The sequence below is a fragment of the Streptomyces aquilus genome, assembly GCF_003955715.1.
Lineage (GTDB): Bacteria > Actinomycetota > Actinomycetes > Streptomycetales > Streptomycetaceae > Streptomyces > Streptomyces aquilus.
In genome coordinates this window covers 1,136,314-1,249,984 of record NZ_CP034463.1, presented here as the reverse complement: position 1 = coordinate 1,249,984, position 113,671 = coordinate 1,136,314, and the positions used below count along the sequence as shown (strand labels likewise).

105 protein-coding genes and 1 pseudogene (2 of these 106 running past the window's edge) are annotated in these 113,671 nt (G+C 72.0%); 44 read left to right on the top strand and 62 right to left on the bottom strand.

Features of this window, described 5'->3' with window-relative positions; genetic code table 11:
- Positions 1-235 carry the 3' portion of a helix-turn-helix domain-containing protein gene (locus EJC51_RS05900; protein ID WP_166683004.1) on the top strand. Its footprint begins 164 nt before the window's first position, so only the last 235 of its 399 coding nucleotides appear in the window; its start codon lies off the left edge, out of view; the stop codon is at positions 233-235.
- A 15-nt stretch (positions 236-250) separates the two neighbouring features.
- Here the strand turns inward: EJC51_RS05900 and EJC51_RS05895 are convergent, their stop codons facing one another.
- From EJC51_RS05895 to EJC51_RS05885, 3 genes are all read right to left on the bottom strand, one after another.
- Complete coding sequence (locus EJC51_RS05895; protein WP_059197081.1) at positions 251-853, bottom strand: ClpP family protease; 603 nt, start codon at positions 851-853, stop codon at positions 251-253.
- A 1-nt stretch (position 854) separates the two neighbouring features.
- A complete protein-coding gene (locus tag EJC51_RS05890) occupies positions 855-1,493 on the bottom strand; it encodes a ClpP family protease (RefSeq protein ID WP_097260029.1) in 639 nt (212 codons plus the stop codon).
- Between the two features lie 150 nt (positions 1,494-1,643).
- On the bottom strand, positions 1,644-2,858 hold the full coding sequence (locus EJC51_RS05885; protein ID WP_126270052.1) for an epoxide hydrolase family protein: 1,215 nt from the start codon (positions 2,856-2,858) through the stop codon (positions 1,644-1,646).
- Between the two features lie 100 nt (positions 2,859-2,958).
- Here EJC51_RS05885 and EJC51_RS05880 point away from each other — a divergent pair, with 100 nt between their 5' ends.
- Entirely contained in the window at positions 2,959-3,441 is a 483-nt protein-coding gene (locus EJC51_RS05880) for a VOC family protein (protein ID WP_126270051.1), read from the top strand.
- Positions 3,442-3,444: 3 nt separating this feature from the next.
- On the opposite strand, the gene EJC51_RS05875 is transcribed toward EJC51_RS05880, so the two are convergent.
- The 3 genes from EJC51_RS05875 to EJC51_RS05865 all read right to left on the bottom strand — a co-directional run bounded on the left by EJC51_RS05875 (position 3,445) and on the right by EJC51_RS05865 (position 6,785).
- On the bottom strand, positions 3,445-4,338 hold the full coding sequence (locus tag EJC51_RS05875; RefSeq protein WP_126270050.1) for an SGNH/GDSL hydrolase family protein: 894 nt from the start codon (positions 4,336-4,338) through the stop codon (positions 3,445-3,447).
- Between the two features lie 90 nt (positions 4,339-4,428).
- Positions 4,429-6,090 carry an ATP-binding response regulator gene (locus tag EJC51_RS05870; protein WP_126270049.1) on the bottom strand — a complete coding sequence of 554 codons (1,662 nt, stop codon included), beginning with the start codon at positions 6,088-6,090 and terminating at the stop codon, positions 4,429-4,431.
- Positions 6,091-6,110: 20 nt separating this feature from the next.
- The gene (locus tag EJC51_RS05865) at positions 6,111-6,785 is read right to left on the bottom strand and encodes a response regulator transcription factor (RefSeq protein ID WP_126270048.1); all 675 of its coding nucleotides are present in this window, start codon (positions 6,783-6,785) and stop codon (positions 6,111-6,113) included.
- A gap of 235 nt (positions 6,786-7,020) precedes the next feature.
- On the opposite strand from EJC51_RS05865, the gene EJC51_RS05860 reads away from it, so the two are divergent.
- The gene (locus EJC51_RS05860; protein ID WP_244362514.1) at positions 7,021-7,416 is read left to right on the top strand and encodes an STAS domain-containing protein; all 396 of its coding nucleotides are present in this window, start codon (positions 7,021-7,023) and stop codon (positions 7,414-7,416) included.
- A gap of 5 nt (positions 7,417-7,421) precedes the next feature.
- Here EJC51_RS05860 and EJC51_RS05855 read toward each other — a convergent pair whose 3' ends face one another.
- Together EJC51_RS05855 and EJC51_RS05850 are read right to left on the bottom strand one after the other, a co-directional pair.
- The gene (locus EJC51_RS05855) at positions 7,422-8,435 is read right to left on the bottom strand and encodes a LacI family DNA-binding transcriptional regulator (protein ID WP_126270046.1); all 1,014 of its coding nucleotides are present in this window, start codon (positions 8,433-8,435) and stop codon (positions 7,422-7,424) included.
- A gap of 87 nt (positions 8,436-8,522) precedes the next feature.
- Positions 8,523-10,019 (bottom strand): alpha-N-arabinofuranosidase, encoded by a 1,497-nt coding sequence (locus EJC51_RS05850; protein WP_126270045.1) that lies wholly within the window; start codon positions 10,017-10,019, stop codon positions 8,523-8,525.
- A gap of 189 nt (positions 10,020-10,208) precedes the next feature.
- Here EJC51_RS05850 and EJC51_RS05845 point away from each other — a divergent pair, with 189 nt between their 5' ends.
- Together EJC51_RS05845 and EJC51_RS05840 are read left to right on the top strand one after the other, a co-directional pair.
- Complete coding sequence (locus tag EJC51_RS05845; RefSeq protein ID WP_126270044.1) at positions 10,209-11,003, top strand: VOC family protein; 795 nt, start codon at positions 10,209-10,211, stop codon at positions 11,001-11,003.
- A 25-nt stretch (positions 11,004-11,028) separates the two neighbouring features.
- A complete protein-coding gene (locus EJC51_RS05840; RefSeq protein ID WP_126270043.1) occupies positions 11,029-11,727 on the top strand; it encodes a ribonuclease H family protein in 699 nt (232 codons plus the stop codon).
- Here EJC51_RS05840 and melC2 read toward each other — a convergent pair whose 3' ends face one another.
- Positions 11,728-12,552: a tyrosinase MelC2 gene (gene melC2, locus EJC51_RS05835; RefSeq protein ID WP_126270042.1), complete on the bottom strand. Its 825-nt coding sequence runs from the start codon at positions 12,550-12,552 to the stop codon at positions 11,728-11,730.
- 31 nt (positions 12,553-12,583) lie between these two features.
- Positions 12,584-12,934, bottom strand: a complete 351-nt coding sequence (melC1, locus tag EJC51_RS05830; RefSeq protein WP_126270041.1) for an apotyrosinase chaperone MelC1 — start codon at positions 12,932-12,934, stop codon at positions 12,584-12,586.
- A gap of 312 nt (positions 12,935-13,246) precedes the next feature.
- Between melC1 and EJC51_RS05825 the strand changes: the two genes are divergently transcribed.
- The 3 genes from EJC51_RS05825 to EJC51_RS05815 all read left to right on the top strand — a co-directional run bounded on the left by EJC51_RS05825 (position 13,247) and on the right by EJC51_RS05815 (position 16,606).
- The gene (locus tag EJC51_RS05825; protein WP_207924889.1) at positions 13,247-14,461 is read left to right on the top strand and encodes an FAD-dependent monooxygenase; all 1,215 of its coding nucleotides are present in this window, start codon (positions 13,247-13,249) and stop codon (positions 14,459-14,461) included.
- A gap of 91 nt (positions 14,462-14,552) precedes the next feature.
- On the top strand, positions 14,553-16,010 hold the full coding sequence (locus tag EJC51_RS05820) for an MFS transporter (RefSeq protein WP_126270039.1): 1,458 nt from the start codon (positions 14,553-14,555) through the stop codon (positions 16,008-16,010).
- The gene (locus tag EJC51_RS05815; protein ID WP_126270038.1) at positions 16,007-16,606 is read left to right on the top strand and encodes a TetR/AcrR family transcriptional regulator; all 600 of its coding nucleotides are present in this window, start codon (positions 16,007-16,009) and stop codon (positions 16,604-16,606) included. The genes EJC51_RS05820 and EJC51_RS05815 overlap by 4 nt, the downstream gene beginning before the upstream one ends.
- On the opposite strand, the gene EJC51_RS05810 is transcribed toward EJC51_RS05815, so the two are convergent.
- Positions 16,603-18,282 carry a cholesterol oxidase substrate-binding domain-containing protein gene (locus tag EJC51_RS05810; protein ID WP_126270037.1) on the bottom strand — a complete coding sequence of 560 codons (1,680 nt, stop codon included), beginning with the start codon at positions 18,280-18,282 and terminating at the stop codon, positions 16,603-16,605. The two genes, EJC51_RS05815 and EJC51_RS05810, sit on opposite strands and share 4 nt — an antisense overlap.
- 137 nt (positions 18,283-18,419) lie before the next feature.
- On the opposite strand from EJC51_RS05810, the gene EJC51_RS05805 reads away from it, so the two are divergent.
- Positions 18,420-19,403, top strand: coding sequence for an aldo/keto reductase (locus tag EJC51_RS05805; protein WP_126270036.1), 984 nt, complete (start codon positions 18,420-18,422; stop codon positions 19,401-19,403).
- Positions 19,404-19,462: 59 nt separating this feature from the next.
- Complete coding sequence (locus EJC51_RS05800) at positions 19,463-19,951, top strand: DUF6328 family protein (protein WP_126270035.1); 489 nt, start codon at positions 19,463-19,465, stop codon at positions 19,949-19,951.
- Here the strand turns inward: EJC51_RS05800 and EJC51_RS05795 are convergent.
- The 4 genes from EJC51_RS05795 to EJC51_RS05780 form a co-directional block, all read right to left on the bottom strand.
- Entirely contained in the window at positions 19,872-20,573 is a 702-nt protein-coding gene (locus tag EJC51_RS05795) for a DUF2238 domain-containing protein (RefSeq protein ID WP_126270034.1), read from the bottom strand. The two genes, EJC51_RS05800 and EJC51_RS05795, sit on opposite strands and share 80 nt — an antisense overlap.
- Before the next feature lie 64 nt (positions 20,574-20,637).
- A complete protein-coding gene (locus EJC51_RS05790; protein WP_126270033.1) occupies positions 20,638-21,072 on the bottom strand; it encodes an SsgA family sporulation/cell division regulator in 435 nt (144 codons plus the stop codon).
- A 62-nt stretch (positions 21,073-21,134) separates the two neighbouring features.
- A complete protein-coding gene (locus tag EJC51_RS05785; protein ID WP_126270032.1) occupies positions 21,135-22,178 on the bottom strand; it encodes a hypothetical protein in 1,044 nt (347 codons plus the stop codon).
- Between the two features lie 96 nt (positions 22,179-22,274).
- Complete coding sequence (locus EJC51_RS05780) at positions 22,275-23,249, bottom strand: LLM class F420-dependent oxidoreductase (RefSeq protein WP_126270031.1); 975 nt, start codon at positions 23,247-23,249, stop codon at positions 22,275-22,277.
- 84 nt (positions 23,250-23,333) lie between these two features.
- On the opposite strand from EJC51_RS05780, the gene EJC51_RS05775 reads away from it, so the two are divergent.
- A complete protein-coding gene (locus EJC51_RS05775) occupies positions 23,334-24,737 on the top strand; it encodes a serine hydrolase domain-containing protein (protein WP_126270030.1) in 1,404 nt (467 codons plus the stop codon).
- Here the strand turns inward: EJC51_RS05775 and EJC51_RS05770 are convergent.
- The 7 genes from EJC51_RS05770 to EJC51_RS05740 form a co-directional block, all read right to left on the bottom strand.
- Positions 24,729-26,333: a serine/threonine protein kinase gene (locus EJC51_RS05770; protein WP_244362511.1), complete on the bottom strand. Its 1,605-nt coding sequence runs from the start codon at positions 26,331-26,333 to the stop codon at positions 24,729-24,731. The genes EJC51_RS05775 and EJC51_RS05770 overlap by 9 nt on opposite strands.
- Before the next feature lie 141 nt (positions 26,334-26,474).
- Positions 26,475-27,434 (bottom strand): threonine/serine dehydratase family protein, encoded by a 960-nt coding sequence (locus EJC51_RS05765; protein ID WP_126270029.1) that lies wholly within the window; start codon positions 27,432-27,434, stop codon positions 26,475-26,477.
- Positions 27,435-27,525: 91 nt separating this feature from the next.
- Complete coding sequence (locus EJC51_RS05760; RefSeq protein ID WP_244362509.1) at positions 27,526-28,539, bottom strand: polyprenyl synthetase family protein; 1,014 nt, start codon at positions 28,537-28,539, stop codon at positions 27,526-27,528.
- Entirely contained in the window at positions 28,536-29,576 is a 1,041-nt protein-coding gene (locus EJC51_RS05755) for a tetratricopeptide repeat protein (protein WP_126270028.1), read from the bottom strand. Before EJC51_RS05755 ends, EJC51_RS05760 begins: the two co-directional genes overlap by 4 nt.
- A 200-nt stretch (positions 29,577-29,776) precedes the next feature.
- The gene (locus EJC51_RS05750) at positions 29,777-30,454 is read right to left on the bottom strand and encodes an AIM24 family protein (protein WP_126270027.1); all 678 of its coding nucleotides are present in this window, start codon (positions 30,452-30,454) and stop codon (positions 29,777-29,779) included.
- Between the two features lie 63 nt (positions 30,455-30,517).
- Positions 30,518-31,819 carry a CAP domain-containing protein gene (locus tag EJC51_RS05745; protein WP_126270026.1) on the bottom strand — a complete coding sequence of 434 codons (1,302 nt, stop codon included), beginning with the start codon at positions 31,817-31,819 and terminating at the stop codon, positions 30,518-30,520.
- A gap of 117 nt (positions 31,820-31,936) precedes the next feature.
- Entirely contained in the window at positions 31,937-33,154 is a 1,218-nt protein-coding gene (locus EJC51_RS05740; protein ID WP_425276782.1) for a serine hydrolase domain-containing protein, read from the bottom strand.
- A gap of 326 nt (positions 33,155-33,480) precedes the next feature.
- Here EJC51_RS05740 and EJC51_RS05735 point away from each other — a divergent pair, with 326 nt between their 5' ends.
- From EJC51_RS05735 to EJC51_RS05715, 5 genes are all read left to right on the top strand, one after another.
- On the top strand, positions 33,481-35,235 hold the full coding sequence (locus EJC51_RS05735; protein ID WP_126270024.1) for a M4 family metallopeptidase: 1,755 nt from the start codon (positions 33,481-33,483) through the stop codon (positions 35,233-35,235).
- A 146-nt stretch (positions 35,236-35,381) separates the two neighbouring features.
- Complete coding sequence (locus EJC51_RS05730; RefSeq protein WP_126270023.1) at positions 35,382-36,563, top strand: ROK family transcriptional regulator; 1,182 nt, start codon at positions 35,382-35,384, stop codon at positions 36,561-36,563.
- A gap of 27 nt (positions 36,564-36,590) precedes the next feature.
- Positions 36,591-38,378, top strand: a complete 1,788-nt coding sequence (locus tag EJC51_RS05725) for an alpha-galactosidase D (RefSeq protein ID WP_126270022.1) — start codon at positions 36,591-36,593, stop codon at positions 38,376-38,378.
- Positions 38,379-38,397: 19 nt separating this feature from the next.
- Positions 38,398-40,743 carry a glycosyl hydrolase family 95 catalytic domain-containing protein gene (locus EJC51_RS05720; RefSeq protein ID WP_126270021.1) on the top strand — a complete coding sequence of 782 codons (2,346 nt, stop codon included), beginning with the start codon at positions 38,398-38,400 and terminating at the stop codon, positions 40,741-40,743.
- Complete coding sequence (locus EJC51_RS05715; protein WP_126270020.1) at positions 40,740-41,930, top strand: SGNH/GDSL hydrolase family protein; 1,191 nt, start codon at positions 40,740-40,742, stop codon at positions 41,928-41,930. The genes EJC51_RS05720 and EJC51_RS05715 overlap by 4 nt, the downstream gene beginning before the upstream one ends.
- A 7-nt stretch (positions 41,931-41,937) precedes the next feature.
- Here the strand turns inward: EJC51_RS05715 and EJC51_RS05710 are convergent, their stop codons facing one another.
- The 5 genes from EJC51_RS05710 to EJC51_RS05690 all read right to left on the bottom strand — a co-directional run bounded on the left by EJC51_RS05710 (position 41,938) and on the right by EJC51_RS05690 (position 48,827).
- Positions 41,938-44,865 carry an ATP-binding protein gene (locus EJC51_RS05710; protein ID WP_126270019.1) on the bottom strand — a complete coding sequence of 976 codons (2,928 nt, stop codon included), beginning with the start codon at positions 44,863-44,865 and terminating at the stop codon, positions 41,938-41,940.
- Positions 44,866-44,920: 55 nt separating this feature from the next.
- The gene (locus tag EJC51_RS05705; RefSeq protein WP_126270018.1) at positions 44,921-45,274 is read right to left on the bottom strand and encodes a UBP-type zinc finger domain-containing protein; all 354 of its coding nucleotides are present in this window, start codon (positions 45,272-45,274) and stop codon (positions 44,921-44,923) included.
- Positions 45,271-46,728, bottom strand: a complete 1,458-nt coding sequence (locus EJC51_RS05700; RefSeq protein ID WP_126270017.1) for an ATP-binding protein — start codon at positions 46,726-46,728, stop codon at positions 45,271-45,273. The genes EJC51_RS05705 and EJC51_RS05700 overlap by 4 nt, the downstream gene beginning before the upstream one ends.
- Complete coding sequence (locus EJC51_RS05695) at positions 46,725-48,401, bottom strand: NAD(P)/FAD-dependent oxidoreductase (RefSeq protein WP_126270016.1); 1,677 nt, start codon at positions 48,399-48,401, stop codon at positions 46,725-46,727. Before EJC51_RS05695 ends, EJC51_RS05700 begins: the two co-directional genes overlap by 4 nt.
- Positions 48,402-48,467: 66 nt before the next feature.
- The gene (locus EJC51_RS05690; protein WP_126270015.1) at positions 48,468-48,827 is read right to left on the bottom strand and encodes a VOC family protein; all 360 of its coding nucleotides are present in this window, start codon (positions 48,825-48,827) and stop codon (positions 48,468-48,470) included.
- A gap of 63 nt (positions 48,828-48,890) precedes the next feature.
- Between EJC51_RS05690 and EJC51_RS05685 the strand changes: the two genes are divergently transcribed.
- Positions 48,891-49,769 carry a universal stress protein gene (locus EJC51_RS05685; RefSeq protein ID WP_126270014.1) on the top strand — a complete coding sequence of 293 codons (879 nt, stop codon included), beginning with the start codon at positions 48,891-48,893 and terminating at the stop codon, positions 49,767-49,769.
- Position 49,770: 1 nt separating this feature from the next.
- Here the strand turns inward: EJC51_RS05685 and EJC51_RS05680 are convergent, their stop codons facing one another.
- From EJC51_RS05680 to EJC51_RS05670, 3 genes are all read right to left on the bottom strand, one after another.
- Entirely contained in the window at positions 49,771-51,012 is a 1,242-nt protein-coding gene (locus EJC51_RS05680; RefSeq protein ID WP_126270013.1) for a DUF4032 domain-containing protein, read from the bottom strand.
- A 40-nt stretch (positions 51,013-51,052) separates the two neighbouring features.
- Positions 51,053-51,799 (bottom strand): MBL fold metallo-hydrolase, encoded by a 747-nt coding sequence (locus tag EJC51_RS05675; RefSeq protein ID WP_126270012.1) that lies wholly within the window; start codon positions 51,797-51,799, stop codon positions 51,053-51,055.
- Between the two features lie 151 nt (positions 51,800-51,950).
- Entirely contained in the window at positions 51,951-52,580 is a 630-nt protein-coding gene (locus EJC51_RS05670; RefSeq protein WP_126270011.1) for an alpha-ketoglutarate-dependent dioxygenase AlkB, read from the bottom strand.
- Between the two features lie 117 nt (positions 52,581-52,697).
- Here EJC51_RS05670 and EJC51_RS05665 point away from each other — a divergent pair, with 117 nt between their 5' ends.
- Together EJC51_RS05665 and EJC51_RS05660 are read left to right on the top strand one after the other, a co-directional pair.
- Positions 52,698-53,321, top strand: a complete 624-nt coding sequence (locus tag EJC51_RS05665; protein ID WP_126270010.1) for a TetR/AcrR family transcriptional regulator — start codon at positions 52,698-52,700, stop codon at positions 53,319-53,321.
- A gap of 16 nt (positions 53,322-53,337) precedes the next feature.
- Positions 53,338-55,011: an FAD-binding dehydrogenase gene (locus EJC51_RS05660; protein ID WP_126270009.1), complete on the top strand. Its 1,674-nt coding sequence runs from the start codon at positions 53,338-53,340 to the stop codon at positions 55,009-55,011.
- Positions 55,012-55,146: 135 nt separating this feature from the next.
- On the opposite strand, the gene EJC51_RS05655 is transcribed toward EJC51_RS05660, so the two are convergent.
- Complete coding sequence (locus tag EJC51_RS05655; RefSeq protein ID WP_126270008.1) at positions 55,147-55,506, bottom strand: DUF488 domain-containing protein; 360 nt, start codon at positions 55,504-55,506, stop codon at positions 55,147-55,149.
- Positions 55,507-55,645: 139 nt separating this feature from the next.
- Between EJC51_RS05655 and EJC51_RS05650 the strand changes: the two genes are divergently transcribed.
- From EJC51_RS05650 to EJC51_RS05635, 4 genes are all read left to right on the top strand, one after another.
- The gene (locus EJC51_RS05650) at positions 55,646-57,031 is read left to right on the top strand and encodes a M1 family metallopeptidase (RefSeq protein ID WP_126270007.1); all 1,386 of its coding nucleotides are present in this window, start codon (positions 55,646-55,648) and stop codon (positions 57,029-57,031) included.
- Positions 57,032-57,097: 66 nt separating this feature from the next.
- Positions 57,098-57,829 carry a L,D-transpeptidase family protein gene (locus EJC51_RS05645; RefSeq protein ID WP_126270006.1) on the top strand — a complete coding sequence of 244 codons (732 nt, stop codon included), beginning with the start codon at positions 57,098-57,100 and terminating at the stop codon, positions 57,827-57,829.
- 18 nt (positions 57,830-57,847) lie between these two features.
- Positions 57,848-58,528 carry a response regulator transcription factor gene (locus EJC51_RS05640; protein ID WP_126270005.1) on the top strand — a complete coding sequence of 227 codons (681 nt, stop codon included), beginning with the start codon at positions 57,848-57,850 and terminating at the stop codon, positions 58,526-58,528.
- A complete protein-coding gene (locus EJC51_RS05635) occupies positions 58,525-60,357 on the top strand; it encodes a sensor histidine kinase (RefSeq protein ID WP_126270004.1) in 1,833 nt (610 codons plus the stop codon). The genes EJC51_RS05640 and EJC51_RS05635 overlap by 4 nt, the downstream gene beginning before the upstream one ends.
- Here the strand turns inward: EJC51_RS05635 and EJC51_RS05630 are convergent.
- Together EJC51_RS05630 and EJC51_RS05625 are read right to left on the bottom strand one after the other, a co-directional pair.
- Positions 60,313-60,567 carry a WhiB family transcriptional regulator gene (locus EJC51_RS05630; RefSeq protein WP_126270003.1) on the bottom strand — a complete coding sequence of 85 codons (255 nt, stop codon included), beginning with the start codon at positions 60,565-60,567 and terminating at the stop codon, positions 60,313-60,315. The two genes, EJC51_RS05635 and EJC51_RS05630, sit on opposite strands and share 45 nt — an antisense overlap.
- Positions 60,568-60,675: 108 nt before the next feature.
- Entirely contained in the window at positions 60,676-61,884 is a 1,209-nt protein-coding gene (locus EJC51_RS05625; RefSeq protein WP_126270002.1) for a saccharopine dehydrogenase family protein, read from the bottom strand.
- Between the two features lie 111 nt (positions 61,885-61,995).
- Here EJC51_RS05625 and EJC51_RS05620 point away from each other — a divergent pair, with 111 nt between their 5' ends.
- Positions 61,996-62,721 carry a TetR/AcrR family transcriptional regulator gene (locus EJC51_RS05620; RefSeq protein ID WP_126270001.1) on the top strand — a complete coding sequence of 242 codons (726 nt, stop codon included), beginning with the start codon at positions 61,996-61,998 and terminating at the stop codon, positions 62,719-62,721.
- On the opposite strand, the gene EJC51_RS05615 is transcribed toward EJC51_RS05620, so the two are convergent.
- The gene (locus EJC51_RS05615; protein ID WP_126270000.1) at positions 62,710-63,609 is read right to left on the bottom strand and encodes a LysR family transcriptional regulator ArgP; all 900 of its coding nucleotides are present in this window, start codon (positions 63,607-63,609) and stop codon (positions 62,710-62,712) included. The two genes, EJC51_RS05620 and EJC51_RS05615, sit on opposite strands and share 12 nt — an antisense overlap.
- 77 nt (positions 63,610-63,686) lie before the next feature.
- Between EJC51_RS05615 and EJC51_RS05610 the strand changes: the two genes are divergently transcribed.
- Positions 63,687-64,304, top strand: coding sequence for a LysE/ArgO family amino acid transporter (locus EJC51_RS05610; protein WP_126269999.1), 618 nt, complete (start codon positions 63,687-63,689; stop codon positions 64,302-64,304).
- A gap of 120 nt (positions 64,305-64,424) precedes the next feature.
- A complete protein-coding gene (locus tag EJC51_RS05605) occupies positions 64,425-65,729 on the top strand; it encodes an MFS transporter (RefSeq protein WP_126269998.1) in 1,305 nt (434 codons plus the stop codon).
- 60 nt (positions 65,730-65,789) lie between these two features.
- Here the strand turns inward: EJC51_RS05605 and EJC51_RS05600 are convergent, their stop codons facing one another.
- The 3 genes from EJC51_RS05600 to EJC51_RS05590 form a co-directional block, all read right to left on the bottom strand.
- Entirely contained in the window at positions 65,790-66,242 is a 453-nt protein-coding gene (locus tag EJC51_RS05600; RefSeq protein ID WP_126269997.1) for a cyclic nucleotide-binding domain-containing protein, read from the bottom strand.
- 276 nt (positions 66,243-66,518) lie between these two features.
- Positions 66,519-67,997: an aminotransferase class I/II-fold pyridoxal phosphate-dependent enzyme gene (locus tag EJC51_RS05595; protein WP_126269996.1), complete on the bottom strand. Its 1,479-nt coding sequence runs from the start codon at positions 67,995-67,997 to the stop codon at positions 66,519-66,521.
- Positions 67,998-68,046: 49 nt separating this feature from the next.
- The gene (locus tag EJC51_RS05590) at positions 68,047-68,265 is read right to left on the bottom strand and encodes a hypothetical protein (protein ID WP_126269995.1); all 219 of its coding nucleotides are present in this window, start codon (positions 68,263-68,265) and stop codon (positions 68,047-68,049) included.
- A 228-nt stretch (positions 68,266-68,493) separates the two neighbouring features.
- Here EJC51_RS05590 and EJC51_RS05585 point away from each other — a divergent pair, with 228 nt between their 5' ends.
- The 3 genes from EJC51_RS05585 to EJC51_RS05575 all read left to right on the top strand — a co-directional run bounded on the left by EJC51_RS05585 (position 68,494) and on the right by EJC51_RS05575 (position 70,921).
- Positions 68,494-69,000 (top strand): ATP-binding protein, encoded by a 507-nt coding sequence (locus EJC51_RS05585; RefSeq protein ID WP_126269994.1) that lies wholly within the window; start codon positions 68,494-68,496, stop codon positions 68,998-69,000.
- Positions 69,001-69,186: 186 nt separating this feature from the next.
- Positions 69,187-70,020 carry a SigB/SigF/SigG family RNA polymerase sigma factor gene (locus EJC51_RS05580; protein ID WP_126269993.1) on the top strand — a complete coding sequence of 278 codons (834 nt, stop codon included), beginning with the start codon at positions 69,187-69,189 and terminating at the stop codon, positions 70,018-70,020.
- A gap of 61 nt (positions 70,021-70,081) precedes the next feature.
- Positions 70,082-70,921, top strand: coding sequence for a DUF1206 domain-containing protein (locus EJC51_RS05575; protein WP_126269992.1), 840 nt, complete (start codon positions 70,082-70,084; stop codon positions 70,919-70,921).
- A gap of 78 nt (positions 70,922-70,999) precedes the next feature.
- Here EJC51_RS05575 and EJC51_RS05570 read toward each other — a convergent pair whose 3' ends face one another.
- The 10 genes from EJC51_RS05570 to EJC51_RS05525 all read right to left on the bottom strand — a co-directional run bounded on the left by EJC51_RS05570 (position 71,000) and on the right by EJC51_RS05525 (position 86,441).
- Positions 71,000-73,192, bottom strand: coding sequence for an FUSC family protein (locus tag EJC51_RS05570; protein ID WP_425276781.1), 2,193 nt, complete (start codon positions 73,190-73,192; stop codon positions 71,000-71,002).
- A 250-nt stretch (positions 73,193-73,442) separates the two neighbouring features.
- A complete protein-coding gene (locus tag EJC51_RS05565; RefSeq protein ID WP_244363353.1) occupies positions 73,443-74,786 on the bottom strand; it encodes an NAD(P)/FAD-dependent oxidoreductase in 1,344 nt (447 codons plus the stop codon).
- Between the two features lie 222 nt (positions 74,787-75,008).
- Entirely contained in the window at positions 75,009-75,413 is a 405-nt protein-coding gene (locus EJC51_RS05560) for an ATP-binding protein (protein ID WP_126269989.1), read from the bottom strand.
- 113 nt (positions 75,414-75,526) lie between these two features.
- A complete protein-coding gene (locus EJC51_RS05555; protein ID WP_126269988.1) occupies positions 75,527-77,431 on the bottom strand; it encodes an AMP-dependent synthetase/ligase in 1,905 nt (634 codons plus the stop codon).
- 157 nt (positions 77,432-77,588) lie between these two features.
- The gene (locus EJC51_RS05550; RefSeq protein WP_126269987.1) at positions 77,589-78,674 is read right to left on the bottom strand and encodes a glutamate--cysteine ligase 2; all 1,086 of its coding nucleotides are present in this window, start codon (positions 78,672-78,674) and stop codon (positions 77,589-77,591) included.
- Between the two features lie 62 nt (positions 78,675-78,736).
- Entirely contained in the window at positions 78,737-80,938 is a 2,202-nt protein-coding gene (gene glgB / locus EJC51_RS05545) for a 1,4-alpha-glucan branching enzyme (protein WP_126269986.1), read from the bottom strand.
- Between the two features lie 4 nt (positions 80,939-80,942).
- Positions 80,943-82,343, bottom strand: a complete 1,401-nt coding sequence (locus EJC51_RS05540; protein ID WP_126269985.1) for a maltokinase N-terminal cap-like domain-containing protein — start codon at positions 82,341-82,343, stop codon at positions 80,943-80,945.
- Between the two features lie 28 nt (positions 82,344-82,371).
- Positions 82,372-84,090, bottom strand: coding sequence for a maltose alpha-D-glucosyltransferase (gene treS / locus EJC51_RS05535; protein WP_126269984.1), 1,719 nt, complete (start codon positions 84,088-84,090; stop codon positions 82,372-82,374).
- Positions 84,087-86,069: an alpha-1,4-glucan--maltose-1-phosphate maltosyltransferase gene (locus EJC51_RS05530; protein ID WP_126269983.1), complete on the bottom strand. Its 1,983-nt coding sequence runs from the start codon at positions 86,067-86,069 to the stop codon at positions 84,087-84,089. The genes treS and EJC51_RS05530 overlap by 4 nt, the downstream gene beginning before the upstream one ends.
- A 72-nt stretch (positions 86,070-86,141) precedes the next feature.
- Complete coding sequence (locus EJC51_RS05525) at positions 86,142-86,441, bottom strand: DUF5133 domain-containing protein (protein ID WP_126269982.1); 300 nt, start codon at positions 86,439-86,441, stop codon at positions 86,142-86,144.
- Between the two features lie 248 nt (positions 86,442-86,689).
- Between EJC51_RS05525 and EJC51_RS05520 the strand changes: the two genes are divergently transcribed.
- Positions 86,690-87,175 carry a pep a2 gene (locus EJC51_RS05520; protein WP_097259896.1) on the top strand — a complete coding sequence of 162 codons (486 nt, stop codon included), beginning with the start codon at positions 86,690-86,692 and terminating at the stop codon, positions 87,173-87,175.
- A gap of 26 nt (positions 87,176-87,201) precedes the next feature.
- Positions 87,202-89,325, top strand: a complete 2,124-nt coding sequence (gene glgX, locus EJC51_RS05515; protein ID WP_126276829.1) for a glycogen debranching protein GlgX — start codon at positions 87,202-87,204, stop codon at positions 89,323-89,325.
- Here the strand turns inward: glgX and EJC51_RS05510 are convergent.
- Entirely contained in the window at positions 89,297-90,100 is an 804-nt protein-coding gene (locus EJC51_RS05510) for a VOC family protein (protein WP_126269981.1), read from the bottom strand. The genes glgX and EJC51_RS05510 overlap by 29 nt on opposite strands.
- A 159-nt stretch (positions 90,101-90,259) precedes the next feature.
- Between EJC51_RS05510 and EJC51_RS05505 the strand changes: the two genes are divergently transcribed.
- The gene (locus EJC51_RS05505; protein ID WP_244362505.1) at positions 90,260-90,592 is read left to right on the top strand and encodes an ANTAR domain-containing protein; all 333 of its coding nucleotides are present in this window, start codon (positions 90,260-90,262) and stop codon (positions 90,590-90,592) included.
- Positions 90,593-90,596: 4 nt separating this feature from the next.
- Here the strand turns inward: EJC51_RS05505 and EJC51_RS05500 are convergent, their stop codons facing one another.
- Entirely contained in the window at positions 90,597-91,388 is a 792-nt protein-coding gene (locus EJC51_RS05500; protein ID WP_126269980.1) for a SigB/SigF/SigG family RNA polymerase sigma factor, read from the bottom strand.
- A gap of 240 nt (positions 91,389-91,628) precedes the next feature.
- Between EJC51_RS05500 and EJC51_RS05495 the strand changes: the two genes are divergently transcribed.
- The 4 genes from EJC51_RS05495 to EJC51_RS05480 all read left to right on the top strand — a co-directional run bounded on the left by EJC51_RS05495 (position 91,629) and on the right by EJC51_RS05480 (position 94,414).
- Entirely contained in the window at positions 91,629-92,084 is a 456-nt protein-coding gene (locus tag EJC51_RS05495) for a MarR family winged helix-turn-helix transcriptional regulator (protein WP_126269979.1), read from the top strand.
- Positions 92,081-92,902, top strand: coding sequence for an ABC transporter ATP-binding protein (locus EJC51_RS05490; protein WP_126269978.1), 822 nt, complete (start codon positions 92,081-92,083; stop codon positions 92,900-92,902). The genes EJC51_RS05495 and EJC51_RS05490 overlap by 4 nt, the downstream gene beginning before the upstream one ends.
- Positions 92,862-93,707: an ABC transporter permease gene (locus EJC51_RS05485; protein ID WP_126269977.1), complete on the top strand. Its 846-nt coding sequence runs from the start codon at positions 92,862-92,864 to the stop codon at positions 93,705-93,707. Before EJC51_RS05490 ends, EJC51_RS05485 begins: the two co-directional genes overlap by 41 nt.
- A gap of 191 nt (positions 93,708-93,898) precedes the next feature.
- A complete protein-coding gene (locus tag EJC51_RS05480; protein ID WP_126269976.1) occupies positions 93,899-94,414 on the top strand; it encodes a hypothetical protein in 516 nt (171 codons plus the stop codon).
- Between the two features lie 13 nt (positions 94,415-94,427).
- On the opposite strand, the gene hemC is transcribed toward EJC51_RS05480, so the two are convergent.
- The 5 genes from hemC to EJC51_RS05455 all read right to left on the bottom strand — a co-directional run bounded on the left by hemC (position 94,428) and on the right by EJC51_RS05455 (position 99,284).
- On the bottom strand, positions 94,428-95,363 hold the full coding sequence (gene hemC / locus EJC51_RS05475; protein ID WP_126269975.1) for a hydroxymethylbilane synthase: 936 nt from the start codon (positions 95,361-95,363) through the stop codon (positions 94,428-94,430).
- Positions 95,364-95,414: 51 nt separating this feature from the next.
- The gene (locus EJC51_RS05470; RefSeq protein ID WP_126269974.1) at positions 95,415-96,422 is read right to left on the bottom strand and encodes a questin oxidase family protein; all 1,008 of its coding nucleotides are present in this window, start codon (positions 96,420-96,422) and stop codon (positions 95,415-95,417) included.
- Positions 96,423-96,521: 99 nt separating this feature from the next.
- Complete coding sequence (locus EJC51_RS05465; protein ID WP_126269973.1) at positions 96,522-97,301, bottom strand: NPP1 family protein; 780 nt, start codon at positions 97,299-97,301, stop codon at positions 96,522-96,524.
- A 169-nt stretch (positions 97,302-97,470) separates the two neighbouring features.
- Positions 97,471-98,451: an ATP-dependent DNA ligase gene (locus EJC51_RS05460; protein WP_126269972.1), complete on the bottom strand. Its 981-nt coding sequence runs from the start codon at positions 98,449-98,451 to the stop codon at positions 97,471-97,473.
- Positions 98,452-98,531: 80 nt separating this feature from the next.
- Positions 98,532-99,284: an SDR family oxidoreductase gene (locus tag EJC51_RS05455; protein ID WP_126269971.1), complete on the bottom strand. Its 753-nt coding sequence runs from the start codon at positions 99,282-99,284 to the stop codon at positions 98,532-98,534.
- A gap of 116 nt (positions 99,285-99,400) precedes the next feature.
- Between EJC51_RS05455 and EJC51_RS05450 the strand changes: the two genes are divergently transcribed.
- Positions 99,401-100,081, top strand: a complete 681-nt coding sequence (locus EJC51_RS05450) for a TetR/AcrR family transcriptional regulator (RefSeq protein ID WP_126269970.1) — start codon at positions 99,401-99,403, stop codon at positions 100,079-100,081.
- Between the two features lie 58 nt (positions 100,082-100,139).
- Here the strand turns inward: EJC51_RS05450 and EJC51_RS05445 are convergent, their stop codons facing one another.
- Positions 100,140-100,817: a response regulator transcription factor gene (locus EJC51_RS05445; RefSeq protein ID WP_126269969.1), complete on the bottom strand. Its 678-nt coding sequence runs from the start codon at positions 100,815-100,817 to the stop codon at positions 100,140-100,142.
- A 317-nt stretch (positions 100,818-101,134) separates the two neighbouring features.
- Here EJC51_RS05445 and EJC51_RS05440 point away from each other — a divergent pair, with 317 nt between their 5' ends.
- A complete protein-coding gene (locus EJC51_RS05440; RefSeq protein WP_126269968.1) occupies positions 101,135-101,803 on the top strand; it encodes a TetR/AcrR family transcriptional regulator in 669 nt (222 codons plus the stop codon).
- A 30-nt stretch (positions 101,804-101,833) separates the two neighbouring features.
- Complete coding sequence (locus EJC51_RS05435) at positions 101,834-102,349, top strand: MarR family winged helix-turn-helix transcriptional regulator (protein ID WP_126269967.1); 516 nt, start codon at positions 101,834-101,836, stop codon at positions 102,347-102,349.
- Here EJC51_RS05435 and EJC51_RS05430 read toward each other — a convergent pair.
- On the bottom strand, positions 102,307-103,476 hold the full coding sequence (locus EJC51_RS05430) for an MFS transporter (RefSeq protein ID WP_126269966.1): 1,170 nt from the start codon (positions 103,474-103,476) through the stop codon (positions 102,307-102,309). The two genes, EJC51_RS05435 and EJC51_RS05430, sit on opposite strands and share 43 nt — an antisense overlap.
- Before the next feature lie 54 nt (positions 103,477-103,530).
- On the opposite strand from EJC51_RS05430, the gene EJC51_RS05425 reads away from it, so the two are divergent.
- The 4 genes from EJC51_RS05425 (at position 103,531) to EJC51_RS05410 (ending at position 107,654) form a co-directional block, all read left to right on the top strand.
- Positions 103,531-104,280: an AraC family transcriptional regulator gene (locus tag EJC51_RS05425; protein ID WP_166682830.1), complete on the top strand. Its 750-nt coding sequence runs from the start codon at positions 103,531-103,533 to the stop codon at positions 104,278-104,280.
- A gap of 72 nt (positions 104,281-104,352) precedes the next feature.
- Positions 104,353-104,733 (top strand): DoxX family protein, encoded by a 381-nt coding sequence (locus EJC51_RS05420; protein ID WP_126269965.1) that lies wholly within the window; start codon positions 104,353-104,355, stop codon positions 104,731-104,733.
- A complete protein-coding gene (locus tag EJC51_RS05415) occupies positions 104,730-105,197 on the top strand; it encodes a peroxiredoxin (RefSeq protein ID WP_126269964.1) in 468 nt (155 codons plus the stop codon). Before EJC51_RS05420 ends, EJC51_RS05415 begins: the two co-directional genes overlap by 4 nt.
- Before the next feature lie 120 nt (positions 105,198-105,317).
- A complete protein-coding gene (locus EJC51_RS05410) occupies positions 105,318-107,654 on the top strand; it encodes a SpoIIE family protein phosphatase (RefSeq protein WP_126269963.1) in 2,337 nt (778 codons plus the stop codon).
- 13 nt (positions 107,655-107,667) lie between these two features.
- On the opposite strand, the gene EJC51_RS05405 is transcribed toward EJC51_RS05410, so the two are convergent.
- From EJC51_RS05405 to EJC51_RS05395, 3 genes and pseudogenes are all read right to left on the bottom strand, one after another.
- Complete coding sequence (locus tag EJC51_RS05405) at positions 107,668-108,105, bottom strand: cupin domain-containing protein (RefSeq protein ID WP_126269962.1); 438 nt, start codon at positions 108,103-108,105, stop codon at positions 107,668-107,670.
- A gap of 97 nt (positions 108,106-108,202) precedes the next feature.
- Positions 108,203-108,582, bottom strand: a pseudogene (locus tag EJC51_RS05400) (DNA polymerase ligase N-terminal domain-containing protein).
- 38 nt (positions 108,583-108,620) lie between these two features.
- Positions 108,621-109,451: an aldo/keto reductase gene (locus EJC51_RS05395; protein WP_126269961.1), complete on the bottom strand. Its 831-nt coding sequence runs from the start codon at positions 109,449-109,451 to the stop codon at positions 108,621-108,623.
- 95 nt (positions 109,452-109,546) lie between these two features.
- Here EJC51_RS05395 and EJC51_RS05390 point away from each other — a divergent pair, with 95 nt between their 5' ends.
- Positions 109,547-110,611, top strand: coding sequence for a LacI family DNA-binding transcriptional regulator (locus tag EJC51_RS05390; RefSeq protein WP_208870812.1), 1,065 nt, complete (start codon positions 109,547-109,549; stop codon positions 110,609-110,611).
- Here the strand turns inward: EJC51_RS05390 and EJC51_RS05385 are convergent.
- The 3 genes in view from EJC51_RS05385 to EJC51_RS05375 are tightly spaced (at most 16 nt apart) and all read right to left on the bottom strand, a layout consistent with a single transcriptional unit that may run on beyond the window.
- Positions 110,574-111,941, bottom strand: a complete 1,368-nt coding sequence (locus tag EJC51_RS05385; RefSeq protein ID WP_126269959.1) for a glycoside hydrolase family 32 protein — start codon at positions 111,939-111,941, stop codon at positions 110,574-110,576. The two genes, EJC51_RS05390 and EJC51_RS05385, sit on opposite strands and share 38 nt — an antisense overlap.
- Positions 111,938-112,792, bottom strand: a complete 855-nt coding sequence (locus EJC51_RS05380) for a carbohydrate ABC transporter permease (RefSeq protein WP_126269958.1) — start codon at positions 112,790-112,792, stop codon at positions 111,938-111,940. Before EJC51_RS05380 ends, EJC51_RS05385 begins: the two co-directional genes overlap by 4 nt.
- 16 nt (positions 112,793-112,808) lie before the next feature.
- On the bottom strand, positions 112,809-113,671 hold the 3' portion of the coding sequence (locus tag EJC51_RS05375; RefSeq protein ID WP_126269957.1) for a carbohydrate ABC transporter permease. The gene runs 91 nt beyond the window's last position; only the last 863 of its 954 coding nucleotides appear in the window; the start codon falls outside the window, past its right edge — the gene reads right to left on this strand; its stop codon occupies positions 112,809-112,811.

Sequence of the window (113,671 nt, the reverse complement as noted above, 5' to 3'; positions counted from 1 at the left end):
GAAGGACGTCGCCGACGCCGCGCGGATCTCCATGCCCTACCTCTCCGAGGTGGAGCGGGGCCGCAAGGAAGCCTCCTCGGAGGTCCTCGCGGCCGCCGCCCAGGCCCTCGGCCTCGGACTCGGTGACCTGCTCGCGCGCGCCCAGGGCGAGCTGATCCGGCTCACCAGCCGGACGTCCACCGGAACCCGCCGGACGACGACCTCGTCGTACGACGGCCTCTGCCTGGCCGCCTGACGCCCACCCGGCGCCTCACACCGTCACGAGGCGCCGGCTGAGCACCTCGTCCGCCAGCCCGTACGCCACGGCCTCCTGCGCGGTGAAGACCTTGTCGCGGTCCATGTCGGCGCGCAGGGTGGCGATGTCGTGGTGGGTGTGCCGGGCCAGCACCTCCTCCACCTGCGCACGGATCCGGATCATCTCCTTGGCCTGGAGCGCGAGGTCGGAGATGCTGCCCCGGCTGCCGCCGCTGGCCGGCTGGCCGAGCAGCACGCGCGCGTGCTCCAGCACGATCCGCCGCCCGGGGTCCCCGCCCGCGAGCAGCACGGCCGCCGTGGAGGCCGCCTGGCCGACGCAGACCGTCGAGATCGGCGTCTGCACGTACGTCATCGCGTCGTAGATCGCCATGAGTGAAGTGAACGAGCCGCCGGGGGAGTTGATGTAGATCGAGATCTCGTGGTCCGGCGCCGAGGACTCCAGATGGAGGAGTTGCGCGATGACGACGTTGGCCACGCCGTCGTCGATCTCGGTGCCGAGGAAGATGATCCGCTCCGACAGCAGCCGGCTGAACACATCGGAGGTGCGCTCACCCTGCGCGGTGCGCTCGACGACGTACGGAATCGTGTAGTTCGCCATGTCACAGCCCCATCCGTCGCTTCGAGGCGGCCGGGCGGACGTCCGCGAGGGACTCCAGGACCCGGTCCACCATGCCGTACTCCCTGGCCTCCTCGGCCGTGAACCAGCGGTCCCGGTCACCGTCGCGGGCGATGGTCTCCGGCGTCTGGCCCGTGTTCTCGGCCAGCAGCCGCTCCATGGTCCGCTTGCTGTGGTCCAGGTTCTCCGCCTGGATCTCGATGTCGGCCGTGGTGCCGCCGATGCCCGCCGAGCCCTGGTGCATCATGATCCGCGCGTTGGGCAGGGCGTACCGCTTGCCCGGCGCGCCGGCGCAGAGCAGGAACTGCCCCATGCTGGCCGCGAACCCCATGGCGAGGGTGGACACGTCGTTCGGGATGAGCCGCATCGTGTCGTAGATGGCGAGGCCCGCGTACACCGAGCCGCCCGGGCTGTTGATGTACAGGCTGATGTCGGTGCGCGGGTCCTCCGCGGAGAGGATCAGCAGCTGCGAGCAGACGCGGTTCGCGGAGACCTCGTCGACCTGCGTGCCCAGCAGGACGATCCGCTGCCCGAGCAACTGGGCGGCCAGGTCGTCGTCGAACCGGGAGGGCGGGGTGTCGCCCTCCTCGGCCCGTGGCAGGAGTGGGGTGAGTGGAGTCATCGGTGCGCCTCCGTGCGGAGTGGTCGGGATGCCGTCGACTTCACTCTCGACCCCGCCGGCCGCCGGTGGCCGGTTTCTCTGCCCGTGGCAGATTCGCCACCGGCAGAGAAACCGGCGCAGGGGCTCTGATCAGGCGTTTTCGCGCACCGGTCAGCCCTTTTCGCGCAGTTGCCGGAAGAACGCCCGGACGTCCTCGACCAGCAGATCCGGCTCCTCCATCGCCGCGAAGTGCCCGCCGCGGTCGAGTTCCGTCCAGCGCACGATCGTGTCGGTGCGCTCCGCGTTGCGCCGCAGCGGGATCGAGATCTCGGCCGGGAAGACGGCCACCGCCGTGGGGGCGGTCGAGGGCTCGGTGGGCCGGGTCGGCTGCTCGCCCCGGGGGTGGGCCTGCTCGTAGTACAGGCGGGCGGCCGAACCGGCCGTCCCGGTCAGCCAGTACAGCATCACGTTGGTCAGCAGCCGGTCCCGGTCGACGGCTTCCTCCGGGTACTGCTCCGAGTCCGTCCACTCCTGGAACTTCTCGACGATCCAGGCGAGTTGGCCGACCGGTGAGTCCGTCAGGGCGTAGGCGAGGGTCTGCGGCCGGGTGGACTGCAGGGCGATGTACCCCGTCCCCTCGCGCGACCGGGCGCTCCACCGGTGCCACGACTTGAGCGTGCGCTCCCGCTCGTCGGGAGGGAGCGCGGCGAGTTCGTCCTCGGTCGGCTCCTGTGTGGCCTGTGCGCCGATCACCAGGTTGAGGTGGACGCCGACGACCCGGTCGGGGCACACCCGGCCCAGCGCACGGGAGATCGCCGAGCCCCAGTCGCCGCCCTGCGCGCCGAACCGCTCGTAGCCCAGCCGCCGCATCAGCTCGGCCCAGGCCCGGGCGATCCGTCCGACGTCCCAGCCGGTGTCCGCGGGCGGTCCGGACAGTCCGAAGCCGGGAATGCTCGGTACGACGACATGGAAGGCGTCGGCCGGATCGCCGCCGTGGGCCGCCGGATCGGTCAACGGCCCGACCACATCGAGGAATTCGACGATCGAACCCGGCCAGCCGTGGGTGACGACCAGCGGGGTGGCGTTCGGCTCGGGGGAGCGGACGTGGGCGAAGTGCACGGTCGTGCCGTCGATGACGGTCGTGAACTGGGGCCACTCGTTGAGCTCCGCCTCGGCGGCCCGCCAGTCGTAGGAGTGCCGCCAGTGGTGGACGAGGTCGCGCAGATAGTCCGCCGGTACGCCGTAGGCCCAGCCGGTCGCCGACAGGTCGTCGGGCCAGCGGGCGCGGTCGAGGCGGGCGTGGAGGTCGTCGAGGTCGCTCTGCGGGATGTCGATGCGGTAGGGGCGGATCGTGTCCGCGCTGCTTTCCGTGGGAGCTGACGTCATGGTGCGGATGGTAGGCCGGACGGGGCAGTACGGCCGATGAGTTTCGGGGCATGGATCAGTCCACACCCACGACAGCGATTCCACGCCCCAGGAGGAACCCATGGCGACCGACGGTTTCACCACGTGTCTCTGGTTCGACGGCAATGCCGAGGAAGCCGCGCACCACTACGTCTCGATCTTCAAGAACTCCAGCATCGGCTCCGTCGCCCGGGTCAACGAGGGCGGCATCGGCGAGCCCGGCTCGGTGATGGCCGTGGACTTCACGGCCAACGGGCACAAGTTCGTCGCCCTGAACGGCGGACCGCAGTTCAAGTTCACCGAGGCGATCTCCTTCCAGCTCTTCTGCGAGAGCCAGGAGGAGATCGACTACTACTGGGCCAAGCTCACCGAGAACGGCGGCGAGCCCGGCCCCTGTGGCTGGCTCAAGGACAAGTACGGCGTGTCCTGGCAGGTCATCCCGGACAACCTGATCGCCATGGTCAGCGACCCGGACCCGGAGAAGGCGGTCCGGGTGACGAAGGCGTTCATGGCGATGAGCAAGTTCGACAAGGCCGAGCTGGAGCGGGTCTACGCCGGCGAGTGAGCGTCAGCCGGCGGCGGCCCGGCCGATCACGCGGGTGATCTCCCGGGCGATCCGCAAGATGCCGGGCGAGCGGACCGGACAGGGCTTCGGCGTGGACGTCGTGGGCGCCAGGCAGAAGTGCAGGTAGTCCCTGTCGAGGTGCAGGGCGGTCCGGTCCCGGCCCGGCTGGGTGCAGTAGGCGGGGTGCTCGTGCTCGTAGGCGTCGCACGGCAGGTACTGCGTCCAGGTGTAGCGGGCCCCGGCCGCGCTCACCCGGGCCCCGGCGTCCGCGACGACGTCCCCGGACGCGGCGGCCTGCTGCTCGTACAGCTCGTTGACGCGCCGGACCCGGTCGGGGGTGATCGGGTCCGGGCCCTGCGCCACCCACACGATCCGCGGCCGCGCGGCACCGCCCGCGGCGGCGATCTGCTCGGTCAGCCGGGCCATGTCGGCCCGGTACCGCTTGAAGTACGTCGTCGGGTCGTCGGCGTGGGTGATGCCGTCCATGCACCACGTGTAGCCCCACGCGTTGCCCCAGAACTGCAACACCACGAAGTCCGGGTGCAGCGACCGCACGAGCGCGGCCGCCTTGTCGCCGTCCGGTACGAGGGACTTCGCGCCGGTGCCCTCCAGGTAGTCGCAGACCGTCGTGCCCGAGTACGGCCTGCTGGTGTAGTCGGCGCGCAGATCGCGGCGCAGCTCCTGGCCGAGCACCTTCTGCGCCTCCATCGCCAGGGAGTCCCCGAGGTAGAGCACCTTCGGTGCCTTGGCCGGGGCGCTCGGGCTGGCGGCGGCACGCTGGTGCGTGGTGCCGACGGCCGGCGACGGCGGAGCCGCCTCCGGCCCGGACTCCGGGTCCGAGCACGCGCCGAGCAGCACTCCGGCCAGCACCAATCCCACGATCCACGGCTTGCGCATGCGGCAACTCCCGCCCCGGACACCGAAATCGGCTCCCCAGGCAAGCACAGCCGGGCACCAGGCGGAAGACATACGCCGGCCGCCGTCGGGTCAGGCCGGGTCGGGGCGCTCCAGCAGGTCGACGAGGTCGTTGAGCGGCAGCGGCTTGGCCAGGTGGGCGTCGAAGCCCGCCGTCCGGGACCGGGAGCGATCGGTGCCCCGGCTGAATCCGGACACCGCGATCAGCCGCACCCGCTCGCCGTGCGGCCGGGCCCGGATCGTGCGGGCGACCGTGTAACCGTCGACGTCGGGCAGCCCCAGGTCGCACAGGACGACGTCGAAGAGACCGTCCTCGGTGGCGGTGAGGGCGTCGGCGCCCGTGTGTACGGCGGTGACGTGATGGCCCTGCCGCTGGAGCAGGGTGCGGTAGGTCAGGGCGAGGTCGGCGTTGTCCTCCACGATCAGGATGGACAGCTGACGCCGGGCCGGGCGCACGGCCACGGGCCGGGGCGGCTCCGGTGCCGTCGGGTCGACGACGGGCAGCAGCACCGTGAACGCCGCGCCGCGGCCCGGGCCCTCGCTGTGCGCGCTGATCCGGCCCCCGTGCAGCTCGACGACCGTCCGCGCGACGGCCAGGCCGAGGCCCAGGCCTTCCGGTGTGTCGGGGCCGGCCGGGGCCGCCCGCATGAACACGCCGAACAGGTCCTCGGCCTGGGCGGGGTCGAAACCGATGCCGTCGTCCCGGACGGTCAGCCGGGCCCGGCCGTCGTCGGCGCGCAGCGCGACCTCGGTGCGGCCGCCCGGCGGCGTGTACTTGAGCGCGTTCGACAGCAGGTTCGTCAGCACCTGCGCCAGCCGCAGCCGGTCGCCGTCCACCACCACCGGTGCCGCCGGAAGCCCCACGTCCAGCTGGCGGCTCTCGTGGCCGAACAGGCCCCGGATGTCGGCGCACGCGCTCTCGACGACCGACCGCACGTCGATCCGCTCGCGCACCAGCTCCAGCCGTCCGGTGAGCGCCCGGGTGCCGTCCAGGAGGTCGTTGCTCATGCGCACGAGCGTGCCCAGCTGCCGCTCCAGCACGGACAGCGCCGGATGGCCGTCGGGCATGTCGAGCGCCAGCAGTTCCGTGGCCGCGGTCGCCGCGGCGAGAGGGTTGCGCAGCTCGTGCGAGAGCGTGGCGATGAACCGGTCCTTGGCCTGCTGCTCCTCCCGCAGCCGCCGCCCCGCCGCGTCCAGCTCCGCGTTGACGCGGCGCAGCTGCTCGTTGACCTCGCGGATCTCCCGGGCCCGCACGAACAGGTCGATCTCCATGCCCTCGGCCCGCATCTGCGCCTCGGCGGCCACCCGCCGCTGCTCCCGCCCCACCCGGCGCGCATGCACGAACTCCGTGACGTCCTCGACCCGGTGGATGACGTGCGTGACCCGCCCGTCCGCGTCCAGGACCGGGGCGTTGACCGGGCTCCAGTACTTCTCGTCGAAGCCGCCCGCCTCGCCGGTGGGGATGTCGTACCGCTGGAGCGGCATGGTGTCGGTGCGGCCGGTCGCCACCACCGTCTCCAGTGAGCGCCGCAGATTGGCGACGCCGTCGGCCGTCGGGTCGTCCGGGTTGTCGGGGAACACCTCGAAGATCGGCCGCCCGACGATGGCGCGCTCGGTCCTGGTCGCGGTGAGGTAGGCGCGGTTGACCTCGACGATGGTGAAGTCGGGGGTGAGGACCAGCAGCGGGGACAGGGTGGCGTCGAAGAGGCGCCGGAAGTCCAGGGTCTCGGGCATGGCGGCGCTCCGGGGACAGGTCAGGGGTCCAGTCGGTAGCCGTAGCCGCGGACGGTCGTGATCCGCGGGGCGGGCACGGGCAGCCGGGCGAGCTTGCCGCGCAGCCGGTAGACGTGCTCGATGACGGTGGCGGGCTGCTGCCAGGACGCGCCCCAGATGCGGTCCAGGAGCTGCTCCGCCGAGAACACCCGGCCGGGCGCGGCGGCCAGCATCTCCAGCAGCGCGTACTCCTTGGGGCGCAGCACCAGCAGGAACCCCTCGCAGGAGGCCTGGCGGGCGGCGGTGTCGATGCGCAGCGGGCCGATCCGGAACACGGTCGGGGTGTCCGGCGGCTGCGCGCGGCGCAGCACGGCGCGGATACGGGCCACCAGTTCCCGTTGGGAGAACGGCTTGACCAGGTAGTCGTCCGCGCCGATCTCCAGGCCGGCCACCCGGTCGGCCTCCGCACCCCGGCCGGTGATCACGATGAGGGGGAGGCGGCTGGTGGAGCGCAGCGCCCGCAGCAGCTCCAGGCCACTGCCGTCGGGCAGGCCCAGATCGAGGACGGCCAGGTCGATGCCGCCCTCGTGCAGCGCGGCCTTGCCGGCGCGGGCGTCCATGGCCCAGGTGACGGTGAAACCGGCCCGCTCCAGATAGGAACGGCACATCAGTGCGAAATCGGAGTCGTCCTCGATCAAGGCGAGGTGCGGGCGCATGCCGCATCACCTGGCCCAACTGGCGTCCGCTCGTTGTGGCACCGGTGAGCGGGCGTTGATGCCCCGACCATGTGGCGAAGGTAGAACAGTGCATGCCCACGGTTCAAGGGGGAGCCGCCCAGGGGGAGTTCCGGAGCGGGTGCGCGCGGTGCGGGGATGACGAAGTCACCGCCCGTGCCCGCTCCGGAACATGGCGTCCGGGGTGCACGGTGGGCAGGGCACAGGGACGGACGGCTTGTACGAGAACACGCTGGAGCCGGTCGGCCCTGCCCACTGGGCCCCGGCCGGGGAGCACCAGCTCCTGAAGGCCGCGAACGGCCTGCTCGTCGCCGCACTCCGCGGTGACATCGACCTCGCCACTGCCACCGGGCTACGGCTGTGGCTGGACTCCCTGCTGCGCCTGGACGCCCCCGGCCATGTCGTCGACCTGCGCCCGGTCGCCTTCATCGACTCCACCGGTCTGAGCGTGCTGCTGCGCTTCCGTGGCCGGGTCCTCGGTGCGGAGCGCGGGTTCGCCCTGCTGTGTGACGCCGGTCAACGCAGATTGCTGCACGCGCACGGCACCCTCCATGTGCTCGAACCCACGGCCACGCTCGCCGAAGCGTTGGTGAGGGCAGCTGCCGGGGGGTGAGGAGGTCAGGCGGGGCCGCCCGTGGACTCCCGCACCACCACGGAGAAACGGCTGACGAACTCCTCCGGCTCCGGCCGGGCGCCGGTCCGTTCGATCCGGCGGACCAGGAGGCGGACGGCGCGCTCGGCCATCGTGTCGTGGTCGGGGTCGACGGTGGACAGGGAGGGCACCAGGAACCCGCTCTCGGGGACGTCGTCGAAGCCCATCACCTTGACCTGCTCCGGCACCCGGACCCCGGCGTCGGCCAGGCCGCGCAGCACCCCCATGGCCACGGTGTCGGTCACGCAGAAGACCCCGTCGAAGTCGAGCCCGCGCTCCACCATGTCCCGGGCGCAGCGCGCCCCCTCGGCCCGGGAGAAGGCCGCCAGGCGTTGGTGCAGCTCCGGGTCCAGGGGCAGGCCGGCCTCCTCCAGGGCCTGCCGGTAGCCGGTGTGCCGCAGGCTCGACACGTCGACCTCCTCGCCGACCGTGCCGCTCACGAACGCGATGCGCCGGCAGCCCCGTTCCACGAGGTGACGGGTGGCCGCCCGGGAGGCCTCGACGTTGGGCATGGCCACGTGGTCCACCGGGCCGCCGAAGATCCGCTCGCCCAGGATGACCACCGGATGGTCCATGGTGAGCCACTCGGTGTCCTGCGGTCCCATGCCCACCGTGCTCAGGATGAGCCCGTCGTAGAGGCGGTTGCGGGACATCGCCAGTGCCTCGAGTTCGCTGTCCCGCAGGGCGTAGGTCTGCTCGATGGCGACCCGCAGGCCGAGCGGCGCGGCCGCGGCGATGATGGCCGCGGCCAGCCGCCCGTAGTAGGGGCTGTCCACCTCCGGGACGGCCAGGCCGATGGTGCCGGTGCGGCCCTTGCGGAGGTTGCGGGCGGAGACGTTGACGCGGTAGTCGAGGCGGGCCATGGCCTCGAGGACCTTCTCCCGGGTCGCCTCGCCCACCTTGGGGTGACCGTTGATGACGTTGGACACCGTCATCGCCGAGACACCGGCCGCCCGGGCCACGTCCTGCATGGTCGCCATGGCCACCCCCTGTTCTGTGCTGCCGACGTCCGTCGGACCATTACATCCCGGCCCCGCCCCTCGCGAGCGGCGGGGCCGGGGCGCGGGTCAGGCCAGCGGGGCCCGGACGGTGACGAAGGAGTGGGGCGGCAGGGTCACTTCGAGCCCCCGGTCGGTGGTCTTCAGATCGTCGAAGGCACGCGGCGCAACCGTCTCCGCCGCGCCCGGGGCGTTGTGGTCCTGGAGCCGGTCGGCGGTGAGGATGCGGGCGGTCGTCGCACCCAGGCTGCCGCCGCGCAGGTCGAGCGTCACCCGGGCCCGCTCCGCCGCGTCGAGGTTGGACAGCGAGATGAGCACCGTGCCGTCCTTCACGCTGGCGGAGGCGGACAGGCGCTCCGGTTCCGGGTCCTCGCCCCGCAGGTGGACGGTGAGCGAACGGGCGTCCTGGTGGCCCTTGTTCATCTCGAAGACGTGGTAGGTCGGAGTCAGCACCAGGCTGTCGCCGTCGGTGAGGACCATCGCCTGGAGGACGTTGACGGTCTGCGCGATGTTGGCCATGCGCAGCCGCGCCGCGTGCTTGTGGAAGATGTCGAAGTGCACGCTCGCGACCAGCGCGTCCCGCAGGGTGTTCTGCTGGAACAGGAACCCGGGGTTGGTGCCCGGCTCCACGTCCCACCAGGTGCCCCACTCGTCCAGCACCAGGCCCACCGTGCGGCCGGGATCGTAGACGTCCATGACGGTGGAGTGGCCGGTGAGGATCCGGTCGATCTTCCGGGCCGCCGCCATCGTGCGGTAGTAGGCGTCGGTGTCGAAGTCGGTGGCGCTGCCCTTGGCCTCCCAGGGGCCGGCGAGCGTGTAGTAGTGCACCGACAGGGCCTGGAAGAAGTTCTTCGGGGTGGCCTCGCAGCCGAAGCAGCTGATCTGCTGCATCAACGTCTCGGTCCACTTGTAGTCGGCGTCCGCGGCTCCCGAGGCGATCCGGTACAGCTTGTTGTCGCCGTGGTCACGGCAGTACGTGGCGTACTGCCGGGCCAGGTCGGCGTAGTACTCGGCGCGCATGTTGCCGCCGCAGCCCCAGGTCTCGTTGCCGATGCCCCAGAACTTCACCCGCCACGGTTCCTCACGCCCGTTGGCCTTGCGCAGCCGCACCATGGGGCTGTCGCCGTCGCGCGTGAGGTACTCCACCCACTCGCTCATCTCCTGCACGGTGCCGGAGCCGACGTTGCCGCTGATGTACGGCTCGGCGCCCAGCAGTTCGCACAGGGCCAGGAACTCGTGGGTGCCGAAGTGGTTGTTCTCCTCGACGTTGCCCCAGTGCGTGTTGACCATCCGGGGCCGCTGCTCGCGCGGGCCGACGCCGTCCTTCCAGTGGTACTCGTCGGCGAAACACCCGCCGGGCCAGCGCAGGTTGGGGATGTTCAGGGCGCGCAGGGCCTCGACGACGTCGAGACGGATACCGCCCTCGTTGGGGATCGGGGAGTCCTCGCCGACCCAGAAGCCGCCGTAGATGCAGCGGCCGAGATGCTCGGCGAAGTGGCCGTAGAGATGCCGGCTGATCGTCGGACCCGCGAGGTCGAGGTTGATGACGGCAGTGGTGTCTGACACGAGATGCACTCCCAGGACGAGACCGCGTTTATCGTTAAACCCTGTTTATCGATAAACTCGCCCAGCCGTGCGACCTGAGTCAAGAGGGCGGTGCGGAGCTCGTCGTCCCCCGGTACGGCGCGCGCCCCGGCGAACACGTGGCTAGCGTGAGAAACCGGACCATCCACCGAACCGGAGAGGGCCGCAGTCATGGCCGTACAACCTGAGGGAACCCCCTGTTGGGTCGACGCGATGTTCAGTGACGTGGAGGGAGCGAAGGCCTTCTACGGCGACGTCCTCGGCTGGACCTTCGGCGAGGCGTCGTCGGAGTACGGCAACTACACCCAGGCCTACGCGGACGGCAAGGCCGTCGCCGCCGTCGTGCCGCCGATGCCCGGGCAGGAGGGGCAGTCGCAGTGGTGCCTGTACTTCGCGAGCCCGGACGCGGCGGCGACCGCGGCCAAGATCCGTGAGCACGGCGGCGAGGTCCTCATGGAGCCCATGGCGGTCGGCGACTTCGGCACGATGTGCCTGGGCCGCGACCCCGGCGGCGCGGTCTTCGGCGTCTGGCAGGCCGGCGTCCACGAGGGCTTCGAGGCCGTCGGCACCCCCGGCGCGTACGCCTGGGCGGAGATCTTCACGCGCGACCCCGAGAAGGTGGACACGTTCTTCCCGGCCGTCTTCCCGTACTCCAGGAAGCGGATGGAGGACGACTCGATGGACTTCGGCATGTTCGACGTCGGAGAGAACACGGTCCTCGGCCGAATGAAGATGACGGACGAGTTCCCGCCCGAGGTCCCCTCGTACATCAACGTCTACTTCGCCGTCGCCGACTGCGACGACGCCGTCGCGAAGGCCACCGAGCTCGGCGGCACCCTGCGCTTCGGGCCGGTGGACAGCCCCTTCGGCCGGTTCGCCGCCCTCAGCGACCCGCAGGGCGCGAGCTTCTCGGTGATCGACATGTCGACGACCGAGGGCGAGATGCCGAAGATCAGCGAGGTCTGAGATCTGGCCCTGACCCAGCCGTGGCATGATCGGTCGCATGCGTGAACGTGTGGTGGCCGCGTGCGACGGTGCATCGAAGGGAAACCCCGGACCGGCCGGCTGGGCCTGGGTCGTCGCCGACGAGGCGGAGACCCCGGCCCGCTGGGAGGCGGGGCCGCTCGGCAGGGCCACCAACAACGTCGCGGAACTGACCGCGCTGGAACGCCTGTTGACCGCCGTCGCCCCGGACGTGCCGCTGGAGATCCGGATGGACTCCCAGTACGCCATGAAGGCCGTCACCACCTGGCTGCCCGGCTGGAAGCGCAACGGCTGGAAGACGTCCGCGGGCAAGCCGGTCGCCAACCAGGAGCTGGTCGTCCGCATCGACGAACTCCTCGACGGCCGCACGGTCGACTTCCGCTACGTCCCCGCCCACCAGGTCGACGGCGACCGCCTCAACGACTTCGCGGACCGCGCCGCCAGCCAGGCCGCCACGGTCCAGGAGCCCGCGGGCAGCGACCAGGGTTCGCCCGAGCCGCCGCCCTCCCCGGACACCCCGAAGACCTCCCGCCCCGCCAAGGCCAAGTCGCCCCGGCGAAGCGGTGGTTCGGCCTCCGCGTCCCGCACGATCAAGGCGAAGTTCCCCGGCCGCTGCCTGTGCGGCCGCTCCTACGCGGCGGGCGCGGACATCGCCAAGAACGACCAGGGCTGGGGCCACCCGGAGTGCCGTACGGCCGGGGCCTGATCAGTCGGTGTCGAAGGTGTAGTGCGCCCGGTGGTCCAGCAGATCCGCCGGGCGCACGTCGTTCCACGGCTTCATCGTCTCGCCCAGGTCGACCACGTCCGGCGTCCCGGCGGCCGGCAGGTACCCCGAGTCCGGATGCCGGCGCTGCCACTCGGCCCACAGCTTGTCGACGTAGGCGTGGTGCAGCCAGAACACCGGGTCGTTGGGGGAGACCCCGGTCGCCATCTGGCCGCCGACCCACACATGGACCCGGTTGTGCAGATTGACCCCGCGCCAGCCCTCCAGATGGTTGCGGAAGCCGTCCGACGCGCTGTTCCAGGGCGCCATGTCGTACGTCGCCATCGCCAGCACCGAGTCGACCTCCGCCCGGGTCGGCAGCTCGCGCACGGCGGTGCCGAGCGAGCGGCGCAGGAACGTACGGCCGTCCACCCGCACGGATAGGGGCCAGTTGCCCGCCGACGCGGCGAACGGCCCGTCCATCACCTGGCCGTCCCGGCTCCGCCCGGTGCCGCCGAGGAAGTCCGGCGCCCACAGCGAGGCGCGCGGGGTGCGGTCGGTCGACCAGTCCCAGTACGGCAGCGCGACGGACGCGTCCACCGACTGCAACGCCCGCTCGAACTCCAGCAGGTATCTGCGGTGCCAGGGCAGGAACGACGGTGAACGGTGGCCCGTGCGCTCGCTGTTGTCGGTGTCGGACATGATGAACGCGTTGTGCGTGGTGACGAAGGCGTCGTAGCGGCCGCTGCGCTTCAGCTCCAGGACGGCGGCGACGAACCGCCGCTTCTCGTCGGCGGTCAGGTTCGCCTGGTTCTTGCGGACGGTCATGTGCGGTGCTCCAAAACGGTTACGGAGAAGGTCAGTTGGCCGGGAACGGGAGAAGCTGCGCGCCCTGCAACTCGTCGACCGCGGCGCGTGCGGCGGCCTTCGGGGTCGGCACCGGGTCGTAGTGGCTGACGACGCTGATCCAGCTGCCGTCGGCGTTGCGCATCACATGCAGTTCCACCCCGTCGATGAACACGGCGTATCCGGCGCCGTGGTGGTGACCGCCTCCCGAGGCGGGCCGGCCCTGTATCCGGCGGCCCTTGTAGACCTCGTCGAAGGTGTCGGGGGAGTGGTGGTCATGGGCGGAGGCCGGCGGGGTGACGGCGGCCGTGGCGGCGACGGCGGCCGCGGCGGCGAGGGCGTGACGCCGGGTCAGTTCGGGCACGGGGTCGGTCCTTTCGGGTGGTGCGTCGGATGACCCCGTATGCCTATCGGTGCCGAAGAGGCGGCTGCGACCGGTTGGCTGCGATCCGGACAATTCCCGATATCTGGTGCAAGTTTGAACGAAGATGATCTTGCTGTGAAGTGCGGGGGCGGAGGCTTGGAAGGGGAAATTCCGCCGCGTGGAGCCGTCCGTCAGGTGGTCTTTCCCTGGGTGACGCCTCGCCGGTGACCTGCCTCACCCGCGGAAGCTGACGCAAAGCCCTGCTACCCTGCGTCGTCAAATGACCGCTCTGAGTGATCCCCAGGGGTGCGCGTGAAGGTCGCCTGTGTCGGCGGCGGGCCCGCCGGCCTGTATCTGTCGATCCTGCTCAAACTGCAGGACCCGTCCCACGACGTCACCGTCTACGAACGCAACCCCGAGGGTTCGACGTACGGCTGGGGCGTCACCTACTGGCGCGGACTGCTCGACAAGCTGCACGCGCGCGACCCCGAGTCGGCTCGTGCCGTCGAGGAACACTCCGTCCGCTGGAACCACGGCGTCGCCCATGTCCGGGACCTCGCGACCCGCCAGGACGGCGACGAGGGCCACGGCATCGGCCGCCACCGCCTCCTGGAACTCCTCGCCGCCCGCGCCCGCTCGCTCGACGTCCGCCTGGAGTTCGAGCACGGCATCACCCCGGAGAACCTGCCCGACGCCGACCTGGTCGTCGCCGGCGACGGCGTCCACAGCGCCCTGCGGACCGCGCACGCCGCGCACTTCGGCAGCGAGGTCAGGGCGGGCCGCAACCACTACATCTGGCTCGGCACCACCAAGGTCTTCGACGCCTTCACCTTCGCCTTCGTCGAGACCGACCACGGCTGGATCTGGTGCTACGGCTACGGCTTCGGCCCCGACCGCAGCACCTGCGTCATCGAATGCGCCCCCGAGACCTGGACCGGCCTCGGCCTCGACCGGGCCGACGAGGGCGAGGGCCTGGCCCTCCTGGAGAAGCTCTTCGCCGGCATCCTGGACGGGCACGCCCTCATCGGCCGCTCCTCGTCCGACGGCAGCGCCCAGTGGCTGAACTTCCGCACGCTGACCAACCGCACCTGGTCGCACGGCAACCTCGTCCTGATGGGCGACGCCGCCCACACCACGCACTACTCCATCGGCGCCGGGACGACCCTCGCCCTGGAGGACGCCATGGCCCTGGCGGAGGCGCTGCGCGAGCACGCCGAACTCCCCGAGGCCCTCGCCCGGTACGAGCGGCAGCGCAAGGCGGAGCTGCTCTCCGTCCAGAGCGCCGCCCGCTACAGCGCCCAGTGGTACGAGAACCTCCCGCGCTACATCGGCCTGCCCCCGCAGCAGATGTTCGCCCTGCTCGGCCAGCGCCACTCCCCGCTGCTGCCGTACGTCCCGCCCCAGCTGTACTACCGCATCGACCGGGCCGCCGGGCAGCTGGAGGTGCTGCGCCGCTTCAAGCGCTGGCTGGGACCGAAGATCGCGCGCAACGTGCACGCCCGGGCGCTGGAGTCCCGCAAGGACTGAATGATCGCCGGAATCATCGCTTGGTGAATGGCTATTCACCCTCTATGGTGAATAGCCATTCACCTTTTTTTCATGTCCTGCTGGAGTGCTGATGGACGCACCCGCCCCGATACCCCGCCCGCTCCGGGACCGGCTGACGGTCCCGGTGCTGGCCTACGGCGGCATCCTCATGGCCGTCATGCAGACCGTGGTCGTCCCGCTGCTGCCGGACCTGCCGCGGCTGACCGGGGCCTCGCCCGGCACCGTCTCCTGGATGGTCACCGCGACCCTGCTCGCAGGAGCCGTCCTCACCCCGGTCCTCGGCCGAGCCGGGGACATGTACGGCAAACGCCGGGTTCTCATGGCGGCGCTCACCCTGATGGCCGTCGGTTCTGTGCTGTGCGCCCTGTCCTCCGACATCCGGGTGCTCATCGCCGCCCGCGCCCTGTCCGGCGCCGCCTCCGCCGTCGTGCCGCTGTCCATCAGCATCCTGCGCGACGAACTCCCGCCGGCGCGCCGGGGGAGCGCCGTCGCGCTGATGAGCTCGACCGTCGGCATCGGTGCGGCGCTCGGGTTGCCGCTCGCGGCGGTGATCGTGCAGTACGCGAACTGGCACGTCATGTTCTGGGTGACCGCGGTCCTCGGCGCCGTGGGTGTCGGAGCGGTGGGGTGGGCGGTGCGGGAGTCGCCGGTGCGCGAGCCGGGCCGGTTCGACGTGCCGGGCACGCTGGGGCTGGCCACCGGCCTGGTGTGTCTGCTGCTCGGGGTGTCGCAGGGCGGGCAGTGGGGGTGGGGGAGTGCGCGGATCGTCGGGCTCTTCGCGGCCGCCGTCGCCGTCCTCGCCCTGTGGTGGTGGCAGCAGCTGCGGGCCGAACGGCCGCTGGTCGACCTGCGGTTGGTGTCCCGGCCGCGCGTCGGGCTGTCGCACGTCGCCGCGCTGCTGACCGGGTTCGCGTTCTACGCCAACTCGCTCGTCACGGCCCAGCTGGTGCAGGCGCCCGAGGCCACCGGTTACGGGCTCGGCCTGTCGATCGTGCAGACCGGTCTGGTGCTGCTGCCGGGCGGCTTCATCATGTTGCTGTTCTCGCCCCTCTCCGCCCGGATCTCGGCCGCCCGCGGCCCGCGTGTCACGCTGGCGCTGGGCGCCGCGGTCATCGCGGCGGGGTACGCGGTACGGATCGCCGACAGCCGCGACCTGTGGATGATCATGGTGGGCGCGGCGGTCGTGGGCACCGGTACCACCCTGGCGTACTCGGCGCTGCCGACGCTGATCCTGCAGGCCGTCCCGGCCGGACAGACCGCGTCCGCCAACGGCGTCAACGTCCTCATGCGCACGATCGGCCAGGCCGTGTCGAGCGCCGCCGTCGCCGCGGTGCTGGTCCGGCACACCAGCCCGGTGGGCGGGCTCCCGGTGCCCACCCTGGACGGCTATCTGCTGGCCTTCGGCATCGCGGGCGCCATCGCCCTGGCGGGCAGCGCCGTCGCGCTCTGCATCCCCGGCGATCCCGGGACGGGCGGCACGCGGCGAGCCCGGGGACCCCGCCAGGAGGAGGTGATGGAGGGAGCATGAGAACCGTGAGCACTTCACCCACCGCCTCCGGCGAGACCCCCGCACGTCGGGACGCCGAGGCCACCAAGGCGGCGATCCTCAAGTCGGCCCGCTACCTCCTGACCCGGCATGCCCACGCCGACATCACCCTCAAGGACGTCGCCGAACGCGCCGGAGTCAGCCCGCCGCTGATCCTCAAGTACTTCGGCAACAAGGGCACCCTCTTCGCCCGCGTCATGTCCTTCGAGGCCGACGCGGAGGCGTTGCTCGACGCCCCGCTGCCCGAACTCGGCCGGCACATGGTGCGGCACGTCCTGGAGAGCCAGAGCCAACGCGGCCTCGACCCCCTGCTGCGGATCGCGTTCGCGCCTTTGCACGGCGAACTGGGCGACATCCTGCGCGCCAACTTCCGCACCCAGGTGACCGAACAGCTCGCCGACCGCCTCACCGGCCCCGACGCCGGCCTGCGCGCCGAGCTGGCCGTCGGCACCCTGGTGGGCCTGGGCGCCATGTACGGCGTCGCCCGCGTCCCGCACCTGCGGGCGAGCGCGATCGACGACATCGTCGACCGCTACGCCCCTCTGGTGCAGGCCCAGTTGACGCCTCCGGCCCGCTAGCCGAACAACCGGTCCAGGAAGGCGTTCCCGAACACGCGATGCGGATCGAGCCGGTCCAGGATCCCGGCCGCCTGCCCCCACGCGCCGTCCCCGAGCGACCCCGGCACCACCGTGCCCAGCACCTCCTCGTCCTCCCACACCGCGTCCTCGGTGTAGGCCCACCCCTTGGACCACTCCACCCGGGTGAGGGAGTCCGTGCCGTCGTGGCGGTCCAGCAGGAACCGCTCGATCTCCCGCAGGAACTTCTCCGCGTACGGCGTCCCCGGCAGCGTCAGGATGTCCAGCCAGACGGCCGTGTCCCACTCCGGACGGGCGGCGTCGGGCCGCAGCGCGGACAGCAACGGAGCCCGGGCGCCCACGAGTTCGGCGTCCGCCGGGTCGTCGAGGCCCGTCACCCGGATCTCCACCGAGCCGTTGACCGGGAACCGGCCGAGCGCGGAGTACACGGCAAGCCGCTCCCGGTAGAAGGCGGTGAACTCGGCGACGACCCGCTGCACCCGGTCCCGCCGGGTGAGCACCGCATAGCCGTTGGCGCTGACGCGCAGCGTGGTCGGCTTCAGATACAGCAGGGTGTTCTTCGACGGCCCCCAGAGGTCGGCCGACAGCGTCGCCACCAGACCGAGCGCGGCCGCGTCGTACTGCGCGTTCCCCAGCACCGGCGCCAGATACCAGGCCGCGTCCGACACCATCCGCCCGGCGATGTCCGCCACCAGCGTCGGGACGTTGTCGGAGAACGGGTAGTTGTACGGCGACGTCACCCGGCGCGAGGTGAGCGGCTTCGCCGGCTCGACGCTCCACACCTTCAGCCACGGGAACTCCGTGAACGCGAACCAGATCGCCTCCACCCGCCCCGCCTTGTCGAGATAGCTCGCGAGGGTGCGCCCGTCCCCGCCGGGCGCGGCGAAGAGTTCGGCGGCCGGGATGTCCGTACGGCTCACACAGCGCAGGTTGCTGTTCGCGCCGACGCGCAGCACCACTTCGGTGACGAGGGCCCGCCCGAGGTGGGTCAGCAGCACGGCGGCGTCAGCCTCGTCGCGTGCGAAGGTCCGCAGCACATAGGCGCCGCTTCCGGCGTCCCACACCACCGCCGTCACCGACAGCACCCGATTGCTGAGCGAGCCGTACGTCTGCCCCGGCAGCCGCTGCTCGCCCCGCGCCGGTACGGCGGTGCCGTGCGCGTCGATCGCCAGGGCGCCGCCCAGCGTGAGATCGCCGGGCGCGGGGGCGGCGGTGACCCCGAGACCGTGCCCCTCCAGGAAGGTGAGCAGGGCCTCCAGGGTGACGCCGGTACCGGCCCGTACGGCGTGCGACGACTCCAGGGCCAGGCCGGTCAGATGGGTGGCGGTGTCCACGAGGAGGACGGGGGCGTCCGACGGCGTGTCCTGCGTGACGGTCAGCGGGGACCAGCCGTGCGAGGAACCCCGGCCGCGCACTCTCCAGCCGTGGCGCCAGGCCCAGTTGACGACGGCGACGACCTGCTCGCCGTCGGCCGGGGCGCAGGCCCACAGGCCGGTCGCGGTGATCTCGCCGACCCAGTTCCGGTACGCCGTGCGGTAGAGGCCGACGTCGGCGGGGAAGTCCGGCAGTTCCGCCGCGGCCTCCGCCGGATCGGCCGGCAGCAGGGTCAGGGCGGCTGCGCTGAGGAGAAAGCTCCTGCGGGTCCATGAGTCCGTCACGGGCTCAAGCTAGGCACTCGGTCGACAGAGAGCGCTTGCCCGTCGAAGCCGTTCACTCAAGTGAGTGAAACATGCACGGACGGCGTCCCGGAGGAGCCCGTTCCGCGCACGGCCGTGACGGATGACAGACTGACGCCATGGACGAGCGCACTTTCGGCAGGTTGGGTCAGCAGGCATCCGTCGTCGGTCTCGGCACGTGGCAGTTGGGTGCCGACTGGGGAGACGTCGACGACAAGGAAGCCCTTTCGGTACTGGAGGCGGCGGCGGAGTCGGGAGTCACCTTCTTCGACACCGCCGACGTCTACGGCGACGGCCGCAGCGAGGAGACCATCGCGACGTTCCTGCGCAGCCGCCCCGATCTGCATGTGTTCGTGGCGACGAAGATGGGCCGCCGCGTCGAGCAGATCCCGCAGAACTACGTCCTCGACAACTTCCGCGCCTGGAACGACCGTTCCCGCCGCAACCTCGGCGTCGACCGCCTCGACCTGGTGCAGCTGCACTGCCCGCCCACCCCCGTCTACTCGAGCGACGAGGTCTTCGACGCGCTCGACACCCTCGTCGCGGAGGAGCGCATCGCCGCGTACGGCGTCAGCGTGGAGACCTGCGAGGAGGCCCTCACCGCGATCGCCCGGCCGGGTGTGGCGAGCGTGCAGATCATTTTCAACGCGTTCCGCATGAAGCCGTTGCAGAAGGTGCTCCCCGCCGCCCAGGAGGCGGGCGTCGGCATCATCGCCCGGGTGCCGCTCGCCTCCGGCCTGCTGTCGGGCAAGTACACCAAGGACACCGTCTTCCCCGAGAACGACCACCGCACCTACAACCGGCACGGCGAGTCCTTCGACGTCGGCGAGACCTTCTCCGGCGTCGACTACGCGACCGGTGTGGAGGCCGCCGCCGAGTTCTCCGCGCTCGCCCCCGAGGGGTACACCCCGGCACAGCTCGCCCTGCGCTGGATCATCCAGCAGCCCGGCGTCACCACCGTCATCCCCGGCGCCCGCAACCCGGAGCAGGCCCGCGCCAACGCGGCCGCCGCCGCGCTGCCGGAGCTGTCCACCGAGACGCTCGCCGCGATCCAGGACATCTACGACCGGCGGATCAAGGACCAGGTCGAGAGCCGCTGGTAGTCCGTGGGGGCGGGTGACCCGGCTGTTTGAACGATCAGGTACCGGGTTACCCGTCCCGCATGGTGCAGGCAGCGGAGAGGCGTACCGGCCGTGACGAGACCGAGGACGAGCGAGCCGACCGCATGTGGGGCGAGCTCATGCAGGAGATCCGCGTCGCCCAGATGGGCGTGCAGATCCTGTTCGGCTTTCTGCTGACCGTCGTGTTCACCCCGAAGTACGCCGACCTCGGGCACACCGAGCACGCCATCTACATCGTCACGGTCGTCCTCGGCGCCACCGCCACCGGCGCCCTCATCGGGCCGGTTTCGCTGCACCGCCTGGTCTCCGGGCGGCGCATCAAACCACGGGCGGTGGAGTGGGCCTCCAGGCTGACCTTCATCGGCCTGGTGCTGCTCCTCGTCACCACCGCCTCCTCGCTGCTGCTGATCCTCCGGGTCGCCACCCACGACGCGTTCGTGCCGTGGCTGGTCACCGCGGTAGTGGCGTGGTACCTCGTGTGCTGGTTCGTCGTCCCGCTGTGGGTGCGGCGCCGCTATACGACGAAGTGACGTCCGGGCGCGGGAGCTTCGCGAGCCGGCGGTCGTGCACCCGGCTCAGCACCAGCACCGACACGGTCGCCCCGACGAGCGCGCAGAACATGTCCCACTGTGTGTCCCACACATCCCCCTGTGTCGCGAGGAAGGCGTCCGCCGCCTGACCGCCGACCACCGCGGCCAGCCACTCCAGCATCTCGAACACGGCACTGAAGGCGAGGCACGCGCACACCGTCAGCGGCGCCAGCCAACGACTCCCGCGCAGCGGCGAGGTGCGGCTGAGCAACTCCCGCACCAGCACGGCCGGTACGAAGCCCTGCATGAGGTGGCCGAGCCGGTCGTACGGATTGCGCTCCAGGCCCAGTTCGTCGCGCAGCCAGTTGCCGAGCGGCACCTGGGCGTAGGTGTAGTGGCCGCCCACCATCAGCACCACCGCGTGCACGGTCAGCAGGCAGCACAGCAGGTCGGTGAGCGGGAAGCGGCGCCGGGTCAGCACGATCAGCGGCAGCCCCACCAGCACCCACACGGTCTCCAGGAACCAGGTGGTGCGGTCCTTCGGGGCCCACGCGGAGAGGACCATCCCCACGACCACGGCCCCCGCGAGGAGGGCGGGCAGCGGGCGGCGGGCTGCTGTCATGTTCAGGCTCCTTTTCGTCGGAGCCCCATCGTGCTGGGACCGCGCCCGCCCGGCATGAGTACGGTTACTCAGCCCGGTCCTGTGCGAAGAGCTCGGCGAGGAACTCGTCGACCCCGCTCCGCTCGCTGCCCGGCGGGACCAGTTCCCGGGTTCTGCGCAGGAACGTGGTCACCGCCGGGGCCCAGGCGAAGACCACGGCGTGATGCCGCCCGCCGTCGGGGTGGGGGTCACCGAGGAACTCGATGCGCAGCTCGTGCCCCATGCCCGTGGACACGGGGCGCATGCGCACGTCTCCCAGCCCGACGGGCTTGACCAGCCCCTCGGCGAGCATGTCGCGGTCGAGCCGCCAGCGGGCCAGCACCCGGCCGTCATGGCTGAACACGGCCGTGACGGCGAACGGGTCGGAGGCCTCGTACGACAGGTGGGCGAGCACCGGGAAGCGGTGCGTGACGCCGGCCTGGAGCTGCACGACCAGGGACTTGTGCACGAGGGGGTTCACCTGAGGGCCTCCGGGGAGAACGGACTTGGCCCCCTCTAGTACCCCCGTCGCGCACAAGATGCTCACTCCGGAGAGTGATTCCCGCGGGCTCCGCGCAACGCGGTGATGCAGGCGCCGATGGCCTGCTGCAATTCCTCCAGCTGCTGGACCATGTCGTCCTCGTAGAAGTCCTGCGCGTCGTCGAAGGTCAGCTCCTCGAAGACCTTCGTCGCCTTCTGAAGGCTGCTGTAGAACTTCGTCCGCCGTTCCTGGACGCGGAGTTCGGGGTCGGCCTCCACGGCCTCGACGACGAGGGTCTTCATGGTGTCGTAGGCCTCGGTGGCCCACTCGCCGGTGTCCTCGTCGTCCTCCAGCTCGTCCAGGAGCGAGAGATGGCGCTCGGCCTCCTGGCGGAGGTCGGCGGGCGCGTCGACGGTCTGGCCGGCCGGGGTCTTGATCTGGCCGGACTCGGCGATCTGGCGGACGTAGCCGATCCGGTCGGCGGCCCGGCTCTCGGTCGCGACGGCCTTCTTCAGGTCGTCGGTGCGCACGACGTCCCGGGCCAGCTCCGACTGGAGCTCCGGGTCCTCGCGCACCCGGTCCAGCAGTGCCTGGCGGGCGGCGCGGGCGGTGGAGGGGTCGGCGAGGATCGCGGCCCGCAGCGCGGTCGGGTTCTCGGCGACCTCCAACGCCTTCGTCGGCCGGATGCCCTCCGCCTCGGCGGCCTCGGCGATGGCGGTGCCGCGCTCGGACGTGGCGCTGTTGCGGGAGACGTAGTAGCTCAGCCACACGTCGGCGTCCGGGAGCTCCACCTCCTGGCCCGGCGTGAGCGCCTCGAAGTGCGGGACGATGCCGTCGTCGGCGGCCCGGTCCCATGCCTTGTAGTAGCGCATGACGCGGTCGGGCGAGCAGCCGGCGAGTTCGGCGAACTCCTTCGCCGACACCTTCGGCGTCTCGTCCGCGCCCTGCCCGCCGGGCCGGACGCTGCGCGCCACCATCAGGCCGAAGGCCCATCCGCCGGTCCGCGCGTAGACGCCGAACTCGCGGGCGTCCCGCGCCACGAGGTCGGACAGCGGCGCGGGGGACGTCTCGGCCGACGCCTCGGACGGATCGATCGCTAGGGTCACAGGTGTCTCTCCTGAGCAGGGGCTGACGGGACTGCACACGTGCAGACCGGCAGCCTATATCGACCCATTGGCGATGCTTTGGCAGACCCTGTGTGTCTAGTTCTCGAAGGCGTCGCGCAGTGCCGGGAGCAGGGTCTTCTCCGCCCAGTCCAGATACGCCGGCTGCGACTCGCCGCCGATCTGCACGAGGGCGATCTCCGTGAAACCGGCTTCCGCGTAAGGGCGTACGGCCTCGACGAAGTCGTCCGGGTCGTCGCCGCACGGGATCGACGCGGTGACGTCGTCCGGCGTCACGAACTGGGTCGCCGACTCGAACGCGTCGGGGTGCGGCAGCTCGGAGTTGACCTTCCAGCCGCTGCCGAACCAGCGGAACTGCGCGTGCGCCCGATGTACGGCCGTGTCCCGGTCGGGGTCGTAGCAGACCGGCAGCTGGCCGACGCGCGGCTTGCCCGCGCCGCCGTGCCGGTCGAATGAGTCCAGCAGCCCTGCCTTCGGCTCCGTCGCGATCACCAGGTCGGCGAGCCGGCCCGCGAGCGCGCAGGACTGCTCACCGGAGACGGCGACGCCGATCGGTACCGGCTCGTCCGGCAGGTCCCACAACCGGGCCGACTCCACGTCGAAGTGCGTGCCACGCCGGTTCACATGGCCGCCCGCGAAGAGCGCCCGGATGATCTCGACCGCCTCCTCCAGCATCTCGTGCCGCACGTCCACGGACGGCCAACCGCCGCCCACCACATGCTCGTTGAGATTCTCTCCGGAGCCGAGCCCCAGCCGGAAACGGCCCTCCGACAGCAACTGCATCGTCGCCGCCTTCTGGGCCACGACCGCCGGGTGGTAGCGGAACGTCGGACACGTCACATAGGTCATCAGCGGAATGCGCGAGGTGGCCTGCGCGGCGGCGCCGAGCACACTCCACGCGTACGGCGAGTGACCCTGCGAGCGCAGCCACGGAAAGTAGTGGTCCGAGGTCACCGAGAAGTCGAACCCCACCTCCTCGGCGCGCACCACATGGTCGACCAGCTCACGGGGCCCGGCCTGCTCGGTCATCATCGTGTATCCGATTTGCACCATAAGCTGCGAGTCCCCTGGCTGGGCCACCGAAAACGGCCGACCGGCATCTGGATCATGGCGGGGCCGCCGGGGGAGGATGCCCGCATGAGTGTGCGCCCCCTGCCCACGAGCACCCCGTCCGCCGAAGGTGTCGACGCGTCCGGCGTCCACGCCTTCCTCGACACCCTGGAAGCCTCCCCCGACATCGAGCCGCACAGCCTGATGCTGCTGCGCCACGGCAAGCTCGTCGCCTCCGGCTGGTGGGCGCCGTACACCGCCGACCGCCCCCATCTGCTGTACTCGCTCAGCAAGAGCTTCACGGCGACGGCCGCCGCCTTCGCCGTGGCCGAGGGGCTGCTTCGGCTCGACGATCCGGTGATCTCGTACTTCCCGGAGTTCGACGCCGACATCACCGACCCGCGCAGCCGCGCGATGCTCGTCCGGCATGTCGCGACGATGGCCAGCGGGCACGCGGCCGAGACCCACGAGCGGGCCCAGGCGGCGGACCCCGAGGAGCCGGTGCGCGGCTTCCTCCTGCTGCCGCCGGACGGCGACCCGGGCACGGTCTTCGCCTACAACCAGCCCACCACCTACACCCTCGCCGCGATCGTCCAGCGGCTCACGGGCCAGACCCTCACCGACTATCTGCGCCCCCGCCTCTTCGACCCGATCGGCATCGGCGACGTGGCCTGGCTGGGGGACCGGACCGGACGCGAGCTCGGTTTCAGCGGCCTGCACGCCACCACCGACGCGCTCGCCCGGCTCGGGCAGCTCTACCTCCAGGACGGTGTGTGGGAGGGCGAGCGGGTGCTGCCCGAGGGGTGGGTCGAGGAGGCGACCCGGCCCCACATCGCGAGCGGGGACGAGACGTGGTCGGCGGACTGGCGGCGGGGTTACGGCTACCAGTTCTGGATGTCCCAGCACGGCTATCGCGGGGACGGGGCCTACGGGCAGTACTGCCTCGTGCTGCCCGAGCAGGACGCCGTGATCGCGTTCACCGGGGCCACCGACCAGATGCAGGCGGTCCTCGACCTGGTCTGGCGGCATCTGCTCCCGGCGTTCGGGCGGACGGCGCCGGACGCGGACGCCTCGCTGGCCGAGCGCATGGCCGGGCTCGCGCTGCCGCCGGCCGAGGGCAAGCCGGTCCCGTTGGAGGACGCCGTCACGTTCACGCCGTACGACGGCGGCTGCGCGGATCTTCCGAAGCTGACGGCCGTGGAGGTCGCCGCGGACGGCCGGCGGGTGACGTTCGTCGAGGACGGGCAGCGGCTGGAGCTGGGATGCGGTGAGGCCGGCTGGACCGTCACCGAGGGCCCGGTACCGGCCGCGGTGAGCGGAGGCCGGACCGGCGAGGACACCCTCGTGCTCGACGTGGCGCTGCTGGAGACACCGCACCACGTCGACGTGACCTGCTCGCTCACGGACCGGACGTTCACCGCGACGTGGCGCACGCGGCCCCTGCACAGCTCCCGCATCGGGGCGATGCGCGCACCCCGCGACTCAGTCTGACGGCACTCTGAAGGTCCGCAGGATCGTCTCCAGGGCCTTCTGGTTGGCGGCGTCGTCCCAGTCGGCCGCCGGGGTCGTCCAACGCAGCGAGTAGCCGCGGCCGCCGCCGATGAGGAAGCCCCGGCCCAGGGTCTGCACGCGGGTGCCGTCGACGGTGGCGAGCCACTCCATGTCGGCGGCCTCGCGGCCCTGGTACGTGGTCGCCCGGATGTTCCCGACGCGCTGGTAGTCGCCGTACTGCTTGAGTGACGGCTCGACGTCGTCCCGCCAGACGGCGACCGGGTCGTCGCCGACGCGCGTGCTGTAGGTGACGGCAAGCGTGCGGGGGTCGCCCTCGGCGCCGAGGATGACCCGGTAGGCCAGGTCCTCCTGTGTCTTCGTGCTGAGCACCTTCCAGCCCCGGGGGAGCGAGACGGAGAAGCCCTGCGGCGCGGTGTAGTGCTGGAACTCGGGGGTCGGGGAAGGAGTCGCGCTGGTCGTCTCGACGGTGGAGCTGGGCGATGGCGTGGGAGTCGCCGTCGGGGTGGGGGTCGGCTGCGGTGACGGCTGGGCCGGCGGTCCGCCGGGGGCCGAGGCCGTCGGTCTGACCGGTGGGGCATCCGCCGCGGAGTTGTCGGAGTCCGTGGGGAGGTGACCGGTCGCGGCGAGGACCGCGGCGGTGACGGTGACGACGGCCAGCACCGTGCCGGCGGCCATCGTGCGCCGGTTCCGGCCCGGTCCGGCGGCGTAGAGGCGGCGCAGCCGGGAGGCGGGGGCCTCGGCCGACGCTGCGGCCGGATCCTCGCTCACGACGCGGGCGAGGGCCTCGCGGGCCGGCTGACGGCTGAGCCGTTCCCGGGAGTTCTTGCGGAGCAGCCCCTGCACGGTCGGGGTGAGCGGTCCGGCCCGCACCGGGCTGCGCAGCGGCAGCCGGTCCACGCCCTTCAGCGTCGTCGACGGGCTGTCCCGGTCCAGGAACGGCGGCCGGCCCTCGACCATCGTGTAGAGCATCGCGCCGAGCGCCCACAGGTCCGCGGCCGGACCGATCCGCTCGTCACGGGCCTGCTCCGGGGAGGCGTACGAGGGTGCGCTGACCCGGGGGGCGAGGGTCGCCCCGGCCAGCCCGAAGCCCGTGACGACGAGGGGGCCGTCGTCCCGCACGAACACCTGGCCGGGACTGAGCTCGCCGTGGGTGATGCCCTCGTTGTGCCCGGCCTCCAGCACGTCGAGCAGCTCCAGACCGATGCCGGCGGCGCGCGCGTAGTCGAACGTGCCCTGGCGTTCCAGGAGTTCGCCCAGCGGGGTGCCGTCGATCCATTCGGTGACGGTCCACAGGGTGCCGTACTCCTCTACGGCGTCGACCACCGCGGCGACCCGGCCCGGGCAGAGCCGGCCCATGGTCTCGGACATCCGGACCACCCGGGCGACGGCCCGCCGCGCGCCCTCCCCGTCGGGGTCGGGCGGCAGCCCTATCTGGGTGAGGAGACAGGGGCGGCCGGCCTCGACGTCCTCGCCGGTCCAGCAGACACGGTTGGTCTCGCGGTGGAGGACCTCCAGGAGCCGGTACCGTCCGGCGACCAGCTCTTGTGTGGAGACGTGCGCCTCGACCATGCTCATCCCTCGCTGAACCCCGGGCTCTCACCTTTCCCACTGGTACGAAGGGCGCGACCGGGTGCGTTCAGCCGGACGGCAACTGCTTTCCTGACATGCAGTCACCGAGCCGGAACTGACGATCGGTCAGGGGTGAGTGCCGCAGGGTCAGAGAAGGCCGAATCGTCCCGCCCAGGCCATGACGTCCCCGGTGGTCGCGTTGCCGCCGCAGACGACCAGTCCCAGCCGGGCTCCGTCCCCGACCCGCTCCAGCACGTGCCGCGCCGCGGGCAGCAGACAGCCCGCGGCGGGCTCGGTCCACAGCTTGGCGTGGTCGGCGAGCTGGAGCGAGCCTTGCACGGCCTCCCGGTCGGTGACCACGAGCACCTCGTCGACCAGGGCCGACACATGGTCGTACGTCAGCTGCGACACGGCGGGGGCGCTGAGCGTGGACACGATCGACGACAGCGCGACCGGCACCGGCCCGCCCGCCGTCAGCGCCTCGGACATGGCCGTGGCGCCCTCGGTCTCCACACCCCAGATCCGCACCCCCGGACGCCGGGCGCGCAGCGCCGCCGCGACCCCCGCGATCAGCCCGCCGCCCCCGATGCTGACGAGGACGTCCGTGAGCTCCCCGGCGTCCTCCGCGAACTCCAGGCCCACGGTGCCCTGCCCGGCGACGACCTGGGGGTCGTCGAAGGGGTGGACCAGCGTCAGCCCCTCGTCGCGCAGCCGGGTCACGAGCGAGAACGCGCCGTCCATGTCCTCGGTCAGCCGCACCGCGGCACCGGCCGCCTCGGCGATCTCCACGGCACGGGCGGGCGCCGAGCGCGGCATGACCACCGTGGCCTTCACATGGAGGTCCGCGGCCGTCATCGCGAGCGCGATGCCGTGGTTGCCGCCGCTGACCGCGACCACACCGGCGGCCCGCTCGGCGGCGCTCAGCGAGAGCAGCTTCGCCGTCGCGCCGCGCGCCTTGAACGAGCCGGTGCGCTGGAGCAGTTCGAGCTTGGCGGTGACCGGAACGCCGAGCAGCGCGGACAGGCCGGGGCTCGGCACGGTGGGGGTGCGGACGATGTGTCCGGCGATCCGCTCGGCCGCGGCTTCGATCTCGGAGATCCCGATCAAGGCAGTCACCCTTCCCGGTACGGACCTCCCGTACCGCTTCGACCCTGACGCGGCGCGCGGCGGCGGTCAACCGGGTTCCGGGACGGCCGCCTCAGAGGTCGCGCCGGACCAGGAAGTCCAGCAGGCGCCGCAGCTCGTGCAGCGCGGCCGTCTCCAGCGGCACCTCGTCGAGCGAGGCCTGAGCGGCGTCGAGATGCCGGCGTGCCTCGGTGACGGCCGCCGTCCGGCCGCCCGCCTCCTCGATCAGGGCGGCCGCCTCGGCGGGGCGGTCGCCGGTTTCCAGGAGCTGCGCGAGGCCCGGGGCGTCGAGGGCGACCAGCACCGGGTACGTCTTCTTCCGTTCCCGGAGATCGGCATGCACGGGCTTGCCGGTGACGGCTGGGTCGCCCCAGATGCCCAGCACGTCGTCGACGACCTGGAAGGCGATCCCGACGTGCCGCCCGGCCCGGTCGAGCGCGTCGACCGCGGCCGCCGGGGCACCGCCCAGCAGGGCACCCAGCCCCAGCGCACAGCCCAGCAGCGCACCCGTCTTGTGCTCGGCCATCGCCCGGTACTCGGCCGGCCGGACCCGCCCCGGACCGGCCCAGGGCCGCTCGGCGAACAGCAGGTCGTCGGCCTGCCCGCGCACCAGGTCGCCGAGCGCCCGGGCCGTCAGCCGGACGGCGGCGGGCCCGTGACCGGTGTCCGCGAGGGTCTCGACCGCCAGGGCGAACAGCGCGTCGCCCGCGAGGACCGCGGGACCGGTGCCGTACGCCTTCCAGGCGGTGGCGCGGCCCCGCCGGGCCGTGTCGCCGTCCATGATGTCGTCGTGCACCAGCGAGAAGGTGTGCAGCAGCTCCACCGCCACCGCGGCCGGCACCCCGGCCCGGGCGGGCGCCCCGACCGCCTCGGCGCCGAGCACCGCCAGCGCCTGCCGTACGCCCTTGCCGCCGGACGCGGCCGCTGACGCGCCGCCGACCTCGCACCAGCCGAAGGAGTAGGCGGCCATCTCACCCACCCACGGGTGCAGCCGATCCACGGCCGCCCGTAGCGCGGGGCGCACCAACCCACGGCAGCGGTCGAGGACTTGAGGCACCTCGACGATTTGTGTGAGGGCCGGGGTCACCGTACGGCCTCCGCCCGCACGCCGAACTCCGTCTGCGCCCGCGCCACCATCTCCTGCGCGTGCCGCAGGCCGATGCGGCCCAACACCTCGTACAGGTCGGCGAGTTCGGCGGCGGTCTCGCGGGGGGCGCGGCCGAGCTGTGCCCGCGACTTGGCCAGCCCCAGCCGCGCCAGCGCCTCCCCGCGCGGCTCGCTCATCGCCCGGAACTCCGCGAGCGCCTCCTCGTACAGCTCCCGGGCCTCGGCGTAACGCCCGGCGCGGTACAGGACGTTGGCGCGCATCTTGTGGTTGTAGGCGAGGGCGCCGGAGAGGTTCATCGCGCGGCAGCCGGCCTCCGCCTCCGACAGCAGCGTCAGGGCCCGCTCCACGTCGCCGTCGCGCACGGAGACGATGTCGGCGAGTCCGCGCAGCGCCCAGGCGTGGCCACGCCGGTCGTCCGCCCGCGCGGCGACCTCCGCGGCCTCCTCGAAGAGCGCGAACGCGGTGTCGTACGCACCGGTGTTGCGGTGCATCTGCGCGATGCCCTCCAGCGCCCACACCGTGTGCCGGGCCTCCCCGCGCCGGCGCGCCTCGGCCAGCAACTGCTCGTGCAGCCGCCCGACCGCCTCGTAGTCACCCTGGATCCGGCCGGTCTCCGCCAGCCCCGCCAGCGAGTAGCCCCGCACGACGATGTCCCCTCCGCGCTCGCCGAGTTCGGCCGCCAGGCCCAGCAGCCGGCGGGCCAGGGCGAGCGCGCCGCGCTGCCGGGCCAGGGTGCCGCCGCTCCACAGGGCCCAGGCCATCGCGCCGAGATCGCCGGCCGCACGCGCCGCCCGGTAACTCGCCTTCCACGCCCGGTCCGCCTCGCCGACGCGCCCGAGCCGCCGGTGCGCCTCGGCGACCGCCAGCCCGGAGCGCGCCGCCTCAGCGCTCTTGCCGGCCTGCTCGGCGGCCCTCAACTGCTCGGTGCCTGCGGCCAGTACGTCGGTCAGGGAGGAGTTCACGGACAGGGTGGTCAGGGCGCCCTGATACTCCGGGGCGAATGCCTTGCCGTACATGGATGCCTTTCGATACGCGTGCACGAGTGGTGACCAGCACGCCTATGCGCCGCGCGTATACACGATGTGTATACATGGTGCGTATAGTGCGCCGAAAACCGGCCCTGACCCGTTGCGGGCCAGGGCGCGTCACCTGTTGCCGATCAAGACGTCGGTCGGCTCGGCGGGGTTGCTCGTGAGGCGCAGATCACCTTCGAGGGCTAGTGCTGCTGTGGCTTGTTCGGGGTCGTCTCGCTCGGGCGTACGACGACGTATCCCTGGCCCTTGAGCATCAGTTGGACCGCTTCCCCCGACCCTCCTCGCAGCATCGAGCCGATGGACTGCGAACGGTGCAGGGAGGTCTGGAGGCCGGCCGTCCAGCCGACGACCGCGTCCGTGTCGACGTAGACCGGGAACTGCGCCGAGACCGGGATGACCAGCGGATTGCCCTCGCAGACCAGACCGAGACGGCCCTGCCCCGTGAAGACGCTGTTGAACAGCCCGCCCCCGCTGATCCCGGCGCCCTTCACCGTCGCGATCCGGTACGACAACGAGGCGTCGAAACACAGGACGTTGCGCCCGTTGACCGTGAACTCGTCGCCGGGGTCGACGTCGACGACGAAGCAGTTCTGCGCCTCCTGCGCGAACCAGGCCTCGCCCTGACCGCGCACGGCCATCAGCGGCAGGCCCTCGCCGGTGACCGCGCGCTTCAGCATGCCGCCCACGCCCTGGCCCTTGCGCTCGAACTGGAGGTTGCCGCGATAGGCGATCATCGAGCCCTGGCGGGCGAGCATCTCGCCGTTCACCGCGTACCTGATGCACTTGGCGTTCTCGACCGTCATGCCCGGCGCCGTGGCCGGCTGGACCATGTGCTCACTGGAAAACAGGTCACCCTTCATGAGGGCATGGTGTCCCGGACGGTTTCGTTCCGTCACGGGGCCGGGGGTGGTGGCGTGTCGGGATCAGGCGCCGAAGAGCTGGGTCCAGTACGTGCCCGCCGGACCGCCGCCCGCGAAGCCGATCCCGATGTGGGTGAAGTCCGGTGCGAGGATGTTGGCGCGATGGCCGGGGCTGTTCATCCAGCCCTCGACGACCTCGGCGGGGGAGCGCTGGCCGCAGGCTATGTTCTCGCCGATCGAGCGCCGGCTCGCGCCCGCGGCGGCGGCCCGGTCCCAGGGCCGGCTGCCGTCCGGTGAGGTGTGGGAGTAGAAGGCGCGGGCGATCATGTCCGTGCTGTGTGCCTGGGCGGCGGTGGTGAGACGGGGGTCGACGGTCAGGGGTGGCAGACCGTGACGGGTGCGCTCGCGGTTGGTGCGGTCGACCACCTCGGTGGCCGTCCGGGTCAGTTCGGCGGGGGTGAGGGGGCGGGCCCACAGGGCGGTCCAGTAGAGGTCGCCGGAGCGGTGGTCGGCTGCATACGCCACACCCGTGTGCGTGAAGGCCGGGTCGTGCAGGGTCTGCCGGGGCTGGGCGGTGCGCAGGCAGTAGTCGACGAACTCGGCCGGGCCGCGCGGGCCGGAGACGAGGTGCTCGCCGACGGTGACGTACGTGAATCCGGTGGCGGTCAGGCGCTGGTAGACGGAGACGCCGTCCATGGCCTCGACGCCGAGGCGGCCCGACGCGGCCATCGCGGAGGCGTGGGCGTGGGCGGCGGAGATGAGGCGGGCGTCCAGGGCGACGGGCGGGGAACCGGCGGCGGCGCGCGCGGAGTTGACCAGGGCGAGGAAGCCGCCGGGGTCGGAGGAGGGGGACGGGGTGGCCCGCGGCGCGGGAGGAGGGGTTGTGTCCTCGGTGACCTCCACGCCGAAGTCCCGTGCCAGACCGGCCAGTCCGTCGGCGTACCCCTGGCCGAGGGCGCGCAGCTTCCAGCCGGGGCCGCGCCGGTAGACCTCCGCGAGGAGCAGGACGGTCTCCTGCCGCGGCCGGGGTGGGGCGAAGCGGGCCAGGAGGCGGCCGCCGGGACCGGTGACGTCGAGGACGGGGGCGGGCAGCCGGCCCAGGGGAGTGCCGGGGTCGGCCGGGCTGACGACGACCGTGACCCTGGCGGCGCCGGCCCGCAGTCGCGCCGGGTCGAGGGTCAGGGTGTCGCCGGTGAGCCGGGCTCCGGGGGCGGCGGGCTGGTTGTAGAAGACGAAGTCGGCGTCGCCCCGGACCTTGCCGTCGTCGTCGGTGATCAGCGCGGACAGGTCGAACGGGCCGGGAACCCGGACGGTCACGATGCCGCCCGGGAGGGGCAGATTGCCCCCGGGAACCAACTCGGTCATCGGCCGTCCTGCTGGGGTCGAGGTGCGGAGCCCCGGGAGGGGGTGTCCGGACAACGTCCGCCCACCTGCCCGGGTTCCCGGCGACCCGGCCCCCGCGCGGTTCGCGTTCCCGTCGGCTCAGTCCCTGAGCACTCCCGGCGCGATGTCCTCGTACCGCTCCACTCCGGCCGCCGAGCCGCGCAGTGTCTTCGCCCGCTTGCCGCAGAACGCCGACTCCAGCGTGCCGAACATCGTGTTGAGGACCGTTCCGTTGTTGGAGGTGTTCACGGCCGCGCTGAGGCTGCGCCTGCCGTCCTTCGAGGTGAACGCGTACGTGTAGTAGCCCTGGACGGCGCCCGTGTGGCCGTACACCGACACCCCGCACGACAGCGTCCGGCGGCGCAGCCCGAGGCCGTACGACGTGTTGCCGTTCACCTTCCACCAGCGCTGCATCTGGTCCAGGCTCGCGGCGGACGTCAGCTTCCCGCGGAGCAGCGCGGACAGGAACGTGTTGAGGTCCTTGGCGGTGGAGATGATCGAGCCCGCGCTCTGCGCCCAGGACGTGGTCTGCCGGGTGGCGTCGACCAGGGCCGCGCCGGGCGTGTCCGGGGTGAGGTAGCCGCGGGCGTGGCGGCCGGGGAGCTTCGTGTCCGGGTGGACGTAGAAGGTGTCGCGGAGTTTCAGGGGCGCGAAGATGCGGTCCTGGTACGCCGTCCGCACGGACTGCCCGGTCAGCTTCTCGATGAGCATCCCGGCGACGACGAAGTTGGTGTTGGAGTACGAGTAGGCGGCGCCCGGGCGGTTGGTGCGGGCGTGCCGCAGCGAGCGTGTGACCAGCTCGCGGTAGGTGAAGACCTTGGTGCGGACGGCCTCGAAGCCCGGGACCGTGCTCGCGAACATGTCGTTGGTGTAGTCGTACAGCCCGCTGCGATGGCTCAGGACGTGCCGCACGGTGATGCGGTCGTCGGGCAGCAGGCCCGGCAGGTAGCGGTTGACCGACGTGTCGAGTGCGAGCTTCTTCTCGTCGACCAGCTGGAGCAGCACCACGGCGGAGAAGGTCTTGGTGACGGAGCCGATGCGGAACCGGTCGAGCGTGCTGATGGTGCGTCCGGTCTTGCGGTCGGCGACTCCGGTGACCGCCCGGTAGACCGTGCCCTGGTCGTCGATCCGGGCCAGTGCGCCGGGCGCGCCCTGCCGCCGGGCCGTGCGCAGCACCGCGCGGACGCCTTCGAGGTCCGGCTTCGCCAGGGCCGCGGTGCCGGTGGAGCCCGTGGACGCGCTGTCCGCCGTGGCGTGGGCCGGTACCGCCAGCAGGGAGAGCAGCACCGTCCCCGACACCGTTGCCTTGCGCAGCATTTGTGTTGACATCCGACTGTTTCTCCCGTTTCTGCCGGTGAGTCCTCGATGCGAGATCGGTCACACGAACGCCGGGCAACCTTCTCGCATCCCGTCACATCTCCACAGCCGACGCACAGTTGGTCACCCGCTGATCACTGGGCGGTGCGGATTTGCAAAGTATTGCCATGAAAAGCCAGAAAACCGATGATTTGGGCTTTACGTGGACATGACTCATCCGTAAGGGTTGCGACCCGGGGCCCGACCAGCCCCCATGGCGCCCAACCGCGCCATGTCCCAGGGCGGTTGGTGATCCCGGCCGCCTTCGCACGAAGGAACCCTCAATAGTGCGTAGACCCCATATACGCAGCCTGGCCGTCGCCGTCGCGGTGGCGACGGCCGCCACGGGGCTCGCGGGTACGGCCTTCGCCGGCCCGTCCACGGGGAAGCCCGAGCAGGCCGCGGCCGTGACCGCCGCGACCGTCGTCGACGCGGCCCGTGCCGCCGCCTTCGCCCACGCCTCCGCCACCGGAGTCGCCCAGGGCGACGAACTCCACGCCCAGGACGTGCTGATCGACCCGGAGGGCGCCCGGCATGTCCGGTTCATCCGGTCGCATCAGGGGATGCCGGTCCTCGGCGGCGATCTCGTCGTCCACCTCACCGAGCGGCTGACCTACGCGGGTGTCACCCGGGCGGCCGACCACAAGGTCGCTCCCGACGCCACGCGCGCCCGGCTGACCGCCGGACAGGCCGAGGGGAAGGCCGCCGCCGTCGCGAAGGGCGACGCCGGACCGGCCGAACTCGTCGTCGACGCCCGCGGCGGCGCGGCGGCCCTCGCCTACCAGGTGCGGGTCACCGACAGCGCCACCACCGAGGCCGGCTCCCGCACGGTCGTCGTCGACGCCCTCACCGGCAAGGTGCGCAGCAACACGCCGGACAGCGACGAGTTCCTGTCGCCCAAGCTCATCGAGACCCTGCGCGAGCGCGGCGAGACGCTCGACCCCGCCACCGGCACCGCCCCGCAGGCCTCCGCGCTCGCGGCGACGGCCTCCGGCACCGGGAACTCCCTCTTCGCCGGCAAGGTCCCGCTCACCACCACCAAGACGGGCACCCGCAGCTACCTCCTGAAGGACCCCACCCGCTGGGGCACCGAGACCCGCGACGCCAAGGGCCAGGAGCTGGAGAACTTCGCGCGCGGCAAGAAGTTCACCTCCACCACCAACAAGTGGGGCAACGGCGCCGTCTCCAACCGGGCCAGCGCCGCCGTCGACGCCCAGTACGGCATCACCAAGACCCTGGACTTCTACAAGAAGACCTTCGGCCGCAAGGGGATCGCCAACAACTCCAAGGGCGCCAAGGCGATGGTCCACTTCGGCAACAAGGTGGCCAACGCGTTCTGGGACTCGTACTGCGGCTGCATGCTGTACGGCGACGGCGACGGCGACATGTTCAAGAAGCCGCTCGTCGTCCTCGACGTCACCGGCCACGAGCTCACCCACGGTGTCGTGGACGCCACCGCCCGTCTGGAGCCCACCCGGGTCGACGCGGACGGCAACCAGTACGGCGAGGCCGGCTCCCTCAACGAGTCGCTCGCCGATATCTTCGGCTCCAACGTCGAGTTCAGCGCCAACAACGCGAAGAACCCGCCGAACTACCTGCTCGGCGAGAAGCTCGGCCTGGACCAGAAGTTCCTGCGCCGCCTCGACAAGCCCTCCCTCGACGTGCTCGAAGGCGCCATCGACTACTGGTCGCCGGCGGTCTACGACGCCGAGGTGCACGCCGGCTCCGGTGTCTCCTCGCACGCCTACTACCTCCTCGCGGAGGGCAGCGGCCGCAAGACGATCGGCAGCGTCACCTACGACTCGCCGACCTTCGACGGACTGCCCGTGAAGGGCATCGGCCGCTCCAAGGCCACGGCGATCTACTACCGCGCCCTGACCCGCTACATGGTCTCCACGACCGACTTCCACGACGCCCGCGCGGCGACGCTGAAGGCGGCCAAGGACCTCTACGGCGCGGGCAGCACGGAGTACAAGGCGGTGGACCGCTCCTGGGCCGCCGTCAACGTGACCCCGGCGAACGCGCCCGCGGCACGGCACTGACCCACCCCGGCCGCCGGGCACCTCTCGCCCGGCGGCCGGGCCGGGCCGCGCCGCTCGCGCCGCCGCGGTCGCCGCGTGGAGCCGGCTCACCGTCAATTCTGTTTCTTTTATTGACGACGGAAAAGAACCCTCATAGGTTTCCGGCCATGCGCCCGACCGGTCCGACCCCTCGCGCCGAGACGTTCCCCGTCAACACACCTGCCGCCGCGCAGGTGTTCACCACCGTCCTCACCCAAGGCCCGCTCGCCCGGCTGGAGGTGGCCCGCCGCGTCGGTCTCTCCCCGGCCGCCGTCACCAAGGCGGTCCGGCCCCTGATCGAGGCCGGTTACCTGGTGGAGGACGTGGCCGAGGAGTCCCGTCCGGCGCTCGGGCGGCCCGCCCATCTGGTCCGGGTGGACGGCGGCCGGGCCCTGTTCGCCGGCGTCAAGGTGACCGGCGGCGAGGTCATCGGCGTCCTCACCGACCTGTGCTGCCGTATCCGCGTGGCCCGGCACCTGCCGCTGCCCGACCGCGCCCCGAAGGCGGTCCTGGCGTCGATCGCAGAGCTGGTGCACGACCTCCTCGCGGCGGCGGACGGACTCCGGGCCCCCGTCCTGGGCCTCGGCGTCGCCGTCTCCGGGGACGTGGACCGCGCCGAAGGCACCGTGCGCTACTCGCCGTTCCTCGACTGGCGGGACGTACCCCTCGCCGAACTCGCCACGACGACCACGGGGTTGCCCGTCACCGTCGACAACGACGTACGCGCCCTGACCGTCGCCGAGCAGTGGTTCGGCGCCGGCGCCGGACTGTCCGACTTCGCCGTGGTGACCGTCGGCGCCGGCATCGGCTGCGGTCTCGTCGTCCACGGCCGGGTGGTCGCCGGGGCGCACGGCGTGGCCGGGGAGATCGGCCATGTCACCGTCGACCCGGCCGGCCCGCGCTGCCACTGCGGCAACCACGGCTGTGTCGAGGCGATCGCGGGGGAGGCCGCCATCGCCCGGCAGATCCAGGAGGCCACCGGCGTCGAACTCGTCGACGCCGCCCAGGCCTTGACCATGGCCCGCGAAGGCGTCCCCGGGGCGCGGGAGGTGTACGCGCGCGCCGGGGAGGCGATCGGCCGCGGCATCGCCACCGTGGCCAACCTCCTCGGTCCCGAGCGCGTGATCATCTCCGGCGAGGGGCTGGCCGCCTACGACCTGTTCGCCGAGCACATCCGCGCCGCCTTCACCGCGGCCGCCTTCGGCTCCGCCGCCGAATGCGACGTCCAAACCCGCCCGCTCCCCTTCGAGGAGTGGGCCCGCGGGGCCGCGGCCACCGCGATCCAGTCCTTCGTCCGAGCCGACACATAACCCGCACCCACCTTGGAGGTACGGCCCATGCGGTCATCCTCGTACTCCGCCATGCCCGCACGCACCCTCAGAGCCCTGGTGGTCCTGGCCCTCGCCGCCGGTGCCGTCGTCACCGCGCCGAACGCCCACGCCGAGACCGCGCCCCTCGCCGCCAAGCCCTACATGGGCTGGTCGAGTTGGAGCATGCAGTCCTCCAAGTACCCCGGCCTCAACCCGGACGGCGACTACAGCTACCTCACCGAGGCCAATGTCCTGAAGCAGGCCGGGGCCCTGGCCGCCAAGCTGAAGAAGTACGGCTACGCATACGCCAACATCGACGCCGGCTGGTGGATGGACAAGGCCTGGAAGTCCGGCTTCGACGAGTACGGCCGGCAGAAGCCCGACCCCACCCGCTTCCCGCGCGGCATGAAGGCCGTCGCCGACGACCTCCACGCCAAGGGCCTCAAGGCCGGCATCTACCTCCCGGCCGGCCTGGAGAAGGGCGCGTACGGCGACGGCAAGACGCCGATCTGGAACGCGGAGGGCTGCACCACCGCCGACATCGTCTACGACGACCTGCGCACCACCAACGGCTGGGACAGCTCCTACAAACTCGACTTCGCCAAACCCTGCACCCCCAAGTACATCGACTCGCAAGCCCGGTTGATCGCCGACTGGGGCTACGACTTCCTCAAGCTCGACGGCGTCGGCCCCGGCTCCGGCAAGAGCGGCGACCAGTACGACAACGTTGCCGACGTGGCCGCCTGGAACAAGGCGATCGCCGCCACCGGCCGCCCGATCCACCTCGAACTGTCCTGGTCCCTGGACATCGGCCACGCCACCGACTGGAAGAAGTACTCGCAGGGCTGGCGCGTCGACACCGACGTCGAGTGCTACTGCAACACCCTCGTGAGCTGGGAGAACTCCGTCGACGACCGCTGGGACGACACCCCGGCCTGGACCCGGCACGCGGGCCCCGGCGGCTGGAACGACCTCGACTCCCTCGACGTCGGCAACGGCGAGATGGACGGTCTGACCAAGGCCGAGCGGCAGAGCTACGCCACCCTGTGGGCCATCGCCAAGTCCCCGCTCTACACCGGCGACGACCTCACCCGCCTCGACTCCTACGGCCTGTCCCTGCTGACCAACCGCGAGGTCATCGCCGTCGACCAGGGCCCGAACCCGCCCGCGCACCCGGTCACCCCGTCCGACCCGCAACAGGTGTGGGCCGCGCAGAACACCGACGGCACCTACACCGTCGCCCTGTTCAACCTCGCCGACAAGCCGGCCTCGGTGACCGCCGACTGGTCCACCCTCGGCTTCACCGGCAAGGCCGCCGTCCGCGATCTGTGGAACCACGAGAACCTCGGCACCCACAAGAACCGGATCACCGAGGCGCTGCCCGCCCACGGCTCCCGCCTGTTCACCGTCACCCCGCACGGAACGACGCTGCGCTGGACCGGCATCGAGGCCGAGGCCCCGTCGAACACCCTCTCCGGCAACGCCTCCGTCGCCGACTGCCCGGCCTGCTCCGGCGGAAAGAAGGTCGGCGACCTCTATGCCGGCGGCAAGCTGACCGTCAACGGCGTCGTGGTCCCCAAGGACGGCACCTACCAGATCAAGGTCGCCTACGTCAGCGGTGACGCCCGCTCGGTGAACGTCTCCGCCAACGGCGGTGCGGGCACCGTCCACAAGTTCCCCTCCACCGGCGACTGGGGCACGGTGTCGAGCGTCCACGTGCCCGTGACGCTGAAGGCCGGCACCAACACGCTCACCTTCGACAGCGGCACCGGCTACGCGCCGGACATCGACCGGATCGACGTCCCCCAGTCCTGACCCCCCACCAGGAGCCGCCATGACCCCCGAACCGTCCAGACGCCACCTGCTGGCCCTCGCCGCGACGACCGGCGCCCTCGCCACCCTGCCGACGTACACCGCGACCGCCGCCCCGGACCGGCCCGACTCCCTTCCGGATGAGGGAAGTTCGGACACCCTCTGGTGGCAGGCGCCCGCCGACGAGCACTCGATGATCGAACAGGGCCTGCCCGTCGGCAACGGCCGCCTCGGCGCCCTGGCGAGCAACGACCCCGGGCGCGAACTCCTCCTCGTCTCCGACGCCACGATGTGGACCGGCGGCCGCAACGACACCCTCGACGCCGACGGCCAGTTCCCCTACGGGCGCGCGGACTTCGGCTCCTTCACGCTGCTCGCCCGGCTCACCGTGGACCTCCCCGACCACGACCTGTCCGCGGTCCACGGCTACCGCCGCACCCTCGACCTCGCCCGGGGCGTGGTCACCACGTCGTACGTCCGCTCCGGCGTCACCTACCGCCGGGAGATCTTCGCCAGCCACCCCGACGACGTGATCGTCCTGCACTTCACCCAGGGCGGCGGCGGCCGGTACACCGGCTCCGTGACCCTGGAGGGCACGCACGGCGAGGGGCAGGCGGCCGTCTCCTTCGGGGCGGCCTTCCCCAACGGGCTCCGCTACGGGGCGGCGGTCAAGGCGTACGGCAGCGGCGGACGGGTCACGGTGAACGGCAGCCGTATCGACTTCTCGGACTGCCGTGACCTGACCGTGCTGGTCAGCGGCGGCACCAACTACACGCCGGACGCCCGCACGGACTACCGCGATCCCGCCCTCGACCCCGAGAAGCTGGCCCGCGCCAAGGTCCGCGACGCCGCCGCGCACCAGGCCGACGTCCTGCTGCGCACCCATGTCGCCGACCACCGCGCCCTCTTCGGCCGACTCGATCTGTCGCTCGGCACATCGACGGCCGAGCAGCGTGCGAGGGACACCTGGGAGCGGCTCAAGGCCCGCGCCCGTGATGGCGTGCCCGATCCCGAACTGGAGGCGACGTACCTCCAGTTCGGCCGCTACCTGATGATCGCCGGATCGCGGGACAGTCTGCCGCTGGGCCTCCAGGGCCTCTGGCTGGACGGCAACGACCCGGACTGGATGGGCGACTACCACACCGACATCAACATCCAGATGAACTACTGGATGGCCGACCGGGCAGGCCTCGCGCGGTCCTTCGAGGCCCTCACCGACTACTGCCTCGCCCAGCTCCCGTCCTGGACCGACCTCACCCGCCGCCTCTTCAACGACCCGCGCAACCGCTACCGCAACTCCACCGGCAAGAACGCCGGCTGGACCGTCGCCATCTCCACCAACCCGAACGGCGGGGGCGGCTGGTGGTGGCACCCGGCGGGAAACGCCTGGCTGTGCAACTCGCTGTGGGAGCACTACGAGTTCACGGGCTCCCGCACCCATCTGGAGAGGATCTACCCCCTCCTGAAGGGCGCCTGCGAGTTCTGGGAGGCCCGGCTGCTCACCACCACGCTGCCGGGCACCTCACGGGAGGTGCTCATCGCCGACAGCGACTGGTCGCCCGAACACGGGCCGCTCGACGCCAAGGGCATCACCTACGCCCAGGAACTCGTCTGGGCGCTCTTCGGCAGCTACTGCGTCGCCGCTGCCGAGTTGAAGCGGGACGGCGGCTTCGCCGACACCGTGGCCGGGCTGCGCAAGCGGCTCTACCTGCCGCAGGTCAGCCCGAAGACGGGGTGGCTGGAGGAGTGGATGTCCCCGGACAACCTCGGGGAGACCACCCACCGCCACCTGTCCCCGCTCGTCGGTCTCTTCCCCGGCGACCGCATCCGCCCCGGCTCCTCCCCGTCCGACCTGGTGGCGGGCGCCACCGCCCTGCTCACCGCCCGCGGCACGGAGAGCTTCGGCTGGGCGAACGCCTGGCGCGCGCTGTGCTGGGCCCGACTCAAGAACGCGCAGAACGCCTACCAGTTGGTGGTCAACAACCTCCGCCCGTCCAGCGACGGCAGCAACGGCACCGCGTTCAACCTCTTCGACATCTACGAGGTGGACAAGGGCCGCGGCATCTTCCAGATCGACGCCAACCTCGGCACCCCCGCCGCGATGATCGAGATGCTCCTCTACTCCCGGCCGGGCCACATCGAACTCCTCCCGGCCCTCCCCGACGCCTGGGCCGCCTCCGGGTCCGTCACCGGGGTGGGGGCGCGGGGCGGTTTCGTCGTCGATCTACGGTGGAGGGATGGGAAACCGAGCGAGGCACGTATACACAGCGTCGGCGGCCGCACCACGACCGTGGAGTTCGGGGGGACGAGTCGCACGGTGACGCTGCGACCGGGCGCCTCCGTCACGCTGAAGGACTTCACCCGGTGACCCGGCTGCGCCGCCTGGTGGCGGCCGTGTTGACGGCGGCGGCCCTCCAGGTCCCGTCGGCGTCGGCCGCGGAGAACCCGCCCGACGGCGTGGTCACCTGGGGCGCGAGTGCCGACCGCATGGGCGAGGCGGTCGCCGGCCGCGGGTACCGGATGGTCGTGCACACCAGCGTCGCCGGCCGGGACCTGCGCATCCGGCTCTCCAACGCCTTCGGCGACCGTCCGGTGACCTTCGACAGCGTCTACGCCGGGCTGCGGAAGGAGGGCGCCGAGCTGGTCCGCGGCAGCAACCGGCGACTCGCCTTCGCCGGTGCGGACTCCGTCACCGTCCCGGCCGGCGCCACCGTCTACAGCGACCCGCTGCCCGGGAAGCTGCCCGCCGGGACGGACCTGGTGATCAGCATCCACAGCGCGGACGCGGCAGGCCCGGTCACCGGCCACTGGATGGCCATGCAGACCTCCTACCTCACCGAGGGCGACCACACCGCCGAGGAGAGCGGCGCCCCGTGGGCCGCGTCGATCGGCTCCTGGTTCTACCTCGACGCGGTCTCCGTGCGGGCGGCCCCCGGCATCGGCGCGGTCGTCGCGCTCGGGGACTCCATCACGGACGGCTGGCAGTCCACGACCGACCTGAACCGCCGCTGGCCCGACTACCTGGCCCGGCGCCTCCGGAAGTCCCCGAGCACGGTCAAGGGCGTGGCCGACGAGGGCATCTCGGGGAACAGAGTGCTGACGGACGGCCCCGGGCAGAGCGCCCTGAACCGGCTGGACCGGGACGTGCTCTCCCTGCCGGGCGTCCGCACGGTCTTCCTCTTCGAGGGCGTCAACGACATCAAGTCCCACACCGGTGTCACCGCCCAGGACCTGATCGACGGCTACCGGCAGATCGCCGACCGGGTGCACGCGGCCGGCAAGTGCCTCGTCGTCTCCACCGTCGGCCCCTTCAAGGGCTGGTCGGAATGGGACCCCGCCGCCGAGGCCGTACGGCAGGAGGTGAACCAGTACATCAGGGACAGCGGGGAGTTCGACGCGGTCACCGACTTCGACCGCGTCCTGCGCAGCCCCTACGACCACGAGCGGATGCTGCCCTTCTTCGACGGCGGGGACCACATCCACCCCAACGACAAGGGCATGCAGGCGATGGCGGACGCCGTCGACCTCGACCGCCTGGACTGCGCCGGGAACTGACGAGCCGTCACTCCGGGGCGATCAGGCCTTCGCGATAGGCGACGGCCACCGCCTCGGTACGGCTCGCGGCGCCCAGCTTGGCCAGGATGTTGGAGACATGGACGCTGGCCGTCTTGCCGCTGATGAACAGCTCCTCGCCGATCTGCCGGTTGCTGCGGCCGAGGGCGAGGAGCCGCAGCACGTCCTGCTCGCGGGCGGTGAGCGGCGAGGCGCTGGGCGCGGGGGCGGTCGACAGCCTGCCCCGGCGGATCAGCGTGTCCGTCTGCTCCAGCAGGAGCGTCGCCCCCAGCCGCAGGGCCGCCTCGCGCGCCGCACCGGCCTGAACGGCCGCCTCCTCGCGCCGGTCGGCCGCCAACAGGGCCTCGGCGTACCGAAGTTGGCAGCGCGCGTGCTCGTAGGTGTCGCCGAAGTCGAAGGCGGCGACGGCCTTCGCCCAGGCCGCCACGTCCGGACCGGACACCGCCCGCGCCCACTCCGCCTCGGCGCGGGCCAGCCACGCCTGCCCTTCCGGACCCTGCGGATTGCCGTCGTCGCCGCGCGCGGCCGTGTGCCGGGCCAGCTCCACCAGCTCGTCCGCCGGGGCCGCCCACCGTTTCGCGCCCGCCTCGTCACCGCTCAGCCGCAGCCCGGCGGTGGTGTCGGCGACCGCGGACAGCGCGAGAGCGGCGAGCCGGACCGCGACGTCGGGACGGGTGCCCGCGTCGTCGGTGAGGGCCTTCACGGACGAGCGCACCTGCTCCACCGCGGCCTCGGCGTCCCCGCGCAGCGACGCCGCCTCGGTCAGCGCGATGGCCGCGACGAGGGTGGCCATCCAGTCGAAGGGGCCCCGGAGCAGGGCGCGGGCCCGGTCGACCGCCGTGAAGTCGCCGCGCGCGAGGGCGACATAGAGCGCGGGCCCGGCCGCGTACCCGTCGATCGCGGGCAGCATCCCGGCCCCGCTCGCCGCCCGCAGCGCCTCGTCCCAGCGGCCCAGCGTGTAGAGGACCAGGAGCTGGAGATGGCGCATCGCCTGCGGATACAGCGAGGACAGCAGCCCGGCGCGGCGGGCCCGGTCGATGCCCTCGGTCAGGTGGGGGAGTGCCTCTTCGAGGTCGCCGGACTCGTAGCTGCCGATGGCGAGGTTGAACAGGGCGCGCAGCTCCACGGACGCGTTGCCCGAGTCGTGCGCCAACTGCCGTGCCTGGTCGAGGCGTTCGCGCCCCTCGGGGGTGCGTCGGCCCGCGCCCTCCAGGCCGGCGAGCGAGATGAGCAGGTCGGCCCGGGCGTCCGCGGCCCCCAGCTGTTCGGCGACGCGCAGGGCCTCGTGGGCGATCCGCAAAGCGGTCTCGTTCTCCCCGACGTGACGCGCCGCCATGACATGGGTGGCCGCCGCCCACACCCAGGTCCGGGACGGCGGCTCGGCCGGGATGAGGGCGAGCGCCTCACTGCTGTAGGCGAACGCCGCGGTCAGGTTGTCGACGCTGATCAAGTTCCCGGCGAGGGTGTAGCGGACGCGGGCGGCGAGTTCGGAGTCGGCGTCCTGGTCGATGCCCGCGAGCGCGGCCCGGGTCAGGGAGACCGCGCGATGCGACTCGCCGGCGTGCGCGGCCGCGGCGGAGGCGCGCAGGGTGAGCGTGACCCGGTCCTCGGAGGGGCGGGCGGACACCTCCACCGCCGACCACAGGTCGAGGGCCGTCTCCAGATGCCGCAGCTCCTCGGCCGGCGCCCCGACCCGCTGGGCGTGATCGGCCGCCTCCAGCGAGGCGGCCAGGGCCTCGGCGAGGTCATGGCTCTCACGGTAGTGGTGGGCCCGCTCCGCCGCCGTCTCGGCGCGATGGCCGCGTGCGGTCAGCAGCCGGGCGAACGCGCCGTGCAGCCGGGCCCGTTCACCGGGCAGCAGATCGGCGTAGACGGCCTCCCGGGCGAGGGCGTGCCGGAAGGAGTACGTGTCCCCGTCGCCCGGCACCAGCAGCTGTCGCCCGATGGCCTCGCGCAGCGCCGACTCCAGCTCGTCCTCGGGGAGCCCGACGGCCTCGCTCAGCAGGTCGTGCTCGACCCGCCGTCCGGCGACCGCGGCCGTGCGCAGCACCAGTTGAGCGGTGTCCGACAGCTGCTCGAAGCGGATCAGCAGGACGTCGGCCAGCCCGCTCGGCACCCCGCCCACCTCGGTGTCGGTGGCCGCGACGAGTTCCTCGGCGTAGAAGGCGTTGCCCTCGGCCCGCTCCACGATCCGCCGGACCGTGGCGTCCGGCAGCGGCCGGTCCCACAGGGCCTGCACGAGCTGCGCCACCTCGGTGTCGGCCAGCGGCCGCAGCTCCAGCCGCTCCACGGCGGGCAGCCGCACCAACTCGGCCAGCAGCGGCCGCAGCGGGTGACGGCGGTGCAGGTCGTCGGCGCGGTACGACGCGAACACCGCCAGCCGGTGCGTGGGCGCCCCGCCGGCCGACCGTTGCAGAATGCCCCGGCTGAGCAGGAACCGCAGCAGATCGCGGGAGGACTGGTCGGCCCAGTGCAGGTCCTCCAGCACGAGCAACACCGGTGCCACGTCCGAGAGATCGGCCAGCAGCCCCGCGATCCCCTCGAAGAGCCGCAGCCGCCCGCCCATGTCCCGCACGTCGTCGGTGCCGCCGCCCAGCAGCCGGTCGACCACCGGATGCCCGGCGAGCACGCCCGCGAACCGCTCGTCGGCCGCCAGCACCCCCAGGATCTCGGTGAACGGCAGATAGGGCAGACCGACGTCCCCGAGATCGACGCAGTGTCCGGTGAGCACGGTCATGCCGTCCCGGGCGGCGCCCTGGGTGACCTCGTCCAGCAACCGGGTCTTGCCGACGCCGGCGTCCCCTCCGATGAGCACACCCCGAGCCGCCCCGCCGCGGGCGCGTTCGAGAACACCGGCGAGGCGGGACAGCTCGTCGTCACGCCCGATGAGTGGAGAAGAGAACGAGGTCAGAGGCACACGTACATCCTGTCACTGTGCCGACCCGTTCGGGCCCGGGGGGAGCTTTGGGCGATCAGCCGCGCAGCGTCCGCGCCCAGTCCGCCGGAACGCGGCCCTCGGGCCCCGGCGCGGGCTGGTCCGCGGGATGGCTGTCGGGCGGTGTCAGCGCGGGACCGGACTCGAACATTTCCTTGGTCTCGAAGTTCCAGTACCACTCCTCGCCCGGCTCGTAGCTCTGCACCAAAGGATGGCCGGTCTCCTCGAAATGGGCCGTGGCGTGCTTGGCGGGGGAGGAGTCGCAACACCCCACATGGCCGCACTGGGCACAGCGCCGCAGATGGAACCACCACCCGCCGGCGGCGTCGCACTCCACACAGCCGTTCCCGCTCGGCGGCACGCTGGGGTCCAGTCCCTGGATGTCGGTCACGCCAACTCCTCGATGGTGTCGTTCTCTTCGGCGGTGAGCGGCAGCAGCACCTGGAAGCGGGTGTCGCCCGGCTCCGACTCGACCTGCAGCGTCCCGTGGTGCTTGTTGACGACGATCCGCCACGAGATGTCCAGGCCCAGCCCGGTGCCCTCGCCGACCGGCTTGGTGGTGAAGAACGGGTCGAAGATCCGGCCGCGGATCTCCTTCGGCACACCGGGACCGGTGTCCCGGAACTCCACCAGCAGCCGCTCGTTGTCGAGAGCGGTCCGCACGGTCAACGTCCCTTCGCCGCCCGCCCCGTTGATCGCGGAGACCGCGTTGTCGATGAGGTTCGTCCACACTTGGTTGAGCTCCGCCGGGTAGGCGGGGATCCTCGGGAGCGTACGGTCGTAGTCCTTGACGACCTTGATCTGCTGCCCGATCTTGCCGGAGAGCATCAGCAGGGTGCTGTCGAGGAGTTCGTGGACGTCGGCGTTCTGGAAGGGTGCCCGGTCGAGCTGCGAGTACTGCTTGGCGGCGTCGACGAGATGCGAGATGCGGTTGGTGGAGTCGTTGATCTCGTCCATCAACAGCTCGGTCTCGACGGTGTAGTTGAGCCAGCCGATCGCGTTCGGCAGCAGCTCCTCGTCCACGGCCGCCGCGACCTGGTCCAGCCAGTCCACGTCGAGCCCGGCCTGCACGAAGGTGGGGGCGAGCCGCCAGCCGTTCTGGATGTCGTGGTCGTCCAGCCAGTCGGTCACCGCGTCCTCCCGGTCGGAGGCCTCCAGCGGGCTCAACGTCGGCGCCTTGGCGACGCGTTCGGCGGTGCGGTCCTGGATGTCGATGAGCTTGGCCATCACCTCGGGGGCGTAGTTCCCCTGGGCGATGATCGCGAGCTTGTGCCGCATCTTGCCCACCCGCTCGCGCAGCGTCGCCGTCGCCCGCACGGCCGCCGCGGCCGGGTTGTTGAGCTCGTGCGTGAGTCCCGCGGACAACGAGCCGAGCGCCAGCAGCCGTTCGCGCTGGCCGATGGCCCGCTGGGTGCTCTTCGAACCGAAGAACAGTCCCTCCAGCAGATGGACCGCCATCGGGAACCACTCCTGCATGAAGTCCGAGAACTTCTCGCCCGGCAGCACGAAGAACCGGGTGGGCTCGGTGACCCGCATCGAGTTGTTGTAGACCTGCGGCACCCGGTCGCCCAGATAGGCCTGCATCGAGCCCGCGTACACGCCGCGTTGGGACGTGCGGGTGACCTCGACGTCGTCCCCGCCGACCCGCCGCGAGAGCACCACGGTGCCCTCGATCATGACGTAGAAGCAGGTGGCCGGTTCGCCCTCGGTGTAGACGGGACCGGGTTCGAACCTCTCCACCCGCCCCGCTCCGCACAACTGCCCCAACTGCTCGGGGGACAGCTTCTCGAACAGGAACAGCGACCCGATCTCCGCGGGGCTGCACGGCATCAACTGCCCGCTCATGACTGCTCCAGGTACCGGTGGACGAGCATCACGGCCATGGCTCCCTCTCCGACGGCGGACGCGACGCGCTTGGCGGACTCGGCGCGCGCGTCGCCCGCCACGAACACGCCGGGGATGTTGGTCTCCAGGTGGTACGGCGGCCGGTCCAGCTCCCAGCCCGCCGGCGGCCGTCCGTCGGCGGTCAGGTCGGGGCCCGCGAGGATGAACCCGTGGTCGTCGCGCAGCACCGTGCCGTCCAGCCAGTCGGTGAGCGGGGCCGCGCCGATGAACACGAACATCCACTGCGCGTCGACGAGTTCGGTCTCGCCGGTGTCGACGTCGCGCAGCGTGAGCTGCTCCAGGTGGTCGGAGCCGTGGGCCGCCTCGACGACGGTCCGCGCGCGGACCGAGATGTTGGGCGCCTCGTTGATCTGCTGGATCAGGTAGTGGGACATGGATGCGGCCAGGTCGGGTCCGCGCACCAGCAGCGTCACCGACTTGGCGCCCTTGGACAGGTACATCGCCGCTTGCCCGGCCGAGTTGGCGCCACCGACGATGTAGATGTCCTGGCCCTGGCAGGAGGCCGCCTCGGTCAACGCCGAGCCGTAGTACACCCCGCACCCGGTCAGGTCGGTGCAGCCGGGCGCCTCCAGCTGCCGGTAGGACACACCGGTCGCCAGGATCACGCTGTGCGCGGCGATCGCCGAGCCGTCGGAGAACCGTACGACCCGCGCGGCCCCGTTGATCTCCAGCGCCGTCACATCGCGGGCGGTGAGGATCTCGGCGCCGAACTTCGCGGCCTGCCGGCGGGCCCGGTCGGTGAGCTGGGCGCCGGACACGCCGTCCGGGAAGCCGAGGTAGTTCTCGATCCGGGAGCTCTGTCCGGCCTGCCCGCCGGTCGCCGACCGCTCCACGAGCACGGTCCGCAGGCCCTCGGACGCCCCGTACACGGCCGAGCCGAGGCCGGCCGGACCGCCGCCGATGACGACCAGGTCGTAGAACTCGGCCGTGGGCGTGGTCGCGAGGCCCACCTGGGCGGCCAGCTCCGGCGCCTCGGGCGCGACCAGCGGAGTGCCGTCCGGCGTGACCACCAGCGGCAGCCGCTGCCCGTCCTCGCCCGCCGCGGCCAGCAGCCGCTGTCCCTCGGGCTCGTCCGCCGAGTACCAGCGGTACGGCACCTGGTTGCGGGCCAGGAACTCGCGGACGTCGGAGGAGCGCGCCGACCAGCGGTGCCCGACCACCTTGGTGGCGGGCACGGGCCGGTAGTCGCTGCACTTCCAGGCGTCCAGCAGGTCGTCGAGGACCGGGTAGAGCTTCTCCTCCGGCGGGTCCCACGGCTTGAGCAGATAGTGGTCCAGATCGACGACGTTGATCGCGTCGATCGCCGCGCTCGTGTCCGCGTACGCCGTCAGCAGCACCCGGCGCGCGCCCGGGTACACGTCGAGGGCCTGCTCCAGGAACTCGATGCCGTTCATCTGCGGCATCCGGTAGTCGGCGAGGATCACCGCGACCAGGTCGCCGCGCAGCTTCAGCTCGCGCAGCGCCTCCAGCGCGGACTCGCCGGACTCGGCGCGCACGATGCGGTACGACTCGCCGTAGCGCCGCCGCAGGTCTCGGGCGACGGCACGGGAGACTCCCGGGTCGTCGTCCACGGTCAGGATGACGGTCCGCGCTGTTTCGGCGGCCTGTGCCATGCGTCTCCCACCCCGGGTTGTCGGCTGAGGCTGTCGCCCATCGTATGTTCGAACGTCCTGCTTCGCTCAGGTATGCGGGGTCCCGCCGCTCAGCACGCAGAACTCGTTGCCCTCGGGATCGAGGAGTGTGACCCAGGAGAAGCCGCCGTACTCGGGGCCGGCGTGCCGGGCGCCGAGGGCGAGGAGGCGGGCCACCTCGGCCGCCTGGTCGTCGGGGCGGACGTCGAGATGGAGCCGGTTCTTGATCGTCTTGCCCTCGGGGACCGGGGCGAAGAGAAGGCCCGGCAGGCGGTCCTGCTCCGGGCGGATCTCGTACTCCTCGGGGGCGTCGTTGACGACGACCCAGCCGAGCGCCTCGGTCCACCAGCGGCCCAGGGCCACGGGATCGGCCGCGTCCACGGTGACTTGTTCCCACACCAGGCTCATGGCGGCAGCGTAGTGAAGACTGGGGGCAGCCGCCTGATCATCGACACCGAGGGAGACAGCCGTATGACGCGCCCGATCACCGTGGGTTTCGACGGAACCGAGGAGAGCCTCGCCGCGCTGGACTGGGCGGCGCGCGAGGCGGTCCGCCGGGGGCTGGAGCTGCGGGTGGTGCAGGCCTGGCGGTTCCAGGCGGATGTGGCGCTCGACGTGCTGTCCGACCCCGAGACGCAGGCCGGCTGGGTGCGCGACGCGGTGGCCGAGGCCGCCGAGGTCGTCGCCGTGCGCCACCACGGGCTCGTCGTGACCACCGACGTTCTGGAGGGCGGCACCGTCGAGGCACTGGTGGAGGCCGCGGCGGGCGCCGAGATGCTGGTGCTGGGCTCGCGCGGGCACGGCCCGGTCGTCGGGTTCCTGCTCGGCTCGGTGGGCCAGCAGGTGATCGCGGAGGCGGTACGGCCCGTCGTGCTCGTCCGGGCCGGAGACGAACCCACCGCCGAGGCCGCAGGCCGGGAGATCGTCGTCGGCCAGCAGGGCGAGGACCCCGAGGACAGTGCCGCCGCCCTCGGGTTCGCCTTCGAGACGGCCGCCGCGCGCGGGGCGACGGTCCGTGCGGTACGGGCCTGGACGCTGCCCCCGGTGTTCGCCTACAGCCCCGGCTCGCTGAAGCTCCTCGACGAGGCGGGCGGTCTGGAGCCGCGCGAGAAGCAGGCGCTCCAGTCGGCCCTGGAGCCCTGGCGGGAGCGCTTCCCGGACGTTCCCGTCGTCGAGCACATCGAGATGGGCAGCGCCGGCCAGGTGCTGCTGTCGGTGGCGGCGCGGGCCCAGCTGATGGTCGTCGGCCGCCGGGCCCGTCGTACCGCCGTGGGAGCCCGCATCGGATCGGTCGCGCACGGCGTCCTGCACCACGCGGGGTGCCCTGTGGCCGTCGTCCCGCCCGCCTGAGTCACTCCGCCACGGGCTCGGTCGGGATCAGTGTCTCGCGGGCCTTGGGGAGGATGTTCTCGATGTAGTCCGCGACCACCGTGTCCAGACCGATGTCGTGCTGTGCCCGCTCGGACAGGTACCAGCGGTGCTCCAGCAGCTCGTGGTAGATCTCGGCCGGGTCCATCGAACCGCGCAGCTCCACCGGCACGGCGCGCACGGTCGGCCGGAACACGTCCCGCACCCAGCGGTGCGCGAGGACCTCGGGGCGGGCGCCGAGCGGGTCGCCGGGGGCGTAGTCGTCCTGGGTGGCCATCCAGCTCTCCAGGTCGTTGAGCAGCCGCCGGGCCTGGTTCTCCTCGGTGTCCAGGCCCGTCAGCCGCAGCAGCTGGCGCTGGTGGTGACCGGCGTCGACGACCTTGGGCACGAAGGTGACCGTGTCGCCGTTGTTCGCGTGCTCGATCTGCATCTCGGCCACGTCGAAACCGAGGTCGTTGAGGCGGCGGATGCGGCGCTCGATGTAGTGGTACTTGCCCGCCGGGTACACCGAGGTGCGGGTCAGCTCGTCCCACAGGCTGCGGTAGCGCTCGCAGATCTCCATGCCGAACGCGATCGCGTCGACGGAGGGGTGCAGCGCCCCCGAGGCCTCCAGGTCGAGGAGCTCGCCGCTGATGTTCACACGGGCCAGGTCGAGGTCGTACTCGCGCTGTCCGTTGCTGAGCTGGGGGTGCAGCTCGCCGGTCTCGGCGTCGACGAGATAGGCGGCGTAGGCGCCCGCGTCCCGGCGGAAGAGCGTGTTGGACAGGGAGCAGTCGCCCCACGCGAACCCGGCCAGGTGCAGGCGGACGAGGAGGACGGCCAGGGCGTCCATGAGGCGGTGCATGGTCGCGGGCCGCATCGTCGTCTCGAACATCGACCGGTACGGCATCGAGCCGCCCAGATGACGGGTGACCAGGACGGACTCCAGCGGGTTGCCGTCGGCGTCGGTGCGGCCCGTGACCACGGCGAGCGGGTCGACGGACGGGATGGCGAGCCGGTCGAGGTCGCGGAGCATGTCGTACTCGTTGAGGGCCGGCCGCTCGGCGAGTTCCTTGACGGCGATGACCTCGTCGCCGGCCCGGGCGTAGCGCACCACGTGCCGGGATATGCCGCGCGGCAGCGGGACCAGGACCTCTTCCGGCCACTCCTCCAGGGGCACGTCCCACGGCAGCTCCAGCAGGAGCACGGGATGCTCCGGGTTCGTCGCGCTGATCTGCAGTGCCATGGGCCGTTCGTCCTCGTCTCGCGGAGATCGTCACCTCACCTTAGAGCGCGCGGTCCTTGGCCTGAAGTGCCGCTTCACGGAGTGGACCGCGGTACGCCGGACCGTGCCCCGGCAGCATGAGGTCGCCGTCCAGCTCCGCGAGGACGTCCAGCGAGGCCACGGCACGGGCGCGCTCGTGGTGGAACATGTCCGGCAGCAGCTGCGGGCCCTCGATCCGTGAGGTGGGGTGGCCGCTCACCAGGGCGTCCCCGGAGACCAGCACGCCGGCCTCCGGGAGGTGGAAGGCGACGTGGCCCTCGGTGTGGCCCGGCGTGTGCACCGGGACCGGGCGGCCGGGCAGGTCCAGCGGACCGGGCTTCGGGAACGCCTCCGGATCGGTCACCGGGACATGCGCCGTGCCGCCTGAGCGGATCGCGCGCAGCGCCCACGGCGCCACGCCCGGCCGCCAGCCGTTCCTCAGCACGTCCCCGACGGTGACCTGGTGCAGGAACTCCCGCCGGGCGTGCGGCACTTCGGCCTCGTGCAGCAGGACCGGCGTGCCGTACGCGGCGCGCAGATGCTCGGCGGACCCGAGGTGGTCGTTGTGGGCATGGGTGATCAGCACCGCCGCGACGGCCTCCGGTGAACCGCCCACCTGGGTGAGGGAGTCGAGGACCAGCGCGCGGTCCCCGGGATAGCCGGTGTCGACGAGGGTGAGCGCGTCGCCCTCCGTCAGGATCACCCAGTTGGTGTGGGAGCCGTGCACCAGATAGGTGCCGTCGGCGACTTGCTGCACTTCAGCCCGCATGATCGTCCCGCTCGATGAGGAGGTTCGCTGCCCGACGGGGGCATCACATCAGATGGGTCGGCAGGGGGGCGAGGCGGGGGGAAGGGCTGCCTCCGGCACCGTCCGCCGGAGGCAGCCCCCTGCGTGCGCCCGAAGCGGCCGCCTCTCCGCCTCAGTGCACGCCGTGCGGGCGGAACTGGACGCTGATGCGCGGTCCCGCGGCTCGCGTGGTCTTCGGTACGCAGTGCTCCCAGGTCCGCTGGCAGGTGCCGCCCATCACGATCAGATCGCCGTGGCCCAGCGGGCGCCGGACCGTGCCCGCACCGCCGCGCATCGGGCGCAGCAGCAGATCGCGGGGCGCGCCGACCGACAGGATGGCGACCATCGTGTTCTCGCGGGCGCCCCGGCCGATCCGGTCGCCGTGCCAGGCGACGCTGTCCCGGCCGTCGCGGTAGTAGCAGAGCCCGGCCGTGGTGAACGGCTCGCCCAGCTCGTCGGCGTAGTGCGCACTGAGCGCCTCGCGCGCCTCGGTCAGCACCGGGTGGGGGAGGGCGTCGTCGCGGCCGTAGTACGCGAGCAGCCGGGGGACGTCGACGACGTTGTCGTACATCTTCCGGCGCTCGGCGCGCCAGGGGACCTCGGCGGCGAGCTGTTCGAACAGGGTGTCGGAGCCCGCCAGCCAGCCGGGCAGCACGTCGATCCAGGCGCCGGAACCGAGCTCGGTGCGGGTGACTCCGTCGAGGGGGCCGAGGCTCAGGCGGTCGGTCTGGTCGAAGAGGGAGGCCTGGAGGTGCGTGGACATGAATCCAGCGTACGCCTGATTCGAATATCTGTTCCCATAGGGGTGGACTGTATTCCGGACCCTTTCGATACATCGATGTATCGGATACATTCGCGTATCGAACGAGAGGGGGCGGCCATGGAGACAGCGCGGCGCGTGACGAAGCGGCGGGTGCGTACCCGCGCCAATCTGCTCGACGCCGCCTTCGCGGTCTTCGCGGCCAAGGGCTTCGGACGCGTCTCCATCGAGGAGGTCTGCGAGGCCGCCGGATACAGCCGGGGCGCCTTCTACTCGAACTTCGACAGCCTCGACGAGCTGTTCTTCGCCCTCTACCGGGAACGCGCCGACCTGATCGCCGACCAGGTGGCCGGGGCGCTCGCCCTGGACGGGCCCGACCTCGACGTCCCCGCCGCCGTCGACCGCGTCACCGAGGTGCTGCTCCTCGACCGGGACTGGCTCCTGGTGAAGACGGACTTCCTGGTGCACGCCGCCCGCGAGCCCGCCGTCGCCGAGACCCTCCTCGAACACCGGGCGCGGCTGCGCGAGGCGATCCGGGAACGGCTCGCCCGCGCGCGGGGCCACACCGCACTGCCCGCCGTCCTCGCCGACCTGGACGGCGCCGCCCACGCCGTCGTCGCCGCGTACGACGGCGTCACCACCCAACTGCTGCTCGACCGGGACGTCGCACACGCCCGCGCCTGGCTCAAGCAACTGCTCACCGCGCTGCTGACCGACGGCAGTACCACTGACACCACCGCATGAGGAAGGGACGGTCGCCATGGATGCCGACGTCATCGTCGTCGGAGCCGGCCTCGCCGGTCTGGTCGCCGCGCACGAACTGACCAGCCGGGGCCGCAGGGTCGCGCTCGTCGACCAGGAGAACGCCGCCAACCTCGGCGGACAGGCCTTCTGGTCCTTCGGCGGGCTGTTCCTCGTCGACTCCCCGGAGCAGCGGCGGCTCGGCATCAAGGACTCCCTCGACCTGGCCTGGAGCGACTGGCAGGGCAGCGCCGGCTTCGACCGTGTCGACGACGAGGACTCCTGGGCGGTGCGCTGGGCGCGCGCCTACGTCGAGTTCGCCGCCGGCGAGAAGCGGTCCTGGCTGGAGGGGCACGGCATCAAGTTCCTCCCCACGGTCGGCTGGGCCGAGCGCGGTGACCTGCGCGCCCACGGACACGGCAACTCCGTGCCCCGCTTCCACATCGCCTGGGGCACCGGCACCGGCGTGGTCGAACCCTTCGTGAACCACGCCAAGCAGGCCGCCCGCGACGGGCTGCTGACCTTCTACCACCGCCACCAGGTCGACGCGCTCGTCATCGAGGACGGCCACGCCCGCGGCGTACGCGGCACCGTCCTCGCCGAGGACAACTCCGCGCGCGGCGTGCGGTCCAACCGCGACCGACTCGGCGACTTCGAACTCACCGCCCAGGCCGTCGTCGTCACCACCGGCGGCATCGGCGCCAACCACGACATCGTCCGCCGCTACTGGCCCGAGCGCCTCGGCACCCCGCCCGGCGAGATGGTCACCGGCGTCCCCGCCTACGTCGACGGCCGCATGCTCGACATCAGCGCCGAGGCGGGCGTACGGCTGGTCAACCGCGACCGCATGTGGCACTACACCGAGGGCCTGCAGAACTGGGACCCGATCTGGCCCGGCCACGGCATCCGCATCCTGCCCGGCCCGTCCTCCCTGTGGTTCGACGCCCTCGGCCGCCGCCTTCCCGACCCGTGCCTGCCCGGCTACGACACCCTCGGCACCCTCAAGTACCTGCGCACCACCGAGGACATCGCCGGGTACGACCACTCGTGGTTCATCCTCACCCAGAAGATCATCGAGAAGGAGTTCGCGCTGTCGGGCTCCGAGCAGAACCCGGACATCACCGCGAAGGACCGGGTCGGGTTCCTCAAGACGCGAGTGCTGGGCAAGGGGGCGCCGGGGCCGGTCGACGCGTTCCTGCGCAAGGGCGCCGACTTCGTGACCGCGCCCGGTCTGGAGGAACTGGTCGAGAAGATGAACGCCCTCACCGACAAGCCGCTCCTCGACGCCGCCGAGATCCGCCGCCAGATCGAGGCGCGCGACCTCCAGATCGCCAACCCGTACAGCAAGGACGCCCAGGTCCAGGGCATCCGCAACGCCCGCCGCTACATCGGCGACAAACTCGGCCGCGTCGCCACCCCGCACCGCATCCTCGACCCCGAGGCCGGCCCGCTCATCGGCGTCAAGCTGCACGTCCTGACCCGCAAGACCCTCGGCGGCATCCAGACCGACCTGGACTCCCGGGCGCTGGGCGTCGACGGCGACCCGATCGAGGGCCTGTACGCGGCCGGCGAGGTGGCCGGCTTCGGCGGCGGCGGCGTCCACGGCTACAACGCCCTGGAGGGCACGTTCCTCGGCGGCTGCCTGTTCTCGGGCCGCGCGGCGGGGAGGGCGGCGGCGAGGCAGACGGGCTGAGGCGGGGTCGGGGACGGCGCAGGAGGCGGGCCGGCGCGCCGGTCGGGTGCTCCGACGCGGCGGGTCGCCCCCGCTGTTGTGCGCTGCGGCGGGCCTCCCCGTGGTCGTCCGGCGGCGGTCCCCGCAGCCGTGCGCTCAGCCCGCGTCCCGCCCCAACAGCCGTACCAGCACCGCCGCGTGGCTCTCCTCCGGAGTCTTCGCGGACGTCAGTAGCGTCACCGGGCCCTTGTCCGTCAACTCGCGCACGTGGTCGAGGAGTTCGGTCGCCTCCGGCGTGGCCAGTTCCGCCTCGTAGCGCCGCGCGAACTCCTCGTACGAGCCCTCGCCCGCGTGGTACCAGCGGCGCAGCTCCGTCGACGGGGTGAGGGCCTTGGGCCACTCGTCCACCCGGGCCGCGTCCTTCGAGAGGCCGCGCGGCCACAGCCGGTCGACCAGGACACGGACGCCGTCCTCGGGTTCGGGCGATTCGTAGACGCGGCGGACGCGAACGCTCACGGCGGGGCCTTTCTCCGGGGGGCGGGGGTGTTCGGAGAGTAACTCCGGGTGGGGGACGACTTGACCTGATGCTGGGCGAGTTCCCCGGAGATCACCTTTAGTGTGAAGCCGACCCCGCCCCTCGACCGTTGGAGCGCACGTGCCCAGAGTCGTCCGACGTACCTTCGTGCTCGGAACCGTCCCCGTCGCCCTCGCCGCACTGCTCGGCGCCGCGGCACCCCCGTCGGCGGGCACGGCCGGCGTCGGCGACCCCTACTTCCCGCTGGCCGGCAACGGCGGCTACCACGTCCACCACTACGATCTGACCCTCCGTTACGACCCGTCGAGCAAACACCTCGCCGGCAAGGCCGTCCTCACCGCCCGCGCCACCCAGAGCCTGAACCGCTTCAACCTCGACCTGAACGGCCTCAAGATCACCGGGCTGAAGGTCGGCCGCGACACGGCGGACTTCAGCCGCCGCGGACAGGAACTCACCGTCACCCCGCGCAAGGCCCTGCACCGCGGCCAGTGGTTCCGCGTCACCGTCACCTACCAGGGCACCCCGGCCCCGGTCACCGACCCGGACGGCTCCCTCGACGGCTGGATCCCCACCGACGACGGCGCCTTCGTCGCGGGCGAGCCGCAGGGCGCGATGACCTGGTTCCCGGCGAACAACCACCCCAAGGACAAGGCGTCGTACGACTTCACGATCACCGTTCCCGACGGCCGCACCGCCGTCGCCAACGGCGTGTTGCTCGGCCAGCGGAGCGAGCACGGGCGCACCACGTTCCGCTGGCGCCAGAGCGAGCCCATGGCCGCCTATCTGGCCACGGCGACGATCGGGAAGTTCAAGGTCACCCAGTCCACCACCCGCGACGGCATCCGCATCTACAACGCCGTCGACCCGCGCGAGGCGGCCAAGGCGGACCCCGTCGTCAAGCAGCTGCCGTCCGTTCTCGCCTGGGAGAGCAAGCTCTTCGGGCCGTACCCCTTCAAGGCGGCCGGCTCGATCGTCGACCGCGCCCCGAACGTCGGCTACGCACTGGAGACGCAGACCCGGCCGGTGTACGACCGGGCGCCCGACCTGAGCACCCTCGTCCACGAGAGCGCCCACCAGTGGTTCGGCGACTCGGTCAGCCTCACCTCCTGGAAGGACATCTGGCTCAACGAGGGCTTCGCGACCTACGCCGAGTGGCTCTACGGCGAACAGCACGGCGGCGACAGCGCCCAGAAGACCTTCGACGCGCTGTACGCGCGTCCCGCGACCGACGACCTGTGGGAGTTCCCGCCGGGCGACCCGGGCAGCGGCGCGAACATCTTCGGCACACCCGTGTACGCGCGCGGCGCCATGGCCCTGCACAAGCTGCGCACGGCCGTCGGGGACCGGACGTTCTTCCGGATTCTGCGGGCCTGGACCGCCGAGCACCGGGACGGGCACGGGACGACCGCGCAGTTCGTGGCGCTGGCGGAGCGCGAGTCGGGGAAGGACCTGGACGGTCTGTTCCGGACCTGGGTGTACGGACAGGGCAAGCCGAGCACACCCTAGGGAGGGGGAGCCGACCCGGCCCCCCGACCTGACGAGTTCCAAACAAGTGTCGGCGAAGGTCGATCCATGATCACTCGCAGACCCCACGTCGTACTGCTGGCCGCCTCCCTCGTGCTCACGGGGTGCGGGGGAGGGGCCGCGGCGACCCCCGAGCGGGCGCCGGTCACCACCACGATCCGGCCCGCGCCGCCGATCTCCCTGGACGTGGCCCCGCAGCAGCTGCCCGGCCTGGGGCCGAAGACCTGGGCGAAGGTTCCCGACGACGCCCGGCAGGCCGTCGTCGTCACCGGACGCGGCAAGAACTCCCCGCGGTCCACCGTCGTCCTGTACGAGCGCACCGACGCGGGCTGGGAGGCCGGGGAGAGCTGGCCCGCGCACAACGCGCTGCGCGGCTGGACCGACGACCACCACGCCGGCGACCTGCGCTCGCCCATCGGCGTCTTCGGCCTCACCGACGCCGGCGGACGGCTCCGCGACCCCGGCACCCGGCTGCCGTACGACCAGGGTGGCGGCTTCACGGCGACCGGCACCGGCTTCGAGGGCGAACCCCTGGCGGGCTCCTTCGACTACGTCGTCGCGATCAACTACAACCGCGAGCCCGGCACCTCCCCGCTCGACTGGACCCGCCCGCTCGGCGCGGGCCGCGGCGGCGGCATATGGCTGCACGTCGACCACGGCGGCCCCACCCACGGCTGCGTCAGCATCGCCGAGAAGCACATGAAGCAGCTCCTGCGGGCCCTGGACCCGGCCCGCCACCCGGTCGTCGTCATGGGCGACGCCGACTCCCTCGCCCGCTGAGCGGCTTAGGCTTCGCGGGTGTGCGCACATGTGCTGGTCGCCGAGGACGACGAGATGCAGGCCGAACTCATACGCCGCTCCCTGCTGGCGGAGGGCCACACCGCCACCGTCGTCCACGACGGCGGGGCCGCCCTCGACGCGGTGCGGCGGCTGCGGCCCGATCTGGTCGTGCTCGATCTGATGCTGCCCGTGTTCGACGGGCTCGGCGTGTGCCGGGCGCTGCGGCGGGAGGGCGACGTCCCGGTGCTGATGCTCACCGCCCGTGCCACCGAGGACGACGTGCTGCTGGGCCTGGACGTCGGCGCCGACGACTACATGACCAAGCCCTACAGCCCACGCGAGCTGATGGCGCGCATCCGGACGGTGCTGCGGCGCAGCGGACGCGGCGCGACGCCCGTACGGGCCGCCGGGGTGGAGGTCGATCCCGTACGGCACGAAGTGCGGTGCGACGGCGAGCCGGTGGAGTGCACACCCGCCGAGTTCGCCATCCTGCTCGCCATGACCGCCGAGCCCGAACGGGTCTTCTCCCGGCGGCAGTTGCTGGAGTGCACCCGCGGCATCGACCGGGCGTCCACCGAACGGGCCGTCGACGTCCACATCATGAACCTGCGCCGGAAGATCGAGACCGACCCGCGCAGGCCGGTGCGGCTGCTGACCGTGTTCGGCGTCGGCTACAAGCTCAGCGGCGGCCGTGGATGAGCCGTCGCATCCCCCTGCGCAAACGCCTGTCGGTCCGGCTGCTGGTCGCCTCGGTGCTGATCGCCGTGTGCTCGGTGGCGGCGACCGCGTGGCTGGCGGTGGAGACGACGACCCGGGCCCTGCGGGAGGAACAGGGGCAGGTGCTCGCCGAGGACATGGACGTCCTCGCCCGGCTGAGCGGCTACGCCGCAACCCACCCCACGTGGCAGGGGGTCGGCGAACTCGTCCGGTCCCTGTCCGAGAAGACCGGCCGCCGGATCGCCCTGACCACCACCGACCGCACCCCCGTCGCCGACTCCGCGCCGGCCGGCACCTCCCTGCCGCCCCGTGCCGCCGCCACCGTCGACCCCCTGCGCACCGACACCTACACCGAGCGCGGCGCGCAGCGCAGCGGCGTCGACCCCCGGGTGGTCGGGCCGTACCGGCTGACCGCCCAGGAGCGCGCCAAGCTGGCGAAACTGGCGCTGGTGCGGCAGAAGTGCTTCGCCCGGTTCGGCATCGAGACCGCCATCGTCAGGACACCCAGCGGACGTCCGGTCCTCACCAACGACGACACCGTGCCCGACGACTGCGCCGACGGACGCCTCAACACCCCGACCCCCACCGAGGAGAAGGCCCTCGCCGACCTGACGGAACGTGCCCGCGGCTGCCTGGGCCGACAGGACGTGAAGCTGGCCGACGCGCTGTTCGTCGGCTTCGACTTCACCGACCGGAGCCTGGGCGGCCGCTACCAGCTGGGAAAGATCGACGTACCGCCGGGCTCGGCGTCCGCCCGCACGTTCCAGGCCTGCGTCGACAGCGCGCGCCGCGCCCAACTCGACCCCTACGTGGCACCGGCCGCCGAGCTGTTCCTGGGCGGCGGCGACCGCACCGCCGTGCGGTTCGACATGTCACCGGCCAACAAGGCCAAGGTCGTCGGCGCCGCCGGGCTCGTGCTCGCCGTCACCGTCGCGGTGACCGCCGTCGTCGCCACCCGGCTCGTCCGGCCGCTGCGCGCACTGACCGCCGCCGCCCAGCAACCGCCCGAACTGCATGTGCGGGTGCCCGTGACCACGCGGGACGAGACCGGCATCCTCGCCGCGGCCTTCAACGACCTCACCGAACGCCGGGAACGTCTGGAGGCCCAGCGCAAGGCGATGGTCAGCGACATCGCCCACGAACTGCGCAGCCCGCTCACCAACATCCGCGGCTGGCTGGAGGTGACCAGGGACGGCGTCGTGGCCCCGGCCCCGGAACTGCTGGCCTCGCTGCACGAGGAGGCGCTCGTCCTCCAGCGGGTCATCGACGACCTCCAGGACCTCGCCGCCGCCGACGCCGGCACGCTGCGGCTGCACCGCGAGCCCGTCGCCGCCGGTGAGCTGCTCGGTCAGGTCGCCGCCGCCCACCGCGTCGCGGCCGACACGGCGGGCGTCACCCTGCGCACCAGGTCGGACGGCGAGCTATGGCTGGACGCCGACCCGGTGCGGATGCGGCAGGCGCTCGGCAACCTCGTCTCCAACGCGCTGCGTCACACGCCCGCCGACGGCACGGTCACACTGTCCGCGCGCGCCGACGGCGACGACGTGGTCCTCGACGTCACCGACACCGGCAGCGGTATCGCGCCCGAGGACCTGCCGCACGTCTTCGATCGCTTCTGGCGCGCGGAGAAGTCCCGCAGCCGCCGCACCGGAGGCAGCGGCCTGGGTCTGCCGATCGTCCGCCATCTGATGGCCGCGCACGGCGGCACGGCGGAGGCGACGAGCGAGCCCGGCACCGGAAGCGTCTTCACCCTGCGGGTCCCCGGGCTAGCCCGAGGAGCGTCCGGCCCTGGCCCGGCGCCGTTGCAGTGAACGTCGTTCGGTCTCGCTCGTACCGCCCCACACACCGATCGCCTGCCCGGTCTCCATGGCCCATTCCAGGCACTGCTCCCGCACCGGGCAACGGTGGCAGACCGCCTTCGCCTGCTCCGTCTGCACCAGTGCCGGGCCGGTGTTGCCGATCGGGAAGAAGAGGTCGGGGTCCTCGTGGCGGCACGCGGCATGGGTTCGCCAGTTGTCCATCGATGTCACCTGCGCTCCAAGTCGTCCGTGCCCTCGCGGATGGCTTACTCGCTTTCGGGTCACCTGTCGATGCGCATGTGAAACAAAGGAGTTCGGAGAGACTTGCTCCTACTGCTCGCGCAGCCCCCACGGCGAGCCGTACGCGGTGAGCAGATCGAGGAAGGGACCGGCGGGGAAGGCCTCCGGGCCGAGGACGCCCGCACCCTTCCACGCACCCGTGGCGAGGAGTTCGAGGGCGACGACCGGGTTGACCGCCGTCTGCCACACCACCGCCTGGCTGCCGTACTCCGCCATGGACCACTGGTTGTCGACCACGTGGTACAGGTACACCTCGCGCGGCGCCCCGTCCTTGACGCCCTTCACCCAGGTGCCCGCGCAGGTCTTGCCGTGCATCCGCTCGCCCAGCGTCGCCGGGTCGGGCAGACAGGCCGCCACGACGTCCCGGGGCGAGACCCGCGCGTCGCGGACGGCGACCGGTTCGGTGCGGTCCAGGCCCAGCTTGTGGAGGGTCTTGAGGACCTCGATGAACTCGTCGCCCAGGCCGTACTTGAAGGTGACCCGCCGCGCCCCGATCCAGCGGGGCATCAGCAGCACCTCCTCGTGCTCGACGTTCACGCACTCCACGGGGCCGATGCCCTCGGGGAAGTCGAACACCTCCGGCTCGCTGAACGGCGCGGTGGTGAACCAGCCGCGGTCGGACTCGTAGACGACCGGCGGGTTGAGGCACTCCTCGATCGTGGTCCAGATGCTGAAGGACGGGGCGAAGTCGTAGCCGTCGACGGTGAGGTTGGCGCCGTCGCGCACGCCGATCTCCTCGATCTCGTCGAAGAGCTCGTCCGCCGCGTACCGCGCGAACACATCCGACAGACCCGGCTCGACCCCCATGCCGACGAGGGCCAGCAGCCCCGCCTTCTCCCACTCCACGGCGTCCTCGAACTGCGCGTCGCCCAGCTTGACCCCGCACTCCTCGTAGGGACGCTCGGGGTGCGGACGCGACAGGGACATCGCCATGTCGACATAGGTGGCGGAGGCGGTACGGGCCGCGCGGAACAGCGGCATCACGAAGCGCGGGTCGGTGGCGTTGAGGAGGACGTCACAGGCGTGCCGCTCCAGCAGTGCCGCCACGGCCGTCTCGTCGCCCGCGTCGACGCGCTCGGCCCGGAAGCGGGCCCCGTCCGCACCGAGCGCCGCCACGGCCGCCTCGGCCCGCGCCAGGTCGTAGTCGGCGACCACCATCGCCTCGAAGAACGCCCTCCGGGCGGCGATCCGGGTGACGGCGGTGCCCACCCCTCCGGCACCCACGAGCAGTACACGCATGACAACACTCCTACGGCTGAAGGTCTACGACGTGAGGGGCCCCGCGGTCGATACAACGCCGCCGCTTCCCTTAAGGTCAATGGCGTTGGCATAAGCGAGGAGGTCGTGGCCGTGCCGAAGCCAGTGGTGCCCGAGGAGAGGCGGCGCCGACGCCGCCCCACCAAGAGCGGCACCGTCCTGACGGAGGAGCTGATCGTCGAGACCGCGCTGCGCATGCTGCGCGAACACGGGAGCACGGGCCTGACCGCCCGCCGCCTCGGCCTCGCCCTGGACGCCGACCCGAGCACGCTGTACCGCTACTTCCGCGGCATGGACGACCTGACCCTGGCCATCGGCGACGCGCTCATCGGCCAGGCACTGCGCGGCTGGGAGCCGACGGGGGAGTGGCGGGCGGACCTGCGGGCCGTCGGCCTGCGCCTGCACGCCGCGTACCTCGCCCATCCGCAGGCCGCCCTGCTGACCACGAACCGGGTCACCGGCCGCCCCCATGAACTGGCGGCGGACGAGGCGGTCCTCGACGTGCTGCGCACGGCCGGGTTCCCCCTCCCCGACACCGTGCGCATCTACCACGCCTTCATCGACCAGACCCTCGCCTTCGCCGCCCTCGACGCCGCCTCCCTCGCCCTGCCGAGCGCCGCGCTCCACGCCGACGAGGACATGTGGAGCTCGACCTACGCCCACCTGCCCCGCACCACCCACCCGCGCATCGCCGAGGCCGCGCCCCTGCTCGCGAAACGCATGGTCGACAGCGCCTATCCGACCGCGCTGGAGATGCTCCTGGACAGCGCGGCGGCCCAGCTGGCGGCGCTGGGCGGAGAGGGTGGCTCAGCCCCGTAGCGCTGCCGCGCCCGCGGTCGTCACCGCCTCCGCGACCGCCGCCAGCGCCGGGGAGTCCAGCTTCCACTGCTGCCAGTACAGCGGGATGTCCACGGGTCGCTCCGGCGCGAGCTGGACCAGGCGCCCGGCGCGCAGCAGGGCGCCCGCCTGCACCTCCGGCACCATGCCCCAGCCGAGCCCCAGCGTCACCGCCTGCACGAACCCTTCCGACGTGGGGATGGCGTGCCGGGCCGGGCTCGCTCCGCCGCTGCCGTGCCCCAACTCCCGTACGAAACGGTCCTGATAGGTGTCCCGCCGGTCGAAGGTCACCACGGGCGCCCTCGCCAGCGCGTCGCCCAGCGGGCCGCCGAGATGCCGGTCGACGAAGGCGGGGCTCGCCGCGGCGACGTACCGCATCCGGCCCAGCGGACGCACCGAGCAGCCCGCGACGGCGTCGGGCGACGACGTCACCGCGGCCATCACCCGACCCTCCCGCAGCAGGGTCGCCGTGTGCTCCTCGTCCTCGCGGTGCAGCTCGAAGCGGAGCGGCGGCTCGTCCGGCACCCGGGTCAGCGCGGGCAGGAACCAGGTCGCCAGCGAGTCGGCGTTGACCGCGACCGACACCCGCGTCGGCTCGCCGTTCGCGCTCGCGCCGAGCTCGGACCACGCGTCCCGCTCGATCCGCGCCAGCTGCCGCGCGAACCGCACGATCACCTCGCCCGACTCGGTCGGCCGCACCGGCTTGGACCGCACCAGCAGCACCCGGCCCGTGCGCTGCTCCAGCGCCTTGACCCGCTGACTGACCGCCGACGGTGTCAGATGCAGCACCGCGGCGGCCGCGTCGAAGGTGCCCTCGTCGACCACCGCGAGCAGGGTCCGCACCTGGTCGAGAGGAAGCTCCGCCATCATGACCACATCACGAGCGCTAATGATACGTAAGAATCTTTAGCTGTACTCCATGCGCGCCCCTGACTAGCGTCGATGCCATGACCGCTTCCCTCTCCGCCGCGGCCGCCGGCTTCGGCACCGGACTCTCGCTCATCGTCGCCATCGGCGCCCAGAACGCCTTCGTCCTGCGCCAGGGCATCCGCCGTGACGCGGTCCTCGCCGTCGTCGGCATCTGCGCCCTGTCCGACGCGGCCCTGATCGCCCTCGGCGTCGGCGGGGTCGGCGCGGTGGTGGTGGCGTGGCCCGGCGCACTGACCGCGGTCGGCTGGATCGGCGGCGCGTTCCTGCTCGGCTACGGCGCGCTCGCCGCCCGGCGTGTGGTCCGTCCCGCCGGGGGCGCCCTGCGCACGGACGGTGACGCGGCCGGGTCCCGCAGGCGGGCGGTGCTCACCTGTCTCGCGCTGACCTGGCTCAACCCGCACGTCTACCTCGACACCGTGTTCCTCCTGGGCTCCGTCGCCGCCGACCGGGGCGAGCTGCGCTGGACCTTCGGACTGGGGGCGGCGCTGGCGAGCCTGGTCTGGTTCGCGGCGCTCGGCTTCGGCGGACGCCTGCTCGGCAGATTCCTGGCCCGCCCGTCCGCCTGGCGCGTCCTGGACGGACTGGTCGCCACGACGATGATCGCCCTCGGCGCCCTGCTGATCGCCGGCGCCTGAGGCCCCTGAGGCCCGCCCAACGGCCGTTCCACAAGGTGAGATTGTGCGTCCCGCCTGCTCGGACGCAAGTGTCATAGTGAACCCTGGTCCCGAAAGATGTAACGAGCAACCAGGAAGTCCGTGGACACGAGCGAGAGCAGCACCGCACCGCAGACACCGGCCCCGGCCTCGGCCGAGGACCCGCCGGTCCGGCGCGGCTGGCGCCGGTGGGCGATGGACACCCGCCCGCTGCGCCGCCCGGCCTACCGCCGGCTGTGGAGCTCGACCGTCGTCACGGCCGTGGGCAGCCAGCTCACCGCGGTCGCGGTGCCCAAACAGGTCTACGACATCACCGGCTCCTCGGCCTGGGTCGGCTACGCGAGTCTCGCCGGGCTGGTCCCGCTGATGGTGTTCGCGCTGTGGGGCGGTGCCGTCGCCGACAGCGTGGACCGCCGCAAGCTGCTCCTGGTCACCAACAGCGGCATCGCGCTCACGTCGCTGCTGTTCTGGTTCCAGGCCGTCGCCGGACTGGAGTCCGTGGCCGCGCTCATGGTGCTGCTCGCGCTTCAGCAGGCGTTCTGGGGCCTGAACGCGCCGGCCCGTACCGCCTCCATCGCCCGCCTCGTCCCCGCCGAGGAGCTGACCGCGGCCAACGCCCTCGGCTCTACCGTCGCCCAGACCGGTCAGGTCGTCGGGCCGCTGCTGGCGGGCGCCCTGATCCCGGTCATCGGGTTGCCGGAGCTGTATCTGATCGATGCCCTGGCGCTGTGCGTGACGCTGTGGGCGGTCTACCGGCTGCCCTCCCTGCCGCCCCGCGCGGCACCGGCCAAGCGCCGGGCGGGCCTGCGCGAGATCGCGGAAGGGTTCCGCTACATCGCCCTGCACAAGGTGCTGCTGCTGTCGTTCCTCGCCGACGTCGTCGCCATGGTCCTCGGTATGCCCCGCGCCCTGTTCCCGCAGCTCGCCGGCGAGACCTACGCGCCGTACGGCGAAGGGCTCGCCCTCGGCCTGCTGTTCGCGGCGATCCCCATCGGCGCGGTGCTCGGCGGCCTGTTCTCCGGCACCTTCTCCCGGGCCCGCCGGCACGGCTGGATGGTCATCGGGGCGGTGGTGGCCTGGGGCGTGGCCATCACCGGGTTCGGGCTGAGCGACAGCCTGTGGCTCGCGGTCGCCTTCCTCGCGCTGGCCGGGGTCGCGGACATGGTCTCCATGGTGTTCCGCGGCGCGATCCTGCTGTCCGCGGCCACCGACGAGATGCGCGGGCGGATGCAGGGCGTCTTCACGGTCGTCGTCGCGGGCGGCCCGCGCCTCGCCGACGTCCTGCACGGCACCGCGGGCGCCGCCTTCGGCCCGCGCGCGGCCGTGGCGGGCGGCGGGCTGCTCGTCGTCGCCGTGATGCTGGGGCTGGCGGCCGCGATCCCGGCACTGCGCCGCTACCACGTCTGACCCCGCCTACGGTCCCACAGGGTCCGGCGCCGCCACCGCGACTGACTCGCGGCCCGGTCCCTAAAGGACCCGGCGCCGCATCGAGTACTGCTCCATGAGCTTGCCCCGGGTCATCTCCAGCCGGTACGCGAGGATCTCGGCGACGCTGCGCACCAGGACCATCCCGAGCGCCGGGTCCTCCTCGCACAGTCCGAGCACGGCCGCCGCGTCGAACTCGTAGGCGCGCACGGGACTGAACGCCACCGCGCCGAAGTCCCACTGGTGCGGCGGGAACAGCCAGGACCAGCCGAGCAGGTCCCCCGAGCCGAGACTCGCCACGGTCACCCGCTGCACGGACGTCACCTGCTGGTCGAGGGAGACCGCGCCCGAGCGGATGACCCAGAACCGGTCGGCCGTGCCGCCCGCCTCGAAGATCCGGGCGTCCTCGGGGAACGAGACCTCCCGGGCGAGGGTCATCAGACGCTGCCGTTGCGGCGGGGGCAGGGCGGTCAGCAGTTTCGTCGCTTTGGTCATGACGCGGGGCTCCTCGCCGGCGATTCGGTTCCGGGGCTTTCCCTACGCCCATTTCAGCCGCTGCCGCCGCCTCGGGCACCTCGGCGGACAGCACTCGTTACGGCACGGGAGCCACGCGGGCAAGGAAAAGCCCTGGCTGGACGGGGGAGGCCAGCCAGGGCAGTTCAGAGGTGGCGAGCGGAGGACCGTCAGGGTCAACTCCACGACCACGTATGAATGAACGGTAAACCATCCTGAGGGCTGGTGCGAAACCAAAAGCCGGTCACGTGACCCGTTTCACTCTTCCTCGGTCTCCAGCACCCTGATCGTCTCCAGTTCCGGGTCGCTGGGGTCGGGCAGGTTCATGCCCGCCGCCTTGCCCGTCCGCAGATACCGCAGCACCGGCTCGGTCAGCCGCTCGCCCGGCAGAACGGCCGGGATCCCGGGCGGATACGGCGTGATCATCTCGGCGGCGATCCGGCCGGCCGCCTTCTTCACCGGCACATTCTCGGCAGGACCGAAGAACGCGTCCCGGGGCGACCTGGACTGCGCCAGCCGCAGTTCGGACGGAGGCGGCACCTCCACCTTCGGGGCCGGACGCAGCTCGGGCGCGACGCGCGCGAGGTCCCGCAGCGCGGACAGCAGCTCGCCGGCGGTCTCCCGGTCGTCGCCATGGGTGACCTGCGCGCCCAGCCGGCGGTGGTCGGCGAGATGCGCCTCGATGCGCCGCTCGGCCCGCAGCCAGTCGGCGGCCTGGAACCCGGTGATGCCGAGCCCGTCCAGATCGATGATCACCTGGAGGGGGTCGAAGTCGTCGGCCAGCCCGGGACCGCAGAAGTCGTCCCGGCCCTCGACGTGCAGCCCCTCGATCTGCCCGATGGCCGACCGGAGTCCGGTGACCAGGTCGAGCGCCGCGCCCATGAGCTCCTTGCCGTGCAGGGCCATCTGCCGCCGCCAGCCGTCGAGCCCGGCGTACAGCAGCACCGACGGACTCGTGGTGCCCAGCAGGTCCGCGCGCAGCTTCAGCACCTCGGGCGGCACGAGATCGCCCTGGAGATGGAAGACCGACCCCTGCTCCAGGCCGCTGCCCATCTTGTGGATGCTCGTCACACAGATGTCGGCGCCCGCGTCCATCGCCCAGGACGGCAGGTCCGGATGGAACGGCAGATGCGCGCCCCAGGCCTCGTCCACGATCAGCGGCCGCCCGCGCCGGTGGCACACCTCGGCGACGGCCCGTAGATCCGCGCTCGTCCCGTACGGCGTCGGACTGGTGACCAGCGCGCCCTTGGCGTCGGGGTGGTCGGCGTACGCCTTCTCGAACGCCGCCGCGGACGGCGGGTGCGCCAGATGCCGCTCGGGGTCCCAGCGCGGCTCGATCCAGACGGGTTCGATGCCCGAGAGGATGAGCCCCGACACGACCGACTTGTGGGCGTCCCGGCCGATCAGCAGCTTCTCGTGGGGACCCGCCACGGACAGCATCGCCGCCTTCACCGACAACGAACTGCCGCACGTCGTGAAGAACGTGTGCTCGGCGTGCACGGCGTCCGCCATCAGCTCCTCGGCACGCTCCAGCACCCGGCCCCGGGTGAGCCGGTCGTCGAGGCCGCCCGACGCGAGGACGTCGCCGAGGAACACGGCGTCGCCCAGCACCTCCCGCACGGCCGGGTCGGCGCCCCGCGCCTGTTTGTGCCCCGGCGGCGTGAAGGCCAGCAGGCCCTCGCGCCGATAGGTCTCCAGCGCTTCCAGTACCGGTGCCCGGGTGTGATCCACTGCCATGCGCTTCCGGGTTCCCGCGAGCCGGGAGACCAACCACGACCGCCCGTGATCACGCTCCGGCCCGCTTGCCCGGCGTCACGATCTCGTCCAGCACCGTGACGACGGCCTCGAAGGCCAGCGTCCGTACGTCGGCCTCCCGTGCACCGTCCGGATCGGTCGTCCGCAGGTCCTCGCGCCGGGTCCGCCAGGCCCGCTGTTCCTCCACGGCACAGGCCCGCGCGCGCTGGATACGCCGCAACAGCTCGTCTGAGTCCACGACATCCGTCATGCGCTCCGGGTACCCCGTACCGGCGCCCGGATGGCCCCCGCGATCGAGGTTTGACCGGTCCCGCAGCGGTCAGCCGAAGAGGAGAGACCTGCGGTGCTCGCGCGGCGTGAGGCAGTCCGCCGCGGCCGGTCGGCCGTGCGCCCGGCCGGTGAGAGTCCGTCCGACGGCGATGGCCCGGGGCACGAAACGCCCGGCTCGTGCCGAAAACCCTTCAGGGAGCCCAGAACCATGTGTAGGGAGCACAGGACCCCATCCGCCCCCGAATCGTCGGTACCCGGCACCGGACGGGTGACCTCGGGCAGCCCACCGTCGACGCCCCTTAGGGAGCCGTCCACGGCCGGCTGCTGCCGGCCGCACTGCCCATGCAAGCCCGCCGAGGCCCGCCGGGCCGTGGAGCAGGCCGTCGCCGACCGCTGCCGGGCCACCGGCACCTCCTGCGACCGGGAGTCCGTGGCGGACGCCCTGCTCGTCGCCTCCGAACTCACCACCAACGCCATCCTGCACGGCGGCGGGGTCACCGACTTCCGCGTCGACGTCGAGGAGCCCGGCGTACGGGTCTCCGTCAGCGACCGCAGCGACGCGTTCCCGGTGACCGAGGAACCCGTCGACCCGCACGGCCGATGGCGGGTGGGCGGCCGCGGCTGGCCCATCGTCTGCCGGCTGGCACGCGACGTCCGGATCACCGGCCTCGCCTCCGGAGGCAAGTGCATCACCGCGGTCGTGCCCCTGTCCTGACACGACGTCTGTCTTCCGTCGGGAAGCGGAGTTTGCTCCCCCGGCGGCAGGGCAGACGCACATTCGTGCTTCGGACCGGAGGCGCGCCGACGGGAGCGACAGGGCTGCTCCCGGGCCCTCTTGGTGTCCGGACAGCGCTCCTCCCGCGGTCAAGTCCTTGAAACCATCTGTCAGGAGCGATACCGCATGCTTATCGATACATCGACAAGCCGTCCCAGCCTGCCCGACACGTCGGCTGCGGCACCCCGGCGGCGGCATGACGACGCCCCCGACACCGCGGCGCTCTTCGCCCGCCTGGCCGCCCTGGAGGACGGCCCCGAGCGGGACGCAGTCCGCGACGAACTCGTCACCGCCTGGCTCCCCATGGCCCACCGCATCGCCGGCCGCTTCCGGGAACGCGGCGAGTCCCTGGAGGACCTGCGGCAGGTCGCCGCCCTCGGACTCGTCAAGGCCGTGGACCGTTTCGACCCCGAACGCGGCGCCTTCGAGAGCTATGCCGTCCCCACCATCACCGGCGAGGTCAAGCGGCACTTCCGGGACCGGATGTGGGCGCTGCGGGTGCCCCGCCGGGTGCAGGAACTGCGCAACAAGGTGCGGGTGGCCCGCCGCGAGCTCACCCAGACGCCGGGCACCCCCGAACCCACCCCGGCCGACCTCGCCGCCCACACCGGTCTGACCGAGGACGAGGTCACCGCCGGACTCGAGGCGCTGGAGAGCTACAGCGCCCTGTCCCTGGACGCCGAACTCTCCAGCGGCGACGACGGATACAGCCTCGCCGACACCCTCGGCGGCTCCGACTCGTCCTACGACGTCGTGGTCGACCGCGAGTCCGTCAAGGCGGGCCTGAGCAGGCTGCCCGAACGGGAACGCGCCATCCTCTACATGCGGTTCTTCGAGGACATGACGCAGAGCCGCATCGCCGACCAGCTCGGCATCTCGCAGATGCACGTCTCCCGGCTGATCAGCCGCAGCTGCGCCCGGGTCCGCGCCGAGGCGCTGGGGGAGAGGGTCTCGCTGTGAACCTGGCCCCGCCCGGGTGTGCCGGGCCGCGACCCGGGCATTCGGAGGGCGGGAGGCCGAGATGAATGCGACTGCCATCGCCCGTGAGGGCCGTAGGGACGCCGAACGCGCGGCGCGTGGTTCGGTGACCGAGGGCGCGGCCCGCGCAGGGCTCGTCGCCCGCGGTGTGATCTACCTGCTCGTCGGCGCGCTGGCGTTGCAGATCGCCTTCGGCGACGGAAAACGCCAGGCCGACCGCGGCGGCGCCCTCGCCGAGCTGTCCGACAAGCCCTTCGGCGCCGTCCTGCTGTGGGCACTGGGCGCCGGGCTCGTCGGCATGGCCCTGTGGCGGCTGTCCGAGGCACTGTTCGGCTCGGTCGGACGGGACGGGCGTTCGGCGAAGAAGCGGCTGCTGGCGGTGGTCCGGTGTGTCTTCTACGGCTTCGTCGCCTACTCCGTGCTGTCGTTCGCGGCCGGCTCGGGCGGGGGCGGCCAGGGGGCGAGCGACAAGCAGTCCAAGGACGTCACCGCGAAGGTCCTGGAGGTGCCCGCCGGTCAGTGGATCGTGGCGCTGGCCGGGGCCGGGGTCGCCGTGGCGGGGGTGTGGATCGGGGTCCGGGCGCTCATGCGGTCGTACCAGGAAGACTTCAAGCTCGGCGCGATGTCCCCGTGGACGCGGCGTCTGGTGGACGTGACCGGCGTCGGCGGGGGCGCGGCACGCGGCCTCGTGTTCGCGGCGGCCGGCGCCTTCGCCGTGCGGGCCGCGGTCGACTACGAACCCGACAAGGCCAAGGGCCTCGACGACACCCTCCGCTCCTTTGCCGACACCCCACTGGGCCCTTGGCTGCTGGCGTGCGTGGCGGCGGGCCTGGTGCTGTTCGGACTGTTCTCGTTCGCCCTGGCGAGGTGGCGCAGGGTGTGAGGCCGCCCGATCCGCGGCGACTGTGAGGCGCAGGGGATTCAGGGTCGGCGAGCGTGACGGGTGTGACGCTCTCCGGCCTCACGCCGCGGGTCGGGCCAACGGCACCCCCAGGGGGCGTGCCAGGCCCACCACCCCCTCGTCCAGGCGGCCCAGATGCCGCAGCACCCGATCCGTCACCCGGCCGAAGCGGGGTGCGTCGGGGCCGCCGGTCTCCAGCAGCGCGGCGATGCTGGGCCCGGTTCTGACCTCGTCGGTGGAGTGTTCGTCGGCGACGTGGGCGGCGATGGCGCGGATGTTGCGCAGGATGCGCTGCCCGGCGCCGCGCAGGCGCGGGTCCGCCGCGATCGAGGGATGCGTCGGCAGGAGTTCCGCGGTCGCGGCCAGGGCCCGCGCCTGGTAGGCACAGGTCTCCAGCAGGGCCACGACGTACCGTGCCGTGTCCCGCCGGGCCCGCAGCGGCGTGACGGGATGCGTGAGCGGCTGGGTGGCGGCCCGCAGATCGGCCAGCGCCTGGTCCAGGTCGCGCGCCTGGTCCAGCAGATCGGCCGGCGGCCCGCCGCTGAGCTGGTCGACGGCCGTCTCGGTGACGTCCGCGAGCCGGTCCAGCACCGCGACCAGCAGATCGTTGGTACGCCGGTCCGTCCGCACCGGCAGCACCAACGCCGCCGCGAGCACCCCGCACGCCGCCCCGAGCGCCGTCTCCTCGATCCGCAGCACGAGCACCGAGAAGCTGTAGGTGTGCAGCAGGGTGTAGAGCAGCCCCAGCGCCGCCGTCACGAAGAACGACATCAGCGTGTACGACAGCGGCGCCGTGTAGAACATCAGGAACACGCACACCAGCACCAGGGCGAACGCCGTCCAGGTGTGATGCCCGACCAGCGCCGCCAGCCCGATCCCCGCCACCACCCCGAGGACCGTGCCGACCAGCCGCCGGTAGCCCTTGACCAGGATCTCGCCCGTGGACGCGGTGTTGATGAACACGATCCAGCAGGTCAGCACCGCCCAGTACCAGCGCTGACTGGACAGCAGCTCCCCGCCCACGATGGCCAGCGACGACCCCACCGCCACCTGCACGGCCGCCCGGGTCGTCGGCCGCCGCAGCCCCGTGAGCTCCTCCGCCGCCTCCTCGCCCGCGTCGATGGCCGCGTCCTCGGCGTCCAGCTCCTCCCGCGAGCGGGCCGTGGCGGGGCTGTCGTCCGACTCGTCCTGCGGCCCGTCGAGTGCTACCCGCAGCCCGAGCACCGCGCGGGCGGTCTCGCCGACACCGCGGAAGACGTCCTGGACGGCGGGTGGCGCGACCGGCAGGTTCTCCTCGTCCCGGTAGCCGAGGAGCCGGTTGCGGACATGCGACAGCGCCGTGCCGTGCCCCGCGGACACCGGCCGCAGGACGAGCAGCCGCAGCGCCTCCAGATCCCGGCGCAGCATGTCGGTCGCCTTGTCCCGCACCGGCAGCAGCCCACCCGCGGGCACGGGCGCGCCCGGCAGATGCAGGGTCAGCGTGTCCGCCCGCTCGGCGCTGCGCGCCGTCAGCAGCAACAGGCCCAGCCGCTCGGCGGCCACCTCGGCGTCCGCCACCCGCCGCTGCACGAGCCGGGCCACGCTCTCGTCGGCGGTCCCGGCCTCCAGCCGGCCCTGGATCATCAGCGCGGTGTCGTGCAGCCGGGCGGTACCCTCCCGGACGTGCTCCAGGGCCTTGTCGACGTCCTCGGGGCCCGCGTCGAGCAGTTCGAGCTGCGCGGTCACCAGCTGGGCCAGGCGGGCGCGGAAGGCGGACCGCAGCCGCTCCAGCGTTCCCGCGGGCGTCTCGGGCACCAGGGCGAACCGCACGAGGGCGCTGCTCGCGAAGGCGACGCCGATCACCCCGTACAGCGAAGGCAGTCCGGACACCGTGGCGCCGACGAACAGGGACAGGAAGTACACCTGGAACCCGATCAGCCCGAGCGCGGTGCCCCGGTCGCCGAACCGCCGCCCGTAGACCGCACAGAAGATCAGCGCGACGAAGAACAGGTCGCCGGCGACCACGTGGGAGCCGAGCAGCGCCCCCAGGGTGACCGCGGCCAGCGCGACCGGCAGGCCCAGCGCGAGCGTGCCGGCCTGCGCGGCGCGTTCCTTGTCCCGGACGGCGAACGTGGCGACCATCGCCGCGATCGCCCCCGCCACCAGGTGTCGTACGTCGGTGCCCGGCGGGGCGAGCACGGCCAGCGTCAGCGCGATGGCCCCCACCGTCCGCAGCCCGGCCGTCAGCCGCAGCAGCCCGGGGTCGGACGCCACGACGAACTCCCGCACCCGCGCCCGCCCGCCGCCCGTCACGACGCGCAACCCACGGCCGACCGACGAACCGGTCCCGGTCCGCGGACACCACACACTGACAACCCACCCACGCAGACGACGACACCTGTGACCGACAACCCGCCACCCGCCCGCGCCCCGCCCCGCGGAGCGGGCCGCGTGCGTCGGACGTCGTTCACCCGCGTCATGTGCGGCATCGCCCGTCTCCCGCGGCCCGGTCCGCCGGGGCGGCCTATTCCTGCCGCTCCGTTCCGTCCACGTGGGCACGTACCTGCTCCGGTGTCAGGTACGCGTTCGTGTACTCGAAGTCCTTGAGCTTGGCCGCCCTGCGGGCCTGGAACCCCGTGCGGACGAAATCGTCACCGGCGAGCGCGTTCAGCGTCCAGTTGGTGGCGACGCGGACCTTGGCCACATTGGTGCGCAGCGCCGCCCAGTGATAGCCGCGGGCCGCGAACTGGGCGGGCAGGCCCCGCAGTTCGATGCCCAGCGGCTTGGACACGGCGTCCGTGCCACCGAGATCGACGACGAGACCGAGGTCCTTGTGGGTGTACGGCGTCGTCGCGCCGCCCCGCAGCGTGGCGATGACGTTGTCCGCGACGTGCTTGCCCTGCCGCATCGCGTGCTGCGCGGTCGGCGGGCAGATCGCACCCTCCTCGCCCTTGGCCTCGTCCGGGACCGCGGCGGAGTCGCCGAGCGCGAAGACCCCGTCCTGGCCCGGCATCTTCATGTCCGCGCCGACCACGAGCCGCCCGCGGAGCGTCTCCGCCCCCAGCGTCGAGATGAGCGGGCTCGCCACGACACCCGCCGTCCAGATCAGCGTGCGCGTCGGGATCACCCGGCCGTCGGTGAAGGTGACCTCCTCCGGGCCCGCCTTGGCGATGGACGTGCCGAGGGAGATGTCGATCCCGCGCTTGGTGAGGATGTTCTGCGCGGTGCGGCCCAGCTTGTCGCCCAGTTCGGGCATCAGCTTCGGGGCGATGTCGATCAGATGCCACTTGATGAGCGCCGGGTCGATGCGCGGGTAGCGCTTGACGGCGGCGTGGGTGAGTTTCTGCAGACAGGCGGCGGTCTCGGTACCGGCGTAACCGCCGCCGACGACCACGAACTGCAGCCGCGCGGCCCGCTCCGCCTCGTCATGGCTGGCGTCGGCGAGATCGAGCTGTGCGATGACGTGGTCGCGGATGTAGGCGGCCTCGGCCAGGGTCTTCATGCCGAACGCGTTGTCCGTGAGCCCGGGGATGTCGAAGGTGCGGGTCACACTGCCCGGCGCCAGCACGATGTAGTCGAACGGCTCGTCGACGATCTCGTCGGTGATGGTGCGGATCACGCACACCTTCGCCTTGAGGTCCACGCCGATCGCGCCGCCCGGGATGATCCGGGTGCGGTACTTCTTGCTCCGCCGCAGCGACACGGCGATCGACTGGGGTGTCAGCACCCCGGAGGCCACCTGGGGGAGCAGCGGAAGGTAGAGCTGGTAGGCGAACGGCGTCACCAGCGTGACGTCGGCCTCGTCGGCACCGAGTTTGCGTTCCAGCCGGCGTACACACTCCACGCCGGCGAAGCCTGCGCCAACCACCAGAATCCTGGGTCGTGTCACGTTCTTTCTTCCCTTCTGCGGCTCCGGCGGTCCGAGTCGAACGACGTTCGTCTGCCCTGGATCGCTGCTGCCCATCCCACCGATCCCACCGTGCCCGATGCCGTTCCGCCAGCCGGGTGCGGCAGGCAGACGAACGTGTCGTGACCCACCATGCCCGCACTGGTGCGCGAGTGCACCGATTGCGCGTGAAAGTCGTGTGTCTCACCAGGGCAGGAACACATGCACGTCCTTGCCGTCCCGCTCCGGGACGACGCTCACCTGCTCGCACAGGGTCTGGATCAGATGCCAGCCGACGCCGCCACCGCCGGTGCGCGGGTGGAAGGGCCGCGGGGCGGGCGGAGTGGGGTTGGAGTCGTGCAGCGTCACGTGCACACCGTCGAAGGTCCGCCGCATGGTCAGCGAGAACTCCCCGGGCGCGTACTGCACGGCGTTGGCGGCCAGCTCGGTGACGACCAGCAGGATGTCGTGCCAGAACTCGGGTGCGCCCGGCGGGCAGACATCGGCCAGGACGCACAGGAAGTCCTCCGCGGCGAGGCGCGCACCCGTCACGCTCTGCGGCTCGCCCGGGAAGCTCGTGGTGCGGCTCGGGATCTCCACGGAGGCCACTAGGTCGTCCCTACGAGTTCATCGGCCAGGTCGTTCGGCCGGCGTCGTTCGACGTCGGCGCTTGTGCGAGTTCCCGAAGCGGCCGGGGTCAATCGGACCCACGGGTACCTCTGTCACCGGAAGACATTGTCCTGGTCCTCCCAGCCGGCCGGCTCCTCGGGCAGCCGCTGCCGGGTGCCGTGGGATCGGGCCTGGTACATCGCGTCGATCTCGAACGCGTAGTGCTCGACGATCGCGTCCCGGCGCAGCTTCATCGACGGCGTGAGCAGCGCACTGGTGCGGTCGAAGGGCTCCGGCAGCACCCGGAAGACGCGGATGGACTCCGAATGGGACACGGAACTGTTCGCCGCGGCGACCGCCCGCCCGATCTCCTCCCGCAGCGCGTTCTCCTCCCGCGCCTCCCGGCTCGGCGCGTCCCCCGGCAGCGCGAGCGCGGCGCGCCAGTGGGTCAGGAAGTCCGGGTCCAGGGTGATCAGGGCGCCGACGCAGGGCCGGTTGTCGCCGACCAGCACCGCCTGGTGGATGAGCGGGTGCATCCGCAGCCGCTGCTCCAGGAAGGCCGGGGCCACACTCTTGCCGCCGCTGGTGATGACGACGTCCTTCTTGCGGCCGGTGATCGTCAGATAGCCCTCGGGGTCGAGGTATCCCAGGTCTCCGGTGGCCAGCCAGCCACGGCCCAGCGCCGCCCGGGTGGCGGCCTCGTCGTTGATGTACCCCTGGAACACCGAGGGGCCGCGCACCAGGATCTCCCCGTCGTCGGCCACCCGGATGTCGGTGCCGGGCAGGGCCTGTCCGACGGTGCCGGACTTCTCCCGGCCCACGGGCTGCGCCGTGATGCCGCCGCTGGTCTCGGTCAGTCCGTAGGCGTCGTTCACGTAGAGACCGATGCCCTCGTAGAACAGACACAGCTCACGGCCCAGCGGCGACCCGCCTGAGGCCGCGCGCAGCACCCGGCCGCCGAGTGCGGCCCGCAGTCTGCGGTACACCGTCCGTTCGTACAGCGCGTGCTGGAGCCGCAGGTCCAGGCCGGGACCCGGGCCCAGGCCCAGCCGATGGCGTTCGACGGCCGCCGCGAAGTCCCGGGCGGTCTCCGCGGCCCGCTCGAACAGGGCGCCGCGGCCCGCCTGCTGGGCCATCCGCAGGAAGTTCTTGTAGATCTTCTCGAAGAGCGACGGCACACCGCAGAAGTAGGTGGGCCGGAACGACAGCAGGGACGCCGACAGCGTCTCGGGGCTCAGATCCGGCTCGTGGCCCATCAGCAGACCGCCGCGGATGCACAGGCTCTGCACCAGCAGGCCGTACACATGGGAGAAGGGCAGGAAGGCGAGGACACTGCCCTGGCCGCCGGGTGGCACCACCGTGTGCCCCCAGCCCTCCAGCAGCACGTCGCAGGCGCTGGCCAGGCCCCGGTGGCTCACGGCACAGCCCATCGGCCGGCCGGAGGTGCCGGACGTGTAGACGACCGCCGCGGTGGAGTCCGGCAGCACGATGCGGCGCAGCGACTCCACCGTCGTGAAAGGAATGAACGCGCCCCGCTCCACGAGCTGTTCCAGCGCCCCCGTGTCCAGCTGCCAGACGTGCCGCAGCCGGGGCAGCGAGGCGCACACCGACCCGACCGTCATCACGCTCTGTTCGTCCTCGACGAAGACGCCGACACAGGCCGCGTCCCGGAGGATCCACTCCACCTGGTCGCGCGACGACGTGGGATAGATCGGCACGACCTCGGCGCCCAGCGCCCACAGGGCATGGCTGAGGACCGTCCACTCGTACCGGGTCCGCGCCATGATCGCCACGCGGTGCCCGGGCGCGATGCCGGAGGCCACCAGCCCCTTGGCCAGGTCCACCACCTCGTCCCGCACCTCCACGGCGGTCACCTCCTCCCATGGAGCGGCGGAGGGACCGGAGCGGCGCGCGAGCATCGGCAGGGTGGGGTTGCGGTCCGCCGTCTCGAAGACGCTGTCGGCGAGCCCGCCGGTGAGGGGGGAGACGGACGGGGGAGCGAGGGCCACGTCGCGCATGCGCTGCTCCTGATGTGTACGGGGTGTGACTCCACCGATGAGAACCGTTATCGGCGGTGCCTGAATGTAGCCCAGGCGGGAGCGGTCGGTGTCCGGATTCGACAAGGAGCGCCGGTTTGGTGATCTCGGCGTTACCGCGGGGCACACCGCCGGGTTCTCACGCCTGGGTGCGGCGCACGCACTCCCGGACGACCTCCCGCAGACTCCCGGTCCGCTCCATCAGCTCCCGCTGGACGCGCGCCCCGTTGCCGGACCGCAGCAGCTCCGCGCAGGCCTCGCGCGCGCAGTCGAGGTCACCGGTCTCCGCCAGCGCCTCGCCGACGTGGTCCAGCAGCGCCCGTACGACGGCCTCCGCGGGCATCCGGCGCATGGTCGCCGGATGCAGCAGCTCCTCCGTCAGCCCCGACCGTGCGGCCCGCCACGCGGCCAGCCGCAGCAGGCTCACACTGTGCGGCAGCGGCTCCTGGCCGGCCCGCCACTCGCGGGTCGCGGTCTCCACCAGGCCGCGGGCGAGGGTCGCGACCAGTACGGCGGTCGACGCGTGCAGACAGACGTCGGCGACCCGGATCTCCACCGTCGGATAGCGCCGGGACAGTCGCGCGTCGAAGTAGACCATCGCCTCGTCGAGGAGCACCCCCGTGGCGACCATGTCCGCGACCCGCCGGTGATAGCACTCCGCCGAGCCGAACACCTCGGTCGGCCCGGCCGAGGGCCAGCGCTGCCACACCCGGCTGCGATAGCTGCTGTACGTGGTGTCGCCGCCCTGCCAGAACGGGGAGTTGGCGCTGATCGCGGACAGCACCGACAGCCACGGCCGGATCCGGTCGATCACCGCGACGCCCTCGGCGTCGGACTCCACGGACACATGGACGTGACAGCCGAGTACCAGGTCGCGGCTGGTGATGCCGTACTGCTCCGCCATCCACTGGTAGCGGCGTCCCACCCCGATGGAGGGCTGGACCGGCAACGGTGAGGTCGCCAGGGCCGCCACCGTGCAGCCGAGCCCCTCGGCGAGCCGCGCCGCCTCCTTGCGGCAGCGGACGATCTCCGCACCGAGGTCCGCCATCCCCGACTGCGGGTGCGTGGCGAACTCCAGCATCTCGGTGTGCAGTTCCTTCTCGAACACCTCCCCGTCCGCCTCGTCCAGCGCGGCCCGCGCGAGGACGGCCGCGGACAGAGCCCGGGGCTCGCCGGTCTCAGGATCGACAAGGAGGAGCTCCTCCTCCACTCCGACGGTGCGCACGTGGGGCCGCCCTTCTGCCATCACGACGGGGTCCGTACCCCGACTGCCCACGCGGCGGCCAATCACACGGGCGTGAACCAGACCGTGGCGAGCGGCGGCAGCGTGAGCGCGAGGACACCGTCCTCCGGCTTGACCGGATCGGAGGTGCCGACCCCGCTCCCGCCGTAGCGCCCGGCGTCCGTGTTGAGGACCTCCCGCCAGGCGGGGACGTCGCCGGGGACGCCGAGGCGGTAGTCGTGCCGGACGACGGGGGAGAAGTTCGACACGGCGAGGAGAGGGTTGCCGTGGGCGTCGTAGCGCAGGAACGCGAAGACGTTGTCGTCCGCCGCGTCGCCGACCACCCACTGGAAGCCGTCCGGGGTGGTGTCGCGCTGCCACAGCGCCGGGGTGTGACGGTAGAGGCCGTTGAGGTCACGGACCAGGTCCCGGACGCCCCGGTGATCGGCTTCGGCACCGTAGTCGGGATCGAGCAGCCACCAGTCGGGGCCGTCGGGCTCGGACCACTCCGCTCCCTGGGCGAACTCCTGCCCCATGAAGAGGAGTTGCTTGCCCGGGTGGGCCCACATGAAGCCCAGGTACGCGCGGTGGTTGGCGCGTTGCTGCCACCAGTCGCCGGGCATCTTCGACACCAGCGACCGCTTGCCGTGCACGACCTCGTCGTGCGAGATCGGCAGCACGTAGTTCTCGCTGTACGCGTACACCATCGAGAACGTCATCTCGTGGTGGTGGTACTTGCGGTGCACCGGCTCGTGCTGGACGTAGTCGAGCGAGTCGTGCATCCAGCCCATGTTCCACTTCAGCCCGAACCCCAGCCCGCCGCTCTCGGTCGGCCGGGTCACCCCGTCCCAGGCCGTGGACTCCTCGGCGATGGTCATGACGCCCGGCACCCGGCGGTACACGGTCGCGTTCATCTCCTGAAGGAAGGCCATCGCGTCCAGGTCCTCCCGGCCGCCGAACACATTGGGCGACCACTGGCCGGAGTCCCGGGAGTAGTCGAGGTAGAGCATCGAGGCGACCGCGTCCACGCGCAGCCCGTCGATGTGGAACTCCTCGCACCAGTACACGGCGTTGGCGACCAGGAAGTTGCGCACCTCGACGCGCCCGTAGTCGAACTCGTACGTCCCCCAGTCCGGATGCTCGGCCCGCCGCCAGTCCCCGGGCTCGTACAGCGGCTCCCCGTCGAAGCGGCCCAACGCCCAGTCGTCCTTGGGGAAATGAGCGGGCACCCAGTCCATGATCACACCGATCCCGGCCCGGTGCAGGGCGTCGACCAGGTACTTGAAGTCGTCCGGCGAGCCCAGCCGGGCCGTCGGCGCGTAGAAGCCGGTCACCTGGTAGCCCCAGGAGCCGCTGAAGGGGTGATGGGCGACGGGCATCAGCTCGACGTGCGTGAACCCTAGATCGCTGACGTACGCCGGAAGCTCCTCGGCGAGCTGACGGTACGTCAACCCCGGTCGCCAGGACGGCAGATGGACCTCGTACACGGAGAACGGCGCCTCGTGCACCGCGACATCGCCCCGGTGGGCCATCCACTCGGCGTCGTCCCACTCGTAGTGCGACACGGTCACGATCGACGCGGTGTCCGGCGGGACCTCGGCGCGCCGGGCCATCGGGTCCGCCTTCAAGAAGCGATGACCCGACCGGGAGGTGATCTCGAACTTGTACCGGGTGCCCTCCCCGATCCCCGGCAGGAACAGCTCCCACACCCCGGCCGCACCGAGCGAGCGCATCGGGAACGCCGTGCCGTCCCAGCACGTGAAGTCGCCGGCGACCCGCACACCCTGCGCGTTCGGCGCCCACACCGTGAAGCGGGTGCCGGTCACGCCCTGGTGGGTCATCGGCTCGGCGCCGAGCGCCTTCCACAGCTCCTCGTGCCGGCCCTCACGGATGAGGTGCAGATCGGTGTCGCCGAGGGCGGGCAGGAAGCGGTAGGGGTCGTGGACCTCGTGCTCGCCGTCCTCGTACGCCACCAGCAGGGTGTACGAGGGGATCGCCGCCAGGGGGAGCACGCCGGTGAAGAGGCCGTCGCCCTCGGAGGCGAGCCGGCTGCGCTTCCCGTCGACGACCACGCTCACGGCGCGCGCGAAGGGACGCAGGGCACGGAAGACGATCCCGCCGGGCACCGGATGGGCGCCCAGCAGGGCGTGCGGGTCGTGGTGGGCGCCCGCCAGCAGCCGGGCACGGTCGCCGGGGTCCAGGGCGGGCGCGGCACGGCAGGGGACCGGACCGCCCGCCTCGGGGGGTGAGGTGTCACGCAGGGCCATGGCTTCAGCCTCCCCTTACGGCGAGTCGCTCGATCGCCGCCATCGGTACCGGGAGCCAGTCCGGGCGGTGTCTGGCCTCGTACAGGACTTCGTACACGGCTCGGTCCGTCTCGTAGGCGCGGAGCAGGCCGTGTTTCTTGCGGGGGTCCCAGCCGGCCCGGGCGGCGTAGCCGGCGCAGAAGGCCTCCCGGCAGCGGCGCGCCCACTCCGGGCGCCAGGGGCGGCGCTGCCGGGCGGCGTAGTCGAAGGAGCGCAGCATCCCGGCGATGTCCCGGACCGGGGAGTGCGGGCTGCGGCGTTCGGCGAGCGGACGGGACGGCTCGCCCTCGAAGTCGATCACGAACCACTCGCGCCCGGCCCACAGCACCTGGCCCAGATGCAGATCCCCGTGGATGCGCTGCGCGGGCGGCCCGGCGTCACAGCCCTCCAGCGCGGCGAACGCCGTCCGCAGCCGTGGCGCGAAGGGCTGGAGGGCGGGGACGCAGTGCGCGGCGGACGTCAGCCGCTCGGTCATCGCGGCCGCCGTGCGGCTGTTCTGGTCGCAGGCGGGTCCGCCGGCCGGATCGGCGTCGGCCGGAGCGGCCTCGACGGGAAACGCCGCGGCCAGGGCGAGGTGGACGTCCGCCATGGCCTGGCCCAGCTCACGGGCCTGCGCCGTGAAGTCGTCGCCGCGGGCCAGCGCCTCCAGCGCCAGCGTCCAGCCGTCGGAGGCGTCGGGCAAGAACGGCTGGAGCACGCCGAGCGTGGCCCCGTACGGATGCGTCGTCCGGAACCAGGCCACGGGGGCGGGCACCCGACGGCAGCCCTGCCCGGCCAGCGCGCCGGGTACCTCCAGATCGGGGTTGATGCCGGGCTGGACGCGCCGGAAGACCTTCAGGATGAACGCGTCGCCGTACACCAGCGAGGAGTTCGACTGCTCGGCGTCCAGCACCCGCGGCACCAGCCCGGTCGGCACGGACACCGCCGGGTCGGCCTCGAAGCGCAGCGGGCCCGCCGCGCCCGGATGCCGCAGCCGGTCCAGGAACAGCTGCGCCGAACGCGGGTCCTGCAACGCGTCGAACACCGTCAGCCCGGCCAACGGCCCCGACTCGGCCCGCCCGATCAGCGCCCGGCCGAGCCGCGGCGACAGATGCTTCCGGACGCCGAGGAGCAGCTGGTAGCAGTCCCCGGACCCGGCCGTGGTGCCGCCGGGGGCGGGGACGGGCGGGTGTCCGGTGCGGACCAGCAGATGCAGACAGCCCGGGAACAGCTCCGTCAGGGACAGCAGTGCCAGGTCCGTGACGGGCCGGTCCTTGCCCGCGAACCAGCGCTGCCGGGGCAGCCACTCGCGCAGGAGCCCGGCCAGTGAGGCCATGGGCCCCACGACGGCCGTGTCGCTCGGGCTCGGGAATGCGGTCTTCGGCATGGTGACGCGTCCTTTCGTCGGCACACGCTCAAAGTCGTCGGCCGATGCGGGATGCGACTCGGGAGAGCCGGAACCAGTAGAAACCGTGTCCCGCCAGCGTCAGCAAGTAGGGCAGCTCGCCGATGGCCGGGAAGCGCACCCCGCCGAACAGCTCCACCGGATGGCGGCCGTCGAACTCACGCAGATCGAGCTCCGTCGGCTGGGCGAAACGGGAGAAGTTGTGCACGCACAGGACCAGGTCGTCCTCGTACTCGCGCAGGAACGCCAGCACAGCGGGATTGGAGGACTGGAGTTCCGTGAACGAGCCGAGACCGAACGCCGGGTTCTGCTTGCGGATCTCGATCATGCGGCGGGTCCAGTGGAGCAACGACGACGGCGACGCCATGGACGCCTCGACGTTGGTGACCTGGTGCCCGTAGACCGGGTCCATGATGATCGGCAGGTTCAGGCGTCCCGGATCGGCCGTGGAGAAGCCGGCGTTGCGGTCCGGTGTCCACTGCATGGGGGTGCGGACGGCGTCGCGGTCGCCGAGCCAGATGTTGTCGCCCATGCCGATCTCGTCGCCGTAGTAGAGGATCGGCGAGCCGGGCAGGGAGAGCAGGAGAGCCGTGAACAGCTCGATCGTGTCGCGGTCGTTGTCGAGCAGCGGGGCGAGGCGGCGGCGGATGCCGATGTTGGCGCGCATCCGCGGGTCCTTGGCGTACTCGGCCCACATGTAGTCGCGTTCCTCGTCGGTGACCATTTCGAGGGTGAGCTCGTCGTGGTTCCTGAGGAAGATGCCCCACTGGCAACTGGAGGGAATGGCCGGGGTCTTGGCGAGGATTTCCGAGACCGGGTAGCGGGACTCGCGCCGTACCGCCATGAAGATGCGGGGCATGACCGGGAAGTGGAAGGCCATGTGGCATTCGTCGCCGCCGGACTGGTAGTCGCCGAAGTAGTCGACGACGTCCTCGGGCCACTGGTTCGCCTCGGCCAGCAGCACGGTGTCCGGGTACATGAGGTCGATCTCGCGGCGCACGCGCTTCAGGAACTCGTGGGTGGGCGGCAGGTTCTCGCAGTTCGTGCCCTCGGCCGCGTACAGATAGGGGACGGCGTCGAGGCGGAAGCCGTCGATACCGAGGTCCAGCCAGAAGCGCAGGGCCGCCAGGATCTCCTCCTGGACCGCCGGGTTCTCGTAGTTGAGGTCGGGCTGGTGCGAGAAGAAGCGGTGGAAGAAGTACTGCTGGCGGACCGGGTCGTACGTCCAGTTGGACGCCTCGGTGTCGACGAAGATGATGCGGGCGTCGGCGTACTGCTTGTCGTCGTCGGCCCACATGTAGTAGTCGCCGTACGGGCCGTCGGGGTTGTTGCGCGACTCCTGGAACCACGGGTGCTGGTCGCTGGTGTGGTTCATGACGAAGTCGATGATGACGCGCATGCCGCGCTGGTGGGCGGCGTCGACGAACTCCACGAAGTCGGCGAGGTCGCCGAACTCGGGGAGGACGGCGGTGTAGTCGGAGACGTCGTAACCGCCGTCGCGCAGCGGTGACTTGAAGAAGGGCGGCAGCCAGAGGCAGTCGACGCCGAGCCATTGCAGGTAGTCGAGCTTGGCGGTGAGGCCCTTGAGGTCGCCGACGCCGTCGCCGTTGCTGTCCTGGAAGGATCGGACGAGCACCTCGTAGAAGACGGCGCGCTTGAACCAGTCGGGGTCCCGGTCCTTGGCCGGGGTGTCCTCGAAGGTGTCGTGGACGGGCTCGTTGACAGTCATGACGCGCTGGACCCTCCGCTCTGCGGTGCCGACGGCTGGACGTGGAGCACGTGCGCGAGTGCCCGGCCGGGGTCCAGGCGCACATAGTTGCTCCTGCCCCACTGGTAGGTCTCACCCGTCAGTTCGTCGTGCACCGACATGGATGCGTTCCCGTCCAGGCCGAGTTGCTGCATGTCCAACGAGACCGTGGCCTCCTGGGTGTGGTGAGGGTCGAGGTTGGCGACCACCACAACCGTGTCCGAGCCGGTGCGCTTGCTGTACGCGATGACGGCGTCGTTGTCGGTGGTGTGGAAGCGGATGTTCCTGAGGCGGTGGAGTGCCGGGTGGCGGCGCCTGATCTCGTTCAGCTGGGCGATGAGAGGGGTGATGTTGTCCTTTTCCGTCTCCCAGTCGCGGGGGCGGAGTTGGTACTTCTCCGAGTTCAGGTATTCCTCGCTGCCCTGGCGCAGGGGGGTGTTCTCGCACAGTTCGTAGCCGCTGTAGATGCCCCAGGTGGGGGAGAGGGTGGCGGCCAGGACGGCGCGGACCTCGAAGGCGGGCCGGCCGCCGTGCTGGAGGTAGGCGTGCAGGATGTCGGGGGTGTTGGCGAAGAAGTTGGGCCGCATGTAGGCGGCCGCCTCCCCCGACAGCTCGGTCAGGTACTCGGTGAGCTCCTGCTTGGTGTTGCGCCAGGTGAAGTACGTGTACGACTGCTGGAAGCCGATCTGTCCCAGGGTGTGCATCATCGCCGGGCGGGTGAACGCCTCCGCCAGGAAGATCACGTCGGGGTCGGTGGCGTTGATGTCCGCGATCACCTGCTGCCAGAACACGACCGGCTTGGTGTGCGGGTTGTCGACCCGGAAGATCCGCACCCCGTGGTCCATCCAGTGCCGCAGCACCCGCAGTGTTTCGGCGATCAGACCGTCCAGGTCCGCGTCGAAGGCGATGGGGTAGATGTCCTGGTACTTCTTCGGCGGATTCTCCGCGTACGCGATGGTGCCGTCCGGGCGGTGGTGGAACCACTCCGGATGCTTCTGCACCCAGGGGTGGTCCGGGGAGCACTGCAACGCGAAGTCCAGCGCGATCTCCAGGCCGTGCGCGGCGGCCTGCTGCACGAAGTGGTCGAAGTCCTCGATCGTGCCCAGGTCGGGGTGGACGGCGTCGTGGCCGCCCTCGGGCGAGCCGATCGCCCACGGCACCCCGACATCGTCCGGACCGGCCGCCAGGGTGTTGTTCGGGCCCTTGCGGAAGGTCGTCCCGATCGGGTGGATCGGGGGCAGGTAGACGACGTCGAAGCCCATCGCGGCGATCGCGGGCAGCCGGCGCGCGGCGGTGCGGAAGGTGCCGTGCGGCCGCTCGGGGGTGCCCTCGGAGCGCGGGAAGAACTCGTACCAGGAGCCGTACAGCGCCCGCTCCCGCTCGACCAGCAGGGGGAGTGGCGCGGAGGCGGTGACGAACTCCCGCAGCGGGTGCGCGGCCAGGACCGCGTCCACCTCCGGCGTCAACGCCGCCCCCAACCGGGCCGACACGCTCAGCGAGTCGTCGCGCAGGGCGTCCGCCGCGGCCAGCACCAGCGCCTGCCCGGCGGCCTCGGGCACCCCGGCGGCCGCCCGTTCGTAGAGGTCGCCGCCCTCCTCCAGGACGAGGCCGACGTCGAGACCGACGGGAATCTTGATGCCGGCGTGACGGCGCCAGGTGGCGATCGGGTCGCCCCAGGCCTCGACATGGAAGGTCCAGTGGCCCACCGAGCCGGGAGTGACGTCGGCGCCCCAGCGGTCGGTGCCGGGGGCGAGCTCACGCATCGGCGTCCACGGGCCCGGCCGGCCCTCGGGGTCGGTGAGGACGACGTTCGCGGCGACCGCGTCATGCCCCTCGCGGAACACCGTGGCGGTCACCCGGAAGGTCTCGCCCTCGACCGCCTTGGCCGGGCTGCGGCCGCCGTCGACGGCCGGCCGGACGTCCCGCACCGGGATACGGCCGATAGTCTCGCTCGCACTCATGGGTCTCGCCTCCGCCGTGCCGAGGGCCGGGCCATGTGGCCCGGCCGGGGATCCAAGCTGCGCCGGAAGGGACTACCTCCCCGCGGGAGAACGGCTGAGCTCCACCGGCGGGCCCCGGTGCACCGGGGCGTTGGCACACAGCTGCGCGTCCTGCTCCTGGAGGTAGGTGACGACACCCATCCGCAGATAGCGTTCGGCGGCGTCGGCGGCCTCCCGGGCGCAGCGCTTCCCCATGAGCACGCACAGGGTGTAGCCCGAGTCCTCGAAGGTGGCCCGGACCGTGCGGTCGGCGGGGGAGGTGAGCATCACGCGCTCCCAGGCCCGGTACCGCCGCAGTTGCCGGGCGACTTCGGCCTTGGCCGGTAGCAGCATGGCGCGGTTCACCTTCCGTGGGGGGTCTCACTCATGGTGCACGCGTGACGACGCAGCGTCTTGTTGGATCTTCAACCATCGCGCATCGGGCGGCGATCCGGCCGTTGATCTGCTCGTGTTGCACGAATGGCGTAGCCCCCGCACGCTTGAGGTCACTCAGGAGCGATCACTGCTCACGCTGCGCGTTCGGGGCTCGTCCCGCAGGGGCGAGGTGAAGGCGGAGCTTCGCCGGTGAGGAGCGAACGAAGATGAAGACCGCAGTGCCCTGCTACTACCACCTCGACGTGGAAGTCACCCCGGAACGGGTCGGCCAGGTCAAGCGCATTCTGGCCGCTCACCTCCGGTACTGGGATCTCGACACCCTCGTCGAGCCCGTCTGTCGCGGTGCCGAAATGCTGCTGAGGGCCATCGACGAGCACGCGACCGACAAGGAGACGTCGATCGAGATGTGGTGGAACGGCCAGCACCTGATCACCGCGATCGGTGACAACGACCGCGACCTGCGCCCGGACCAGGACCTCCGAAGCTGCCTGGCGCACATCGCCGCCATGAGCGACGGGTGGGGCTGCTGCGCCACCGAGACCGGCAGCAAGGTCATCTGGTTCTCGCAGCGCGCCCGCGCCGGCGAGCGCGTCCCGCTGGTGCCGACGGCCCCGGCGCCGAGCCTGCGCGAGGTGCTCCAGGTGCCCCGCGAGGAACCGGTCGTGGGCGGCGTCCTGGAGGACGCCCGGTGACCGCGAAGCGCCGACGCACGGTAGGGGTGCCCGTCTGGAACGGGCACCCTTACCCGTTGGGAGCGTCGTTCGACGGCAAGGGCACCAACTTCGCGCTGTTCAGCGAGGTCGCCGAGTGCGTGGAGCTGGTCCTCGTCGACGACGACGGCAGCCACCGCAGCGTCCCGCTCGCCGAGGTCGACGGCTTCGTGTGGCACTGCTACCTGCCCGGGATCGGTCCGGGGCAGCGCTACGGCTACCGGGTGCACGGGCCCTGGCATCCGGAACTCGGCCACCGCTGCGACCCGGCGAAGCTGCTCCTGGACCCGTACGCCAGGGCGGTGGACGGCCAGATGGACAACGACCCCTCGCTCTACGCCCCGGACGCCGACAGCGCCGGGCACACCCTGCTCGGCGTGGTCACGGACCCCGCCTTCGACTGGGGCACGGACCAGCCGCCCCGCCGCTCGTACGCCGACACGGTCATCTACGAGACCCACGTCCGCGGCCTGACCCGCACCCACCCCGACGTCCCCGACGAACTCCGCGGCACCTACGCCGGGTTGGCCCACCCCGCGGTCGTCGAGCACCTGACGTCCCTCGGGGTGACCGCGGTGGAGCTGATGCCGGTCCACCAGTTCGTCCACGACGGCGTGCTCCAGGACCGCGGTCTGTCCAACTACTGGGGCTACAACACCATCGGCTTCTTCGCCCCGCACAACGGCTACGCCGCCCACGGCACCCGCGGCGGTCAGGTCGCCGAGTTCAAGTCGATGGTGAAGGCGCTCCACGCGGCCGGCCTCGAAGTGATCCTGGACGTCGTCTACAACCACACCGCCGAGGGCAACGAGAGGGGCCCCACGCTCTCCTTCCGCGGTATCGACAACGCCTCCTACTACCGTCTGGTGGACGGCGACTGGAGCCATTACTACGACACCACCGGCACCGGCAACAGCCTGCTGATGCGGCACCCGTACGTCCTTCAGCTGATCATGGACTCACTGCGCTACTGGGTGACCGAGATGCATGTCGACGGCTTCCGCTTCGACCTCGCGGCCACGCTGGCCCGGCAGTTCCACGAGGTGGACCGGCTGTCGGCGTTCTTCGACCTGATCCAGCAGGACCCGGTGATCAGCCGCGTCAAGCTGATCGCCGAGCCGTGGGACGTCGGCGAGGGCGGCTACCAGGTGGGCAACTTCCCGCCGCTGTGGTCGGAGTGGAACGGCAAGTACCGGGACACCGTACGGGACTTCTGGCGCGGCCAGCCCGGCTCGCTGGGCGAGTTCGCGTCCCGGCTGACCGGCTCCTCCGACCTGTACCAGCGCAGCCGGCGCCGCCCGCGTGCCAGCGTCAACTTCGTGACCGCGCACGACGGGTTCACGCTGCGCGACCTCGTCTCGTACAACGACAAGCACAACGAGGCCAACGGCGAGGGCAACCGCGACGGCGAGAGCAACAACCGCTCCTGGAACTGCGGCGCCGAGGGCGAGACCCGCGATCCGAAGATCCTGGAGCTGCGCGCCCGCCAGCAGCGCAACCTCATCGCCACCCTGCTGCTGTCCCAGGGCATCCCGATGCTCAGCCACGGCGACGAACTCGGCCGCACCCAGCGCGGCAACAACAACGCCTACTGCCAGGACAACGAGGTCTCCTGGATCGACTGGCGGTTGACCGGCGAACAGCGCGCCCTCGCCGACTTCACCCGGTACGTCGTCGCCCTGCGCGCCGCCCACCCCGTCCTGCGCCGCCGCCGCTTCTTCCGCGGCGAGACCGTGACGTACGCGGGCCAGCCGCTGCCCGACCTGGTGTGGTTCGCGCCGGACGCGCGGGAGATGACCGACGGCGACTGGCTGCGCTCGGACGCGCACTCCGTCGGCGCCTTCCTCAACGGTGACGCCATCGCCGAACCCGACTCGTGCGGCCGTCCGGTGGTCGACGACTCCTTCCTGCTGCTGCTGAACAGCTACTGGGAGCCGGTGGACTTCCGGCTGCCGGAACCAGCGTACGGCGAACGCTGGACGACGCTCATCGACACCGCGCAGCCCCAGGGGGCGGACGAGGTGGAGCACAAGGCGGACTCGGTGGTGAGCGTCGGGGCGCGGAGCCTGGTGCTGCTGTCGCGGCCCCCGGCGAGCGCTCCGGTCAGCGGGACGGACGCGACGTCACGGTGAACTGGGCCCCGTCGGGGTCGCGCAGCACCGCCTCGTCACCGCTCTTCGACAGGACGCTGCCGCCGTGGATCTCCGCGGCGCGGGCGCAGGCGGAGACGTCCGAGACGGCGAAGTGCACCTGCCAGTGCGGGCGGATCGTGGGGTCGGGTGCCGCGCCCAGCGCGCCCGACTCGATCCGCGCCACGATCTCGCCCCGGCTGCGCAGCACGACCTCGCCGCCCTCGTAGGTGACCTCGCAGCACCCGGGACGGTCCGAGGCCCAGTCGAGGATCTCGCCGTAGAAGATCGCGGCGTCGAAGGCGTCGCGGGTGTGCAGTCGGATGAAGGCGGGGGACGCGCGCCGCCAGCTCTCCCAGTCGGAGAAGAGCTCGCCCTCCCAGATCCCGAAGGCCGCCCCGTCCCGGTCGGCCAGCAGCGCCGCCCGTCCCGGTGGGAAGGACAGCGGCCCCACCGCGGCGGTGCCGCCCCGCTCCTGCGCCCGGGCGACGGCCTCGTCGGCGCTGGCCACCGCGAAGTACGGCGTCCAGGCGACGGCCATCTGCCACATCGAGGCCACCGCGGCGATCCCCGCGACCGGCGTGTCGTCCACCACCGCCATCCGGAACCGGTCGCCGAGCCTGGCCGGCCGCCACTCCCAGCCCAGCACCGCGGCGTAGAAGCCCTCGGTGGTCTCCAGGTCGCGGCTGGTCAGGCTCACCCAGCAGGGGGCGCCGAACACGGAGTGCGTGGAGACGACATCCGTCGTCCCACGGGGAAGTTTCATGTCGTGATTCATGGCAGTCGTGTCCTGGTCTCGCCGGCCGGGCAGCCACCGGTCTGTCTCCAGTGTCCAACCGGAACTGTGCCGGGCGCCTGTCGAGTACCCTCGCGGCGCGCCCGAAACGACATCGCAGGTCCGGTGGCATTGCGCCGGTCGAGTGAGCAGGATGGAAGCGTGACCCCCGCATTGAGCGACTCTTCCGACGAGGCCGGCCGCATCTTCGAACTGCAAGAGGAGGTCGAGCAGCTGAAGGAGGCCGTCGCCTCGCACGCCGTCGTGGACCAGGCGATCGGGATGATGGTGGCGCTCGGCCGGGTGACACCGGACGAGGGCTGGGAGGTCCTGAAGGAGGTCTCCCAGCGGACGAACATCAAGCTCCGCAATGTCGCCGACCTCATCCTGATCTGGGGCCGGGACGGACGGATGCCCCCGGAGATCCGCGCCGAGCTGGAGGCCGCTCTCGACCGGCACGGCCCGACCCAGATCCCCGGGGCCCCCTCGGAGTGACCGCTCAGCGCACCTCCGCCTCCAGCTCCGTGCGCAGCCTGGCGAAGCAGGCGCTGAGCAGCCGGGAGACGTGCATCTGGGAGATGCCGAGCAGCTGCGCGATGCTGCTCTGGGTCATCCCCTCGAAGAAGCGCAGGTAGAGGATGGTCTGCTCACGCTCCGGCAGGGCCAGGAGGCAGGGGGCGACGGACACCCGGTCGACGACCACGTCGAAGCCGGGGTCGGGGCCGCCGAGGGCGTCGCCCAGGGCGTAGCCGTCGGTGCCGGGCATCTCCGCCTCCAGCGACAGCGCGGAGTAGCACTCCAGCGCCTCCATGCCGGTGCGCACCTCGTCCTCGGTCAGCTGGGCGTGCTCGGCGATCTCGGCGACGGTGGGGACACGTCCCGGGATCGTCTGCGACAGCTCCTTGGCGGAGCGCCGGACGCGGTTGCGCAGGTCCTGGACCCGGCGCGGCACGTGCAGCGTCCACATGTGGTCGCGGAAGTGCCGCTTGATCTCACCGGTGACGGTCGGGACCGCGTACGCCTCGAAGGCGTGGCCGCGCTCGGGGTCGTAGTGGTCGACGGCCTTGACCAGTCCGAGGGCGGCGACCTGGTACAGGTCCTCCAGGGACTCGCCGCGGCCCTTGAAGCGGACGGCGATCCGCTCGGCCATGGGCAGCCACAGCCGGATCAGCTCGTCGCGCAGGGCGCGGCGCTCGGGGCCGTCGGGCAGTTCGCGCAGGCGGACGAAATCGTCGGCGGTGTCGGGGGCGTCGTCATGCGGGTGCGGCTTCGTCCTGGTCGTGACAGGCATCGTGCGCACCTCCTCAGCGGGTGCCGGCGGGACGGACACCATGGGAGGAGGGCTGCGCGGACGACAGGCGGAGGACGCCGGGGCCGGGGAGCGGCTCCCATGGACGTGCCTCCTGTCCGAAGCACATAAATGCGAATTCCCGCTACAAACCGATCCAAACACGTCGCAGCCGCGGAGCTTCCCTCGGCCTTGACCGTCCTTTGGGTTCATTACCTCTGCTACAGAGCTAATCTCGGTGGTGTGGAGCACGAGACCTTTCCGGAGGAGCTGGCCGATGCGCTCGTCGGGGTCCAGCGGCTGATCCGGCGCCGGCTGCGCCGGGAGACGCCAGCGCCGCAACTGCGGGGCGCCGAGGTGGAGTTGCTGCGGCTCGTCGTGGCCCGGCCCGGCATCCGCATCTCGGACGCCGCCAAGGACCTCTACCTGGCGGGCAATTCGGTGTCGACGCTGGTCAACCAGCTGGCCCGGCAGGGTTATCTGGTGCGCGAGACCGACCCCGCCGACCGGCGGGCGGCCCGGCTGCTGCCGACCCCGGCGGCCGAAGCCCGGCTCGCCGCATGGCGCCGGCGCCGCGCCGACCTCGTACGCCAACAGGTCGCCAAGCTCGACGAGGCGGACCGGCAGGCGCTGGTCGCGGCGGTCCCCGCGCTGCGGCTGCTGGCCGAGAACCTGCGTGAGGAAGGGGAGGAGCCATGACACCGGACGCCGTCGCGTGCACCGGGCTCGCGTACGCCTTCGGCGGCACCCGCGCCGTGGACGGACTCGACCTGACCGTGGCCGAGGGCGAGGTCTTCGGACTGCTCGGACCCAACGGCGCGGGCAAGACCACCGCCATCCGCTGCATCACCACCCTGCTGCCGGTACCGGCGGGCATGGTCCGGGTCTTCGGGCACGACACCGCCGAGGACCGGATGGCCGTACGACGCCTGCTCGGCTACGTGCCGCAGCAGCTGTCCGCCGACCAGGGCCTGACCGGCCGCGAGAACGTCGCCCTGTTCGCCCGCGTCTTCGACGTGCCCCGCCGCGAGCGCGCCGCGCGCGTCGGGCAGGCCCTCGCCGCCGTCGACCTCACCGACGCCGCCGACCGGCTCGCCAAGACCTACTCCGGCGGCATGGTCCGCCGCCTCGAACTCGCCCAGGCCCTGGTCAGCGCGCCCCGGCTGCTGATCCTCGACGAGCCGACCATCGGCCTCGACCCGATCGCCCGCACCGGGGTGTGGGAGCACATCAACGCCGTCCGCGCGGCCACCGGCATGACCGTCCTGGTCACCACGCACTACATGGACGAGGCCGACCAGTACTGCGACCGGGTCGGCCTCATGCACCACGGCCGTGTCCGCGCCCTCGGCACCCCCGCCGAACTGCGCCAGGGCCTCGCCGCACGCCGCGGCACGACCACCCTGCCCACCCTCGAGGACGTCTTCCGCGAGGTCGCGGGCAGCGGCCTCGACGACGAGTCAGGAGACTTCCGCGATGTCCGAAGCACCCGCCGTACCGCAGGCCGCGTCGGCTGACGGCATCGGCCTGCTGCTCCAGCCGCCCCGGCCCCGTGCGGGCTGGCGGCTGCTGCCCGCCCGGGTCGGCGCGATGTGCGCCGTGGAACTGCAGAAACTGCGCCACGACCGCACCGAGCTCTACACCCGTGCGGTCCAGCCGGCCCTCTGGCTGCTGATCTTCGGCCAGACCTTCACCCGCATCAAGGCGATCCCCACCGACGGCATCCCCTACATCGACTACCTCGCGCCCGGGATCATCGCCCAGTCCGCGATGTTCATCGCGATCTTCTACGGCATCCAGATCATCTGGGAGCGCGACGCCGGCATCCTCAACAAGCTCCTCGTCACCCCCACCCCGCGCTCGGCGCTGATCACCGGCAAGGCCTTCGCGGCCGGCGTGAAGTCGCTCGTGCAGGCCGTGGTCGTCGTCCTCATCGCCGCCGTGCTCGGCGTCGCCCTGACCTGGAACCCGCTGAAGCTGCTCGGCGTCGCGGCGGTGGTCGTCCTCGCCTCGGCCTTCTTCTCCTGCCTGTCGATGACCATCGCCGGCATCGTCCTGAGCCGTGACCGGCTGATGGGTTTCGGACAGGCCATCACCATGCCGCTGTTCTTCGGCTCCAACGCCCTCTACCCGCTCTCCGTCATGCCGGGCTGGCTCCAGGCGGTCAGCAAGGTCAATCCGCTCAGCTATCAGGTGGACGCCCTGCGCGGCCTCCTCCTCGGCACACCCGCGCATCTCGCGCTCGACTTCGCGGTGCTCCTCGTCGCCGCCGCGCTCGGCATCGCCGCGGCCTCTTCACTGCTCGGCCGGCTCGCTCGCTGATCATGCGCGCGGACGTGATGTGCGGCACGCCCGAGCACGGCCCGAGGAGCGCTCCGGGCGGATTCTTCCTGCGCACGGCATGATCGCTGATCAAAGGGGGTGAATGGGCTGGCCACAGCGCATTCTGCTCATTTGACAGTGCACTGAGCACACAGATAGGAAGCAGCTCTCTGAGGGTGGAGAGGTGGATTGTGTACGAGCCGAACGTGGTCGGGGACTGGCAGGAGTACGACGAGCTTGCCGGCCTGCGTGTCCGCGTCCACCGCCTGGAGGCCGCGGAGCCACCACGCGGACGGGACGACGCCGCCGAGGGGCTCACGTACTTCTGTGTGCGGGTGACGGTCGAGAACCGCGGTGCCCGGCACTCCACGATCCATCTGGAGGACGGTCAGATCGACGTGCGGGTCGGCCCCGACGGCGAGAGCGCCTTCATCGACTGGCGCAACTCGCAGTTCATCGAGGGCTTCGACGTCTACCCCCTGCGCCGGGCCACCGCCGTCCTCTACGCGGCCGGACCGGAGGCCGCGCTGAGCCAGGTCGACGTGCAGATCCAGCTGCGCGTCGACGACGACTGGGCCGACCGGCGGCTGTGGGCGGGCGGCATCGGTCTGCTCGAAGGGTCCGTGCAGCCGGGGGCGGCCCGTGAGGGCCTGGCCTGCCAGGTCAGCAACTTCCTGCGGGACCAGGCCGAGGAGGGCACCGCCTGACCGTCGCCCCCGGTCAGTGCGGGATGCCGTCGATGATCTCGCGGGCGCCCTGACGCAGCAGCGCGACGGCCGCCGACGTGCCGAGCGTGGCCGGGTCGAGGCGGCCCGCCCATTCGTGGGCGTTCAGCCGGGTCTTGCCGTCGGGAGTGAACACGCAGGCCCGCAGCGACAGTTCGCCACCGTGGTCCACGCGCGCGTACCCGGCGATCGGGCTGTTGCAGTGCCCTTGGAGGACGTGCAGGAACATCCGCTCCGCGGTGGCCTCCCGGTGCGTGTCCGGGTCGCCGAGACCGCTGACCGCGTCGATCAGCTCGGTGTCGCCCTCCCGGCACTGCAGGGCGAGGATGCCCGCGCCGATCGGCGGCATCATCGTCTCGGGGGAGAGGATCTCGCTGATCACGTCCTCGCGGCCGATGCGCTCCAGGCCGGACACCGCGAGCAGCAGCGCGTCCGCGTCCCCGGCCGCCAGCTTGGCCAGCCGCCGGTTGGCGTTGCCGCGGAACGGCACGCACTCCAGATGCGGGTGGGTGGCGGCGAGTTGGGCGACCCGGCGCACCGAGGAGGTGCCGATCCGCGTCCCCTCGGGCAGCTCGTCCAGCGTGAGCCCGCCGGGGTGGATCAGCGCGTCCCGGATGTCGTCGCGCTTGAGGAACGCGGCGAACGTCGTGCCGGCCGGGAGCGGCCGGTCGGCCGGCACGTCCTTGACACAGTGCACCGCGAGATCGGCCTCGCCCGCCAGCAGCGCGGCGTCGACCTCCTTGGTGAACGCCCCCTTGCCCTCCACCTTGGACAGGTCGCCCAGCCACTTGTCACCGGTCGTCTTCACCGGCACGACCTCGGTGCGCACACCTGGATGAAGGACGCCCAACTCGGCGCGGACACGCTCCACTTGGGCCAGCGCCATGGGCGAGTCGCGGGAGACGATACGGATCAGCTCGGGCACGGACATGCGGGACACGATAGACCCTTCGGGTGGACGGTCCGTGCCGTACCGGCGGGATCAGACCAGTGGATCACTCATCTCCACCGCGCGCAGCGCCGCCGCCAGTGCCTGCTCGTCGCCGACGTCCAGGGCCGTGTCGGCGAGTTTGATGACGTGTTCGTCGCCGTGCGCGAGGGCGCGTTCCAGGACCTCCTCCGGGGTGAGGCGGGCCGGTGGCGTGTAGGCGACCGGTTCGACCGGGCCGTACATCGCGGTCACCGCCGCGGACGCGGTCCACGCGGCGTGCAGGCTCGGCGCCCACAGGTCGCGGGGGAGGGAATCGAGGGTGCGCAGCACGGCGTTGGGGGCCGTGGCCGCGTGCACCAGCATGGTCGGCTCGCCGTGGCCGTGGGTGGCGTAGCGGTGGGTCGCGGCGTGCACGAGCTCGGTGAGGCGGGCGCGTGCGGTGTCGGGGTCGGTCACGTCGTCCGCCCAGACGGGGAGTTGATGCACGGCGGCCAGGCGCTTGCGGAAGCCCACGTTGCCGGGCGCGATGGCCGGTACGGCGTCCAGGGCCTGGGCGGCCGTCGGCGCGCCCGGCACCGCGGTGATGCCGGTCAGCGGCTGGTGCCGTGCCGCCCAGTAGCCCAGGGCGTGCGCGAACTCCGCGATGCGGGGCGGGGTCTCGGCGGCTTCCAGGGCGCGTACCGCGTGGCCGACGCGGATGACGGTGTGTGTGGCGCCGCCGTACAGGCCGGACAGCAGCCGCGGCCACCAGGTCGCGAGGACGTCCCGCCAGGGCCGCTCGGCGAGCATGCGGGCGTAGTAGTCGGTCCAGTCCGCTATACGGCGCGGATCGCCCAGCGCCTCGGCCCAGTTGGCGTCCGTGACCGGCTCCGAGCGGTCGGGGAAGTCGTCCAGCCTGTCCTGGTAGAGGTCCAGCCAGCGGTGGACCGCGCCGGTCTGTCCGTGCGTCGCCAGTGCCTCGACGACCATGGGGGCGTGGTTCGTGAGCCAGCCGTCGAACTCCGGGCCGGCTGCGTGGACCCGTTCGAGGGCTTCTTCGAGGTGTCCGGTCGTGGTCATGATCGGACGGTATGCCGAGTACGAGGGTGCGGTGATCGGGCGCGGGACGGAAACCCGCGGTGCGGGGGACCTAGGTCCCGCGCCCGAGGACCGCGCTGATCAGGCGTTCGGGTCGAACGCGATGCCGGACGGCTTGGCCGAGCTCAGGTGCGCGGCGAAGTTGGCGTCCTTCAGGCCGAAGTTGGCGCTGCCGAAGTCGTACGCGCTGAGCTTGTCGCGGAGGGCCGTCGACGGGTAGCCGTTCCAGCCGACCAGCGGCGGGTACTGCCAGGTGCCCTTGGCGTTCTCCGGCGGCTCGTCGCCCGAGCCTGCCAGCCGGAAGCAGTGGGTGCTGATGCCGTCCTTGTGGTAGACGATCTTCGCGTGCGTGCCCTCGAAGCGGACACTGGAGGCCGCGCTCACCGTGAACGAGCCGTGGTTGGACGTCGACACGTACTGGACCGTGCCGTTCTGCACCCAGATGACGACGTGCTCCCAGTCGTGCCGGTGGCCGCCGATGCTGCTGTTCGCGAGGGCCTGGTCCTTCTCGAAGTACAGGCCGTACAGGTAGGCGCACCAGCCGTTGTTGCACTTGTAGCGCGAGTAGCTGTTGGTGTTGTTCAGGTCCGAGAGGTCGTGGCAGTCGCCGCTGAGCGAACCGGTCGGCTTGAGGCCGCCGTTGATGGTGCCGTCGGGACCGATCGCCGGCGAGGAGTAGCAGCCGTCCGTGTCGTAGTCGAAGGCGGGCTGGTACGTGTACTCGGCGGCCTCGGCGTTGCTCGGCAGTGCCGAGGGCGGGGCGGCCAGGGCGGTGCTGGGGAAGGCGAGCACCAGGGCGGCGGCGCCGGCCGCGCCGACCGCCCATCTCTTGCGGTGCGTTCCGGAACGGTTCGACGACACTGCGTCCTCCTCTTGGTGCGGGCGCAGCCCAACGGCTGTGGGGGAGAGGGAAGTTGGAGGTTCCACTTCCCGGGCCAGGACAGCTTCCCGGCTTTTCATGTCCGCGCCAAGAGGTCGTAAGCAACTCACAGGTAACAACCGTCCGAACGCTTGGATGGCGTCCGGGATCTCAGACGGAATCGTCCGGCAGGTCGGCGGCCGATTCCTCCGGGGTGAGGTCCGGCCGCAGGCGCAGCCAGGAGGGCTGACGCAACAGGCCCGCGCGGGTGCGGGTGCTGTAGCGGACCTCACCGACCAGCCGGGGCAGCACCCAGTGGGCGCCGGTGACCCGGGGTGCCGGGCTGAAGGGGCAGGCGTCCGTGGCGGCGGCGCCCAACAGCCCGGCGAGGTGCGTCCGTTCCGCTTCGCTCCACCCCGTGCCCACGCTGCCGACGTACCGCAGCCGCCCGGCGGCCCGCTGGCCCACCAGGACCGCGCCCGGCAGGCCGGTGAGCCGCCCCTTGCCGGGCAGCCAGCCCCCCACGATCACGTCCTCGCTGTGCATGTTCCGGATCTTGACCCAGGCGCGGGAGCGCACCCCGGGTTCGTACACCGAGTCCAGCCGCTTGCACACGAGGCCCTCCAGACCGTGGACGCGCGTGGCTTCCAGGGCCTGGGCGCCGTGCCCGACGAGGGCGCCCGGCGTGGACCAGAAGGGGCCGTCCAGGCCCAGTTCCTGAAGCTGTGCGCGCCGGCGGAGGTAGGGGAGGGCGATCAAGGGCCGGTCCGCCAGGTGCATCACGTCGAACAGCACCAGGTGGACGGGCGTCTCGGCCGCCTTCCGTGCCGCCCGGGCGGGCGCGTGGGCCAGGCCCATCCGGGACTGGAGCAGCTGGAAGTCGGCGCGGCCCCGTGCGTCGAGCGCCAGGATCTCGCCGTCCAGGACGGCGGACCGGCGGCCGAGCGCGTCGCCCAGCGACCGCAGTTCGGGATAGGCGGCGGTGATGTCCTCCCCCGACCGGGCGCGCAGCGTCACGCTTCCGTCCCCGGCCAGGTAGGCCACGACGCGCTGGCCGTCCTGCTTGGTCTCGTAGGCCCACCGGGCGTCCTGCGCGGCGGGCGGCAGGGTGCCGGGCGTGGCCAGCATGGGCGGGATCAGGGGGAGGCTCACGGCTCAGTTGTCGACGGGCCTGTGTCCCGGCACGCCCGCCGGCGGGCGGTTTCCCCTGAACGGCGGCCGCGAGGGCCGCCTCAGATGATGCCGCCGTTGGCCCGCAGCACCTGCCCGTTGACCCAGCGTCCGCCCGGGCCGGTCAGGAACGACACCACGGCGGCGATGTCCTGCGGGGTGCCGAGACGCTCCAGCGGGGGCTGCGCGGCCAGCCGGGCGACCGTCTCCTCGTCCTTGCCGTCCAGGAAGAGGTCGGTGGCGGTCGGGCCGGGCGCCACGGCGTTCACCGTCACGTCACGGCCGCGCAGTTCCCGCGCGAGGATCAGCGTCAGCGCCTCGACCGCGCCCTTGCTCGCGGCGTACGCGCCGTAGCCCGGGAAGGCGAGGCCGACCACCGAGGACGAGACGTTCACCAGCGCCCCGCCCGGGCGGAGCCGGCGGGCGGCCTGCTGGTCGACGGCGAACGTGCCGCGGATGTTGGTGCGGTACAGCGCGTCGAGGTCGGCGAGGTCCAGCTCCGCGATCGGGGCCAGCGGCATCCGGCCCGCCGCGTGCACCACGGCGTCCACGCCGCCGTACACCGTCTCGGCCTGGTCGAACAGGGCGGCGACCTCGGTCTCGTCGCCGACGTCCGCGCGGGCGGCGCAGGCGCTGCCGCCCTCGGCCTCGATCTCGCGCACGACCTCGTCGGCCGCGTCCTTGCTGCCCGCGTAGCCGACCACGACGGCGAAACCGTCGGCGGCGAGCTGCCGGGCGACCTGACGTCCGATGCCGCGCGAGCCGCCGGTCACGATCGCGACGCGCTGTCCGGTGCCGGGTTCGGTGGTGGTCATGGTGGCTCCCTCATGATTTAGCGGCGCTACGTTCATCTCGTAGCGACGATAACACAGGATCGTAGCGATGCTATTCCCCATTCGTATCGCCGCTACGGATGGCGTACCGTGCACCCATGGACGCGAGGGAAAAGATCCTGGATGCCGCCGCGAAGCTGCTGGCCGAGTCGCCGGCCGCCGAGGTCTCGACGCGGGCCGTGTGCGAGGCGGCCGGGGTCGGGGCGCCGATGCTCTACCGGCTCTTCGGCGACAAGGCCGGACTGCTGGCCGCCGTGGTGGACCGGGGTTTCGAGCAGTACCTCGCCTCCAAGCGGGCGGCCCGGCCCGGTGACGACCCCGTCGCCGACCTCAGGAGCGGATGGGACAACCACATGCGCTTCGCGCTCGACCACCCCCACCACTACCGGCTGATGTACTCGCCCGAGCTGACCGTCCCGCCCGCCGCGGCGCGCGAGGCCCACGCCCTGCTGCACGCGATCCTCGAACGCTGCGCCGCGGCCGGACGCCTCACCGTTCCGCCCGCCGTCGCCACACAGGTGATCATGTCCGCCAACGTAGGGGCGGCCCTGTCGATGCTCACCCGGCCCGAGCAGTACCCGGACCCCGGCTTCTCGACGCGGCTGCGCGACGCGGTGATCGACTCGCTGACCCGCACGGCGGCGCCCGCACCTCGGGACGGCGTGCCGGTCGCCGCCGCCACCCTCGCGGCCCGCCTGCGCGCCACCCCGCCGAAGTCGTTCACCACGGCCGAGTCGAGCCTGCTCCAGCAGTGGCTGGATGCCCTCGCGGAGGGCTGAGGCGGATGGTGGACCCGGCGGGGGCTGGGTCGGCTGGACGCCCGGGCCGGGGGCCGGGTCAGTTGGGCGGCGCGACCTGTACCAGCCCCGACCGGTAGGCGATGACGACGAGCTGGGCGCGGTCCCGGGCGCCCAGCTTGGTCATCGCGCGGTGCACATGGGTGCGCACCAGCAGCGGACTGACGACCAGCTTCTCGGCGATCTCCTCGTTGGAGTGCCCCTCGGCCACCCATGCCGTCACCTCGCGCTCCCGCGCGGTGAGCGAGGTCAGGTCCCCCGGCGTCGCCGCCGGGCCGCCCGGGGCCGGAGCGGCCAGGAACCGGCTGATCACCGTGCGGGTGGCGAGCGGCGACAGCAGGGACTCGCCCGCCGCCACGGTCCGCACGCCTGCCAGCAGCGCGTCCGCGGTGACGTCCTTGCCGAGGAAGCCGCTCGCCCCGGCCCGCAGCGCCTGCGCCACGTACTCGTCGATCTCGGACGTGGTGAGGATCAGCACCCGGGTGTCCCTCAGCTCGGGATCGGCGCAGATGGCGGACGTGGCGGCGAGGCCGTCGGTGCCGGGCATCCGGATGTCCATCAGGACCAGGTCGGGACGGTGGATGCGGGCGAGGCGGACGGCCTCGTCGCCGTCGGCGGCCTCACCGACCACCTCCATGTCGTGGCAGGAGTCGACGAGCATCCGGAAGGTGGCCCGCAGCAGGGCCTGGTCGTCGGCGAGGAGTACGCGGATGGTCATGGGGTCCGTTCTTCCGGTTCCGGTGCGGTGGGGGCGGTGGTCGCGGTGGGGTACGGCGGCAGGCGGGCGGTCACCTCGAAGCCGCCTCCGCGACGGTGACCGGCGTCGAGGGCGCCGCCGGCTCGGCGGCGAACAGGACCATCATCCAGACCGGGACCGGCCGACGCGGGGACGCGCCCGGGGACGGACCCCTCGGGTCGCGGACCCGGCCGGAATCGTGGACGGCACACGTCGACGCGGTTGACGTGCCGTTGCGTAGGCTTCGACCGCGGTACGACAGCACGGCGGGACGCCGGCGCGGCGAACGGAAGGCGACGATGGCGGCAGGCAGGGCGGTACGGGCGGAGCAGGTCAGCGCGACCCGGGAGCTGATCCTGACGGCGGCGGAGCGGCTGTTCGCCGAGCGCGGTGTCTACGCCGTCTCCAACCGCCAGGTCGGCGAGGCCGCCGGACAGGGCAACAACACCGCCGTCGGCTATCACTTCGGCACCAAGGCCGACCTGGTCCGCGCCATCATCCGCAAGCACGCCGCGCGCATCGAGGAGATCCGCGCCCGGCTGCTGGCCGGCATCGGCGACTCCACCGACGTACGGGACTGGGTGGACTGCCTGGTGCGCCCCGTCCCCGAACACCTGGCCGCGCTCGGCAGCCCCACCTGGTACGCGCGGTTCTGCGCCCAGGTCGCCACCGACCCGGCCCTCCACCAGATCATGGTCGAGGAGTCCCTCGCCTCGCCGTCCCTGCGGCAGATCGTCGAGGGAGTCAGGCGCTGTCTGCCCGAGCTTCCCGCCGAAGTCCGCGCCGAACGCGGGGAGATGGCCCGCCATCTGATCCTGCACGTCTCCGCCGAGCGCGAGCGCGCCCTGGCCGACAACAGCCCCACCCCGCGCGCCAGTTGGCAGGCGGCCGCCTCCGGTCTCGCGGACGCGGTCATCGGCATGTGGCTGGCACCGGTGACGCCGGAGCGCCAGCAGCAGATTACTTGAGTTACGCAATGAGATGGTAAAGTGGCTCGTATGCCCACACCACCGCGCCCCGAGATCGCCGACGGCCCCGCCTCCGCGGAAGTCAGGGAGATCGAGCGCGCGCTGAACCGCATCACATACCTGAGCACGCGCGCCCGGCAGCACGAGCGGCTCATGGCCCTGGCCGGGGTGCCCCTGGACCGCGCCGCCGTGGCGCTGCTGCGGCAGGTCGCCGACTCGGAGCCGCTGCGGCCGGGGGAGCTGGCCAACCGGCTGGGTGTCGAGGCCTCGCACGTGACCCGCACGGTGCAGCAGCTGCAGAAGTCCGGCCACGTCACCCGGCTCCCCGACCCCGACGACCGGCGCGCCCACCGCATCGAGCTCACCGACGCCGGCCGCCAGGCCGTCGTCCGCGTCCGGGAGGCGGGGGCCCGCGGCATGATGCTCGCGCTGGCGGAATGGTCGCCGCAGGAGCTGGGACAGCTCGCCACGCTGTTCCACCGCATGGTCGACGACTTCCTGGCCTACGCCGCCGAGGAGGAGCTGGAGTCCGCGGGCACGACCTGACCCTCGGGACCCGGCTCCCGCAGCCCGCACAACAGGAGCCGGCCCAGCAGCGGCAACGCGATGAGCGGGGCCAGGGCGACCTGGAGGGACGTGGCGTCGGCGAGCGCCCCGACGGCGGGGGCGGCGAGGCCGCCCATGCTCACGGTCAGCCCCAGCGTGACCCCGCTCGCCGTGCCGACGCGCGTCGGCAGATAGTCCTGGCCGAGCGTGACGTGCAGGGAGAACGGCACGTACAGTCCGGCCGACGCGAGCCCGACGCACAGATGGACGCCGGGCCCGGGCACGAACACCACCCCGGCGACGGCGGCCACCGTCACGACGTACGACCGCCGTACGACCGTCAGCCGTCCGTACCGCTCCGCGAGCCGGCTCCCGAGCACCGTGCCGAAGGCGCCCCCGGCGTACAGCACGCACAGCGCGGCCGTCCCCGCCGCCTCCCCGCCCTCGGTGCGCAGGCGGACGTACAGCGAGACGAAGGCGCTCAGCCCGACGAACACCACCGAGCGGCAGACGATCGCCCCCGACAGCCGCAGGAACGACGACCAGTCGTCGCGGCCCGAGCCGGCAGTCGTGCCCCCGGATTCCCCACGGGTGCCCGCGGCGCGGACCGCCGCCGCGCACAGGGCGGCGCCGACCAGGGCGGGCGCGACCAGCAGGGGAGTGGCGTGCAGGCCGCCCATGCCGACGACCGCCATGACCAGCAGGGGTGCCGCGGCGAAGCCGGCGTTGCCGCCCAGCGCGAACCAGCCCATCGCCGTGTGACTGCCGTGCGCCGCGGCGCGGGCCGCGCGGGCGGCCTCCGGGTGGTAGGCGGCGACCCCGACGCCGGACACGGCGACCGCCGCGAGCGTCAGTCCGTAGGAGCCGGTGACCCCGCTCAACGCCACCCCCGCCCCACCCGTCAGCGTGCTCAGTGGCAGCAGCCACGGCATCGCCCACCGGTCGGTGAGCGCCCCGAACAGCGGCTGCACCACCGACGACAGCAGGGACGCGGCGAGGACGACGCCCGAGGCGGCGGCGTAGGTGTAGGCGCGCTCGGCGACGAAGTACGGCACCAGGGCGGCGACGGCCCCCTGGTAGACGTCGACGCAGGCGTGCCCCAGAGAGAGGTGGCGTATGGCGGTCATGACCTGATCGTCGCGATGGCGGAGCGTGGCGCGCTTTCGATAAACTGCCTACTTGTGCCGGACATCCGCCATACGCCCAAGGCGCCGACCCGGGCGCAGAGACTGGCCGCCGGCGACCGCATCGACGCCCATGTGCACGACGACCACCAGATCGTCTACGCGGGCGCGGGAGTCCTCGCCGTCACCACCGACGCCGGCACCTGGTTCGCGCCCGGCAACCGGGCCATCTGGGTCCCCGCGGGCACCGTCCACGCCCATCGCGCCCACGGACACCTCCACCTGCACCTGGTCGGCCTGCAAGCCGACGACAACCCGCTCGGTCTGGACGCCCCCACCGTCCTCGCCGTGAGCCCACTGCTGAGCGAGCTGATCGTCGCCTACACCCACGACCCGGACGACCGCGGCCCGGAACGCCGCCGCCTGCTCGCCGTCCTGCGCGACCAGCTCCGCGCCTCCCCCCAGCAGCCGCTGCGCCTGCCCACCGCCACCGACCCGCGCCTGGCCGCCGTCTGCGCGATCCTCCAGGCCGACCCGGCCGACCCGCGCACCCTGGCCGCCCTCGGCACCGCCGCCGGCGCGAGCGAACGCACCCTCAGCCGCCTCTTCCGCACCGAGTTCGGCATGACCTTCCCCCAGTGGCGCACCCAGGCCCGGCTCTACCACGCCCTGCGCATGCTGGCCGACGGCCGGCCCGTCACGACCGTCGCCCACCGCTGCGGCTGGTCCTCCACGAGTGCCTTCATCGACGTCTTCCGCCGCTCCTTCGGCCACACGCCCGGAACCCGCAACCGGCGTTCCCCATAAGGGAAGAGGCCGCCGTACGACCTGGTTGTACGGTCCAGTAATATCCCGCGGCAGACCCCCCTAGGAGGAACCGTGCCGCGGTCCCAACGCTCACCCCTGCTGCTCGCCGGCCTGCTGGCCACAGCGGGCGTCGCGCACTTCGCCAACCCCCGTCAGTTCGACGCCCTCGTCCCCCGCACCCTGCCGGGCAAGCCGCGGACCTGGACGTACGCCAGCGGCGCCGTGGAGCTGGCGCTGGCCGCCGGGGTGGCGCTGCCCCGGACCCGGCGCACCGCCGCGCTCGCCACCGCCGCGTTCTTCGTCGGGGTCTTCCCCGCCAACGTGAAGATGGCCGTCGACTGGCGCGACCGGCCCGCCCCGCAGAAGGCCGCCGCCCTGGGACGGCTGCCGCTGCAACTTCCCCTCGTGCTGTGGGCACGCAACGTCGCGAACAACGGAAAGGGCCGGGCATGAGCAAGGTGATAGCGGTCGGTGACACGATCGAGGACTTCGAGCTGCCGGACGAGACCGGCACGCCCCGCAGCCTGACCTCACTGCTGGCGGACGGGCCGATCGTGCTGTTCTTCTACCCGGCCGCGATGACCCCCGGCTGCACCGCGGAGGCCTGCCACTTCCGCGACCTGGCCGCCGAGTTCGCCGCGGCCGGGGCCCGTCCCGTCGGCATCAGCGGGGACTCCGTGGAGCGCCAGCAGGAGTTCGCGGGCGCCCACTCGCTCGGCATGCCGCTGCTGTCCGACGCCGACGGGACCATCAGGGAGCGGTTCGGCGTGGCCCGCGGCTTCTCGCTGGCCCCCACCAAGCGGGTCACCTTCGTCATCGCACAGGACCGCACGGTCCTGGAGGTCGTGCGCAGTGAGCTGCGGATGAACACCCACGCGGACAAGGCCCTCGCCGCGTTGCGGGCCCACCGGAAGTGACGCGCGCGTCCGCGCGGCGGTGGAGGGCGCTCGCCTCCCGGGCGCCCCGGAAGTGACGCCCGGGTCCCGAAGGCCCCACCGCGGTTGATGCGGTGCGGCAAAGGGACCATCCTGGACGACATGGAGCACGCCTCCGCCGCGGCGATCATCGACGCCCGCGGCACGGTGACGGGGTGGAGCGACGGTGCCCGGCGACTGACCGGCTACCCGGCCGAGGAGGCCGTGGGGCGGCCGGTGCGTGAGCTGCTCGCCGAGGACCCGCCGCCCGAAGCCGTGGCCACGCTGGCCGGCACCGTCGTCCTGCGCCACCGCGACGGGTCGTCCGTCGCCCTGCACCTCACGGCATGCCCCGTGCTGGGCGAGGGCGGCGGCCCCGCCGGATACGTGATCACCGCGCCGCCCGGGGAACGCGAGCCCTCCCTGACGGAGCGGGCCTTCCAGCAGGCCTCCATGTCGTTGTCCGTGTTCGACACCGGCCAGCACTATCTGCGGCTCAACGAGGCCTCCTGCCAGGTGATGGGGGTGCCCGCCGAGACCCTGCTCGGCCGGTACTTCATGGACACCGTTCTGGACGTCGGGTACAACCGGGGATTCCTGCACCATCTGGAGCAGGTCATCGAGACGGGCCGGCCGACCCGCTACGAGAGCTACGCGCACGCGCCGTCCTCGAACCGGGAGCACGCCTGGACCACCGAGATGTGGCCGGTGAGAGACGCCGACGGCCGGCTCATCGGAACCGGCATGGCGGCCTTCGACAGCACCGAGCAGTACTGGGCCCGCCAGCGACTGGCCCTGCTGAACGAGGCGGCCGCCACCATCGGCACCTCCCTCGACCTCGTGCGCACGGCGGAGGAGCTGATCGGGGTCGTCGTACCCCGGTTCGCCGACTTCGCCAGCGTGGACCTGTTCGACTGGGTCCTCGGAGCCGAGGAAGGGCCGGCGCTGACCGACACAGAGGTCCCGCTGCGCCGCGTTGCCCACGGCTCCCGGACCGGGGGCACCCCCGAAGCGGCCGTGCACCTGGGCGAGATGGACTTCTATCCCTCGTTCTCACCGCCCGCCCGGGCGATACGGGAAGGGCGGGTCATCGTCAGCCAGGCCGGCGAGCCCGCGTTCATGCGGTGGGTCGCGGAGCGCAACGCGCGCGCCCCCGCAGGACAGCGCCACCGCGCGGGCGTCCACTCGATGATGGCGGTACCCCTGCGGGCCCGCGGCACCACGCTCGGAGTGGCCGTCGTCGTCCGCATCAGCCAGTCCGACGACTACGGCCCCGACGACGCCGTGTTCGCCGAGGAACTCGCCAGCCGGGCCGCCGTCTGCGTCGACAACGCCCGCCGCTTCGCCAGGGAACGCAGCACCGCGCTGGCCCTGCAGAACAGCCTGCTGCCCAAGGGCCTGCCCGGACAGGCGGCCGTCGAGGTCGCCCACCGCTATCTGCCCTCCGGTTCCCTCGCGGGCATCGGCGGCGACTGGTTCGACGTGATCCCGCTGTCCGGCGGCCGCGTCGCCCTCGTCGTCGGCGACGTGGTCGGCCACGGCATCTCCTCCTCGGCGACGATGGGCCGCCTGTGCACGGCCGTGCGCACCCTCGCCGACGTCGACCTGCCGCCCGACGAACTCCTCACCCACCTCGACGACCTGGTCACCCACCTGGCCGGCGACGACAGCGACGACGAGGTGGCGGAGCTCGGCGCGACCTGTCTCTACGCCGTCTACGACCCCGTCTCGCGGCGTCTCACCTTCGCCGCCGCCGGCCATCCGCCGCCCGCCCTGGTACTGCCGGACGGCACCGCGGAATGCGTCCCCATGACCGCGGGACCCCCGCTCGGCGTCGGCGGCCTTCCCTTCGAGGCCGGCGAGGTGGAACTCCCCGAGGGCGCGATCGTCGCCCTCTACACCGACGGCCTCGTCGAGGACCGCGACCGCGACATCGACCACACGACGAGCGAACTGTGCCGGGCCCTGACCGCGCCCGCCAGCTCCCTCGACGCCCTGTGCGACACGGTCCTGAAGGCGGTCCTGCCGGAGGAGCCCAGCGACGACGTGGCCCTGCTGCTGGCCCGCACCCGGGCGCTCGGCGCCGACCGCGTCGCCACCTGGGACATCCCGCCCGACCCGGCCCAGGTGGCCCAGGCCCGGCAGGACGCCACCGAGCAACTGACCGCGTGGGGACTGGACGAGGCGGCCTTCGTCACCGAACTCGTCGTCAGCGAACTCGTCACCAACGCCATCCGGTACGGCGAACCGCCCGTCCAGCTCCGGCTGATCCGCGACCGGACCCTCATCTGCGAGGTCTCCGACGGCAGTTCCACCTCACCGCACCTGCGCCGCGCGCACGCCTACGACGAGGGCGGGCGCGGACTGCTGCTGGTCGCCCAGCTCACCCAGCGCTGGGGCAGCAGACAGACCGGCTCCGGCAAGACGATCTGGGCCGAACAGCCCCTGCCCCCGGGCTGATCACCGGGTCCCCCTACTGGAAGGGGCAGCCCGGGTTGGGCACGTCCTCGGAGAACGGCGAGCCGTGCGGCAGCACGTACAGCACCTCCAGGACGAGCGGGGTGTCGCCGAGGTTGCGCCCGAGATGGATGTCGCTCGGCCCGCCCGGCTCGCGCACGACGGTGCCCTGGGTGTAGACGCCGTCGACGGCGCAGTCGGAGTGGTAGTGCGTGAGCGTGCCCTGCTTCACGTACCCGTACACGACACCGTCGTGGTAGTGCCATCCGGTCGCCTGGCCGGGCGGCACGGTGATCTCCCGGACCGTGTAGTCGGTGCCGCCCACGGTCTTCTGGGCGATCAGCTTCGCGGTGACCCCGGGACCCGGCGGGGTGGCGCGGGCGGCGGTGCCCCCGGCGAGGGCGGTGACCAGGGCCAGCGTCCCGGCTGTGGCGACGCGGAGCGGGGTGCGCATACGGGGGCCTCCAGAGGCTCGGGCGGACGATCACGGCGTACCGCTGCGAACATAGAGGCAGAGATGGGCAGTTGGGGGCGGATTCAGCAGACTGTCATCAGCCGTTCCCGGCGACCTGGGCGAGCGTCCGGCCGGAGCGGACCGAACGGGCGCGCCGTGGACCGGGCGTGCCGTACCGCCGTGCGTGATCCGCGTCGACGGGCCGCCCGTCGCGGTCGTGGCTGAGCGGCTCGTACGTCCCGCGAGCCCACACGATCACGGTCCCGCCGCCGTACTCGCCCCGCGGGATCACCCCTTCGTACTCCTCGTACTCCAGCGGATGGTCCTCGGTCGGCACGGCGAGCCGCTTGTCCCGGGGCTCGCCGGACGGACTCCATGGATCTGCACGACGAACCCGGGTGCGTCGCCCGAGGGCGCCTGCCGCCCCCGCGGCTCACCGGTCCGGCCGAAGTCCCTCTTGCCGTGGTAGTCCCGCAGCAGGTCCCGCTCAGCCGTTCGCGACTCCTCCCGCGGGCTCAGAACTCCTCGTGCGTCTCCGGATCGCCGCCCTGCCGCACATGCTTCCGGTCGGCGATCGCCGCCAGCTGGTCCGGGTCCAGCTCGAAGCCGAAGACGTCGAGGTTCGCTCGCTGCCGCCCGGGGTCGGACGACTTCGGGATGGGCACCGCGCCGAGCTGGGTGTGCCAGCGCAGCACCACCTGGCCCGGCGTCACCCCGTGCGCCTCGGCGATGCCGGCCACCACGGGGTCGTCCCGCAGGTCGGCACGGCGGCCCAGCGGACTCCAGCTCTCGGTGACGATCCCCTTCGCGGCGTGGAAGGCGCGCAGCTCCTCCTGCGGGAAGTGCGGGTGCAGCTCGATCTGGTTGACGGACGGCAGCACGCCCGTCTCCTTCTCCAGCCGCTCGATGTGCTCGGACGTGAAGTTGGAGACCCCGATCGACCGCACGAGACCGTCCTCGCGCAGCTTGATCATGGCCCGCCAGGAGTCCACGTACTTGTCGACGCGGGGGAGCGGCCAGTGGATCAGATACAGGTCGACGTAGTCCAGGCCGAGCCGGCGGCGGGACTCCTCGAAGGACGCCAGGGTCTCCTCGTACCCGTGGTGGCGGCCCGGGAGTTTCGTGGTCACCACGACCTCCTCGCGCGGGACTTCGCTGCGGGCGACGCCGAGGCCGACTCCGGCCTCGTTACGGTAGTTCGTCGCCGTGTCGACCAGGCGGTAGCCCACCCGCAGGGCCTCGGTCACCGCCCGTTCCGCGTCCGCGTCGTCCAGGGGCCAGGTGCCCAGGCCGATCGCCGGGAAGCTCGTGCCGTCGTTGAGTGTGTGTACCGGGACGTTGCTCACTGCCGGACCTTTCCCTCGACCATGTCGTCCCTCCAGCGTCACGGATAGGGTGAGTGGTGATCAAGCGGACGGCGGGGACGAGGGCAGCGGACGGCATGGGCAGCACCGAGGAGCAGCAGCCGACGGGCAAGCAACGCCCCACGTCACGGGACGTGGCGCGGCTCGCCGGCGTCTCGCACACGGCGGTCTCCTTCGTCTTCAACGGCCGCGCCGAGGGAAACCTCTCGCCGGCCACCCAGGAACGCATCCGCCAGGCCGCCGCCCAGCTCGGCTACCGACCCGACCCCGTCGCCCGTGGCCTGCGCCGCCGCCGTACCGCCGTGATCGGCCTGGTCACCGACGAGATCGCCTCCTCGCCGTTCGCGGGGCGGCTGCTGCGCGGTGCCATGGAGACGGCCTGGGACAGCGAGCACCTCGTCCTGACCGTCGACTCCGGCGGCGACCCCGCCAAGGAGGACGCGGCGGTCGCCGAACTCCTCGACCGGCGCGTGGACGGCATCATCTACGCCGCCTTCTCCCTGCGCCGGGTCCGCGTCCCGGAGGGCCTGCACCGCACCCATTCCGTCCTCGCCAACTGCGTCCCCGAGGACGACTCCCTGCCCGCCGTCATCCCCGCCGAGCGCGCGGGAGGCCGTACGGCGGCCCGGCTGCTCCTCGACGAGGGGCACCGCAGGATCGCCCACGTCGGCGGCCTCGACGACATCGCCTCCGTGGAGCGGCTGCGCGGTTTCCGCGACGCGCTGCGCGCCGAGGGGATCACCGTCCCGAAGGAGTGGGTGGTACGGACCGGCGGCGAGATCTCCGGCGGGCACGAGGGAGCGCTCAAGCTGCTCGACCGGGTGCCCGCCGACCGCCGCCCCACCGGCATCTTCTGCTACAACGACCGGGTCGCGGCGGGCGTCCTGCACGCCGCGACCCGCCTCGGGCTGTCCGTCCCCGAGGACCTGTCCGTGGTCGGCTACGACGACCAGGAGCACATGGCCGCCTATCTGTCCCCGCCCCTCACCACCATCGCGCTGCCGCACCGGGCGATGGGCGAGGCGGCGACGCGGCTGCTCCTCGACGCGATCGACACGGGCAAGACGCCGCCCGCGACGGTACGGCGTCTCGCGTGCCCGGTGATCAGCCGTGCGTCGGTGGGACCTGCTCCCATCCGATGACGGTCGCCCCGGCTCCCGACACGGTGAGCTCCGTTACGTCGCCGTCGCGCCGGTAGACCCGCTCGGTGACCGTCGCCCGGTCGTCGACGAACACCTCCACGAGGGAGCCGTCGACGAGAAGGCGCACCTGCCGTGCGGGCGCCCGCACGACGACGGGCGCCGGGCCGCCCGCCCCGCGGTCCACGGTCACCCTGCCCTCGTCCGGATCGAGGACGACGGTCAGTTCCGCGCCGTCCGCGGACCGCAGCAGACCCACGGTCGTGCGGGTCCGCGCGGTGACCGTCAGGTCGTACGACCGCGGCAGCGGGGTCCGTCCGCCCGGCGCGGTCACGAACGGCTCGGGTGCGCGCAGGAGTTGGAGTTCCGGTGCCGGTACGACGCTCAGCGCGCCGTCCGTGTGGACGCCCACGACCCTGGGCGCGGTGAGGGTGCCGGCCCAGCCCGCGCGGTCGATCGCGCCCTGCTCGCGGGACTCCCACGACCAGCCCCACATCAGGGCCCGGTCCTCCTCCTGGAGCACGGCGGGGGCGTAGAAGTCGCGTCCGTGGTCGAGTTGACCGCCGCCGCGTGCCGAGAACCTCAATCCGCCCTCGCCGTGCGGGTCCAGACGGCCCGTCAGATATCCGGTGCTCATCGGGTCGCCGTCCCACAGCGACACCACCAGCACCCACTCGCCGCCGTCCGTCGCACACAGCTGCGGGCACTCCCAGCCGACCGCCTTGTCGCCGAACACGTCCGTCGCGACCGGGTCGTCGCCGTCCAGCAGCACGCCCGCGAAGCGCCATTCGGTGAGGCGCTCGCAGTCGTAGAGCAGGACGGAGGGCGTGCCGTCGGCGTGGCCCGCGCCGACCAGGGCCCAGCGTCGTCCGCCGGTGCGGAAGACGAACGGGTCGCGGAACATCACCACGTCCAGGCCCTCCGGGGGCCCGCTCACCACAGGCGTCGGCAGCGGCTTCCAGTCGGTGAGGGTCTCGTCGTCGGGGACCACGGAACGGGCCAGGCAGATCGTGCCGAGGCCGGTGTGCCGGCGGTCGATGCCGGTGTAGACGGCGGTCGGAACGCCGTCGTCGTCGACCACGCAACCCGACCAGCAGCCCGCCTCGTCGGGGCCGCCGGGCGTCGGGGTGAGCGCGATCGGGTGGTGCTCCCAGTGGGCGAGGTCGGGGCTGGAGACATGGCCCCAGTGGACGTTCGCGTGGACGGGGGCGTCGGGGTTGTGCTGGTAGAAGAGGTGGTACCGGTCCCGCCAACGGAACGGCCCGTTCGGGTCGTTGATCCAGTTGGCGGGCGGGCGGACCCTGAAACGCGGGGCGTCGGGGTCGACGTTCAACGGTTGACTCCTGCGGACGTGATGCCCTCGCGCAGAGGGCGCTGGCCGACGACGAACACGGCGACGGCGGGGATCATGGAGAGCACGACACCGGCGAGGACCACCGAGATGGAGCCGGTGCCGAGGTTGCCCTGGAGCGAGACGAGGCCCAGCGGCAGGGTGTAGTTCTGGCCGGAGGTCTCCAGGATCAGCGGCCGGAAGAACTCGTTCCAGTGGTAGTTGAAGGCGAGCACGCCGACGATCGCGAGGCCGGGCGTGGCCAGCGGGGCGTAGACCGACCGGAAGGTCCGCCAGGGCCCGCAGCCGTCCAGCATCGCCGCCTCGCCCAGGTCCTTCGGCATACCGAGGAAGTACTGCCGCATCAGGAAGGTGCCGAAGGCGGTCGGGAACGCCGGAATGATCAGACCGAGCAGGGTGTCGGTCAGCCCCATCGACTTGAGCACCAGGAACACCGGAACGATCGTGACCTGCAAGGGGACCATCATGGTCGCCAGCACCAGACCGAACAGCGGCTTCTTGAAACGGAACTCCAGGCGGGCGAACGCGTACCCCGCGAGCCCGGCCGTGATCATCTGGCCGACCGCGATCAAAGCGGTCACCAGCGTGGAGTTGAGGGCCAGCAGCCACACATCGATCTGATCGAAGACACCACGGTACGACTCGATCGTCGGACTGGTCGGAATGATCTTCGGCGGCAGGTCGAAGGACTCCGCCGGGGTGCGCAGCGAGGTCGAGACGGTCCAGATGACCGGTCCCAGGGTCAGCAGGGCGCAGACCGCCAGTCCGGCGATCCGCGCCCAGGGCGCGAGGGTGTGCCGTGCCCGGCTCGCGGTCAAGGTCGCTTGGCTCATAGGGAGTTCACCCGGCTCACTGGTAGTGGACGAAACGCCGGCTGAGCCGGAACTGGAGGGCGGTGACCGCCATGACGAGCACGAACAGCAGCACGCCCACCGCGGACGCCTCACCGAAGCGCAACTGCTCGAACGCGGTCTCGTAGATGACCATCACGACGGTGCGCGTGGAGTCGCCGGGCCCGCCGTTGGTCAGGACGTACGGCTGCTCGAAGACCTGGAGGGCGTTGATGATGCCGACCACCGAGGCGACCAGCAGGGTCGGGGACAGCAGCGGCAGCGTGACGCTGAGGTGCTTGCGCAGTCCGGTCGCGCCGTCGAGGGAGGCGGCCTCGTGGATCTCCTTGGGGATGTTGTTCAGACCGCCGACGAACAGCAGGAACGAGAAGCCGAACTGCTGCCAGACGTAGACCAGGATGACCGCGGCCATCGCGGAGTTCTCCGAGGTCAGCCAGGGCACGGGAGCGATTCCGAGGAGGCCGAGGCCCCAGTTCACGACGCCGAAGTCCTGGTTGAACAGGTACTTCATCACCACCGAGATCGACGCGGCGGAGAGGATGAGCGGGAAGAAGAACGCCGAGCGGAACACCGACCGCAGCCACACCGGCATGCGTCCGTTGACCGCCAGGGCGAGGGTGAGCGCGATGAGCAGCTGGAGCGCCACCGCGAGCACCATGAACACGAGCGTGTTGCGGAAGGAGACCAGAACGGTCGAATCGTTCACCATCTCGCGGTAGTTGGCCGCTCCGGCGAACGTGGGCGAGTCGATCACGTTCCAGTGGAAGAGGCTCAGCACGACCGATCCGACGATCGGGACGACCGTGAAGATCACGATCCCGACGATGGTCGGCGCCAGGAACAGCGCGGCCAGCAGCCGGG

Coding starts and splice junctions, on each gene's coding strand:
- EJC51_RS05740 (WP_425276782.1), bottom strand. CDS start 33,154: ATGCTGCGCAAGGCAACGGTGTCGGGGACGGTGCTGCTCTCCCTGCTG.
- EJC51_RS05730 (WP_126270023.1), top strand. CDS start 35,382: ATGCGCCCGACCGGTCCGACCCCTCGCGCCGAGACGTTCCCCGTCAAC.
- EJC51_RS05670 (WP_126270011.1), bottom strand. CDS start 52,580: ATGTCCACGCACCTCCAGGCCTCCCTCTTCGACCAGACCGACCGCCTG.
- EJC51_RS05870 (WP_126270049.1), bottom strand. CDS start 6,090: ATGCCCGAGACCCTGGACTTCCGGCGCCTCTTCGACGCCACCCTGTCC.
- EJC51_RS05845 (WP_126270044.1), top strand. CDS start 10,209: ATGGCCGTACAACCTGAGGGAACCCCCTGTTGGGTCGACGCGATGTTC.
- EJC51_RS05435 (WP_126269967.1), top strand. CDS start 101,834: ATGCCCACACCACCGCGCCCCGAGATCGCCGACGGCCCCGCCTCCGCG.
- EJC51_RS05455 (WP_126269971.1), bottom strand. CDS start 99,284: ATGACCACCACCGAACCCGGCACCGGACAGCGCGTCGCGATCGTGACC.
- EJC51_RS05720 (WP_126270021.1), top strand. CDS start 38,398: ATGACCCCCGAACCGTCCAGACGCCACCTGCTGGCCCTCGCCGCGACG.
- EJC51_RS05890 (WP_097260029.1), bottom strand. CDS start 1,493: ATGACTCCACTCACCCCACTCCTGCCACGGGCCGAGGAGGGCGACACC.
- EJC51_RS05770 (WP_244362511.1), bottom strand. CDS start 26,333: ATGAGCATGGTCGAGGCGCACGTCTCCACACAAGAGCTGGTCGCCGGA.
- EJC51_RS05610 (WP_126269999.1), top strand. CDS start 63,687: ATGACCGCTTCCCTCTCCGCCGCGGCCGCCGGCTTCGGCACCGGACTC.
- EJC51_RS05600 (WP_126269997.1), bottom strand. CDS start 66,242: ATGACCAAAGCGACGAAACTGCTGACCGCCCTGCCCCCGCCGCAACGG.
- EJC51_RS05595 (WP_126269996.1), bottom strand. CDS start 67,997: ATGGCAGTGGATCACACCCGGGCACCGGTACTGGAAGCGCTGGAGACC.
- EJC51_RS05540 (WP_126269985.1), bottom strand. CDS start 82,343: ATGCCGAAGACCGCATTCCCGAGCCCGAGCGACACGGCCGTCGTGGGG.
- EJC51_RS05500 (WP_126269980.1), bottom strand. CDS start 91,388: ATGCCTGTCACGACCAGGACGAAGCCGCACCCGCATGACGACGCCCCC.
- EJC51_RS05855 (WP_126270046.1), bottom strand. CDS start 8,435: ATGGCGACCATGCAGGACGTGGCCCGGGCGGCCGGTGTCTCGGCGATG.
- EJC51_RS05780 (WP_126270031.1), bottom strand. CDS start 23,249: ATGGTGCAAATCGGATACACGATGATGACCGAGCAGGCCGGGCCCCGT.
- EJC51_RS05805 (WP_126270036.1), top strand. CDS start 18,420: ATGGACGAGCGCACTTTCGGCAGGTTGGGTCAGCAGGCATCCGTCGTC.
- EJC51_RS05695 (WP_126270016.1), bottom strand. CDS start 48,401: ATGGCACAGGCCGCCGAAACAGCGCGGACCGTCATCCTGACCGTGGAC.
- EJC51_RS05485 (WP_126269977.1), top strand. CDS start 92,862: ATGTCCGAAGCACCCGCCGTACCGCAGGCCGCGTCGGCTGACGGCATC.
- EJC51_RS05380 (WP_126269958.1), bottom strand. CDS start 112,792: ATGAGCCAAGCGACCTTGACCGCGAGCCGGGCACGGCACACCCTCGCG.
- EJC51_RS05630 (WP_126270003.1), bottom strand. CDS start 60,567: ATGGACAACTGGCGAACCCATGCCGCGTGCCGCCACGAGGACCCCGAC.
- EJC51_RS05895 (WP_059197081.1), bottom strand. CDS start 853: ATGGCGAACTACACGATTCCGTACGTCGTCGAGCGCACCGCGCAGGGT.
- EJC51_RS05520 (WP_097259896.1), top strand. CDS start 86,690: ATGAAGACCGCAGTGCCCTGCTACTACCACCTCGACGTGGAAGTCACC.
- EJC51_RS05585 (WP_126269994.1), top strand. CDS start 68,494: ATGTGTAGGGAGCACAGGACCCCATCCGCCCCCGAATCGTCGGTACCC.
- EJC51_RS05525 (WP_126269982.1), bottom strand. CDS start 86,441: ATGCTGCTACCGGCCAAGGCCGAAGTCGCCCGGCAACTGCGGCGGTAC.
- EJC51_RS05750 (WP_126270027.1), bottom strand. CDS start 30,454: ATGAAGGGTGACCTGTTTTCCAGTGAGCACATGGTCCAGCCGGCCACG.
- EJC51_RS05405 (WP_126269962.1), bottom strand. CDS start 108,105: ATGCGCACCCCGCTCCGCGTCGCCACAGCCGGGACGCTGGCCCTGGTC.
- EJC51_RS05865 (WP_126270048.1), bottom strand. CDS start 6,785: ATGCGCCCGCACCTCGCCTTGATCGAGGACGACTCCGATTTCGCACTG.
- EJC51_RS05665 (WP_126270010.1), top strand. CDS start 52,698: ATGGAGACAGCGCGGCGCGTGACGAAGCGGCGGGTGCGTACCCGCGCC.
- EJC51_RS05590 (WP_126269995.1), bottom strand. CDS start 68,265: ATGACGGATGTCGTGGACTCAGACGAGCTGTTGCGGCGTATCCAGCGC.
- EJC51_RS05645 (WP_126270006.1), top strand. CDS start 57,098: ATGATCACTCGCAGACCCCACGTCGTACTGCTGGCCGCCTCCCTCGTG.
- EJC51_RS05430 (WP_126269966.1), bottom strand. CDS start 103,476: ATGACCGCCATACGCCACCTCTCTCTGGGGCACGCCTGCGTCGACGTC.
- EJC51_RS05885 (WP_126270052.1), bottom strand. CDS start 2,858: ATGACGTCAGCTCCCACGGAAAGCAGCGCGGACACGATCCGCCCCTAC.
- EJC51_RS05440 (WP_126269968.1), top strand. CDS start 101,135: ATGGCGGCAGGCAGGGCGGTACGGGCGGAGCAGGTCAGCGCGACCCGG.
- EJC51_RS05470 (WP_126269974.1), bottom strand. CDS start 96,422: ATGACCACGACCGGACACCTCGAAGAAGCCCTCGAACGGGTCCACGCA.
- EJC51_RS05450 (WP_126269970.1), top strand. CDS start 99,401: ATGGACGCGAGGGAAAAGATCCTGGATGCCGCCGCGAAGCTGCTGGCC.
- melC2 (WP_126270042.1), bottom strand. CDS start 12,552: ATGACCGTCCGCAAGAACCAGGCGAACCTGACCGCCGACGAGAAGCGG.
- EJC51_RS05690 (WP_126270015.1), bottom strand. CDS start 48,827: ATGAGCCTGGTGTGGGAACAAGTCACCGTGGACGCGGCCGATCCCGTG.
- EJC51_RS05755 (WP_126270028.1), bottom strand. CDS start 29,576: ATGTACGGCAAGGCATTCGCCCCGGAGTATCAGGGCGCCCTGACCACC.
- EJC51_RS05390 (WP_208870812.1), top strand. CDS start 109,547: ATGGGCAGCACCGAGGAGCAGCAGCCGACGGGCAAGCAACGCCCCACG.
- EJC51_RS05800 (WP_126270035.1), top strand. CDS start 19,463: ATGGTGCAGGCAGCGGAGAGGCGTACCGGCCGTGACGAGACCGAGGAC.
- EJC51_RS05775 (WP_126270030.1), top strand. CDS start 23,334: ATGAGTGTGCGCCCCCTGCCCACGAGCACCCCGTCCGCCGAAGGTGTC.
- EJC51_RS05625 (WP_126270002.1), bottom strand. CDS start 61,884: ATGCGTGTACTGCTCGTGGGTGCCGGAGGGGTGGGCACCGCCGTCACC.
- EJC51_RS05660 (WP_126270009.1), top strand. CDS start 53,338: ATGGATGCCGACGTCATCGTCGTCGGAGCCGGCCTCGCCGGTCTGGTC.
- EJC51_RS05795 (WP_126270034.1), bottom strand. CDS start 20,573: ATGACAGCAGCCCGCCGCCCGCTGCCCGCCCTCCTCGCGGGGGCCGTG.
- EJC51_RS05725 (WP_126270022.1), top strand. CDS start 36,591: ATGCGGTCATCCTCGTACTCCGCCATGCCCGCACGCACCCTCAGAGCC.
- EJC51_RS05490 (WP_126269978.1), top strand. CDS start 92,081: ATGACACCGGACGCCGTCGCGTGCACCGGGCTCGCGTACGCCTTCGGC.
- glgB (WP_126269986.1), bottom strand. CDS start 80,938: ATGGCCCTGCGTGACACCTCACCCCCCGAGGCGGGCGGTCCGGTCCCC.
- EJC51_RS05685 (WP_126270014.1), top strand. CDS start 48,891: ATGACGCGCCCGATCACCGTGGGTTTCGACGGAACCGAGGAGAGCCTC.
- EJC51_RS05880 (WP_126270051.1), top strand. CDS start 2,959: ATGGCGACCGACGGTTTCACCACGTGTCTCTGGTTCGACGGCAATGCC.
- EJC51_RS05445 (WP_126269969.1), bottom strand. CDS start 100,817: ATGACCATCCGCGTACTCCTCGCCGACGACCAGGCCCTGCTGCGGGCC.
- EJC51_RS05745 (WP_126270026.1), bottom strand. CDS start 31,819: ATGACCGAGTTGGTTCCCGGGGGCAATCTGCCCCTCCCGGGCGGCATC.
- EJC51_RS05575 (WP_126269992.1), top strand. CDS start 70,082: ATGAATGCGACTGCCATCGCCCGTGAGGGCCGTAGGGACGCCGAACGC.
- hemC (WP_126269975.1), bottom strand. CDS start 95,363: ATGTCCGTGCCCGAGCTGATCCGTATCGTCTCCCGCGACTCGCCCATG.
- EJC51_RS05530 (WP_126269983.1), bottom strand. CDS start 86,069: ATGAGTGCGAGCGAGACTATCGGCCGTATCCCGGTGCGGGACGTCCGG.
- EJC51_RS05410 (WP_126269963.1), top strand. CDS start 105,318: ATGGAGCACGCCTCCGCCGCGGCGATCATCGACGCCCGCGGCACGGTG.
- EJC51_RS05615 (WP_126270000.1), bottom strand. CDS start 63,609: ATGATGGCGGAGCTTCCTCTCGACCAGGTGCGGACCCTGCTCGCGGTG.
- EJC51_RS05675 (WP_126270012.1), bottom strand. CDS start 51,799: ATGCGGGCTGAAGTGCAGCAAGTCGCCGACGGCACCTATCTGGTGCAC.
- EJC51_RS05580 (WP_126269993.1), top strand. CDS start 69,187: ATGCTTATCGATACATCGACAAGCCGTCCCAGCCTGCCCGACACGTCG.
- EJC51_RS05680 (WP_126270013.1), bottom strand. CDS start 51,012: ATGGCACTGCAGATCAGCGCGACGAACCCGGAGCATCCCGTGCTCCTG.
- EJC51_RS05700 (WP_126270017.1), bottom strand. CDS start 46,728: ATGAGCGGGCAGTTGATGCCGTGCAGCCCCGCGGAGATCGGGTCGCTG.
- EJC51_RS05555 (WP_126269988.1), bottom strand. CDS start 77,431: ATGCGCGACGTGGCCCTCGCTCCCCCGTCCGTCTCCCCCCTCACCGGC.
- EJC51_RS05820 (WP_126270039.1), top strand. CDS start 14,553: ATGGACGCACCCGCCCCGATACCCCGCCCGCTCCGGGACCGGCTGACG.
- treS (WP_126269984.1), bottom strand. CDS start 84,090: ATGACTGTCAACGAGCCCGTCCACGACACCTTCGAGGACACCCCGGCC.
- EJC51_RS05815 (WP_126270038.1), top strand. CDS start 16,007: ATGAGAACCGTGAGCACTTCACCCACCGCCTCCGGCGAGACCCCCGCA.
- EJC51_RS05875 (WP_126270050.1), bottom strand. CDS start 4,338: ATGCGCAAGCCGTGGATCGTGGGATTGGTGCTGGCCGGAGTGCTGCTC.
- EJC51_RS05415 (WP_126269964.1), top strand. CDS start 104,730: ATGAGCAAGGTGATAGCGGTCGGTGACACGATCGAGGACTTCGAGCTG.
- EJC51_RS05635 (WP_126270004.1), top strand. CDS start 58,525: ATGAGCCGTCGCATCCCCCTGCGCAAACGCCTGTCGGTCCGGCTGCTG.
- EJC51_RS05510 (WP_126269981.1), bottom strand. CDS start 90,100: ATGAATCACGACATGAAACTTCCCCGTGGGACGACGGATGTCGTCTCC.
- EJC51_RS05840 (WP_126270043.1), top strand. CDS start 11,029: ATGATCGGTCGCATGCGTGAACGTGTGGTGGCCGCGTGCGACGGTGCA.